At 69.3% G+C, this 110,322-nt stretch carries 109 protein-coding genes and 6 pseudogenes; 60 read left to right on the top strand and 55 right to left on the bottom strand.

What is annotated here, in order from left to right:
- Positions 1 to 45: 45 nt before the first annotated feature.
- Positions 46 to 1,536, top strand: coding sequence for a cytochrome P450 (locus tag ACFY01_RS24205; RefSeq protein WP_390737941.1), 1,491 nt, complete (start codon positions 46 to 48; stop codon positions 1,534 to 1,536).
- A gap of 249 nt (positions 1,537 to 1,785) precedes the next feature.
- Here the strand turns inward: ACFY01_RS24205 and ACFY01_RS24200 are convergent, their stop codons facing one another.
- From ACFY01_RS24200 to ACFY01_RS24170, 7 genes are all read right to left on the bottom strand, one after another.
- Positions 1,786 to 2,376 (bottom strand): alpha/beta hydrolase, encoded by a 591-nt coding sequence (locus ACFY01_RS24200; RefSeq protein ID WP_390737796.1) that lies wholly within the window; start codon positions 2,374 to 2,376, stop codon positions 1,786 to 1,788.
- A 308-nt stretch (positions 2,377 to 2,684) separates the two neighbouring features.
- Positions 2,685 to 3,995, bottom strand: coding sequence for an alpha-glucosidase/alpha-galactosidase (locus ACFY01_RS24195; protein ID WP_390737795.1), 1,311 nt, complete (start codon positions 3,993 to 3,995; stop codon positions 2,685 to 2,687).
- The gene (locus ACFY01_RS24190) at positions 3,992 to 4,948 is read right to left on the bottom strand and encodes a carbohydrate kinase family protein (protein WP_390737794.1); all 957 of its coding nucleotides are present in this window, start codon (positions 4,946 to 4,948) and stop codon (positions 3,992 to 3,994) included. Before ACFY01_RS24190 ends, ACFY01_RS24195 begins: the two co-directional genes overlap by 4 nt.
- 45 nt (positions 4,949 to 4,993) lie before the next feature.
- Complete coding sequence (locus ACFY01_RS24185; RefSeq protein WP_390737793.1) at positions 4,994 to 5,887, bottom strand: carbohydrate ABC transporter permease; 894 nt, start codon at positions 5,885 to 5,887, stop codon at positions 4,994 to 4,996.
- The gene (locus tag ACFY01_RS24180) at positions 5,884 to 6,822 is read right to left on the bottom strand and encodes a carbohydrate ABC transporter permease (protein ID WP_390737792.1); all 939 of its coding nucleotides are present in this window, start codon (positions 6,820 to 6,822) and stop codon (positions 5,884 to 5,886) included. The genes ACFY01_RS24185 and ACFY01_RS24180 overlap by 4 nt, the downstream gene beginning before the upstream one ends.
- A gap of 12 nt (positions 6,823 to 6,834) precedes the next feature.
- Positions 6,835 to 8,163, bottom strand: a complete 1,329-nt coding sequence (locus tag ACFY01_RS24175; RefSeq protein ID WP_390737791.1) for an ABC transporter substrate-binding protein — start codon at positions 8,161 to 8,163, stop codon at positions 6,835 to 6,837.
- A gap of 429 nt (positions 8,164 to 8,592) precedes the next feature.
- Positions 8,593 to 9,399 carry an endo alpha-1,4 polygalactosaminidase gene (locus ACFY01_RS24170; RefSeq protein WP_390737790.1) on the bottom strand — a complete coding sequence of 269 codons (807 nt, stop codon included), beginning with the start codon at positions 9,397 to 9,399 and terminating at the stop codon, positions 8,593 to 8,595.
- Positions 9,400 to 10,096: 697 nt separating this feature from the next.
- On the opposite strand from ACFY01_RS24170, the gene ACFY01_RS24165 reads away from it, so the two are divergent.
- The 3 genes from ACFY01_RS24165 (at position 10,097) to ACFY01_RS24155 (ending at position 13,232) form a co-directional block, all read left to right on the top strand.
- Positions 10,097 to 11,344 carry a Gfo/Idh/MocA family protein gene (locus tag ACFY01_RS24165; protein WP_390737789.1) on the top strand — a complete coding sequence of 416 codons (1,248 nt, stop codon included), beginning with the start codon at positions 10,097 to 10,099 and terminating at the stop codon, positions 11,342 to 11,344.
- A 65-nt stretch (positions 11,345 to 11,409) separates the two neighbouring features.
- Positions 11,410 to 12,300 carry an SIS domain-containing protein gene (locus ACFY01_RS24160; protein ID WP_390737788.1) on the top strand — a complete coding sequence of 297 codons (891 nt, stop codon included), beginning with the start codon at positions 11,410 to 11,412 and terminating at the stop codon, positions 12,298 to 12,300.
- A gap of 86 nt (positions 12,301 to 12,386) precedes the next feature.
- Positions 12,387 to 13,232: a ketose-bisphosphate aldolase gene (locus ACFY01_RS24155; protein WP_390737787.1), complete on the top strand. Its 846-nt coding sequence runs from the start codon at positions 12,387 to 12,389 to the stop codon at positions 13,230 to 13,232.
- Positions 13,233 to 13,438: 206 nt separating this feature from the next.
- Here ACFY01_RS24155 and ACFY01_RS24150 read toward each other — a convergent pair whose 3' ends face one another.
- The 3 genes from ACFY01_RS24150 to ACFY01_RS24140 all read right to left on the bottom strand — a co-directional run bounded on the left by ACFY01_RS24150 (position 13,439) and on the right by ACFY01_RS24140 (position 15,709).
- The gene (locus tag ACFY01_RS24150) at positions 13,439 to 14,650 is read right to left on the bottom strand and encodes an MAB_1171c family putative transporter (RefSeq protein ID WP_390737786.1); all 1,212 of its coding nucleotides are present in this window, start codon (positions 14,648 to 14,650) and stop codon (positions 13,439 to 13,441) included.
- Positions 14,643 to 15,200: a ParH-like protein gene (locus tag ACFY01_RS24145; protein ID WP_390737785.1), complete on the bottom strand. Its 558-nt coding sequence runs from the start codon at positions 15,198 to 15,200 to the stop codon at positions 14,643 to 14,645. The genes ACFY01_RS24150 and ACFY01_RS24145 overlap by 8 nt, the downstream gene beginning before the upstream one ends.
- Before the next feature lie 62 nt (positions 15,201 to 15,262).
- Positions 15,263 to 15,709 (bottom strand): XRE family transcriptional regulator, encoded by a 447-nt coding sequence (locus tag ACFY01_RS24140; RefSeq protein ID WP_390737784.1) that lies wholly within the window; start codon positions 15,707 to 15,709, stop codon positions 15,263 to 15,265.
- A gap of 252 nt (positions 15,710 to 15,961) precedes the next feature.
- Here ACFY01_RS24140 and ACFY01_RS24135 point away from each other — a divergent pair, with 252 nt between their 5' ends.
- The 10 genes from ACFY01_RS24135 (at position 15,962) to ACFY01_RS24090 (ending at position 28,518) form a co-directional block, all read left to right on the top strand.
- The gene (locus tag ACFY01_RS24135; RefSeq protein ID WP_390737783.1) at positions 15,962 to 17,908 is read left to right on the top strand and encodes a BTAD domain-containing putative transcriptional regulator; all 1,947 of its coding nucleotides are present in this window, start codon (positions 15,962 to 15,964) and stop codon (positions 17,906 to 17,908) included.
- A gap of 219 nt (positions 17,909 to 18,127) precedes the next feature.
- A complete protein-coding gene (locus ACFY01_RS24130; protein ID WP_390737782.1) occupies positions 18,128 to 21,082 on the top strand; it encodes an AAA family ATPase in 2,955 nt (984 codons plus the stop codon).
- Positions 21,083 to 21,928, top strand: coding sequence for a S8 family serine peptidase (locus ACFY01_RS24125; RefSeq protein ID WP_390737781.1), 846 nt, complete (start codon positions 21,083 to 21,085; stop codon positions 21,926 to 21,928). It begins immediately after the preceding gene.
- Entirely contained in the window at positions 21,925 to 22,503 is a 579-nt protein-coding gene (locus tag ACFY01_RS24120) for a GAF domain-containing protein (RefSeq protein WP_390737780.1), read from the top strand. Before ACFY01_RS24125 ends, ACFY01_RS24120 begins: the two co-directional genes overlap by 4 nt.
- Before the next feature lie 264 nt (positions 22,504 to 22,767).
- Positions 22,768 to 22,935 (top strand): hypothetical protein, encoded by a 168-nt coding sequence (locus tag ACFY01_RS24115; protein WP_390737779.1) that lies wholly within the window; start codon positions 22,768 to 22,770, stop codon positions 22,933 to 22,935.
- Positions 22,936 to 23,025: 90 nt separating this feature from the next.
- Positions 23,026 to 24,129 (top strand): hypothetical protein, encoded by a 1,104-nt coding sequence (locus tag ACFY01_RS24110; protein WP_390737778.1) that lies wholly within the window; start codon positions 23,026 to 23,028, stop codon positions 24,127 to 24,129.
- Between the two features lie 28 nt (positions 24,130 to 24,157).
- A complete protein-coding gene (locus tag ACFY01_RS24105; protein ID WP_390737777.1) occupies positions 24,158 to 25,279 on the top strand; it encodes a SagB/ThcOx family dehydrogenase in 1,122 nt (373 codons plus the stop codon).
- Positions 25,279 to 26,667: an MFS transporter gene (locus ACFY01_RS24100; protein WP_390737776.1), complete on the top strand. Its 1,389-nt coding sequence runs from the start codon at positions 25,279 to 25,281 to the stop codon at positions 26,665 to 26,667. The genes ACFY01_RS24105 and ACFY01_RS24100 overlap by 1 nt, the downstream gene beginning before the upstream one ends.
- Positions 26,668 to 26,681: 14 nt before the next feature.
- Positions 26,682 to 28,052, top strand: coding sequence for a radical SAM protein (locus tag ACFY01_RS24095; protein ID WP_390737775.1), 1,371 nt, complete (start codon positions 26,682 to 26,684; stop codon positions 28,050 to 28,052).
- Positions 28,039 to 28,518 (top strand): transposase, encoded by a 480-nt coding sequence (locus ACFY01_RS24090; protein WP_390737774.1) that lies wholly within the window; start codon positions 28,039 to 28,041, stop codon positions 28,516 to 28,518. Before ACFY01_RS24095 ends, ACFY01_RS24090 begins: the two co-directional genes overlap by 14 nt.
- Positions 28,519 to 28,722: 204 nt before the next feature.
- Here the strand turns inward: ACFY01_RS24090 and ACFY01_RS24085 are convergent, their stop codons facing one another.
- The 3 genes from ACFY01_RS24085 to ACFY01_RS24075 all read right to left on the bottom strand — a co-directional run bounded on the left by ACFY01_RS24085 (position 28,723) and on the right by ACFY01_RS24075 (position 30,440).
- Positions 28,723 to 29,151 (bottom strand): VOC family protein, encoded by a 429-nt coding sequence (locus tag ACFY01_RS24085; RefSeq protein WP_390737773.1) that lies wholly within the window; start codon positions 29,149 to 29,151, stop codon positions 28,723 to 28,725.
- 185 nt (positions 29,152 to 29,336) lie between these two features.
- Positions 29,337 to 30,053 (bottom strand): hypothetical protein, encoded by a 717-nt coding sequence (locus ACFY01_RS24080; protein ID WP_390737772.1) that lies wholly within the window; start codon positions 30,051 to 30,053, stop codon positions 29,337 to 29,339.
- A 228-nt stretch (positions 30,054 to 30,281) separates the two neighbouring features.
- Positions 30,282 to 30,440 carry a hypothetical protein gene (locus tag ACFY01_RS24075; RefSeq protein ID WP_390737771.1) on the bottom strand — a complete coding sequence of 53 codons (159 nt, stop codon included), beginning with the start codon at positions 30,438 to 30,440 and terminating at the stop codon, positions 30,282 to 30,284.
- A 626-nt stretch (positions 30,441 to 31,066) separates the two neighbouring features.
- Here ACFY01_RS24075 and ACFY01_RS24070 point away from each other — a divergent pair.
- The 6 genes from ACFY01_RS24070 to ACFY01_RS24045 all read left to right on the top strand — a co-directional run bounded on the left by ACFY01_RS24070 (position 31,067) and on the right by ACFY01_RS24045 (position 37,981).
- Positions 31,067 to 32,089, top strand: coding sequence for a LacI family DNA-binding transcriptional regulator (locus ACFY01_RS24070; protein WP_390737770.1), 1,023 nt, complete (start codon positions 31,067 to 31,069; stop codon positions 32,087 to 32,089).
- Between the two features lie 141 nt (positions 32,090 to 32,230).
- Positions 32,231 to 33,478: an extracellular solute-binding protein gene (locus tag ACFY01_RS24065; protein ID WP_390737769.1), complete on the top strand. Its 1,248-nt coding sequence runs from the start codon at positions 32,231 to 32,233 to the stop codon at positions 33,476 to 33,478.
- A gap of 20 nt (positions 33,479 to 33,498) precedes the next feature.
- Positions 33,499 to 34,485 (top strand): carbohydrate ABC transporter permease, encoded by a 987-nt coding sequence (locus tag ACFY01_RS24060; RefSeq protein ID WP_390737768.1) that lies wholly within the window; start codon positions 33,499 to 33,501, stop codon positions 34,483 to 34,485.
- Positions 34,482 to 35,306: a carbohydrate ABC transporter permease gene (locus ACFY01_RS24055; protein ID WP_390737767.1), complete on the top strand. Its 825-nt coding sequence runs from the start codon at positions 34,482 to 34,484 to the stop codon at positions 35,304 to 35,306. The genes ACFY01_RS24060 and ACFY01_RS24055 overlap by 4 nt, the downstream gene beginning before the upstream one ends.
- Before the next feature lie 76 nt (positions 35,307 to 35,382).
- Complete coding sequence (locus ACFY01_RS24050; RefSeq protein WP_390737766.1) at positions 35,383 to 37,119, top strand: trehalase family glycosidase; 1,737 nt, start codon at positions 35,383 to 35,385, stop codon at positions 37,117 to 37,119.
- Between the two features lie 355 nt (positions 37,120 to 37,474).
- Complete coding sequence (locus tag ACFY01_RS24045; protein ID WP_390737765.1) at positions 37,475 to 37,981, top strand: DinB family protein; 507 nt, start codon at positions 37,475 to 37,477, stop codon at positions 37,979 to 37,981.
- A 224-nt stretch (positions 37,982 to 38,205) separates the two neighbouring features.
- Here the strand turns inward: ACFY01_RS24045 and ACFY01_RS24040 are convergent, their stop codons facing one another.
- The 3 genes and pseudogenes from ACFY01_RS24040 to ACFY01_RS24030 all read right to left on the bottom strand — a co-directional run.
- Positions 38,206 to 38,754 (bottom strand): GNAT family N-acetyltransferase, encoded by a 549-nt coding sequence (locus ACFY01_RS24040; RefSeq protein WP_390737764.1) that lies wholly within the window; start codon positions 38,752 to 38,754, stop codon positions 38,206 to 38,208.
- A 218-nt stretch (positions 38,755 to 38,972) separates the two neighbouring features.
- Positions 38,973 to 39,479, bottom strand: coding sequence for a LysR family transcriptional regulator substrate-binding protein (locus tag ACFY01_RS24035; RefSeq protein ID WP_390737940.1), 507 nt, complete (start codon positions 39,477 to 39,479; stop codon positions 38,973 to 38,975).
- A gap of 157 nt (positions 39,480 to 39,636) precedes the next feature.
- A pseudogene (locus tag ACFY01_RS24030) lies at positions 39,637 to 39,714 on the bottom strand (LysR family transcriptional regulator); the annotation flags it as partial.
- Positions 39,715 to 39,742: 28 nt separating this feature from the next.
- Between ACFY01_RS24030 and ACFY01_RS24025 the strand changes: the two are divergent.
- Entirely contained in the window at positions 39,743 to 39,952 is a 210-nt protein-coding gene (locus ACFY01_RS24025; protein ID WP_390737763.1) for a hypothetical protein, read from the top strand.
- Between the two features lie 105 nt (positions 39,953 to 40,057).
- On the opposite strand, the gene ACFY01_RS24020 is transcribed toward ACFY01_RS24025, so the two are convergent.
- Positions 40,058 to 40,411 carry a MerR family transcriptional regulator gene (locus ACFY01_RS24020; protein ID WP_390737762.1) on the bottom strand — a complete coding sequence of 118 codons (354 nt, stop codon included), beginning with the start codon at positions 40,409 to 40,411 and terminating at the stop codon, positions 40,058 to 40,060.
- A 101-nt stretch (positions 40,412 to 40,512) separates the two neighbouring features.
- Between ACFY01_RS24020 and ACFY01_RS24015 the strand changes: the two genes are divergently transcribed.
- From ACFY01_RS24015 to ACFY01_RS24005, 3 genes are all read left to right on the top strand, one after another.
- The gene (locus tag ACFY01_RS24015; protein ID WP_390737761.1) at positions 40,513 to 41,298 is read left to right on the top strand and encodes an amidohydrolase family protein; all 786 of its coding nucleotides are present in this window, start codon (positions 40,513 to 40,515) and stop codon (positions 41,296 to 41,298) included.
- Between the two features lie 33 nt (positions 41,299 to 41,331).
- The gene (locus ACFY01_RS24010) at positions 41,332 to 41,493 is read left to right on the top strand and encodes a hypothetical protein (RefSeq protein WP_390737760.1); all 162 of its coding nucleotides are present in this window, start codon (positions 41,332 to 41,334) and stop codon (positions 41,491 to 41,493) included.
- 201 nt (positions 41,494 to 41,694) lie between these two features.
- Positions 41,695 to 43,866, top strand: a complete 2,172-nt coding sequence (locus ACFY01_RS24005; protein ID WP_390737759.1) for a TerD family protein — start codon at positions 41,695 to 41,697, stop codon at positions 43,864 to 43,866.
- A 155-nt stretch (positions 43,867 to 44,021) separates the two neighbouring features.
- Here ACFY01_RS24005 and ACFY01_RS24000 read toward each other — a convergent pair whose 3' ends face one another.
- Positions 44,022 to 44,393, bottom strand: a complete 372-nt coding sequence (locus ACFY01_RS24000; protein ID WP_390737947.1) for a hypothetical protein — start codon at positions 44,391 to 44,393, stop codon at positions 44,022 to 44,024.
- Between ACFY01_RS24000 and ACFY01_RS23995 the strand changes: the two genes are divergently transcribed.
- The gene (locus tag ACFY01_RS23995) at positions 44,290 to 44,733 is read left to right on the top strand and encodes an HIT domain-containing protein (protein ID WP_390737939.1); all 444 of its coding nucleotides are present in this window, start codon (positions 44,290 to 44,292) and stop codon (positions 44,731 to 44,733) included. The two genes, ACFY01_RS24000 and ACFY01_RS23995, sit on opposite strands and share 104 nt — an antisense overlap.
- Before the next feature lie 107 nt (positions 44,734 to 44,840).
- A complete protein-coding gene (locus ACFY01_RS23990) occupies positions 44,841 to 45,698 on the top strand; it encodes an MBL fold metallo-hydrolase (protein ID WP_390737758.1) in 858 nt (285 codons plus the stop codon).
- Positions 45,699 to 45,839: 141 nt separating this feature from the next.
- On the opposite strand, the gene ACFY01_RS23985 is transcribed toward ACFY01_RS23990, so the two are convergent.
- Positions 45,840 to 46,811: a zinc-binding alcohol dehydrogenase family protein gene (locus ACFY01_RS23985; protein WP_390737757.1), complete on the bottom strand. Its 972-nt coding sequence runs from the start codon at positions 46,809 to 46,811 to the stop codon at positions 45,840 to 45,842.
- 109 nt (positions 46,812 to 46,920) lie between these two features.
- On the opposite strand from ACFY01_RS23985, the gene ACFY01_RS23980 reads away from it, so the two are divergent.
- Entirely contained in the window at positions 46,921 to 47,394 is a 474-nt protein-coding gene (locus ACFY01_RS23980) for a MarR family winged helix-turn-helix transcriptional regulator (protein WP_390737756.1), read from the top strand.
- An 81-nt stretch (positions 47,395 to 47,475) separates the two neighbouring features.
- Here ACFY01_RS23980 and ACFY01_RS23975 read toward each other — a convergent pair whose 3' ends face one another.
- Entirely contained in the window at positions 47,476 to 48,243 is a 768-nt protein-coding gene (locus ACFY01_RS23975) for a hypothetical protein (RefSeq protein ID WP_390737755.1), read from the bottom strand.
- A 275-nt stretch (positions 48,244 to 48,518) separates the two neighbouring features.
- Here ACFY01_RS23975 and ACFY01_RS23970 point away from each other — a divergent pair, with 275 nt between their 5' ends.
- Positions 48,519 to 49,178 (top strand): formylglycine-generating enzyme family protein, encoded by a 660-nt coding sequence (locus ACFY01_RS23970; protein ID WP_390737938.1) that lies wholly within the window; start codon positions 48,519 to 48,521, stop codon positions 49,176 to 49,178.
- Between the two features lie 87 nt (positions 49,179 to 49,265).
- On the opposite strand, the gene ACFY01_RS23965 is transcribed toward ACFY01_RS23970, so the two are convergent.
- Positions 49,266 to 49,772, bottom strand: coding sequence for a MarR family winged helix-turn-helix transcriptional regulator (locus ACFY01_RS23965; protein WP_390737754.1), 507 nt, complete (start codon positions 49,770 to 49,772; stop codon positions 49,266 to 49,268).
- Positions 49,773 to 49,867: 95 nt separating this feature from the next.
- On the opposite strand from ACFY01_RS23965, the gene ACFY01_RS23960 reads away from it, so the two are divergent.
- Entirely contained in the window at positions 49,868 to 50,320 is a 453-nt protein-coding gene (locus ACFY01_RS23960; RefSeq protein WP_390737753.1) for an SgcJ/EcaC family oxidoreductase, read from the top strand.
- 63 nt (positions 50,321 to 50,383) lie between these two features.
- On the opposite strand, the gene ACFY01_RS23955 is transcribed toward ACFY01_RS23960, so the two are convergent.
- Positions 50,384 to 50,698 (bottom strand): DMT family transporter, encoded by a 315-nt coding sequence (locus ACFY01_RS23955; RefSeq protein WP_390737752.1) that lies wholly within the window; start codon positions 50,696 to 50,698, stop codon positions 50,384 to 50,386.
- Between the two features lie 434 nt (positions 50,699 to 51,132).
- On the opposite strand from ACFY01_RS23955, the pseudogene ACFY01_RS23950 reads away from it, so the two are divergent.
- Positions 51,133 to 51,294: pseudogene (locus tag ACFY01_RS23950) on the top strand (DNA-binding response regulator); the annotation flags it as partial.
- A gap of 83 nt (positions 51,295 to 51,377) precedes the next feature.
- Here the strand turns inward: ACFY01_RS23950 and ACFY01_RS23945 are convergent.
- Positions 51,378 to 54,485 (bottom strand): tetratricopeptide repeat protein, encoded by a 3,108-nt coding sequence (locus ACFY01_RS23945; protein WP_390737751.1) that lies wholly within the window; start codon positions 54,483 to 54,485, stop codon positions 51,378 to 51,380.
- Positions 54,486 to 54,798: 313 nt separating this feature from the next.
- Between ACFY01_RS23945 and ACFY01_RS23940 the strand changes: the two genes are divergently transcribed.
- Together ACFY01_RS23940 and ACFY01_RS23935 are read left to right on the top strand one after the other, a co-directional pair.
- A complete protein-coding gene (locus ACFY01_RS23940; protein WP_390737750.1) occupies positions 54,799 to 55,278 on the top strand; it encodes a hypothetical protein in 480 nt (159 codons plus the stop codon).
- A gap of 232 nt (positions 55,279 to 55,510) precedes the next feature.
- Entirely contained in the window at positions 55,511 to 56,038 is a 528-nt protein-coding gene (locus tag ACFY01_RS23935) for an STM3941 family protein (RefSeq protein ID WP_390737749.1), read from the top strand.
- A 150-nt stretch (positions 56,039 to 56,188) separates the two neighbouring features.
- Here ACFY01_RS23935 and ACFY01_RS23930 read toward each other — a convergent pair whose 3' ends face one another.
- A complete protein-coding gene (locus ACFY01_RS23930; RefSeq protein ID WP_390737748.1) occupies positions 56,189 to 56,938 on the bottom strand; it encodes a phosphotransferase family protein in 750 nt (249 codons plus the stop codon).
- 152 nt (positions 56,939 to 57,090) lie between these two features.
- Here ACFY01_RS23930 and ACFY01_RS23925 point away from each other — a divergent pair, with 152 nt between their 5' ends.
- The 5 genes and pseudogenes from ACFY01_RS23925 to ACFY01_RS23905 all read left to right on the top strand — a co-directional run bounded on the left by ACFY01_RS23925 (position 57,091) and on the right by ACFY01_RS23905 (position 62,060).
- Positions 57,091 to 57,987, top strand: a complete 897-nt coding sequence (locus ACFY01_RS23925) for an aminoglycoside phosphotransferase family protein (protein ID WP_390737747.1) — start codon at positions 57,091 to 57,093, stop codon at positions 57,985 to 57,987.
- Positions 57,988 to 58,209: 222 nt separating this feature from the next.
- Positions 58,210 to 58,800: an aldo/keto reductase gene (locus tag ACFY01_RS23920; RefSeq protein ID WP_390737937.1), complete on the top strand. Its 591-nt coding sequence runs from the start codon at positions 58,210 to 58,212 to the stop codon at positions 58,798 to 58,800.
- A 121-nt stretch (positions 58,801 to 58,921) separates the two neighbouring features.
- Positions 58,922 to 59,794 (top strand): GyrI-like domain-containing protein, encoded by an 873-nt coding sequence (locus ACFY01_RS23915; RefSeq protein ID WP_390737746.1) that lies wholly within the window; start codon positions 58,922 to 58,924, stop codon positions 59,792 to 59,794.
- Between the two features lie 411 nt (positions 59,795 to 60,205).
- Positions 60,206 to 60,799: pseudogene (locus ACFY01_RS23910) on the top strand (sugar phosphate isomerase/epimerase family protein); the annotation flags it as partial.
- 214 nt (positions 60,800 to 61,013) lie between these two features.
- On the top strand, positions 61,014 to 62,060 hold the full coding sequence (locus ACFY01_RS23905) for a LacI family DNA-binding transcriptional regulator (RefSeq protein ID WP_390737745.1): 1,047 nt from the start codon (positions 61,014 to 61,016) through the stop codon (positions 62,058 to 62,060).
- A 584-nt stretch (positions 62,061 to 62,644) separates the two neighbouring features.
- On the opposite strand, the gene ACFY01_RS23900 is transcribed toward ACFY01_RS23905, so the two are convergent.
- Together ACFY01_RS23900 and ACFY01_RS23895 are read right to left on the bottom strand one after the other, a co-directional pair.
- Positions 62,645 to 63,184: a GNAT family N-acetyltransferase gene (locus ACFY01_RS23900; protein ID WP_390737744.1), complete on the bottom strand. Its 540-nt coding sequence runs from the start codon at positions 63,182 to 63,184 to the stop codon at positions 62,645 to 62,647.
- A complete protein-coding gene (locus tag ACFY01_RS23895; protein WP_390737743.1) occupies positions 63,177 to 63,383 on the bottom strand; it encodes a hypothetical protein in 207 nt (68 codons plus the stop codon). The genes ACFY01_RS23900 and ACFY01_RS23895 overlap by 8 nt, the downstream gene beginning before the upstream one ends.
- A gap of 109 nt (positions 63,384 to 63,492) precedes the next feature.
- Here ACFY01_RS23895 and ACFY01_RS23890 point away from each other — a divergent pair, with 109 nt between their 5' ends.
- Complete coding sequence (locus ACFY01_RS23890) at positions 63,493 to 63,978, top strand: hypothetical protein (protein WP_390737742.1); 486 nt, start codon at positions 63,493 to 63,495, stop codon at positions 63,976 to 63,978.
- 70 nt (positions 63,979 to 64,048) lie between these two features.
- Here the strand turns inward: ACFY01_RS23890 and ACFY01_RS23885 are convergent, their stop codons facing one another.
- The gene (locus ACFY01_RS23885) at positions 64,049 to 64,864 is read right to left on the bottom strand and encodes a hypothetical protein (RefSeq protein ID WP_390737741.1); all 816 of its coding nucleotides are present in this window, start codon (positions 64,862 to 64,864) and stop codon (positions 64,049 to 64,051) included.
- A 183-nt stretch (positions 64,865 to 65,047) separates the two neighbouring features.
- On the opposite strand from ACFY01_RS23885, the pseudogene ACFY01_RS23880 reads away from it, so the two are divergent.
- Positions 65,048 to 65,191: pseudogene (locus ACFY01_RS23880) on the top strand (IS5/IS1182 family transposase); the annotation flags it as partial.
- A 121-nt stretch (positions 65,192 to 65,312) separates the two neighbouring features.
- Here ACFY01_RS23880 and ACFY01_RS23875 read toward each other — a convergent pair.
- Together ACFY01_RS23875 and ACFY01_RS23870 are read right to left on the bottom strand one after the other, a co-directional pair.
- Complete coding sequence (locus tag ACFY01_RS23875; protein WP_390737740.1) at positions 65,313 to 65,876, bottom strand: dihydrofolate reductase family protein; 564 nt, start codon at positions 65,874 to 65,876, stop codon at positions 65,313 to 65,315.
- Positions 65,877 to 65,967: 91 nt separating this feature from the next.
- Positions 65,968 to 66,648, bottom strand: coding sequence for a rhomboid-like protein (locus tag ACFY01_RS23870; protein WP_390737739.1), 681 nt, complete (start codon positions 66,646 to 66,648; stop codon positions 65,968 to 65,970).
- A gap of 121 nt (positions 66,649 to 66,769) precedes the next feature.
- On the opposite strand from ACFY01_RS23870, the gene ACFY01_RS23865 reads away from it, so the two are divergent.
- A complete protein-coding gene (locus ACFY01_RS23865) occupies positions 66,770 to 67,966 on the top strand; it encodes a sensor histidine kinase (protein WP_390737738.1) in 1,197 nt (398 codons plus the stop codon).
- Complete coding sequence (locus ACFY01_RS23860) at positions 67,963 to 68,631, top strand: response regulator (protein WP_390737737.1); 669 nt, start codon at positions 67,963 to 67,965, stop codon at positions 68,629 to 68,631. The genes ACFY01_RS23865 and ACFY01_RS23860 overlap by 4 nt, the downstream gene beginning before the upstream one ends.
- Positions 68,632 to 69,015: 384 nt before the next feature.
- Here ACFY01_RS23860 and ACFY01_RS23855 read toward each other — a convergent pair whose 3' ends face one another.
- From ACFY01_RS23855 to ACFY01_RS23845, 3 genes are all read right to left on the bottom strand, one after another.
- Complete coding sequence (locus ACFY01_RS23855) at positions 69,016 to 69,798, bottom strand: DUF6461 domain-containing protein (protein WP_390737736.1); 783 nt, start codon at positions 69,796 to 69,798, stop codon at positions 69,016 to 69,018.
- A gap of 305 nt (positions 69,799 to 70,103) precedes the next feature.
- Complete coding sequence (locus ACFY01_RS23850; RefSeq protein ID WP_390737735.1) at positions 70,104 to 70,424, bottom strand: DUF6236 family protein; 321 nt, start codon at positions 70,422 to 70,424, stop codon at positions 70,104 to 70,106.
- 14 nt (positions 70,425 to 70,438) lie between these two features.
- A complete protein-coding gene (locus ACFY01_RS23845) occupies positions 70,439 to 70,753 on the bottom strand; it encodes a hypothetical protein (RefSeq protein WP_390737734.1) in 315 nt (104 codons plus the stop codon).
- Between the two features lie 280 nt (positions 70,754 to 71,033).
- Between ACFY01_RS23845 and ACFY01_RS23840 the strand changes: the two genes are divergently transcribed.
- The gene (locus ACFY01_RS23840; protein WP_390737733.1) at positions 71,034 to 71,663 is read left to right on the top strand and encodes a class I SAM-dependent methyltransferase; all 630 of its coding nucleotides are present in this window, start codon (positions 71,034 to 71,036) and stop codon (positions 71,661 to 71,663) included.
- A 500-nt stretch (positions 71,664 to 72,163) separates the two neighbouring features.
- Here the strand turns inward: ACFY01_RS23840 and ACFY01_RS23835 are convergent, their stop codons facing one another.
- Together ACFY01_RS23835 and ACFY01_RS23830 are read right to left on the bottom strand one after the other, a co-directional pair.
- Positions 72,164 to 72,424, bottom strand: coding sequence for a DUF6233 domain-containing protein (locus tag ACFY01_RS23835; RefSeq protein WP_390737732.1), 261 nt, complete (start codon positions 72,422 to 72,424; stop codon positions 72,164 to 72,166).
- Between the two features lie 156 nt (positions 72,425 to 72,580).
- Complete coding sequence (locus ACFY01_RS23830; RefSeq protein WP_390737731.1) at positions 72,581 to 73,669, bottom strand: hypothetical protein; 1,089 nt, start codon at positions 73,667 to 73,669, stop codon at positions 72,581 to 72,583.
- Between the two features lie 396 nt (positions 73,670 to 74,065).
- Here ACFY01_RS23830 and ACFY01_RS23825 point away from each other — a divergent pair, with 396 nt between their 5' ends.
- The gene (locus tag ACFY01_RS23825; RefSeq protein WP_390737730.1) at positions 74,066 to 74,848 is read left to right on the top strand and encodes a TIGR03084 family metal-binding protein; all 783 of its coding nucleotides are present in this window, start codon (positions 74,066 to 74,068) and stop codon (positions 74,846 to 74,848) included.
- A 354-nt stretch (positions 74,849 to 75,202) separates the two neighbouring features.
- Here ACFY01_RS23825 and ACFY01_RS23820 read toward each other — a convergent pair whose 3' ends face one another.
- Positions 75,203 to 75,562 carry a MerR family transcriptional regulator gene (locus ACFY01_RS23820; protein WP_390737729.1) on the bottom strand — a complete coding sequence of 120 codons (360 nt, stop codon included), beginning with the start codon at positions 75,560 to 75,562 and terminating at the stop codon, positions 75,203 to 75,205.
- A 62-nt stretch (positions 75,563 to 75,624) separates the two neighbouring features.
- On the opposite strand from ACFY01_RS23820, the gene ACFY01_RS23815 reads away from it, so the two are divergent.
- Both ACFY01_RS23815 and ACFY01_RS23810 read left to right on the top strand, forming a co-directional pair.
- Positions 75,625 to 76,743, top strand: coding sequence for an alkene reductase (locus tag ACFY01_RS23815; protein WP_390737728.1), 1,119 nt, complete (start codon positions 75,625 to 75,627; stop codon positions 76,741 to 76,743).
- Positions 76,744 to 76,948: 205 nt separating this feature from the next.
- Positions 76,949 to 77,779, top strand: coding sequence for a phosphotransferase (locus ACFY01_RS23810; protein WP_390737727.1), 831 nt, complete (start codon positions 76,949 to 76,951; stop codon positions 77,777 to 77,779).
- Between the two features lie 110 nt (positions 77,780 to 77,889).
- Here the strand turns inward: ACFY01_RS23810 and ACFY01_RS23805 are convergent, their stop codons facing one another.
- A complete protein-coding gene (locus ACFY01_RS23805) occupies positions 77,890 to 78,297 on the bottom strand; it encodes an alpha/beta fold hydrolase (protein ID WP_390737726.1) in 408 nt (135 codons plus the stop codon).
- A 179-nt stretch (positions 78,298 to 78,476) separates the two neighbouring features.
- Here ACFY01_RS23805 and ACFY01_RS23800 point away from each other — a divergent pair, with 179 nt between their 5' ends.
- Positions 78,477 to 78,785 carry a hypothetical protein gene (locus ACFY01_RS23800; protein ID WP_390737725.1) on the top strand — a complete coding sequence of 103 codons (309 nt, stop codon included), beginning with the start codon at positions 78,477 to 78,479 and terminating at the stop codon, positions 78,783 to 78,785.
- Between the two features lie 627 nt (positions 78,786 to 79,412).
- On the opposite strand, the gene ACFY01_RS23795 is transcribed toward ACFY01_RS23800, so the two are convergent.
- Positions 79,413 to 80,222, bottom strand: a complete 810-nt coding sequence (locus tag ACFY01_RS23795) for a universal stress protein (RefSeq protein ID WP_390737724.1) — start codon at positions 80,220 to 80,222, stop codon at positions 79,413 to 79,415.
- Between the two features lie 342 nt (positions 80,223 to 80,564).
- Here ACFY01_RS23795 and ACFY01_RS23790 point away from each other — a divergent pair, with 342 nt between their 5' ends.
- A complete protein-coding gene (locus ACFY01_RS23790; protein ID WP_390737936.1) occupies positions 80,565 to 81,098 on the top strand; it encodes a kinase in 534 nt (177 codons plus the stop codon).
- 129 nt (positions 81,099 to 81,227) lie between these two features.
- On the opposite strand, the gene ACFY01_RS23785 is transcribed toward ACFY01_RS23790, so the two are convergent.
- Positions 81,228 to 81,422 carry a hypothetical protein gene (locus tag ACFY01_RS23785; protein ID WP_390737723.1) on the bottom strand — a complete coding sequence of 65 codons (195 nt, stop codon included), beginning with the start codon at positions 81,420 to 81,422 and terminating at the stop codon, positions 81,228 to 81,230.
- Positions 81,423 to 82,090: 668 nt separating this feature from the next.
- On the opposite strand from ACFY01_RS23785, the gene ACFY01_RS23780 reads away from it, so the two are divergent.
- The gene (locus ACFY01_RS23780; protein WP_390737722.1) at positions 82,091 to 82,477 is read left to right on the top strand and encodes a hypothetical protein; all 387 of its coding nucleotides are present in this window, start codon (positions 82,091 to 82,093) and stop codon (positions 82,475 to 82,477) included.
- Positions 82,478 to 82,934: 457 nt separating this feature from the next.
- A complete protein-coding gene (locus ACFY01_RS23775; RefSeq protein ID WP_390737721.1) occupies positions 82,935 to 83,675 on the top strand; it encodes an alpha/beta hydrolase in 741 nt (246 codons plus the stop codon).
- A gap of 411 nt (positions 83,676 to 84,086) precedes the next feature.
- Here ACFY01_RS23775 and ACFY01_RS23770 read toward each other — a convergent pair whose 3' ends face one another.
- Positions 84,087 to 85,355, bottom strand: a complete 1,269-nt coding sequence (locus ACFY01_RS23770) for a SpoIIE family protein phosphatase (RefSeq protein ID WP_390737720.1) — start codon at positions 85,353 to 85,355, stop codon at positions 84,087 to 84,089.
- Between the two features lie 205 nt (positions 85,356 to 85,560).
- On the opposite strand from ACFY01_RS23770, the gene ACFY01_RS23765 reads away from it, so the two are divergent.
- On the top strand, positions 85,561 to 86,202 hold the full coding sequence (locus ACFY01_RS23765; protein WP_390737719.1) for a carbonic anhydrase: 642 nt from the start codon (positions 85,561 to 85,563) through the stop codon (positions 86,200 to 86,202).
- A gap of 250 nt (positions 86,203 to 86,452) precedes the next feature.
- On the opposite strand, the gene ACFY01_RS23760 is transcribed toward ACFY01_RS23765, so the two are convergent.
- Positions 86,453 to 86,821 carry an SDR family NAD(P)-dependent oxidoreductase gene (locus tag ACFY01_RS23760; protein ID WP_390737718.1) on the bottom strand — a complete coding sequence of 123 codons (369 nt, stop codon included), beginning with the start codon at positions 86,819 to 86,821 and terminating at the stop codon, positions 86,453 to 86,455.
- 440 nt (positions 86,822 to 87,261) lie between these two features.
- Between ACFY01_RS23760 and ACFY01_RS23755 the strand changes: the two genes are divergently transcribed.
- The 3 genes from ACFY01_RS23755 (at position 87,262) to ACFY01_RS23745 (ending at position 89,651) form a co-directional block, all read left to right on the top strand.
- Positions 87,262 to 87,582 carry a multidrug efflux SMR transporter gene (locus tag ACFY01_RS23755; protein WP_132857135.1) on the top strand — a complete coding sequence of 107 codons (321 nt, stop codon included), beginning with the start codon at positions 87,262 to 87,264 and terminating at the stop codon, positions 87,580 to 87,582.
- Positions 87,582 to 88,136: a TetR/AcrR family transcriptional regulator gene (locus ACFY01_RS23750; RefSeq protein ID WP_390737717.1), complete on the top strand. Its 555-nt coding sequence runs from the start codon at positions 87,582 to 87,584 to the stop codon at positions 88,134 to 88,136. The genes ACFY01_RS23755 and ACFY01_RS23750 overlap by 1 nt, the downstream gene beginning before the upstream one ends.
- Positions 88,137 to 88,319: 183 nt before the next feature.
- A complete protein-coding gene (locus tag ACFY01_RS23745; RefSeq protein WP_390737716.1) occupies positions 88,320 to 89,651 on the top strand; it encodes a cytochrome P450 in 1,332 nt (443 codons plus the stop codon).
- Between the two features lie 404 nt (positions 89,652 to 90,055).
- Here ACFY01_RS23745 and ACFY01_RS23740 read toward each other — a convergent pair whose 3' ends face one another.
- The 4 genes from ACFY01_RS23740 to ACFY01_RS23725 form a co-directional block, all read right to left on the bottom strand.
- On the bottom strand, positions 90,056 to 90,898 hold the full coding sequence (locus ACFY01_RS23740; protein WP_390737715.1) for a carbohydrate ABC transporter permease: 843 nt from the start codon (positions 90,896 to 90,898) through the stop codon (positions 90,056 to 90,058).
- A gap of 4 nt (positions 90,899 to 90,902) precedes the next feature.
- Positions 90,903 to 91,892, bottom strand: coding sequence for a carbohydrate ABC transporter permease (locus ACFY01_RS23735; protein ID WP_390737714.1), 990 nt, complete (start codon positions 91,890 to 91,892; stop codon positions 90,903 to 90,905).
- 75 nt (positions 91,893 to 91,967) lie between these two features.
- Positions 91,968 to 93,311: an ABC transporter substrate-binding protein gene (locus tag ACFY01_RS23730; protein WP_390737713.1), complete on the bottom strand. Its 1,344-nt coding sequence runs from the start codon at positions 93,309 to 93,311 to the stop codon at positions 91,968 to 91,970.
- A gap of 162 nt (positions 93,312 to 93,473) precedes the next feature.
- Positions 93,474 to 94,493 (bottom strand): LacI family DNA-binding transcriptional regulator, encoded by a 1,020-nt coding sequence (locus ACFY01_RS23725; RefSeq protein WP_390737712.1) that lies wholly within the window; start codon positions 94,491 to 94,493, stop codon positions 93,474 to 93,476.
- Positions 94,494 to 94,673: 180 nt separating this feature from the next.
- Between ACFY01_RS23725 and ACFY01_RS23720 the strand changes: the two genes are divergently transcribed.
- Positions 94,674 to 96,032 (top strand): mucin-1, encoded by a 1,359-nt coding sequence (locus ACFY01_RS23720; RefSeq protein ID WP_390737711.1) that lies wholly within the window; start codon positions 94,674 to 94,676, stop codon positions 96,030 to 96,032.
- A 41-nt stretch (positions 96,033 to 96,073) separates the two neighbouring features.
- Here the strand turns inward: ACFY01_RS23720 and ACFY01_RS23715 are convergent.
- From ACFY01_RS23715 to ACFY01_RS23685, 7 genes and pseudogenes are all read right to left on the bottom strand, one after another.
- Positions 96,074 to 96,280 (bottom strand): annotated as a pseudogene (locus tag ACFY01_RS23715) (ankyrin repeat domain-containing protein); the annotation flags it as partial.
- Between the two features lie 248 nt (positions 96,281 to 96,528).
- A pseudogene (locus tag ACFY01_RS23710) lies at positions 96,529 to 97,186 on the bottom strand (DUF6629 family protein).
- Between the two features lie 718 nt (positions 97,187 to 97,904).
- Entirely contained in the window at positions 97,905 to 98,480 is a 576-nt protein-coding gene (locus ACFY01_RS23705; RefSeq protein WP_390737710.1) for a hypothetical protein, read from the bottom strand.
- A complete protein-coding gene (locus ACFY01_RS23700) occupies positions 98,438 to 99,040 on the bottom strand; it encodes an RICIN domain-containing protein (RefSeq protein WP_390737709.1) in 603 nt (200 codons plus the stop codon). Before ACFY01_RS23700 ends, ACFY01_RS23705 begins: the two co-directional genes overlap by 43 nt.
- A gap of 254 nt (positions 99,041 to 99,294) precedes the next feature.
- Positions 99,295 to 99,660 carry an ArsR/SmtB family transcription factor gene (locus ACFY01_RS23695; RefSeq protein WP_390737708.1) on the bottom strand — a complete coding sequence of 122 codons (366 nt, stop codon included), beginning with the start codon at positions 99,658 to 99,660 and terminating at the stop codon, positions 99,295 to 99,297.
- Between the two features lie 195 nt (positions 99,661 to 99,855).
- Complete coding sequence (locus ACFY01_RS23690; RefSeq protein ID WP_390737707.1) at positions 99,856 to 100,230, bottom strand: hypothetical protein; 375 nt, start codon at positions 100,228 to 100,230, stop codon at positions 99,856 to 99,858.
- An 887-nt stretch (positions 100,231 to 101,117) separates the two neighbouring features.
- Entirely contained in the window at positions 101,118 to 102,548 is a 1,431-nt protein-coding gene (locus ACFY01_RS23685) for a selenium-binding protein SBP56-related protein (RefSeq protein ID WP_390737706.1), read from the bottom strand.
- 160 nt (positions 102,549 to 102,708) lie between these two features.
- Between ACFY01_RS23685 and ACFY01_RS23680 the strand changes: the two genes are divergently transcribed.
- Complete coding sequence (locus ACFY01_RS23680; protein WP_390737705.1) at positions 102,709 to 102,831, top strand: hypothetical protein; 123 nt, start codon at positions 102,709 to 102,711, stop codon at positions 102,829 to 102,831.
- Between the two features lie 58 nt (positions 102,832 to 102,889).
- Here the strand turns inward: ACFY01_RS23680 and ACFY01_RS23675 are convergent, their stop codons facing one another.
- Positions 102,890 to 103,768, bottom strand: coding sequence for a helix-turn-helix domain-containing protein (locus ACFY01_RS23675; protein ID WP_390737704.1), 879 nt, complete (start codon positions 103,766 to 103,768; stop codon positions 102,890 to 102,892).
- A 76-nt stretch (positions 103,769 to 103,844) separates the two neighbouring features.
- Here ACFY01_RS23675 and ACFY01_RS23670 point away from each other — a divergent pair, with 76 nt between their 5' ends.
- Positions 103,845 to 104,705 (top strand): alpha/beta fold hydrolase, encoded by an 861-nt coding sequence (locus tag ACFY01_RS23670; protein ID WP_390737703.1) that lies wholly within the window; start codon positions 103,845 to 103,847, stop codon positions 104,703 to 104,705.
- On the top strand, positions 104,702 to 105,964 hold the full coding sequence (locus ACFY01_RS23665) for an FAD-dependent monooxygenase (protein WP_390737702.1): 1,263 nt from the start codon (positions 104,702 to 104,704) through the stop codon (positions 105,962 to 105,964). The genes ACFY01_RS23670 and ACFY01_RS23665 overlap by 4 nt, the downstream gene beginning before the upstream one ends.
- A 113-nt stretch (positions 105,965 to 106,077) precedes the next feature.
- On the opposite strand, the gene ACFY01_RS23660 is transcribed toward ACFY01_RS23665, so the two are convergent.
- Positions 106,078 to 106,407 carry a hypothetical protein gene (locus ACFY01_RS23660; RefSeq protein ID WP_390737701.1) on the bottom strand — a complete coding sequence of 110 codons (330 nt, stop codon included), beginning with the start codon at positions 106,405 to 106,407 and terminating at the stop codon, positions 106,078 to 106,080.
- A gap of 432 nt (positions 106,408 to 106,839) precedes the next feature.
- On the opposite strand from ACFY01_RS23660, the gene ACFY01_RS23655 reads away from it, so the two are divergent.
- The gene (locus tag ACFY01_RS23655; RefSeq protein ID WP_390737700.1) at positions 106,840 to 107,379 is read left to right on the top strand and encodes a Ku protein; all 540 of its coding nucleotides are present in this window, start codon (positions 106,840 to 106,842) and stop codon (positions 107,377 to 107,379) included.
- 337 nt (positions 107,380 to 107,716) lie between these two features.
- On the opposite strand, the gene ACFY01_RS23650 is transcribed toward ACFY01_RS23655, so the two are convergent.
- Positions 107,717 to 107,848, bottom strand: a complete 132-nt coding sequence (locus ACFY01_RS23650) for a hypothetical protein (RefSeq protein ID WP_390737699.1) — start codon at positions 107,846 to 107,848, stop codon at positions 107,717 to 107,719.
- Positions 107,849 to 108,104: 256 nt separating this feature from the next.
- On the opposite strand from ACFY01_RS23650, the gene ACFY01_RS23645 reads away from it, so the two are divergent.
- The gene (locus ACFY01_RS23645) at positions 108,105 to 108,593 is read left to right on the top strand and encodes a GNAT family N-acetyltransferase (protein ID WP_390737698.1); all 489 of its coding nucleotides are present in this window, start codon (positions 108,105 to 108,107) and stop codon (positions 108,591 to 108,593) included.
- Between the two features lie 193 nt (positions 108,594 to 108,786).
- On the top strand, positions 108,787 to 109,098 hold the full coding sequence (locus tag ACFY01_RS23640; protein WP_390737697.1) for a hypothetical protein: 312 nt from the start codon (positions 108,787 to 108,789) through the stop codon (positions 109,096 to 109,098).
- Between the two features lie 225 nt (positions 109,099 to 109,323).
- Here ACFY01_RS23640 and ACFY01_RS23635 read toward each other — a convergent pair whose 3' ends face one another.
- Complete coding sequence (locus tag ACFY01_RS23635) at positions 109,324 to 110,157, bottom strand: helix-turn-helix transcriptional regulator (RefSeq protein ID WP_390737696.1); 834 nt, start codon at positions 110,155 to 110,157, stop codon at positions 109,324 to 109,326.
- Positions 110,158 to 110,322 lie beyond the last annotated feature (165 nt).

Genomic DNA, 110,322 nt, shown 5'->3' with positions numbered 1-110,322 from the left:
CAGTTGCCCGTCGTTGGCGGTGCGGTTGCGGTTGCGGGACTGCCGGTGCATCGGTGGCCCGTCTGTTGTCCTTTCAAGGTGCCCAACGAGCGCGACAACGCCTCGATCACGAAGCTCGAGGTCAGCCTCCCCGCCGACCACCTGCTGGCCTCGGTGATGCCGCAGCCGATCGACGGCTGGAAGGTGAAGGTCACCAAGCAGGCAGCGCACGGTACGCCCTCTCGCGGCGGCACAGGACGACCGCGTAGCGTGACATGCCGTAGCGACGTTCGAGTGCCCGGGAGGCTCCCGATGGGAAACCCAAGCCCCATAGTGATAGACGCGAGCGGCCGTGACATTCACGCGGAAGCCGCCCGTATACGCGAGAGCGGGCCGTTAGCCCGGGTGGCGCTGCCCGGCGGTGTGGAGGCCTGGGCGGTCAGCAGCCCCGCACTGCTCAAGCGGCTGCTCACCGATTCGCGGGTGTCGAAGGACCCCCGGCAGCACTGGAGTCGTTTCATGGCCGGTGAGATCACCCCGGAGTGGCCGCTGTTCACCTGGGTCGCCGTGCAGAACATGTTCACCGCGTACGGTGGTGACCACAAGCGCCTTCGCGTCCTTGTCTCCAAGGCGTTCACCGCCCGCCGGACGGCGGCCCTCCAGCCGCGTATCGAGGAGATCACCGGGCAGCTCCTCGACAGGATTGAGGAGGCCGGCCGTGGCTCCCGGGCCGTCGACCTGCGCGAGGAACTCTGCTACCCGCTGCCGATCCAGGTGATCAGCGAACTGTTCGGCCTGCCCGAGGAGCGGGGGCCGGAGCTGCGGCGGCTGGTGGACCGCATCTTCGACACCTCCGCCGACCCGGGCGAGATGACCGCCGCTTACGAGCGGTTGTACGTCGTGCTCGCCGAACTCGTCGCCGCCAAGCGGGAGTCGCCCGGCGATGATCTCACCTCCGGCCTCATCGCCGCCCGTGACGAGGAGGGCGGCACCCGGCTGAGCGAACAGGAACTGCTCGACACTCTGGTCCTCATGGTGAGTGCCGGTCACGAGACCACGGTCAACCTCATCGACAACGCCATCTACGCGCTGCTCACCCACCCGGAACAGCTCGCGCAGCTGCGCGCCGGCCACGCCACCTGGGACGATGTGGTCGAGGAGACACTGCGGTCCGACGCGCCGGTCGCCAGCCTGCCCCTGCGCTACGCCGTGGAGGACCTCGATCTCGGCGCCCTGGGCGGCCCGGAGGGCATGGTGATCGGCAAGGGCGAGGCGATCCTCGCCGCGTACGCCGCCGCCGGCCGCGACCCCGAGCGATACGGGAAGGGCGCCGACCGGTTCGACGTCACCCGCGCCGACAAGGAGCATCTCGCCTTCGGTTACGGCGTGCACCACTGCCTGGGCGCGCCGCTGGGCCGTTTGGAGGCCCGGATCGCGCTTCCGGCGCTCTTCGACCGTTTCCCGGCACTGCGACTCGCGGTGCCCGAAGGACAGCTGGAGCCCGTTGGCTCCTTCATCTCCAACGGCCACCGTTCACTGCCCGCGTGGGTCGTCTAGGTTCTGTTCGGTCGGTCTTGGGGGATCAGTCCGCGGCGTCCGGTGCGGCGTATGGCAAGGCGGAGGGCCGCCTCGTACGGGACGTGCTCGGGTGACTCCGACAACGCGGCGGGATGCCGTGCCTGTTAAGCCCTCTTCGGTCGCTCTCCCCATCCCGCTGCACCGTCGCGGTGTGTCGCCGTTTCGCCGTCATCAACGTCATGAACCGCAACACCCTGAGCCTGTCCGGGCGATCTTGCCCAGTGATTTCTAAGGGCCGAGAGAGCCGATGAAGCGGTCCAGCCGTGAGATGACTTGCCGCAATACATCAACGGATCCAGCGGCGTCGTCCGCGAGTTCCAGGCCGTGATCCGCTGACGGTACTTCCAGGATGTCGTGCTGTAGGGATTCGGCGATCCGTGAATCCCACAGCTTGTCGGCGCCACCGCCGATGAGGAGGGTGGGCGCTTGGGCTCGCTGGAGGGCGCGGGCCACATGGCTGATCGTCAGGACAGGAGTGAGCCAGGCCGCCGCGATGTCCCGATCAGCTGAGATGCCACAGGCGAGTGAGCCCAAAGACTTGCCGACGAGGAGGCGGCAAGCCCCTCCCTCGGCGTCGATGGCCTGGGTGACTTGCCGCTCTGCCCACGCGATCCGGTCGTCCACGGTGAACTGCGAGAAGTCACCAGGAACATGCCACCACAGCTCCTGGACCGTCCAGCCGTGCTGGAGGAGCACGCTACGAGCGAAGTGCAGCAGCGGCCTGGCAGGCGAGTAACCGACTCCTGGAACGACGACTGCAACACGGTCTCCGGCACCGTCGAAGCGGGTGGGCACGGCGAACGGGGAGTGATCAGGCATGGCCGCAGGCTACTAGCCCGCTGATTATGTGACTGGTGTGTTGGTTGCACTGCACCCTGTTCGACGCATCCTGGTCAAGATCCGTGTTCCGCACGCGACCACGAGCCGTCGGGCCATGTGCGTGGGCGACTGGTCGAGCAGTGTCCCGGACCGGCTGGTCGCCGAAGGCCGTCTCGGCGTGCGGCTCGGTGAGGATCCCGCCGAGGCCGTCGCCCAGTTCGAGGCCTGCGTGGCCGAGGCGTGTGAGGGTCTCCCCAGGACCCGCCGCCCGTTCGGCGGTCAGGCGTGGCCGGGCCGCCGGGTACCGGTCAGGAGCCGAGGCGGACGCGCAGTCCCGGCTGGAGAAGGTCGCCATGGGCGGTGACCATGTCGTCGCACAGGCGCCAGATGTCCTCGACGGGCAGAGCCGCGGCGGTGGCCGGGTCGGTCATCGCCGCGTGCCTGATGTGCCGGGGTTCGTCTTCGAGCGCCGCCCGCACGACCAGGTCGTTCGTGCTCAGGTAGGTGCGGTTGAGTGCCGCCAGCTGGGGTGGGAGGGAGCCCACGCGGGTCGGTTGGACACCCAGCGAGTCCACCAGGCAGGGCACCTCGACCACGCCGTGTGCGGGCAGGTTGTCGATCAGGCCGCGGTTGGGGACGTTGCCGTAGACCGTGCGCGGAGTGCCGGTGACCATGCTGTGGATGATCTGGGGCGCGTACTCCATCGTGCCCTCGACGGTGATCGGGGCGCCGGCGGCCAGCGCGTCGCGGGTCCTCTCGTACTCGGCCGTGTTCTCGTCGACGATCTTCAGGTACTCGCCGACCGGCAGCCGCAGCCGCTCGACCTCGCTGGTGTGGTGCAGGTACCAGGGGACGTACTCGGAGGAGTGCTCGCTGGTCTCGGTCGGGTAGTGGCCGAGCCTGCGGTACATGTCGACGCGGACCCGGCGGCGCAGTTGCTCGTCGCCGGCGATCAGTGCGTCGAGCCTCGGGTAGAGGTCCTGCCCCTGGTGCTCGAAGCGCAGCACCCACGCCTGGTGGTTGACACCGGCCGCGTGGTAACTGACCTCCTCGTAGGGGACCTTGACCAGGTCGGCGAGGTCACGCATCGTCCAGTAGACCGAGTGGCACAGTCCCACCACCCGGGTCAGGCCGGTGGCCTGGGCAAGGTACTGGACGTTCATGGCCATCGGGTTGGTGTAGTTGAGCAGCCAGGCCTGTGGGCAGAGCTCGGCGATGTCGCGGCCCAGCTCCCTGAGGAACGGGAAGGTGCGCAGGGCGCGGAAGATACCGCCGATGCCGAGGGTGTCGCCGATGGTCTGGCGCAGTCCGTAGCGGGCCGGTACCTCGAAGTCGGTGCGGGTGGCCTCGACCATGCCGATCTGCACGATGTTGATGACGAAGTCGGCGTCCACCAGCGCCTCGCGGCGGTCGGCGTGAGCGGTGACGGTGGGACCGGCACCGAGGGTGTCGGCGATGCGTACGGCGGCGGCGTGCGCGGTGGCCAGGCGTTCGGCGTCGATGTCGTGCAGCGCGATGTGCGCGGACCTCAGTTCGTCGAAGGCGAGGAGGTCCGCGAGCAGACCCTGGGTGAAGACGACGCTGCCGGCGCCGACGAAGACGATCTTGGGGGCGGTCATACGGGGGTTTCCTCGGTCTCGGTGAGGTGGGTGAGGGCTTCGTCCCAGGTGGGCTGGGCGGCGGTGCCGCCGCTGGCGCGGGTGGACAGGGCGCCGCAGACCGCGGCGAGGCGCAGCGCGTCCGGCAGGGACATCTCGTGCAGCAGACCGGCGATGAAGCCGGCGTCGAAGCTGTCGCCGGCGCCCACCGCGTCGACCGGCTCGACCGCGATGCCCCGGGTGGTGAAGACGCGTTCGCCGTCGTGGCACAACGCGCCGTCGGCGCCGTTCTTGACGACGGCGACCGGGCCTCGGGCGGTCAGCCGGGCGGCGGCCTCGGCCGGGTCCGCGGCGTCGGTACGGGCCAGCCGGCGGGCCTCGGCGGCATTGGGCAGCAGGAAGTCGGTGTGGGCCAGCACGGCGTCCAGACCGGTGGCCTCCCACTGGCCGGCTGGGTCGTCGTTGGTGTCGACGGAGGTGGTCGCGCCGTGCCGGCGCGCGGTGCGCAGCAGGTCCGGGAGCGCGGCGGCGAGCCGGGGCATCAGGAAGTACGAGGTGCAGTGGACGTGCCGGGCGGCGGCGAGCAGGGCGGGCGGCACGTCGTCGGCGGTGGTCGCGGCCAGGGTGCCGGGGGCGGTGAGGATGGCCCGGTCGTCGCCGCGGGTGAGGGCGACGGTCAACGGGGTGGGGCGGTGGGGGTCGAGCGTCAGCGCCTCGGTGTCGACGCCGTGGGCGTCGAGGCGGTCGCGCATGTAGCGGCCGGCGTCGTCGTCGCCCACCCGGCCGGCGAAGGCGACCCGCAGGCCGAGGCGGGCGGCCCCGCAGGCGACGATCGCGCCGGAGCCCCCGACGGTGAGGGCGCCGGAGGGCACCAGTTGTTCGTGCTGGCCGAAGGCGAGCGGGGTGCCGAGGGGACCGATGACGACGTCCGGGTTGGCGTCACCGATGACGAGCAGGTCGTAGGTGTGCGGCATCGCGGAGGTTCCTGCCTGGGTGGTGAGTCGGGGTGGCCTGCGGGGTCAGCCCTTGAGCCCGGTGTTGGTGACGGACTGGATGAACGCCTTCTGCGCGCCGAGGAAGGCGAGCAGTACGGGCAGCACGGTGATGACGTTCCCGGCCATTACGGCGGCCCACTGGGTGTGGTGCTGTCCCTGGAAGGTCGTCAGGCCGAGCTGGAGCGTGTACTGGGTGTCGTGGTTGATGGCGATCAGGGGCCAGGTGAGGTCGTTCCAGGTGCTCAGGAAGGTGAGCACGGCCACGGTGCTGAGGGCGGGCCGGGACAGCGGGAGCACGATCCGCCACAGCACGCGCAGCCGGGAGCAGCCGTCGATCCAGGCCGCCTCCTCCAGCTCCCGGGGCAGCGAGAGGAAGAACTGGCGGAGCAGGAACACCGAGAAAGGTGTGACCAGGGACGGCACGATCAGCGCGCCGAGGGTGTCGATGAGGCCGAGCTGCCTCATCACCAGGAAGGTGGGGATCATGGTCAGCTGGAACGGGATCGCCATCGTCGCCAGCATCAGGCCCAGCAGCAGCCGGGAGCCGGCGAACCGCATCCGGGCGAAGGCGTAGCCGCCGAGGGTGCCGAGCACCAGGTTGGCGGTGACGGTGACCAGGCTGACGAGGAACGAGTTGGCGAACCAGCGCGGGAACATCGCGTTGCCCAGCACGTAGCGGTAGCCGCCCAGGTCGAGATGGGAGGGCCACAGCGCCGGCGGGAAGCGGTTGATCTCCGCGTTGCTCATCACCGAGCTGAGGACCAGCCAGATCAGCGGCACCGCGAACAGAAGGGCCATGGGGGCGAGCAGCAGGTGCCACGGACTGAACGGCAACAGGGGCCGGCGGCGCCGGGTTCCGGACCGGGTGGCGTACGGTGCCGCCTGCTCGGCGCGGGGCGGGGCGGAGACGGCGGTCATACGGAGGCTCCCTGGAGGCGGCGGCGGACGACCTGGAGGATCAGGCCGATCAGTCCCAGGGCCACGGCCAGGACATAGGCGGAGGCGGCCCCGTATCCGGCGGTGGCGTTCTTGAAGGCCTGCTCCCAGATGAAGTAGACGATCACCGTGGTGGAACCGAGCGGCCCGCCCTTGGTGGTGACGTAGACGAGGTCGAATGCCTGGAGGGACTGGATGGTCTGCCACAGCAGCAGGAAAACCGTGACGGGCCGCAGCGCGGGCAGGGTGACGTGGCGCAGGAGCCGGCGGCGGTCGGCGCCGTCCAGCCGGGCCGCCTCGATCAGCGAGACGGGCACGTCCTGGAGCGCGGCGAGGTAGATGACCAGGCAGAACCCGGTGCCGCTCCACAAGCTGACGGCGACGAGCACGGGCAGTGCCTGGGAAGGGTCGGTGAGGAAGCCCTGGGACGGGATGCCGAGATGGTGGAGCACGGCGTTGGCGGCGCCGAACTCGGGGTCGAGGATGAAGGAGAACAGCACGCCCTGCGCGGTCGCGGAAACCACGAACGGGACGAAGTACAGGGTGCGGTAGAGGCCGACGAAGCGGATGCGCCGGTTGAGGGCGAGGGCGAGGAGCAGTCCGATCGCCATGCTGGCCGGCACGTACAACGCCGTGTAGAGCAGGGTGTTGCGCAGGGACTGGCTGAAGTGCGGGTCCTGGGCGAGGGCGCGGTAGTTGTCCAGACCCACCCAACGGCTCGGTGTGACAAGGTCGTTGGCCTGGAAGGACAGCAGCAGCGACCAGATGATCGGCACCACGCTCAGCCCGAGGATGATGAGCACGGCGGGCGAGACGAACGACCAGGCCATGGCGGCCTCGCCCGCGCGTCTGCGGCGCAGGGCGCGGCGGTTGTCCGGGGGCCGGGACACGGTGATCGGAGTGGGCAGTCGCGACATGAAGGGGGCTCCTCAACGCGGGATGAGCAGTGCGGCGTTTGCGTCGTCGGCGCAGGCGCGCATCGCCTTTGCGGGACTGCTCCGGCCGAGCAGCACGGCGACGACGGCCTGTCCGAGGGCCTGGGAGATCTGCGGGTAGGCGGCGTGCACGGGGCGCACGCGGGCGGAGTCCAGGGCCTTGGTGAACACCCCCAGTCCCTCGGTGCCGCTCTCCTTGCGCTGCCAGTCGGGCAGATCGCGGGTGCTGCGGCTGAGCGGCAGGCTGCCCGCCCGGATGTCCCAGCGCACGTCCTGGGCGGGCTGCATGAGCCAGCTGACGAACGTCTTGGCGGCCTTCTTGCGAGCGTCGCCGTTGTCGAAGACCGTCCAGGTGTCGGGTCCGCTGATGGTCATCGGCCGGCCGGAGAAGGTGGGCAGCGGGACGACGTGGTAGTCGATCTTCGCCTGCTGGATGTCGGGGAGCTGCCAGGGACCGGTGACGGCCATGGCCATGCGGCCCGACATGAAGACCTGGTACATCTGCTCGCTGCCGGGCTTCGGATCGACGTAGACGCTTTTGTCGCGGGCCAGTTCGGCGACGACCTCCAGGGCCCGGGCACCGGTGTCGCCGAAGCCGATGTGTTTGCCGTCGGCTGCGACGACATCGCCGCCCAGGTCCCAGATCATGGGCCACAGCCGCCAGACGGTGTCCTCGTCGCCGACGCCTGGCCAGCCGGTGCCGAAGCGTCCGGCGCCGGTGTCGGTGAGCGCTTTGGCGGTGGCGACGAAGTCGTCCCACCGCCAGCCCGCCTCGGGCAGTGGCAGGCCGGCCTGCCGGAAGAGCTTCTTGTTGCAGACGACGGCGAGGGAGTCCAGCACGGCGGGCGCGGCCCGCACCCGGCCGTTGACGGTGACGGCCTTGCGGGCGGGCACCCAGTAGCCGGTCCAGGGCGTGGGGGCGCTCTTGACCATGTCGGTCAGGTCGACGACCTGGGGGCTGCGGGCGACGCTGGCCAGGTCGGAGCCGAAGACGTAGGCGATGTCGGGGTACGAGCCGGCGGCGAGGGCGGCCGTCACCTTCTGGAGCATCGCGTCGGCGAGCACGCCGCCGCCGAGTTCGACGTGGATGCGGGGATGGCTGCGCGTGAAGGAGGCGACCAGGGACTCCAGGGCCTTCTTGCCGGTGTCGGTCTGGCCGTGCCACATCTCGATGGTCACGGTGCCGTCCGCGGCGACGCCGTCGTCGCGGTCTGCCGCGCAGCCGGAGGCCGCCGTGCCCGCGGCCACTGCCGTGGCCAGGCCCGCGCCGGCGCGCAGCACATCGCGGCGGGCGGGCCGCGCACTGCGGGAGACCGCTTGCATGGGTACCTCCGGTGGGAGCTGTGGAACGGGTGATGTCTGTACGGGGATGCGGTCGTCGTACCGCCCCCGGTCTCGGGGGTACCGGAGGGGCGGCGGTGCCCGGCCGGCCGCGGCGGGTCACGCGGGTTCCCTTCAAGGCCGGGCTCCAGAGCATGGTGGGCACGGCCCCGCCTCGGACGCCCGAGGGCTCCTGGCGACTCGGTCCGGGCTCCTGGCGCGTGGTCAGCTACCGGCTGGGCGTGCCTCTGCCACCGCGTACTGTGTGCGCGGCGTTGACCAGGAGTCAAACGATCGTTCTCAGTACCTGTCAAGAGCTCGCATGCTTGAAGCTGCGCGAAAAATGCGAGAAACGCGCATGATCGAGCACGTGAAGGGGTGTTGAAGCATCGTGCGTCAGATGGTGGGGGGCCTCGCCCCCGTCAGGACCGGCTAGCAGGTCTTGCGGACGTATCCGCTGCTGCCGGCCGGGGAGACGTCGAGGTCGCGCTGGACGATGCTCAGCGTGCCACCCCACGACCTGCACGCCTTCGAGCGGCCGGAGTCGGTGTACTCGATCACGATGACGCTGTCGCCGAAGGCGCTGGTGTAGTCGCCGCACTCGTCGTACGCGCCGCACTCCTCCGCCACGGCGAAGTCGAGGCCGTTGGCGGCGCGGTTGCCGGCCAGCTCGGAGGTGTTCTTCTGGGCGATGGCCAGACCGTCCGTGTGGGCGCGGGCGGACAGCAGCTTGATGAACGCCTGCGCGTTGTTCGCGGTCAGTCGCCTGCCCGAGCGGGTGTAGCTGTCGTAGTTGTCCGGCTCGACGGCCTGGAATCCCTTGTCGCGGCAGCTGTCGATCAGGGCCCCGATCTTGTCGGCGATCCGCTTGCGCTTGGCGTCGCTACTGATGTCCAGGAGCGCCTCGCCCCAGTTCTTGTCGTAGACGACCTTGCCCGCGGAGTCGCGCAGCAGCAGGTCCGAGGCCCAGTCGCCCTCGGCGCCGGGCTGGGCCTGGAAGGCGTTCACGTAGCAGATGTTGTACAGCCCGGTCACCGGGGCGGCGCTGTGGTCGCGGGTGACGACCTTGACGCCGGACGGCGGGGTGTAGGCGCCCCCGATCTGGTAGTCGAAGCCGGCGTGGGCGGGCGGCAGCTGCACGGCCGAGGCCTGTGACGTGCCGGCCTGCACGAGCAGTGCGCCGGCCAGCGCGGCGACGCCGACGGCCGCGCCGACGACCTTCCGGGGTGTGGTGCTCATCAGGTGGCTCATGTGTCGAGCTCCAGGGGAGAGGGCACGTCCCCGCCTCGGGCGCGTGGGGCGTCCTGGCGACTCGGGCCGGGCTCGCGGCGCGGGGCCTGCATACCGGCTGGGCGTACCTCTGACGCGGAGCGGGGCTCCTGCGTTGTCCGGGAGTAAAGCGAATCGCCGGTGAGGATGTCAACGAGACCGCCGGGTCCCGTGGCGCGAGTCGTGCCGGAGCGTCACCTACCGGTCGGCGGGGCCGGGTTCACGGTCGCCATGCCGAGCAGGGCGCGGCGCGTTCGGGACCGAAGTCCCCGGCGACCGCCGCGTCCCCCGCGCCCGTGGGGTCGGTGAGGATCGCTGCTGATCCTTGGCCGGATCGTAGGCAAAATGCTCGAAGGTGCTTGCTCGAAGCATTGATGGAGCAGTTTCGAGCATCTATTGTCAGAGGTGTCACGGTGAAACCCGGGGCCCGATCCCGGTCCGGGACGTGTTGTTACGTCAGCTCGCCGCCCGACCGGGGGCCCGTCGTACGGCGGCGTCCGGAACCCGGTTGGACCACCGACCACCACCGACCGCCACCGGCCGCCGCCACCGCCCGAGGCCCGAGGCCCGACGCCCGAATGCCGTCCGCCGGCCCCGCCGCGAAGCCGTGGCGTGGCGTGGCGCCGAACGCTTCTCCCTGTCCGCGACCAAGACGAAGGGATGCTCCATGACCGACCAGCCGCCCGCGCCCGAACTGCGCCTGGGCGTCGTCGGCGTCGGCCAGCGCGCCGGACTGGCCGCCCTTGCCGACCGGCCCGGAACAGCCCGTGTGGTCTCCTGCGCCGATCCGGCCGCGCGCGGCCGCGCCGACGCCCGCATGCTCTTCGGCTCCGGCCTACGGGTCCACGAGCGCTACGAGGACATGCTCGCGGACGCCCTCGACGCCGTCTTCGTCCTCACCCCCGACGACCTGCACACCGCGCCCGCCCTGTACTTCCTCGAAGCCGGCGTCGCCGTGTTCGTCGAGAAGCCGCTGACCGTCGCCCTCGACGACTGCGACCGCGTGCTGACCACCGCCGCCCGTACCCGCACCCGGCTCTACGTCGGGCACAACCTGCGCCACCTGCCGATCCTGCGCACCATGCGCCGACTCGTCGACGAAGGCGCGATCGGGACCGTACGGGCCGTGTGGTGCCGGCACTTCGTCGGCCACGGCGGCGACTACTACTTCAAGGACTGGCACGCCGAACGCGCCCGGACCACCGGCTTGTTGCTCCAGAAGGGCGCGCACGACCTGGACGCCGTCCACTGGCTGGCGGGCGGTACCGCCCGTACCGTCACCGCGCTGGGCGACCTGGCCGTCTACGGCGCCAACGCGCACCGCCGCACCGAACCGCAGGGCCCACGGCGGGTGCGGGACTGGTTCGACGAGGGCGTCTGGCCGCCGTCCGCGCTGCGCGACCTCAACCCCGTCATCGACGTGGAGGACATCAGCATGGTGCTGACCCGCCTCGACAACGGCGTGCTCACCAGCTACCAGCAGTGCCACTTCACCCCCGACTACTGGCGCAACTACACCGTCATCGGCGACGAGGGCCGCATCGAGAACCTCGGCGACGGCATCCAGGGCGACGCCCCGGTGGTCAAGGTGTGGAACCGGCGCCGCTCCGGCTACCGGCCCGAGGCCGACCACACCCTGGGCGCCGAGACCGAGACCGAGACCGCCGACGCCGACCACGGCGGCGCGGACCAGGCCCTCGTCGACGAGTTCCTGGGCTTCGTCGCGCACGGCGGCGCCACCGACACCTCGCCCGTCGCCGCCCGTGAGGCAGTCGCCACGGGCATCGCGGCCACCACCTCGCTGCGTTCGGGCGGCATCCCCGTCCAGGTGCCCGCCCTGGCTCCGGACCTCGTCGACTACTTCGCGCGCCACCAGCCGGGTTCGCGCGGCCCGGCCGCCCGGACCACCCCCTGACCCTCCCGTCCCGCACCCCCCAAGGCCGCTGAGGCGCGCCCTTCCGCATACCGAGGAGCACCAGCATGTCGTTCATAGGCGAGGAGATCGCCCGCCAGCCCCAGACCTGGCTCGAGGCCGCGACCGTGGCGGCCGAGTCGGCGGATCTGCTGCCCCGGCCGGGCGAGCGGGTCGCCGTCGTCGGCTGCGGCACCTCCTGGTTCATGGCCGAGGCGTACGCAGCACTGCGCGAGCGGCGCGGCCTCGGCGAGACGGACCACTTCGCCGCCTCCGAGTTCCCGCACGAGCGCACCTACGACCGACTGGTGGCGATCTCCCGGTCCGGCACCACCACCGAGATCCTCGAACTGCTCGACCGGCGGCGCGGCCACTACCCCGCGGTCGCCCTGACCGCCGACACCTCCACGCCGATCGTCGACGTCGCCGACCACGTCCTCGACCTGTCCTTCGCGGACGAGAAGTCGGTCGTGCAGACCGTGTTCGCGACCACCGCGCTCACCGCGCTGCGCGCCGGACTGGGTGAGGCGCCCGAGCCGTTGGCGGAGGCCGCGCGCACGGCACTGGAGGCGCCGTTGCCCGAGGAGTGGGTCACCGCCGACCAGATCACCTTCCTCGGCCGGGGCTGGGCGCACGGCATCGCCCGGGAGGCGTCCCTGAAGATGCGTGAGGCGACCCAGAGCTGGACGGAGTCCTACCCGTCCCTCGAATACCGGCACGGTCCCATCGCCATCGCCGCGCCCGGCCGCCTGGTGTGGCACTTCGGCCCGGACGAGGCCGGGCTGCGGGCGGACGTCGACTCCACCGGCGCGCTGTTCGTGGACCACCCCGAGGACCCGCAGGCCGATCTGGTGCGGGTGCAGCGGCTCGCCGAGGCGAGTGCCGTGCGCAAGGGGCTGGACCCGGACCGGCCGCGCGCCCTGACCCGCTCCGTGATCCTGGACCGCCCTGCCTCCTGACCGCGCGCCCGGCACACAGCGGTCCCGGCCGTCCGGGCCCTCCCTCCGACCTCCGACCTCCGACCTCCGACCTCCGAAAGGACGTCATGCTCTGCCGCAGCGCGGACCTGATCGCCGAAGCCCATGCGTCGGGGTCCGGCATAGCCGCCTTCAACGTCATCACTCTGGAGCACGTCCAGGCCGTCGCCGACGCCGCCCGGCGTACCGGCCGGCCGGCGATCGTCCAGATCAGCCAGAACGCCGTACGCCACCACAGCGGCGACGTCATGCCCCTGGCCGCCGCCACGACCGCCGCGGCCAGGAGCCGTGACGCCCGGCTCGCCCTGCACCTCGACCACATCGAGGACATCGCCCTGCTGCACCGCACCGCCGAGTGCGGGGCCAGTTCGGTGATGTTCGACGCGTCCCGGCTGCCGGACGAGGAGAACATCGCCGCGACCCGCGAGGCCGCCCGCTGGGGGCACGCCCACGGCCTGTTCGTGGAGGCGGAGCTGGGCGAGATCGGCGGCAAGGGATCGGCGCACACCCCCGGAGTGCGCACCGACCCGGAGGACGCCGCCCGGTTCGTCGCCGAGACCGGTGTGGACGCACTGGCCGTCGCGGTGGGCAGCAGCCACGCGATGGTCACCCGGACCGCCGCGCTCGACCTCGAACTCATCGCGCGGATCAGGCGCGAGGTGCCCGTGCCGCTGGTTCTGCACGGTTCGTCAGGTGTGCCGCACACGGCGCTGCGGGCCGCCGTGGCGCAGGGTATGACGAAGATCAACATTGGGACGCTGCTCAACATCGCCTTCACCCGCGCGGTCCGGGCCATGCTGGCCGAGGGGCCGGACCTGGTGGATCCGCGCCCCTATCTGGCATCGGCCCGGGATGCGATGACCCATGCCGTGGCGGAGTGCCTGACGGCACTGACGACGCCTGACTCGCCGTGAGGGCATGGCCGTTGAGCGGGGCGGACCGGTCAGGCGCGGTGGACGTACGGTGACGCGCCGCCACTCGGGTACGGCTGGCCCGCGGAGGATCGTGGCCCGATCGGTTCGACTGCGCCACGGCTCTCACCGATTTGTCGGTGCCGCCGGTGGCACGGACGGTGAGCTTGTCGAGTCGCGTGTCACCGACCCTCGGCCTGAACCACGCATCACGCGGCGGAGTCGCAGGTCGCGCGGGCTCGGGCGCGTACCGCCGCGACCGTGGACGAAGAAGTGAAGGCGGTGGCGACTTTGAGGAGCCACGCGGCCTCGGCGGCGATCGTGCCCGCTATCCGCTCAGGTGCGGGGCCGACGGAGTGAGGGCCTCCTTGACGGTGTCCGGCACGTTTGCTTTCCAAAGCCGCAGCGATCGTGGCGGCTTCCAGGACCGCGCGGCGGTCCGCGGAACGGTCCGCGGCCTCGGCGGCCCAGGCGGCAACGTCGGTGGGGACGTAAGGGCGCAGGGCGAGGTGGCCGTCGCGAATCTCGATGACCCGGCGGTAGAGGGCGAACTCGGCCCGCCACGGGGCGGGGCGGCGAGTGGCGGCGGACGCGTCGAAGGCGATCTGCGGGAGTTCGGTGCGCAGGGCCGACCACAGAGGTTCCAGAGCCCGGTTGGCGCGGTAGGCGAACAGCCAGCGGCCGGGTGCGCCGAGCGGGCCCTCGGGGAAGGGTGCCCACCAGGTCGCGGTGGCCCCGCCGGTGGCGAGGATGGCGGTGACGGCGCCGAGCGCGCTGCACACCGCATCCTCGCTGGGCGCCTGAAGCCCCTGAGCCAGGTTGGTGGGGATGTACGTCAGCACCCACAGCGTCCACGCCGTGCCCACCAGCCCGGCGAGCATCATCAGCCGCAGGCCCGTACGCAGCGGACCTGGTGTCAACTGACCTGCCTGACGGCAGAGTTCGCGGACCAGGACGAGCAGGCACCAGGAGCCGTAGGTGGCGAAGACCACGTTGTACGACGCGAGGATCCACCGCTGGCCCACCGGGGCGGCGGCCGGCCCGCTCTCGGCCCTCGCGCCCGCGGCGAGCAGGGCCGCGGCCCCGACCACCAGTACCGCGAAGGCCAGCAGGACCTGCCGCCGTACGGAACGCCGGTCGGGGCGGGAAGGCTTGAGCGAGAGCGCCACGAAGAGGAGCATGGCCTGCGCGCAGGTCTTCAGCTCGTGGGTGGCCAGGGCCGCCACGGCGTCCAGCGGCCGCAGCGAGTGCAGGGCGGACGCCATCACCGGCGCTCTGAACAGCATCGCCGTTCCCATGCACGCGGCAAAGCCGGCGATGTACCGCTGTGCGGGGCCGGCCCCCCGCCGGATGGTCATCGCACGGTGGACCGCGAAGGCGACGAAGACGCCGGCGGCGAGCAGACTGCCGAGGTCAGCCATTCGCGCCGCCCTGGTCGCGGGCGGACGAGCGGCTTTGAGGCCGCCCAAACAGTGTGCGCAGCTGCGACCGCTCCGGAACGGCGGGACCGGATCGGGCGAGTTGCGCCACACGGGTCAGGATGAGCGAGGCGACCAGTTCGGCCTCCTGCTCCTGCGGCTCGGTGTACACACTCCGGCTGAGGACTCGTCGGACCAGCGCCGGGGGCAGGTCGGGCAGCAGGACGCGAGCGGCGGCGGGCGGGGCGGATGCCGTCTCGTAGTGGCCGCAGATGACGTGGGCGGCCTCGTGCAACAGGATGTGCTGCTGGTGCAGTGGTGTGGTGTCGTGGGCGTAGACGATGTAGTCGGCACGGTCGGTGGTGACCAGTACCCCGCACGGGGCGTCGAACTGGGAGGGGACGGCGACCAGTTCGATCGGGCGGCCACGGGTACGCGCGAGCTCACTGATGAATTCGGTGACGTCGAACGGCTCGGGCAGGACGAGCTGGTCGACGATCCGCTGACACTGCCGCCACTGCCGCCACTGCCGCCTTCGCCGGTCAGTACGCACAAGCCGTCCTCTCACCGCCACCAGGACCCGCGGACTTTGCCGAGCACGAGCGAGCGCTTCGGCTACGGCCCTCCGCCCCGTGCTGCGCTCTCGCGACGGGCGATGACGTCGATCATGTCGCTGATGGTGCCGACGCCTTCGGGTGAGAGGTTGACCGCGCGCAGCGCCACGCTGCGCACCTCGGCATCGCGCAGCGCACCGAGCAGCTCCAGTTCCTTCGCGATGACGGCGCCCTGCTCGTCGTCGAAGAAGTACACGACGGGGACATCGAAGAACTGTGCCAGAGCTTCCAAGTGACGTTTGGTGGGGTTGCCCCGGCGCCCCGTACGCAACTGCCACAGGTACGTGGCGGAGAAACTCTCCCCTGTCGCCTCGCGGCAGGCACGGGCAACCTCTTCGTGGCTGTACTGCTCGCGGTCAGGTCTGCGGACGACGCGGAACAGTGCGTCGATGCGGTCCGCCAGCGTCGACTCCGACGGCGTCGATGCGGACCCGTTTTCGCCCGTCACGTGCCCTCCGTCCCCGCCGGCCCGTCCAGTCGGGCAGCATCCACTTCCATTCATCCTAGCTGCTGGTCCCGTTCGGCGAAGGTCGAACGAGAGCGGACGAGGTGCGCTGCGCGGGGAACCGAGCGCGGCGGCAGCCACCGCACAGGGCCTGGCGGGAACTCTTGTTCTCTCCTGTCCAGTTCATCTGGTATATGTCATGCGGCTTCAGTCATTCATCTCAGCTTATGGCGGGATCAGAAGGGTGAACCGGATATGGCCGAACCACCATGCACCGGCTTACGGTTCTCCGTCCTGGGCTCACTGTCCGCGGAAGCGCCAGGCGCAGCCGGCCGGAGGGTCCTCCCGCTGGGGCCGCTCAAACAGCGGTTGCTCCTGGCGATGCTGCTGTGCCGTCCCTGCGCTCCCGTTTCGCTCGATCTGCTGACGGAAACGCTGTGGGACGGCGAACCGCCGCGAACGGCGCGCAAGAACATCCAGGTGTACGTCTCGGCGCTGCGCAGACTGCTGGACTCCGCCGGGGCCGGTGACCGGCTCGTCCACCAGGCGGGGGGCTATCTGCTGCGCGTCGGCCCCGAGGAACTGGACACCCTGCGCCTCCGGCACCTGGTCCGCTCTGCCCGGGAGGCGTCGTCCCAGGGCGCTTTCGCCCCGGCATCCGCGATGCTGAGGGAGGCACTAGACCTCTGGCGGGGGCCGGCGCTGCACGAACTGCGGTTCTCTCCCACGCTGCGGTACGAGGCAGAACGCCTGGACAGCCGTTGTCTCCAGGCCTACGAGGACTGGGCCGAGGCCGAACTGCGGCTGGGCAACCACCACGAGGTGGCGGAGTCCATCGGCGAACTCGTCGAGAAGTACCCCGAACGGGAACGGCTCAGGGCCGCGCAGATGAACGCCCTGTTCAACCAGGGCCGGCAGACCGAGGCCCTGGCCTCCTACGCGGGGCTGCGCCAACTGCTCGCCGCCGAGTACGGACTTCCGCCGAGCCCGGCGCTCGAAGCGCTCTACTGGTCGATGCTCTCCGGCGGCCGGGACGAAGCGGGCGGCTTGTTCGCCCAGGCCGGTGCCGGGGCGGCACGCGGATCGGGCCGACAGTTGGGCACCCTGCTTCCACCGGACCTGCCGGACTTCACCGGGCGTCGGGAGCAACTGCGGGCCCTGCTCGCTCTCCTGGCACATGGCGACGGCGGCCGGCGGCTGACCGTGCTGACCGGACCGGTCGGGACCGGCAAGACCGCGCTGGCAGTCCACGCCGCGCACCGGCTCGCCGAGGAATTCCCCGACGGCAGGGTGCTGTTACGCATGCGGGACGCGGCGGGCCGGGCGCGGACGGCCGCTTCGGTACTGAGCGAACTCGCCGACCTCACCGGATTCACCGGGACCACCGGGCCGCCCGGGCCGTCGACTTCGCGGGCCACGAGCAGACCGGAGCCGGAACGGACCGCGGCTGCCTGGCGTGCCTGGGTCTCGCACCGGAAGGTTCTGCTCCTACTGGACGGCTGCGCGGACGAGGCGGCCGTACGACCGCTCGTCCCGGACACCGGAGCCAGCGCCGTGCTGGTCACCGCCAGGACCCCGCTGGCGGGCCTGACGTCGGCCCACCGCCTGGAGACGACACCGTTCGACGCCGCCGAAAGCCTGGAACTGCTCGGCAGACTCGTCGGCCCGGACCGGTTGAGCGCCGGCCGAGAGGCGGCGGAGCACATCGTCGCCGCCACCGGCATGCTGCCGCTGGCGGTTCGCGTGTGCGGTCTGAAGCTGGCCGTGCGGCGATACCTTCCGCTGGACGAGTACGCGAGGCGCCTGGCCGACGACCGGATGGTGCTCGACGAACTCGTAGCCGGAGACATGGACGTACGGCCGCGGCTGGCGAGCGGCTGGCGGGACCTGTCCGGGGCGGACCGATCCGCGCTGGCGCGGCTGGCAGCCCTGCCGGAGGGGCCCTTCACGCTGGGGCAGGCAGCCGCGATCCTCAGCTGCGGGCAGCTCGACGCGTGCCGCAGACTGGAGTCCTTGATGGACTCGGGAGTCATCCTCGCCCCGGACAGCGAGGTCACCTCGCACGCCGCGCTCTACGAGCTGCCGCGGCTCATCCGCGCCTTCGCCCGCGAGCAGGCCGTCTCGCACGTGCCCCCGCCGGCGGGGCGTTGGCTCGAGATCGCCTTCCGCAAACCTGAGATCACCTTCCGCAATCCGCCATGACCTGGCGATTTACCGGATCCCAACCGCTTCGACCCCGGTCTCCAACCACCCCCGCCGACACTGCGGGGGAGGCCGAGCCCACGGAGGGGGCTGCTCACCGACTGGTTCGGGTGAGCGGAGCTCGCGGAGGAGTACCAGGAGCGAGAGGAGACAGCCATGCGGTGTGCCGGTTGTGACGGCACGCTGCCGCGGAACGCACGCTTCTGCCCGTTCTGCGGTGTGCCTGTCGGTCTCGCCGTCACGGCGGCTCCCGTCGAGGAACGCAAGGTCGTGACCGTTGTCTTCTGCGACCTCGTCGGTTCGACCGCGCTGTCGGGTGTACTGGATCCGGAGGCCCTCCGGACCGTGATCCTGCGGTACTTCGACCTGGTGCGGGCGCGGCTGGAGGAATTCGGCGGCACAGTCGAGAAGTTCATCGGGGACGCCGTCATGGCCGTCTTCGGGGTGCCGGTGACGCATGAGGACGACGCCCGCCGAGCGCTGGCCGCGGCGCTCGCCATGCTCGACGCGGTACGGGAACTCAACGAGAGTGAACTCCACCTCACCTTCGGTATCCGGCTCGGCGTGCGGATCGGCGTCAACACCGGGCCCGCCGTGACCAGTACCGACGTATCAACCCGCCAGGCCCTGGTCTCCGGCGAGACGGTCAACATCGCCGCCCGACTGGAACAGCATGCCGCCGAGGGCGAGGTGCTGATCGGCGCCGAGACCCGGAAGGCGGCCGGTGCCGCCGCCCGCACCGAGCACGTCGGCCCGCTCCGGTTCAAGGGGAAGGCCGCACCGGTGACCGCATTCCGGCTGCTCGGCATCACCGAGGACGACCCGGGGGTCTCGCGCCGCTTCGATGTACCGTTCGTCGGCCGTACCCGGGAACTGGCCGCGCTCCAGCGGGCGTTGAGGGACGTGGTGCGAGGGCATGGCACCCCGAACGTCCTCATCCTCTACGGCGAGGCGGGGATAGGGAAAACCCGTCTCGTCCACGAATGGCGCAAGACCGTGAGCACGGACTGCGCGCAGGGCTCGGGCCGCTGTCGCCCCTACGGCGAGCACGGAAGCCTGACACCGCTGGCGGATGCGTTGCGGCAACTGTTGCGGCAGTTCCCGGACGTGCACGCAGAGGCCGGGCAGGCGCTTGCCGTACTGGCGGGTGGTCTGCTGGAGGACGGCACCCCGAACCCCTCGGTGGACGACACGTGCGCCGCGGTCGGGGAGTTGCTGGCCTCGCTGGCGCGCAGCCGGCCGATCGTGCTGGTGGTGGACGACTGCCAGTGGGCCGGCGACCTCCTGCTCGGCACACTCGGCACGCTCGCCGAACAACTGGCCTCGTACGCCGTGCTGTTCGTCTGTGTGGCCCGCCCGGACGTCTTCGACCGCAGCCCCGGCCGGGGACCCGCTCGGTTCAGAGCGCGGTTGCTGGCGCTGCTCGGACTGACCCCGCGCGAGGCCGGCGCCGTGGCCGGCGCTCTTGTGGGGACCGGCGCGCACCGGGGCTGGGGCGGCGGGTCAGCGGCCGAGGGGGCCCGGTCGAGGCCCCGGACCGGCGTACCCGCACACGTGCTGGAGGCGGCCGGCGGCAATCCACTCCACCTGGAGCATCTGCTCGCGGCTCTGTCGGAGTACGGGCCCGGGTACCGGGCGGACGACGCGAGCGACCTGCCCACGACCCTCCAGGCACTGATCGGTGCACGGATCGGCGCGCTGGGCCGGGCAGAGCGTGCCACTCTCGATCTGGCCGCGGTGGTAGGGCGGGAGTTCACCGTCGACGACGTGCTCGCACTCGCGGAGCGCGACCGTGAGAACGCGCCCGGGGGTGCCCTGTACGACAGCGCGGCAAGCGGTGGCTCCGATATGTCGCACACCCGGACACGGGTCCGCGCCGCTCTCGCCCGGCTCCGTCGGCACCGGCTCGTCGGCGGGGCGGACGGGGGCGGCCGTGCGGCGCCCGTCTTTCGGTTCAGCAGTGGTCTCATTCACGAGGTCACGTACAAGTCCATGGCGAAACGCGCTCGAGCCGAACGGCATGAGCACGTCGCCTCGCTGCTCGCCGAGCGATTGCCGAACACGGCTGTACGGGGTGAGGGCCGGACGGCGGAAGCAAGCGCGGCGGTGGCCCGCCACCTGGAGAGCGCCTACCGGTACCGCACCGAGCTGGGCATCGCCGACAGCCGGACCGACGAACTGCGACGCGCCGCCGCCTGCCGTCTGGTCGAAAGCGGCGCCACGGCACTCGCCCGTTCCGACCTCGCCTGGGCCGGCAGCCTGCTGCTCCGAGCCCTCGACCTCGTTCACGAGGGCGAATTCGAGTGGATCAACGCCGCCCGCAGACTCGCCGAAGCCCGCCCGACCACCGGGCACACCGACGAGGGACGCGCCCTGCTCCAGGCCGTCCTCACGTCAGCAGCCGGCAGCGACCGTCCGGCGCAAACCGACGGCGGCACGGGAGCGGAGACCAGTGAGCCGGCAGGGGTGGGGGGCGGCGGAGGGACGGCCGAGGGCGGGGCGAGCCCGCGGACGGTCGAGGCCGCGCATGAGCGGATTGCGCCGGCCGTGGTCTCCCCGGCCTCCGTGGGCGGCACCGCCGTGGAGGCCGCCGAGCGGACCATGGTCGTGTCCGAGCGGGCCTGTGACGGACTCGGCCGGGCCAGGGCCTGCATCCGGTGGGCGCAGGAGTGGCAGCCACAGGGCAGGCACACAGCGGCCGACGCCCTGCCGACTCGTGGGCTTGCGCACGTACAGCGCTCGGGCGCCGAGCCGGAACGTGCCCTGGCGCCGGGCGCTGTAGGGGTCTACCTGCGGCGGAGACCCGCGCCGGTGCCCGATGCCGTGTCCCGGGTCCGCAGCCTGCTCGCCCAGCACGGAGAACGGCTACCGGCTGTCCGGCTGGCGCTCAGCTGCCCGCCGACCGTGCTGCCGGCACTCCAGCAGAGGCGGGAGGATGCCTGCGCCCGCATGGTGCAGGCGCGACGGCTCGCCGACGGTGCGGGGTACGCCGAGGGCGCTCTGGTGCTGCCCCTGTTCGGGCCGAGCACCAGCCCGACCGGCTCACCACTGGCTCCGGGATCCCTGGCTCGTCGCGGCGCCACCGACCTCGACGGCCTGTCCCTTGTCTGGGCGGTCACATGGGGAAGGTCCGGCCCGGACCCGCTCCTCCACCGGACTCCGAAAGGCCGCTGAATGGATACCGCGAAGACCGCAGCGCGCAGCCCCGGGCTGGTGTGGAGCCTGCGCGGCAGGCGACCGCAGGACATCGGAATCACCGCTGACGGGGAGCGCCCCGGGCACGCGTGGGATTGGAGGGACGCGAAGGGGGAGGGCGTGCGTGTGTGCGTCGTGGACTCCGGGGTGGAGGGCGGCCATCCGCTGATCGGCCGGGTCGACGGCGCCTGGACCGTGACGAAGGACGAGCACGGGATCAGGGTGCTGGAGACCGACGCCACGGACAGCTGCGGACACGGCACGGCCTGCGCGGGGATCATCCGAAGAACCGCGCCGGAGTGCGAGCTCTACAGCGTGCAGGTGCTGGGCAGGACTTTCGTGGGAACGGGAGATGTACTGCTCGCGGGCCTGCGCTGGGCGATTTGCGAGGGATTCGACGTGATCAACCTGAGCCTGTCCACGACCCGGGTGCGGTTCGTCGAGGAACTGCGGTCGCTCGCCGACGAGGCGTACTTCCGCCGGACCGTGATCGTCGCCTCCGCCCACAACACCCCGGTGGAGAGTTTCCCTTGGCGGTTCGCGTCCGTGATCTCGGTGGGCAGCCACGCGGAGGAGGAACCCGAACTCCATCTCTACAACCCCCAGCCTCCGGTGGAGTTCTTCGCTCCCGGCCAGAACGTCCAGGTCGCCTGGCTCGACGGAACGACGATTCGTACGACGGGGAACAGCTACGCCACGCCGTACATCAGCGGACTGTGCGCCCGCATCCTCTCCAGGCATCGCAGGCTGACGAGCTTTCAGCTCAAGACCGCGCTCTACCTTTCCGCGGCCAACGTGCACATCGGTATGAGGGGGGCTTCGTGAACGACAACAGCGCCCAGAGCAACGCCGAGACCGATCCGCTCTCCCAGGAGCTCCTGCGGTCCGTGGTCGACGTGGCGCGCGCCATCTTCGGCGCGGCCGCCAGTTCGGTGTTCCTGCTGGACGAGGCCAGGCACGAACTGGTCTTCCAGGCGGTCTCCGGCCAGGGCGCAGACGTCCTGGTGGGTCGGCGCTTGCCTGCGAGGAGCGGTATCGCCGGCTGGGTGGTCATGTCGGGCGAACCCGTGATCGTGGACGACCTGTCGTCCAACGCCGACTTCGACCGGGACTTCGCCAAGTCCACACAGTACGTCCCCAATGCCCTGATGGCCGCTCCGCTGACCCACGGCGACCGCGTCCTCGGTGTCCTGGAGGTACTCGACCCTGTACCCCAGTGCCGGTCCAGCCTCGACGAACTGGATCTGCTGGCGCTGTTCGCCCGGCAGGCGGCCGTCGCACTCCGGGTGGTGGCCGACCGCCGGAGACAACCGGACGGCCCGGCCCTCGGCAGCGGGGACCGGACTGCGGCGCTGCGCATGGCCGAGGATCTCCGTCGTCTGCTGGAGTCGTCAGCCTGACGGGGGCCCGACGCTTTTCCCGACCGGAGAAAGAATCACATGGCACCTAAAGACGAAAAGGTGCTCGGCTGCATTCTTTCGCGAAAATTCATCGGACCCTTGAGTTCCACTTCAAGGCGCCGCCAAATGAGACAAGAATCAAGAGCTCCACGTATGGACGAATCGTGTTGACCGCTGTTTACATTTGTACGTGCCGCCCTGAATCACCGCAGGGCGCACTGTCCCTGAAAGCGAACCCATCAACGTCTGAGTAAGGGGTTGGCCGTGTCCGATGAGATCAAGAAGGTCGTCCGCGACTCGCTGAACGCCGGCTTGCGGGAACTCGACTCGCAGGAGACCGAGTCGGAGGAAGTCGAGGCGCATGGCATCAGGATCGAGGAGGCCACTGAGCCCAGCGCCTCGTGGCACATCAACATCGGCTGCACCGGCTGAGTCGCTGCGGTCAGTGATCGAGAACAAGGAGTGTGCCGTGGCTGCGGAGCCGGAGTCGTCCTCGGTCCCTTCGGTGCCCGTCGTGTCCGGTTGCTGATCGTCATGGATATCTCCCGAGCGAATCAGGAGCCCGGCCGGGCGCGAGTCGACACCACCTGGCTGGGCCTCCTGGCTCCCGAGGACCTGGTCGTGTGGCAGAGTCCGTCCGGCCTCCGGGCGGCCCTCGAGTCCAAGCTCGCCCATGGCGGCATCGCCGAGGTGTTCACGGCTGCCAACCGGCTGTCGCTCGAGCTGTACCGCACCGGGCGGAGCTCGGCCGCCCGGGAGCTGTGCCGGATGCAGATCCGGTACGCCATGCGGAACCGGGGGAACGAGGAGGACTCGGATCTCATTCTTCTCGGCCTTCAGGCGGTGGTGAACATCATTCGTGTCGACGGCTACGGGTCGGAGACCGGCCGCGCTCTGGAGGGGCTCCGTCGTCTGGAGGGACTCGCCGACGGAGGGGCGTTCCACTTCCACGGTCTTGCGATTTCCTCGGGCATCGCCGCAGGAGACGGGACCCTGGCGCACCGGATCCGTGCTTTCGCGCGGGGCAATCGTATCGTCGAAACCGCGAAGATTCTTCTTCGCCGGAACCGGATAGAAGTGGCTGTTTCGGAATGCCGCCAGCTGTGCGAAAAATGGCCGTCAGTTGTCTCCATAGGCCCCTTCCATGCTCACGAAATGCTGAGTATTCAAGGGTGTCCCTGGCCTGGAACAGAACGGATGGCCGGGATAGCGCCGGCGCTGTCGGCGATCGACCGGCTGCATCGCCTGGCACATCCATCGCTTTTCGGCACGATCGAGCGGTCGCGGGACGAGGCGATGGAATTGTGCCGGGAGCGTGAGCGCGCCGGATTCTCCGACGATGTCGCACACGGGCGTTTCATGGCCGTACTCGGAAGCGTCCTTCATCAGTACGGCGAGCCGGCGGCGGGGAACGCCTGCTTCGCGGACGCCTGCCGCCTGGCCGCCCCGGCCGGTCCGCGTCTGGTGAACCGCATCGCCCGGCAATGGACAGTACATGCCGGCAGCAGCCCCTCCGTGCCCGTCCGACGAGCGAGCCCAGAGCTCGGACCAGGCGACCTGAACACGTTGCAGGAGTTGGCGTCCGCGCGCCTCGGCCGCACCGCGACAGTCATTCGAATCCGGTGATGCGGCAGCAGCCGAGGAGGGGCACAGCGTGACCGCAAGCGAGAACGGCACGTCCATCGCGCCGTCGAAGGAATCACTCGGGAAGCTCCGTACGGTGGATCCGCTGGTCATCGAGGCGCTCGAGGGAAAATTCGTCATATCCAGCCCCAGAAACCGCCTCAGGCTCAGAGTGCGGGCGGACATCGTCGGCCTTCTCCTCGGGGCTCGTGACGGCCTCGACGGCAACTGGCCGGACGGCACGCCCGAGGCCGCGGTCAAGTGTCTGGCGGATTACGGCTTCCTGGTGCTGGAGAACCAGGAGCCCCCGACCCCGTGGGCCGACTGGGGCACGACGGCATGGAGCTTCCACAACCGGATCAGGGACACCGACTTCATCGACGGTTCCGAGGAAGCCGCTCAGCGGTACGTGGAGAAGCTGTCGGCCCGGCCCAGGCCGTCGAGTGTCCGCCGGCCGCCGTCCGAGCGGATCCTGCTGCTGCCGAGGATCAGAGTGCGGTGCGAGGCCCCGTACCTGGACGTGCTGGAGTCGCGGCGGACCCACCGCCATTTCGACGACACCCCTGTGGACCTCGACCGGTTCTCCGACATGCTGCACTACTCCTTCGCGCCGCTGCGCTTCGCGGACGCGGGGCCCCTGGGGACGCTTCAGCTGCGGGCCGCGGCTTCGGGGGGCGCTCGCCATGAGTGCGAAGCCTTTGTCTTCGTCTTCAATGTCAGCGGGGTCGAGCCGGGCCTGTACATGTACGACGGCATCCGCCACGGGCTCGTGCCGGTGGACGAGAACGCGGGCCGGGAGCAGGCGGAGTACCTGACGCACCATCAAGGATTCTTTGTGTCCTGCTCGTTCGGTGTGTTCACCGCCGCGGTCGCCGAGCGCATGTCGTGGAAGTATCCCGACCCCCGGGCCTACAAGATCATGTTGCACAATGTGGGACACATGGCACAGGTCTTCTCCATGACGGCCAGCGCACTGGGCCTGGGCGCCGCCCTCACCGGCGCCATCCGCGACAGCGACGCGGACTCCCTGCTCCAGCTCGACGAGCCGCGCGAGTTCACCACGTTCGCCATGGCCTGCGGAATCCCCAGCCCGGGCCCCGACGGCCTGCCGCAGTCCATCAAGACGCCGCGCACCCCGCCGGAGGCCTACTGATGGCACCTGAGCGCGCTTCCGCCCCGGCAGGCCAGGGAGCCGACGCCGGCCCCCGGGGCGCCTCAGGGCTGCGTGCCAACCGGAACTGGCAGAAACTGTGGCTCGGGCAGACCGTTTCCCAACTCGGTGACTACGTGTTCGACGTCACCGTTCTGCTGTGGGTGGGCACCGTGCTGGCCAAGGGCCGGACCTGGGCGCCGACGGCTGTCAGCGGCGTCATGCTCGCCGCTGCCGTACCCACCGTCCTGGTGGGCCCGCTGGCCGGCGTGTTCGCCGACCGGTGGAACCGCAAGCGGACCATGATGAACGCCGACCTGATCCGGGCCGGCGTCATCGGACTCCTGCTGCTCGTCCCGTTGTTCGCGTCGGATCTGCCGCTGTGGGCACAACTCGCGGCCGTGTACACCGCGGTCGCGGGTACCTCCGTCGTCGCGCAGTTCTTCAACCCCTCCAGGTTCGCCACCATCGGCGCAGCCGTTGCGGAGGAGGACCGTGCCAGGGCGTTCAGTCTGGCCTCGGCGTCCGCGAACACCGTTTCCGTGCTCGGCCCCCCGCTGGCGGCTCCCCTGCTGTTCACCGTGGGCGAGCAATGGGCACTGCTCGTCAACGCGGTTTCCTTTCTGGTCTCCTACCTGTGCATCCGGTTCACCGACGTCCCGGCGGCGACCGCGGACCACAACGGCGGGAAGGGCGACTTCTGGGCGGAGCTCGCGGAGGGCTGGAGCTTCATCCGCGGAAACAACGTGCTGGCCACCGTTGCCGTGTCGGTGTTCCTGTACTTGTTCGGCGTCGGGGCGGTCAACGTGCTGGAGGTCTTCTTCGTCAGCGAGAACCTTCGAACGGATCCGAGCTGGCTCGGGACCCTCAACGGCGCCCTGGGCGCAGGCATGATCGTCGGTGCGCTGCTCATGGCACGGACGGCCCGCAGACTCGGTGAGCGTCGGCTGTTCGGCTGGGGCATCCTCGCCACGGCTCTGCTGCTCTTCGTCTACGCCCGATCGACCTCGCTGCTCTTCAGCATCGGGGTCCTCGGCCTGGTCGGCATACCGCTGGGCATGGTCAACGCGGTGCTGGGCCCGATGCTCCTGAACGAGATTCCCAACCGGCTCCTGGGCCGGGTCAACTCAGCGCTGAACCCCCTGGTGTACGTGGCCTCCGTTTCGTCCATGTCACTGGCCGGAATCCTGGTCAGCGACCTCGGGCCGGACTTCGCCTGGTCCTTCGCGGGGCTGCACTTCCACCGTATAGACACCGTCATGACGGTCTCCTCCTGCCTGATGGCGCTCGCCGGTGCGGTCGCCGTCATCAGACTGCGCACCGGACGCCGCGCGGCTCCCGGCGCAGAGGACCCCGCGGCAGCTGTCGCGGTACCCGACGACCCGCGATGAGAGGCACGAAGAGCATGAGCCTGGTCAAGAGCCGGTACCTGGTGACAAGCGAACGCGCCTATCGACGTGCCGACGGAACTGTCGTGCGGCTGGGCTATCTGTCCCGCCGTGCCCAGGTGTTCTCCGTGGACGTCAACACGGCAGAACTGCTCCGCAGCGGGGCGATAGACGCCATTCCAGCGGCCAAGCGGAAGGAACTGGCCCGTCTCGGCGCGCTCGTCGATGCCCAGACCGACGAGCGCGGCGAGGTCCTCGCCGGATTCCGGGCCGGATCCGGATCGGTCCGGCACCGCGGCTTCACCATCATGCCGACGGCATACTGCAACATGGGCTGCTCGTACTGCGGGCAGGAGCACTACAAGTCACGCCACTCCGCGGAACGTGCCGAGCGTCTCCTCGCCCGCATCGAGGCGGCGATGGACCGCAAGGAGACCGAACTCGTCACCGTCACCTGGTTCGGCGGCGAACCGCTCATGGCATACCGGCTCATCGGGGAGATGAGCGAGCGCCTCGTCGCCCGAGCCGAGGCCACCGGGACCGGGTACCACGCCCAGATGGCGAGCAACGGCAGCCTGCTCACCGAGCACAAACTGCGGTACCTCCACGACTCCTGCCGACTGCGCCGGCTGGACATCACCCTCGACGGCCCGCAGGAGATCCACGACCGCCGCCGGGTCCTCAAGAACGGCCGGGGGTCCTTCGAGCGATGTGTCGGCGTGCTGAGCAACGTGGCACACGACGACCTGGCACCCGGATTGAGCATCAACCTTCGCGTCAACGTCGACCAGGAGAACGAAGCCCATGTGACGACGCTGCTGCACGACCTGGCGGCGGCCGGACTGGCCGTTCCGAGATTCACCGTGCAGTTCATGCCCGTGCACTCGTGGGGGAACGACATCTCCGCAGTGGAGTTGGAGGCCAGGTCGTACGCCCGGCGCGAAACGGAGTGGCTGCGCCTGGCGGCGGACCTGGGGTTCGGCTGGCACGCACTCCCCACCGGTACCAAGACCACCGCCTGCAAAGCCACCACCCGAAGCAGCGAGATCCACGATCCCGAGGGACGGATCTACTCGTGTTCGGAGCATCCGCTGGTACCTGGTGTGCGCGACACCGGCGTCCTCGCCCGCACCGAGGACCTGACCGCCACGGAACTCAGACCGGCGGGCATTTTCGACGACTGGTACGACCAGGTCGAGAACCGCTCCCAGCCCTGCAACGGATGCCCCCTGCTCCCGGTCTGCGGCGGCAGCTGCCCCAAACTGTGGCGCGAGGGCCATCTTCCGTGCCCGAGCTTCAAGTTCAACCTGCAAGAGCGGCTCGACCTGGTCGCTGTCCGACGTCTCGGCCTTCGAACAGCGGAGACGGGTGTACATGCGGGTCGTTGAAGTTCGCCCACGACCTGGCCGACCGTTGCCTACCACCAAGGTGCCGAGACAGACCTGTCGGGAGTACGAGGTCATGGAAATCGTGGAGCGGTTGGTGCCCGACGAGTTGTGGGAGTTGTTCAAGCGCGTGGTGCCCGCCGCGCCGGAACGGCCTCAGGGCGGTGGTCGGCAGCGATACGGCGACAGGGACGTACTGGCCGCGATCGTCTTCGTCGTGACGTCGGAATGTGCCTGGAGGCAGCTCCCCCCGGTCTTCGGCCCATCAGGACCAACGGCCCATCGGCGGTTCTCCGAGTGGCACGACGCGGGTGTGTGGACCGCACTGCACCGCCTTGACCAGCAGGAGTGGGGTGAGCGAGCAGAGCGGGACTGGACACACCGTGCCATTGAATCGGTGCTCGCACGGGCCAGAGGGATCGGGGCCCCGCCGACGGCACTACCGACGATCACTGCCCACGCCAGGTGAAAGCCAGCCGTCGCCGGAGTCGGCCTGTTCATGACCCCGACACCAGCGCCCCGCCCACCGGCCACCTGTGTCCTCGGCCGGTGCCCCTGCCCGTCGGACCTTGAACGGAGGGGAGTGGTACTCGCCTGACGACGACCGCTGCATCATCGGCCCACAAGGCCTGGACCACTGCCCGCCGCCACCCGCGGGCAGTGCCCTGACCGTTCAGTCGATGCAGAACTCGTTGCCCTCGATGTCCAGCATCGGGATGCACGCGTCATTGCCGTCATACAGCGTCCGCACGTGTACCGCGCCGAGCGGGACCAGACGTGCGCGTTCGGCCTCAAGTGCGGCGAGCCGCTCTTCGCCCACGAGTCCGGTGCCGACCCGCACGTCAAGATGCAGCCGGTTCTTGGCGGCCTTCCCTTCGGGGACGCGCTGGAAGTAGAGTCGCGGGCCGACACCTGAGGGATCCACGCAGGCGAACCATGAATCCCGTTGCTCAGGTGGTTGCGAAAGCTTGAAATCGTCCCAAGTGGCAAACCCCTCCGGTGGCGGCGGTACGACGTACCCCAACACCTCGCACCAGAAGCGAGCGAGACGTTCAGGTTCCGCACAGTCAAAGGTGACTTGGAACTTCTTGATCGCTGACATCGGCGCACGATAGCAGGGGCCTCTAGTCGGACCGCGAGCACCACCTCGTCCTGGAGTCGATCCTGGAGAAGGACGGCGACAGCGCCGAGCGCGTCATGCGTGAGCACGTCCCGTACGTCCGCGCCGCCGTTGGGCATCATCTCATCGCACCTCCCATGCGTACGGTGCGACGACGGTCCGGTCGATCAGCGGCACGTAGCGGGAGCGGAGCAGTACTCCCGGGAAGGTGTCCGAGGCGTAGGTCGTGCCGTCGACAGGCCGGCCTTGTCCGCGGTGACCGAGAACGTCGCCATGTTGCCGTTGCCCGGGTCGCCGCCGATTCCGTTGATCGCCGTACCGTCGGTCGCCAGTGGCAGCGAGGTCAGCGTGGCCGAGCCCGCGAGCTTGGCGTTCTGTGCCTCGTACGTACGCGTCTTGAGCGCGCCTCGGGGGGGCATGACTGTCAGCCGGTCCACGAGTGTGGTGTCCGAACCACCGGTCACCGTCACCTTGTCGATGCCGCCCGAGAGGGAGACGGCCACCCTGTGCCTGGACTTGGTCACGTGCAGGACGTCGTGCCCGTTGACGGACAGCCGGGCGTCCGCGCCGCTGAGGGTGTCGACGTCGAGGGTGGCTTCGCGGTCGGCGGGGGAGTAGACCCAGAACGTGGCCTTCTGGTTCTCCGCGACCCGGACCGCGCCGGAGCCGGTGGCGGTGGCGGGGGTGTGCTTCGGCAGGTCGGAGACGGGATGCGCACCGCCGCTCGTCCAGGCCAGTTCGCCCTCGTGGACCTCGGTGGCCGCCGACGCGTCCGGCAGGGACAGCGTGAGACGGTCGACGATGGTGTCGCCCTTGGTTGCGCGTTTGCCGTCGAGGCTCTGCGCGGCGAGCGTCAGGGTGTGCTTGCCCTTGGTGAGGTGCACCTTGGTGTCGGTGTGAAGTCGTCGATCGCGCCCGTGAACAGGGGGGCCTGGTAGAAGGATTTGCCGATGTAGCCGGCCGCCGTAGCCGGAGACCTGTGCCTCCGCGCCTTCGCCGCCGGTGGTCACGGCGGTGCGCAGCACTCCGCCGTTGGACGGCGTCGTGAACAGGTACTTGCCGGTGTCGGAGCCCAGATCGAAGATCCGCTGCCGGGCCGACTTGTCATCGCCTCACTTGATGCGGGCCGAAAGCGTCAGATCGCTTGCCTCGTCGAGGACTTCGCGGGGCAGGCGGACGTACGCGCCGTCGGAGATGGGGGCACCGCCGGGTAGGGACAGCGCCTTGCCGCCGCCGGCACCCGCGACGGACTGGGCGGTGGAGCCGTTCACCAGGGTCGCCGACAGGCCGTTGCCGGAACTGTCCGTGATCTTGCCGGCCGCGAGGTCGTCCTGGTCGAAGGTGTAGTGGGCGGTGGGCCGGGGCGTCTCGGCCGCCTGCGCGGGGACGGCCGGTGCGGCCAGCAGGCCGGCACCGAAAAACCAGCGCCATGGCGGCCGGGGCCCGGCGCCGGGCGGATCTGTCAGCGGATGGCATGGATTGCGTCCTCAATCCTTGTGTATCGGCGAGCGGAGTGTCGAGATGTGTCGAACCGATTCGATGGAGCCGCCGCGGCAGCAGAGGAACTCGTCCGGTCGACGGGAGTAGCGGGCCTGCGGTTTCAAGGGAGGTGCGGAGCCGCCCTGTGGTCGTCGGAAGGATCACTTCATCGAACCGGTTCGGGAAGCTAGCACCGAGGATCCTGGCCATCAATCCCCCCGACGAGAAGAAATCCGGATCTTCTGACGGATGCGAACGTGTCGCCGGAGGTGTTGACAGCCGCTGAGTCTGTTCCTACCTTCACTTCACGCGAACCGGTTCGACGACCGGAGCCGCGTCGCTTTCGATCCCACACCCGCATGAGTCGATGAGTACTCTTTCCACCGAGACCCGAACCGGTTCGAGCAAGGAGCCACCCGTGAACATCGGTGAGATCGCCCATCGGGCCGGTGTCTCGCGGAGCACCGTGTCGTACGCGCTGAGCGGTAAGCGCCCGGTCTCGGACGACACCCGACGCAAGATCCAGCAGGTCATCGACGAGCTGGGCTACCGCCCCAACGCCAGCGCCCGCGCCCTGGCCAACGGCCGCACCAGCACGATCGGCCTGGTCTTTCCCCCGGCCGGCAACCACTACACCGGCATGCAGCTGGACTTCATCGGCAGTGTGGTGGAGGCCGCCGCGGCCTACGACTACGACGTACTGCTCTCCCCGAGCGGTGTGGACAGTGACCGTTCGTTCCAGCGGCTGCTGGGGGAGCGGCGGGTCGACGGCGCGATCCTGATGGAGATCAGGCTGGCGGACGACCGGGTCGACCACCTGGCCGAGCTGGGCTTCCCGTCCGTCGCCATCGGCCGTACCGCCCAGCCGGAGGGCGGCTGGTGGGTGGGCCTGGACCACACCGCGCTGGCGGCGGCGTGTGTCCACCACCTGGCGGATCTCGGCCATCGCCGGATCGCCTTCGTCAACCGGCCCGAGCAGCTGCTGCGGGCCGGGTACGAGTCCGCGCACCGTGGCCTGGACGGCTTCACCAAGGCCGCGGCCGAGCGCGGGCTGACCGTGCGGACGTACTGCTGCGGGGACGACGCGGCGTCCGGCCAGGCCTGCCTGGAAAAGATCCTGCACGACGAGCCGGCCACCACCGGTCTCGTGACGCTGAACGAGGCCGCGCTGGGCGGCCTCTACCGGGGGCTCGCCCAGGCGGGCCGCCACGTCCCGCGTGACTTCTCCGTCACCGGGGTCGTCGCCGGCCGCTGGGCCGAGACGGTGACCCCGCAGCTCACCGCCGCCGACGTACCGGCGGAGGAAATGGGCCGACGCGCCGTCGACCTGCTGGTGGAGCGGCTCGACCACCCCGAGGCACCGCCCCGGCACCACCTTCTCGCACCGCCGATCTCCCTGCGGGCCAGCACCGGCCCCGCCAGGACCGGTACCGCTTCCTGACCGCACCCGCGTAGTTCTCCTCCTCGATCCACTTCACCTCACGGACGCCCGAACCGCCCGACAGCGCCGTTCGCCGTGCCCGCCCGGCCTCACCGCCCCGTGCCTCGGCACCCGCATGCCCAGAACAAGGGAACCCTCGCCATGAACAGCTCCTCCAGACAGCGCCGTCTGACGACGGCAGCCGTGACCGCCCTGGCCGTGGCCGTGACCGCCACCGCCTGCTCCTCGGGCTCGGGCAGCAGCGACAGCAACAGCGCCGGCAGCGGTACATACGCCATATGGGACCCGTACCCGCAGTTCGACAAGACCTCGGACTGGGCGAAGCTGCTGGACCAGTGCGGCACCAAGGCCGGAGTGAAGATCAAGCGGACCGCCTTCGACACCAGCGACCTGGGCAACAAGACGCTGCTGGCGGCGCAGCAGGGCAACTCGCCGGACGTCCTCATCGTCGACAACCCGGTGGTGTCGACCCTGGCCGAGGCGGGCGTGCTCACCACGACCGACGACAACAAGCTGGACACCTCGAAGGTCGACCCCAACCTGCTCGCGGCCGGCCAGTCCGGCGGCAAGACCTACGGCACGCCGATCGGCGCCAACACGCTGGCCCTCTACTACAACAAGGACGTGCTGAAGAAGGCCGGCGTGGACATCGCCTCGGTCAAGGACTGGAACACGCTCACGGCGGCGCTGGCCAAGGTGAAGAAGGCCGGCAAGAAGGGCATCACCTTCTCGGCGATCGGCACCGAGGAGGGCAGCTTCCAGTTCCTGCCGTGGTTCTGGGGGGCGGGCGCGAAACTGACCGAACTCGACTCCTCCAAGGCCGTGTCGGCGCTCTCCCTGTGGAAGGACTGGCTGAAGCAGGGCTACGCCCCCAACTCCGTCCTCAACAACACCCAGACCACCAGCTGGCAGGAGTTCGCCAGTGGCGACTACGCGTTCAGCGAGAACGGCACCTGGCAGCTCGCAGGCGCCAAGAAGGCCGGCTTCGCCTACGGGGTGCTGCCCATCCCCGGCGCCGCGGGCGGCACCGCCGCGGCCCCGACCGGCGGCGAGTTCGTGACCACCCCGGTCCAGGAGGACTCCGCCCGCTATGCCGTCTCCCAGAAGCTGGTGACCTGCCTGACCAGCGGAGACAACCTGTACAACACCGACACCACCCTGTCCTATGTGGCCCCGACCACCGAGGTCCAGGACAAGCAGGTGGCCGCGAACGCCGAGTTGAAGCCGTGGGTCGACGCGGTCAAGGCTGCCAAGGGCCGCACCAGCGACGACCTGGGCACCAAGTACCCCAAGATCTCCGAGCAGATGTGGAAGGCCGTCCAGTCCGCCCTCAGCGGGTCCAAGTCGCCCAAGGACGCGCTGTCCCAGGCCCAGTCCGCCGCCAAGTAACCCGCCCCCAAGGGTCGTTGATGAACCACACGACAAAGCTGCCGGACCACCGGTACGAGCGCGTCCAGAACGCGGCGACGCACGCAGCCACCCCGCCCCGGGCCGGCGGCCGGATGTGCCGCCGGCCCACCTCCACCCAGTGGGCCGCCTGGGGATTCCTCGCCCCGGTGACCGTCTATCTCGCCCTCTTCTACGCCTATCCGCTCTACCGCAACCTCGACCTGAGCCTGCGCAACTACACCGTCCGCTCCTTCGTCCAGGGCGACGCCCCGTTCACCGGCCTGAAGAACTACCGCACCGTCTTCGACAACCCGACCTTCACCCCGGCCCTGCTGCACACCGCCCTCTTCACCGCCGTGTGCCTGTTCTTCCAGTACGCCATCGGGCTCGCCCTCGCCGCCTTCTTCAACCAGCACTTCCGGCTCTCGGCCACCCTGCGCGCCCTGTTCCTCGTACCGTGGCTGCTGCCGCTGATCGTGTCGGCCTCCACCTGGTCGTGGATGCTCAACAGTGAATCGGGCGTCGTCAACGCCGCCCTGCACGCCGTCGGTATCGGGCCGGTGAACTGGCTGACCTCGCCGTCCTGGTCGCTGGCCTCGGTGATCATCGCCAACATCTGGATCGGCGTCCCGTTCAACCTGGTCGTGCTCCACAGCGGCCTTCAGTCCATCCCGGCCGGCCTGTACGAGGCCGCCGCGCTGGACGGAGCGGGGGCCTGGCGCCGGTTCTGGAGCATCACCTTTCCGTTGCTGCGCCCGGTGTCGGCGATCACCTTGCTCCTGGGGCTGGTCTACACGCTCAAGGTCTTCGACATCATCTGGATCATGACCAAGGGCGGCCCGGCCGACTCCTCCACCACCTTCGCCACCTGGTCCTACCAGCTCGGCTTCGGCAACCTCCTGCCGTCCTTCGGTCCGGGCGCGGCCGTCGGCAACCTGCTCGTGGTCGCCGCCCTGGTCTTCGGCCTGGTCTACGTCCGCGTACAGAGAATGCAGGCGCTGTCATGAGCCGCATACGCAGGCGTACCTCGGCGAAGACCATGACCGGCGTCGTGCTGACCGCGATCATGCTCTTCCCGGTCTACTGGATGCTCAACGTCTCCCTCACCCGCGACCAGGACATGCGCAAGAGCCCGCCGGACCTGCTGCCCCTGCACGGCACCCTGGCCGGCTACCGCACCGTCCTCGACGAGCAACTGCCCTACCTCGGCACCAGCCTGGTCATCGGCCTGGGCACCGTCCTGCTGACCGTGCTCCTCTCCGCCCCCGCCGGCTACGCACTGGCCAAGCTACGCCCGCGCGGCGGCGGCATCGTGAGTTTCGTCCTGCTGGCCGCCCAGATGATCCCCGGCATCATCATGGCGATGGGCTTCTACGCCATCTACCTCCAACTGGGCCTGCTCCAGTCCGTCGCCGGCCTCATCGTCGCCGACTCCACCCTGGCCGTGCCGTTCGCGGTCCTGATCTTCACGGCGTTCATGTCCGGCATCCCGGGCGAGTTGCTCCAGGCCGCGCAGGTGGACGGGGCGCGGGCCCTGCGCACCTTCTGGTCGGTCGTGCTTCCCATGAGCCGCAACGCCGTCGTCACCGTGTCCCTGTTCGCCTTCCTGTGGTCCTGGTCCGACTTCGTCTTCGCCAGCACCCTGGTCAACGGCGGCGCCCACGAGCCGATCACCCTCGGCGTCTACCACTACATCGGCAACAACAACCAGCAGTGGAACGCCATCATGGCCACCGCCGTCGTGGCCTCGCTGCCGGCGGCGGTGATCCTCGTCCTCGCCCAGCGCTACGTCGCCGCCGGTGTGACCGCCGGCGCCGTCAAGGACTGAGCCCCCAACCCCCGACCACGGTCGACCAGTTGTCAGCCGGCTGCTGCCCCTTGCTCCAGAAACGAGTCACGCCACCATGACCGCCGCCCCGTCCGGTTCGGCCTTCTCCGTCCACGACATCCCGTTCAGCACCTACGGATCCTGGTTCGACATCTCGCCCGTGGTGGCGGAGAGGACGTACGCCGAGGACCTCCATCTCGTGTCGCACCAGAACGGCATGCACGGCGTCCTGCGCCTGGTCCCCCTGAACACGGCGGAGGGCGACCGCGCCGACACCCGCGTCACGGCGACACCGGGCCTGCTCAGCTGGATCGGCGAGAGCGGGCGCATCGACCTCGCCTACGAGTCACCGGACGCCGTACGCCTGCGGGGCAGCGGCCTGGGCATCGGCGTCTTCGCCGCAGCGCGGGCCCTGACCCCGTTCAGCGGAACGTACTTCTTCCACGACCCGGCGGCGGACGGGCACGTCTTCACGTCGTACGAGACCGGGCACCGCTACCGCGTCACCACGCTGTCCGGCACCCTCGCCGAGGTGGCCGGTGCGCAGGCCCTGGGCGGCGCACATCGTGGTGTCGTCGTGGCCGCGGACGCGGACGGGGCCTGGGAGATCGCGATCGACGCACTCGACACCGCCCGCCCGCCGTACGTGCCCTCGGGGACCTTCGACGACATCGTGGAATCCGCGCGGCGCGCGTTCGCGGACTTCATCGACGCGGTGGCCCCCTGGCGCTCGTCCGCCACACCGGCCGCCGAACTCGCCGCCTACGTCGTCTGGTCGGCCACCGTACGGCCGGCGGGCCTGGTCACCCGGCCCGCCGTGCTGATGTCCAAGCACTGGATGGACAAGGTCTGGAGCTGGGACCACTGCTTCAACGCCCTTGCCCTGGCACCCGGTTGCCCCGAACTCGCCCTGGACCAGTTCGCCATGCCCTTCGACCACCAGGAGGCCGGCGGCGCCCTGCCCGACTCGGTCACGCACTCCGAGGTCCTCTACAACTTCGTCAAGCCGCCCATCCACGGCTGGGCCTTCGGCCACCTGCGACGCCTCCTGCCGACAGCTCCTGACCATGACCAACTAGCGCAGGCTTACGCCTGGTTGGAGCGCTGGACCGCCTTCTGGCTCTGCGCGCGGCGGGCCCCCGACGCCGAACTCGCCCACTACCAGCACGGCAATGACAGCGGCTGGGACAACGCCACCACCTTCGACCCCGAGCGCGTGGTCGTCACCGCCGACCTGTCCGCCTTCCTCGTACTCCAGCTGTGGGAACTCGCCGATCTGGCTGCGGAGTTGGGTAAGGAGGACATGGCGCGCCACTGGACGGCCGCAGCCGAGGAGACGCAGGCCGCGCTGCTCGACCAGCTCTGGACCGGGGAGCGGTTCGTCGCTCGGGGAGTGGCCAGCGGGGCCACCTGGAGCAGCGCGAGCCTCCTCGACCTGATGCCCATCGTGCTGGGCGAGCACCTGCCCGCCGAGATCAGCAGCGCGCTGGCCGACCGCATCAAGGCCCACCTCACGCCGCACGGCCTGGCCACCGAGCTGACCACCTCACCGCACTACCTCGCCGACGGCTACTGGCGCGGCCCGATCTGGGCCCCCGCCACCGTCCTCATCGAGGACGGGCTGCGCCGCGCCGGCCACCAGCGCCTGGCGGACGACGTCAGCGCACGCTTCCGCGCCCTGTGCGAGACCCACGGCTTCGCCGAGAACTTCGACGCCCTCACCGGAACGGGCCTGCGCGACCGCGCCTATACCTGGACCGCCAGCAGCTACCTCCTCCTCGCGGCAGCGCAGGCACACCGAGACGGCTACTGACCGGCCGTCGCTGCCATGCCGCCTTCTGGCGGGATGCGGGACTCGCGGGGGCGGCGGTCAGCAGAACCGGCCCGTTGCAGGAGCTGCACGACATGTCGGGTCCCGACGGGCAGCCCGCCGCGCTGTTCGGCTTCGCCGCGGCCCAGACCATCGGCCCGCCGTCTCGGCGGCCACGAGCACACGAGCGACACCGTCCGAGTCGTCACGCGACGCATCACTGCCTGCCGTGCACGAGTGCGTCAGAGCTTGCCCCGCACCTGATCTCCGGCATCGGTGCCGGTGGGGTGGTCGGACTTTGCCGTCCGCCCTTCGGACGGGCTGGCCCGCGGCGACCCATTCTTGTCATGATCGCTCGGTGGACGATGACCAGCGCATTCACCCCTCGAAGGTGGCCGGCGACCGTGCGTCGCTCACCTCGTTCCTCGACTACCAGCGTGCCACCCTGGCCATGAAGTGCGAAGGCCTGACCGGCGAACAGCTGAAGCAGAAGGCGATCCCGACCTCAGGACTCACGCTCCTGGGCCTGGTGCGCCACGCGGCCTCGGTCGAGCGGAGCTGGTTCCGCTTCGTCGTGAACGCCGAAGATGTCAAGACGCCTTGGCCCGGAGAGGTCGAGGGCACGTTCGCCGAGTTCCACGTCGAGGACGCCGAAGTTGACGAGGCGTTCGAAGTCTGGCGCGAGGAGTGCGCCCGCGCCCGCGCCGTCGCTTCTTCCTTCGATTCCCTCGACGACACCGTCAACTTCCGCGGCGAGACCATCTCACTCCGCTACGTCCTCACCCACATGATCGAGGAGTATGCGCGTCACAACGGCCACGCCGACCTACTGCGCGAAGCGATCGACGGAGCCGTCGGCGAGTAGATACTTCGAGGCACCGAACAGCGGGGTGACCCGGCGCGGCGTCAAGTTCGTCAAGCGATCCTCCGGTGGAACGAGCTCAGGCAACGCGGGTAACGAAGTCGAACACCGTGGTGACGACGGCTTCGTGGGCATCTCCGGGAACCAGGTGACTGACTTCTGGGACGATGTGGCAGCGGATGTCGTGGCGGCGGTTCCGGATCTCGTAGGTCGGGAAACGACCGGGCTCAACCGGTCGGCGTGGCTGAGGACCACACGCCGAACCACTGCTCGGCGCCGTACTCCTCGAACCGCTCCACCTCGGTGAACCCCAGCTTCGCCGCGAGGCGCACTGAGCGGTCGTTGGCGGTCTGGGTGCAGAGCACGATCGGCTCGCGGGGGAGTACGTCGGCGAACCAGTCGAGTGCCGCCGCGCACGCCTCGGCGGCGTATCCGCGTCCCCACGTTTCCGGCAGGAACATGTAACCGAGCTCGGCCTCCCCGGCGTGCGGGCGGACGTGACCCGGCCGCTCTGCGTCGCGCCGGTCGAAGTTGATCGTGCCGATCATCGCTCCGTCGAGATCGACGACGAAAAGGCCAGGGCGCCGCCCGGGTATCTCGGGCATCGCACGTTCGAGCTCATCGAGCGGTCGAGGGCCACCGAGGTAGGTGCGCACCTCAGATGATGCGAACAGCTCGATGAACGCCGCACGGTCTCGGGCCTCGGACCCGCGGAGCACGAGCCGTTCGGTCCTTATCGGGGCAGGCGGCCAGGCGACGGGTCCGAGTCCGGTCATGGCGGGCAACCTATCGCACGACCGTGCGGGTGGTTCGTAAGAGCGGACCTTACGGCCGCTCGTCCAACTTTGCGTGCCACGGCAGGAAGACACCCTGCCGAAAGGACCCCCCGTTCCCGCCGCTGATCTGGGGATCACGGAACTGCGGTCAGCGCCATGTGGTGGGACAGTGACGGACCATGATCGAGGCGGCCGTTGCCCGCGTGAGTCCGCACGGTTCAACCTGTGTACGGCGCCTGCGTGCGGGACAGGTCGCGGATCGTGGTGACGTTGGGATGCCAGGGGCGGCCGGCGGGCCCGGTCAGGACGAGGTGGCGTTCCAGGCGCGGCATGAGCGGCACCGGGGTGAGGGTGTCGGACAGCATGCCGGCCGCCAGGGAGGGGACGATCGCGACGCCGAGGCCTGCTTCGACCATGGCGAGCAGGGTGGTGAACTCAGGGATGCGCTGGGCGGGCCGGTAGGGCCGGGCGGCCAGCGCGTGGAGGTGTTTGACCGCGGTCTCGCAGCCGCTGGTGGTGGCCAGGAGCGGGTCGTCCAGCGGGTCGTCGAGGCTGATGGTGTCCTGGCCCGCCAGAGGGTGGTCGGTGCGGACGACCGCCTGGTAGGTGTCGGTGGCGATGCGCAGCGCCCCGCGGGGCATGGGGTCCGGGTCGGTGAGGAGGGCGGCGTCGACGGTGCCGCTCTCCAGCCAGGTCTCGATCTCCTCGTCGAGGCCTTCGGAGATCTTGATCTGTGCGTGGGGCAGGTGGGTGCGCCACAGTTTCAGCAGGCTCGGGAGCTATCCGTGTGCGGCCGTCGGCGGGACGGCGAGCCCGATCGTCGCGCACTTCGCGCTCCAGCGCGGCGAGCGCGTGCGAGACCGAGGACCGGCCCATGCCGAGCGCCTCCGCTGCGGCGCCGAAGCCCTCGTGGTCCGCGATGGCCGCGAAGATGGCCAGTTGCTTCAATGTCACGCCCATCGAGGTCCGGCCCCACACCGCCGCCAGCGTGGAGAAGGCGGCCGCCGACGCCATCGCCCTCTTCCACGCCTTGCGGCAAGCACCGTCCGCCGACACCGCTCTTCACGCGTGGGAGCAGCTCCGCCTCGCCGAAGGCGCCGCCATCTACTGTCAAGGGATCAGCCTCGGCACCAGCGGCTTCGGCTCCGGAAGCTCCTCCTACGGACACGCCCTCTACAGCGGCACCTTCCCCTGTTGATCCTGCCGACCACGGGAGACGGCGCACACACGGGACCGCCTCAAAAAAGGCGGTTTGTCGACATGGCTGCCGCATTCGACGCGATCCGCTCGGGCAACCACGCGGCTACTGGGCAAGTTCAGCTGCTGCAATGGCCTGCTGCAAGGTCTGGCGCGCTTGTGCCAGCTCGTCCGCGCGCCGGTCGAGGCGGGCGAGCTGGGTGTGGAGTTTGTCCAGTACTCCCGGGCACGGACGCAGCGATCCGTCGGTGCGAGCGCACGGCAGCACCTGCCGGATCAGGTTGGTGGACAGCCCGGCCGCCAGCAGGGCGCGTATCTGTCTGACCGTCTGTTCGGCGGTGTCGTCGTAATCGCGGTATCCGTTGGCCTGTCGGCTCGAGGTGAGAAGGCCGACGCGTTCGTAGTACCGGAGCAGGCGCTCACTGGTCTTCGTTCTCTTGGCCAACTGCCCAATCAGCATCGTTTCTCCACGGAGCTTGACCTTGACATGGTGTCAACCTCCAACGATGGGACCGGCGGCGGCATTCCGTCGCCGTCACCGGCGCTGACCAGGAGAATCCGTTGATCATCGACGCGCACAGCCATGTCCACGATCCCGTGCACAGCCACATCGCCCTGCTGGACGAGGCAGGAGTCGACCTCGCCGTGCTCTTCGGCACCCGTCCGCATCCCGAGCGGGCCACCGATCTGGCCTCGTTCCGGCGCGAGATGAGCGTGCTGGACGAGACGATCAGCGGACGGTCCAGCGGTCCGGACGACTACCAGGCCGCAAGGCAGGAGCTGGACTCAGCATGCGCGGCGTACCCCGATCGCTTCATCGGCTTCGGCAAGGTGCGCCCGGACCTGCCGGCCCAGCAGATCGCCGCAGAAGTCGAGCGGGAGATCGTCGGCCGGGGCTTCCGGGGCATCGGTGAGCTGACCCCGCCACCGGACGGGGCCGGTCGGCTCGAGCCGGTCCTGCGGGCTGCCGCCGATCACGGTGGGCTACCTGTTGTCGTGCACGGTTTCGCGCCGACCACGGCGCGGGACCTGGCGACTCTGGCCGGTCTCGCGCGCCGTCACCCGACCGTCCCCCTGGTGATCAGTCAACTCGGTGGACTGAACTGGCTGACGGCAATCGAGTTGGCCCGGGACACCCCGAACATGTACCTGGAACTGTCGACGGCGAACATCGTCTTCGCAGTCCGCCTGGCCATCGACGAGGTGCCGGACCGCACCCTGTTCGGCTCTGACGCGCCCTACGGCGACCCGTACCTCGCCCGCGCCACCGTCGAACGCGTCACCACGTCAGGTGCACTCCGCGATCGCGTCCTGGGCGGCACCCTCGCGGAACTGCTCGGTCTCTGACCGTCAGCATGAGACAGCTGCACCCGCCTGGCGGTGCAGCCTCCGACAGCACCACTCGGGCTGATGCTCAAGGGCGAGGATCGCACCGCCGTTGGCCAGGGCGCCCAGCAGATCAGCCTCCGTGACGCCCGCGAGGCGCGGCTGTTGGTCGAAGCGGCCATCAGCTGTCTGCGGGACGAGTTCGGCCCCGCGTGAGCGTTCCCGCCGCCGCTTTCCGGCGCGTCTCTGAGGATGGCCCGGCGTCCGTGGGACTGCTGCTCGCCCTGTGTCCGGTGATCTGCGACGCGCTGGTCACTCGCGGGTGAGATGGTCCGCTGTGGCAGGTGTGATCACAATGCCGGGGCTCGTACGAAAACTCCTGTGCACCGGCTCGGGCTCCTCTGCCATCATCCCCGAATGGCGCACAGTCTCGAATCGCTGGTCATCCGGCACACGCACCGCCTTTCCGCTCCCAAGGGCCCCGCCGGGGAAGGGGCCATCGCCGCACGGCAGTTCGACGCGGCGCTGACATCCGTGGGCTTCAAGCTCTCGGCGGAGCTGCTGGAGCGGCTGTCGGGGCTGTCCGAGGCCGCGGTCGTGCACACCGCCGAGCGGACGCTGCGCACCGTGAGCGAGATGGTGGGCGACCACGTCCGGCACAACTCGTACTTCATCGACTTCCCGGCGAACGTGCCGGACACCGAAGAGTTCTGGATGCGGTGCGTGGCCAAGGCGCTCGGCGACGAGAAGTCGCGCGAGAACGTGCTGAAGCAGCTGGCGCACGGGGTGCTGGACCTGCTCAGCCTCCCCACGTACGGCCGGTACCAGCACACCTACGAGGAAATGCTCGCGGCGCAGGACGAACTGATTGCCTCGGCGGGCGACCGGGTCACCGTCCTGCATCTCGGCCGGGACCTGGACGACGAACTCACCGATCTGTACCTGGCCCTGGCCGGCAGCACGACCCCGCTGGGCGAGGACGACCTGCGCGACCTCAAGATCCTCGCCGAGCGGTGCGCGCTCGGCCCCCAGCCGGAGGCGATCCCGGTCCGGGAGAACCGGGCGGTCATCAACGAGGCCCGGCTCGGCGTCGGCGCGGACCTCCTCCTGGACACCGTCACCGATGTGCTGCGGCTGGCCTGCGCGCTGTCGGGTGGCGACGTGACGCTTCAGGAGCCGACCCGGTTCCGGGCGCTGTCGCGGCCGGTGCGCCGGGGACTGCTCGCGGGTCTCGACGCCGTGGTCGCGGCGAACCCCGCGAAGCTCGCCGATGTACACGCGCACCGAGAGCCCTTCAAGCGGCTCGGCGAACGCCTCCATCCGCATGAGTACCCGCGCTGGCCGCACGCCGCCGATGTGTTCTCGGTCGCGCGGGGCGAGAAGGAGGCACGGTCCTTCGACAGCAGGGTCGAGAAGCTTCTCGACGAGTTTGACGTCCTCGGTGCGGTGAAGCTGCTCAAGTCCGCTCCCGGCAAGCTGTTCCGCGCCCTGGACCTCCTGCTGCGCACCGCCGCCGACCAGGAGGAACGGGACGCGGTGGTGGCCGCGGCGGTGCAAGTCGCTCCCGATGTCTCCGGCCGGGTCGTGCTCTCGGTGCGCGAGCATCTGCACAACCGGGCACGCGAGAGCGACGAACCCCGGATCTTCGTCAACCGCCGGGGCCGCGCGTGGGTGACCCCCGACTTCCGACCGCCGGTACCGGCCGCCGACCGGGATCGGCTGGTCGCCGCCCTCGACGCTGAGATGCGCCGTCGGCTCCCGGCACCGGGCCGGCTGCTGCTCGACCCCGATGTCCTCGACGTGGCGCTGCCGCTCAGCGGCCGGGCAACCGCGGCCGGGCTCGGCGTACTGCCGAGAGGGTCGGTCTCCGCGGTCGACGGCGAACAGCTGCGCTTCTTCGTGTACTGGAAGGAGACCAAGGACCGGACCGACTACGACCTGTCGGCGCTGCTTCTCCATGCCGACTACAGCACCGATTCCTGGCTCTCCTACACGTCCCTCAAGGCCGTCGGGGGCGAGCATTCGGGCGACGTCACCGAGGCGCCCGACGGGGCCTCGGAGTTCATCAACCTGTCCTTGGACCGAGTGCGCAGTACGTTCATCGTTCCGCAGGTCAACATCTACGCCGGCGAAGGCTTCGAGGAGGTCGAGGAGTCGTTCTTCGGCTTCATGCTGCGCGACGGTGAGCACAAGGGCCGGCCGTTCGAGCCGCGCACAGTGCGGATGAAGTCGGAGCTGCGTGGGGTGGGCCGGGTCGCGCTGCCGCTGGTGTTCCGGCGCGGGGAAGACGGCCGGTGGCGCGCGAAGTGGCTGCACCTGTATCTGAGGGGCATCTCGTCGGCCAACCGGGTCGAGGAGAACCAGGTATCCGTGTCGAAGGTGGTGCGCGCCATCGTGGAGCGGGAGCAGCTTACGGTGAGGTACCTGATCGACCTGATGTCCGGCGACACCACGACCGTGGACCTGTGGGACGGGGAGCCGGTCCCTGACGAGCCCGTGATGTACATCGGCCTCGAACGTCCCGAGGGACTGCATCCGGACTCACGGATCATCACCCCCGAAAATCTGCGCGACTTGATCCCGGGCTGAGTGCTAGCGTTGCCTGCGGCGAGGCCATGAAGGGGCTTCCTTCTCAATTCCTTTCCTGAAACGAGTTCCTTCGCTTTCCTCGCCGTCGGCCTCGACTGGGAGGCGCCCACTCGGCGCCTCCCAGTTTTCGTGTGCGCCGGCCCGCCGAACAGCCCTCACTCGGCGCCCGGCTCAGAGAGCGAGCGATTACGAGCCGAGCCGGGAGAGGGTGACATCGTGATCGGCGGCGCGACTCTCGCCGCCGAGGCAGCCGCGTCGGGTTTGATCGACGAGTACCGGGGTCTACCTCCGCTACCGCTTGGCGCGCTGCTCGGCACGTCGCTCCTCCGCCCGCGCCGCAGCCCGCCTTTGTTCTTCAGCCCGGTCAGCTGCTCGCTGACCGCCAGCAGGTCGTGCCCGAAGCCGATGCCGCATGCTGACTCCATGGGATTGTTCGCCGCGGATCCGGCATGCACCTTCTGCGGCATCGTTTCCGGCCGAGTGCGCGCCAGCCGGATGTACGAGGACGCACAGGTCCTGTCCTTCATGGATATCCATCCAGCCGCGCCCGGTGATCTCCTCGTCATCCCCAAGGCCCATGCGGTGGGTCTGGAGGCCGGGGCGGTATCCGCCACGCGCCAAGCCTGCTCTGACCCGTGCGGCGTCGTCGTCCAGGTCGGCTCGGGACCGCTCCTGCCACCTGACCTCCAAACGGAACCGGTCGTCGCATCCATCAGATGCGGAAGATCGTGGCCATCCGCCCTTCGGTGGGTAGGCCGGCGTTGGTCCGATGGCGTGGAGGCCGCGAGAGTGGCCACCGGGAGGGCGGGGCTTTTGGCGGAGAGCCAAGTAGCGAGCCCCTGCGCGACGGTCGGGAACGGCAGCTGACGTCGGACTGCGCTGGTCGAGCACGGGTACTCCGTCTGGGGAGGAGGGCACGCACTCTTCCGGATGCGCCGGCCTTCCTCCAGGATCGCGGCGAAGGGCGGACGGCCATGGCTCCGATCACGGACGACCTCGCGGACGGCGCGGTCGATGTCCACTTCATCGGCAACGCGACGCTGCTCGTGCGCTACGGGCGGCTCACGCTGCTCACCGACCCCAACTTCTTGCACCGCGGGCAGTACGCCTACCTCGGGTACGGACTGCTGAGCCGGCGTCTCACGGAACCGGCACTCGACGTGGACGAGCTGCCCCGCCTCGACGGGATCGTGCTGTCCCACCTGCACGGGGACCACTGGGACCGCCGGGCCCGTCGGCACCTGGACCGGGCGGTGCCGATCCTGACCACCCCACATGCCGCCCGCCGTCTCAGGGTGTGGCACGGCTTCGCCCGCACCGCGGGTCTACGGACCTGGCAGGCCCTGACCCTGCGGCAGGGCGCGGCACAGGTCACGGTGACGTCGCTGCCGGGTCGGCATGCCGGCCACCCGGTGCTGCGGGGGCTGCTGCCACCGGTGATGGGCACCATGCTGGAGTTCGGGCCCGTCGGGGGACCGGTGCGCATACGACTGTACATTTCGGGCGACACTCTCCTCTACGAGGGTCTGAACGAGATCGCCAGGCGCTTCCCGGCCGCCGATCTGGCCGTACTCCACCTGGGTGGCACCCTGCTCCCCGGCGGCTTTCTGGTCACGATGGACGGCGCGCAGGGAGCGGAAGTCGCCCGCCGCCTCGACCCCCGCCTGGTCCTGCCCGTCCACTACGGCGACTACACGGTGATGCGCTCACCGCTGGAGGCGTTTCTGGCCGAGGTCGACAGGATCGGACTGGCCGAGCGGATCGTCCGCTGCCGGCATGGTCAGCGTGCCCGTCTGACGGCCAAGCCCGGGGCGGTCCCCACCATCCTGTGACCGTGGTTTTCCCAGGCACGGACCTGCTACGAGGGTTAGGTCCGGGAAACCGATCGGTCCAGTCGCTGCCCGCAGTGGACGCTGCGGCCCACCTCGGCCGCCCTCTGTCCGGCCCTGCCGCGTGACCTCAAGGGAGCCCGGTCAGGTGAGGTGCGGCGCGACGCGCAGGATGCTCTTGCCGTACGTCTTTCCCGCCGCGAGCCGTCCCAGGGCCTCGTCGAGGTCGGTCATTTCGTACTCGGCGGTGATGCCCGGCCGGATGTGTCCCTGGGCCACGGCCCGCAGAGCGTGCCGGGCGCTGTCTGCGAGCCGTTCGGGGTGGGTCCGGCTGAGCAGGTCGCTGTTGTAGGACAGTGCGGACCGGCCGTTCATCAGCAGCTCGTCGCTGTCGAGCGCCACGGGCGCGGAGCCGGCGAGGGCGCCGTACATCGCCAGCCGGCCATGCGGGGCCAGTCGCCGCAGGCTGGCCAGGCGGGTGGAGCCGCCGACCGGATCGAGGACGACGTCGAACGGTTCCTCGCCGAAGCGCCCGTCCCCATCCCCTGCGAACTCCGCGCGTGTGATCAGTCGGTCGTAGCCGAACTGGGCGGCGTAGGCGGCCCTTTCGGCGTCGCCGACCACGCCGACGATCCGGTCGGCCCCGGCGGCCCGGGCGAACTGGGCGGCCATGGTGCCGACACCGCCGGCCGCTGCGTGGACCAGGACGCGCTCGCCCGATCGCACTCGGGCTACCGTGTGGATCAAGTCGTACGCGGTCGGAGTCGCCCAGCCGAACGCGGCGGCGGTTCGCGGGTCGAGCCCCTCGGCATCGAAGGTGAGCACGGCGGATGCGATCACCACCTCCGCGAAGGCGCCCCCGCCGGTCAGCGCTGTGACCGTCCGGCCCAGCAGCGCCTCGTCAACGTCCGCGCCGACGCCGACGACCTGCCCGGCGGCCTCGAAACCGGCGACGAAGGGTCGCGGTACGGGGAAGTGGCCGCGGCGCACGAGCACATCGCCCCACTGGAGCCCGGCGTACTGGACGGCGATGGCGACCTGGCCGGGGCCGGGAACGGGCCGCTCCAGGTCGGTCAGGTGGAACCGGTCATCGGCATCGAGGACGACAGCCTTCATGTCTCTGCTCCCTCAGGTGAATCAGTATCCTGATACAGGCGTGTGTGCCGACCATATGAGTATCAGCATGCTGAGTCAACTAAGAGAACTGATTCAAACGGAGGGGTCGATGGCTGATCCGACGGTGAACCACGAGACCGGAGCCCCGGCCGAGGACTACCTCTGCGGCCGTATCCGGCGCGCCGAACAAGCCCTGATGGGTCACCACGAAGCTGTCCTGCGCGGTCACGGTCTCACCATGACCCAGTACACCGTGCTGCTCGCCCTCTCAGCGGAAGCGGACATGTCCGGTGCGCAGCTCGCCCGGGCCTGCGGCGTCACACAGCAGACGATGGCCACGGTCCTGAACGGCCTGCAGAAGAAGGACCTCATCGCCCGCACGCCGTCACCAGCGCATGCCAAAGTCCTCCTCGCGTCATTGACCGACCAGGGTCGCACCGTGCTGGATCGCGCCTATCAGGAGGTGATCGTGCTCGAACGGGCCCTCACCAACGCCTTCGCACCGGAGGAGCACGCCGCCCTGTGCGCTCTCCTGGAGCGTGCCACCCGCGTACTGGTCGAGCACACCCCCCGCCGCCGCTGAGGGCTCGTTACAGAACGAGCCGTTCACGACCGGCCGGGTTTCCGGCCCCCAACGGTGCGCGCGCTGATGAACTCGATGAGCTCAGGGGGTGTCGGGGGTGTCGCTGTCTGCCTCTTGCGGTCGCATGAGGTCAAGGTCGTCGCCCCACGCGTCCAGCACCGTGCCGTGTCCGGCTTCTCGGGCCGCCGTCTCGACAAGGGCGAAGACGTGTCGTTGCTGGGACACATCAGCCGTGGTCGCGATGCGGTCCACGGCACGAAGCAGCGCGCCGGTGTCCCAGCCCGGCAGCGGGTGCCGGGCGAGTTCCCACTCCAGGTACTTGTTGTAGGGGCGGGGGCGACGGTCGAGAGCGAAGAGCAGCTCAAGCAGGAACCGGATGCTGTCGGCGGCGTCGAGACGAGCAGCGAGAGTCTGGCCGTCCCGGTGGTTCTTCACCGAGCGATAGAGCGAGTTGGCATAGGCATCGAGCCAGCCACTTGCGTCCTTGAATGCCTCATCCACCCCCAGACGGGCTTTGTCGGCGAGAATCCGTGCGATGCCTCCGTCGAGTCGGTCGAGCACGATCTGGGCACGGGCAAGGGCGTAGCGTTCCCAACCGGGCGTCCCGGCCCCACGGAACTCGGTCAAAGTGACCACGACAAGGTCGAGTTGGGCGCTACGGTGGCCCGCGAACCGGGTCAGATCGGTGGGGGAGTCGTCGGCGACGACCACGTACAGGTCGTGGTCGGAGTACGGGTTGACCATGCCGTCGTGAGCTTGGGACCCTTTGAGGACCAGGCCGACGACGGCTGGATCGGCGGCAGCGAGTCCGACGAACGCGTCGTAGGTGAGGGGTTGCTGAGCAGTCATGCTGTGGGCCTCCGGTGAGGTGATGACGGGTATGCATGCTGGGGCGACCTCGCTACGAGGCACCCTGCACCGTCTGCGGCTGCATGTGGCTGCCGCCCGGAAGATCAACGCACCTCTCGACTCTATCGCCCGGCCGGACCGTGATGTAGTGCATCGAGGCGACGTCGCGAAGCCGGCAATGCGCTGGGGATGAGGTCGCGCTCGCTGGTGCGAACGCCCGCGGCATCGACCCACCGGTAGGGTGGCCTGTCGTGGACGCGGGGGCAGGAAACGAGATGGTCGGGGTCCCGTCGGGGCAGGTGACGCTGTCGGACCGGCGGACGCAGACCAGTTGGCCGGTCGAGGTGGCGCCGTTTCAGATGTCGGCGTTCCCGGTGACGCAGTCCTGGTACGCACGAGTCACCGGCCGACGGCCGAGTGGCAGCCAAGGCGAGCGGCTGCCGGTTGAGGGTGTTTCGTGGTGGGACGCGGTCCAGTTCTGTAACGCCTTGTCCGAACGCGAGGGGCTGACGCCCGCGTATCACCTCTGCGTCGACGCCGAGACGGCCCACTGGGACACCTCCGCAGACGGGTACCGGTTGCCGACCGAGGCGGAATGGGAGCACGCCTGCCGTGCGGGTACCGCCGGCCCACGGTACGGCCGGCTCGACGAGGTCGCCTGGTACCAGGGCAATTCCGCTGGGAGGATCCACCCTGTCGGCGGCAAGCAGCCCAATGCATGGGGCCTGTACGACATGCTGGGTAATGTGTGGGACTGGTGCTGGGACGTCTACGACGCCGAGGTGTACGGCACCTACCGGGTGCTCCGTGGTGGTGGATGGGCCGATGAGCACTGGAGCTGTCGGGCGTCCGTGCGGCGGCGCAGCCACCCGACCTTCCGAATCGACGACGTCGGATTTCGCATCGCCCGCTCCACATCACTGCCGCGGCCGTAACAGCTCATTCCGAGTCGGTCAGTCAGAGGCCTTGCGGACAACCCCGAGCAGCCCGCCATGTGCGGTCGTTCGTGCTCAGTTGCCGCCCTAGTCGCTCTTGTCGCCCTGACTTCCGGTGCCGCGCCTGCGCCGTGGGGTCGTCGTCCTTCGGATCTCCTCCGTTGCCGCGCGGAAGGCTGGTGCGGCGTGTTGGAAGTAGTCGAAGAGCAGTTCGCGCTGCTGTGGGGTGTAGCGGGCCAGGACATCGGCGACGTGGTGGCGGGCGGCCTCCACGACTTGTTGAACACGCTCGAGTGCGTCAGGGACCGGCTCGACGATCACGCGTCTGCGGTCCTTGGGGTCCGCCGTGCGACGGGCGTAGCCGGCCCGCTCAAGGCGGTCGATCAGGCGTGTGGTGGCACCGGTGGTGAGTCCGGTCCTCAAGGCGAGTTCGCCTGAGGTGAGACCGCCTTCCAGGGAGATCAGACTGAGTGCGTACCACTCGGAGGTATGCAGGCCGGCGGCTTCTGCGCTGGCCAGGCCCTGAAGTCCTACCGCGTTCAGGTATTGACGGAAGATCACATGCTCGTTTCCGCCACCCGAAGGGGTTGCCATCGTCGAGAGTCCTCTCTAGATTTAGCTGCATGGAAGCAGATACTGCATGAGTTCAGAATCTGCATCAGTGTAACCAGTTGAGGAGGTCATCCGCCATGTCGACAGTCACCCTTGATGTCGCCGCCGTCACCGGCGTCCTGGACGAACTCGTGGCCGCATGGGAGCGGCACGACGCAGACGCATACGGTGAGCTCTTCACCGAGGACGCCACCTACATCACCTACGTCGGCACCCTGTACCAGGGACGCCAGGACATCGTGAACTGCCACCGCACGCTGTTCGAGGGCTTCCTCAAAGGCACCAGACTCGCCGACGAGGTGATCTCGATCCGTTTCAACGGCCCGGACGTCGCCGTGGTGAACGGCCGCGGAGACACGTACAGAAAGAAGCGGCCGCGCAAGCTGACCAAGTTGCAGACGTACACCTTGGTCCGGCAGGCCGACGGCAAGTGGCGCATCATGGCCTTTCACAACACCAAGCGGAAGCCGTTGATGGAGTCGATCTCGTACAGGTTCGCCCCAGGGCTGATCCCGGCCGCCGACAGCTGAATCTGGTGCTCGCTGCCAGCGGGCGGTCCGGGCAGCGCAGCTGCTGCGGGTCAGCGGCATCGCTCAGTGCACGAGTTTCAGACCGGCGACGCACCCGACGATGCCAATGAGCAGCACAATCTTCAGCGCACTGACGGACTCGCCGTCGAAGGGCATGACGTAGACGGCGGTGAGAACGGCGCCGATACCGACCCAAGTGGCGTAGCCGGTTGCTACGGGCAGGGTCCTGAGCGCGTAGGAGAGCCCCATCATGCTCAGCGCCAGGCCGGCGACGAAGATGGTGGTGGGCGCGGGGCGGGACAGCCCGGCGGACTTGCCCGGAGCTGTGGCCCAGACAGCTTCCAGCACTCCCGAAACCACGAGAACGATCCAGGCCATGTCGTGCTCCTTGCGCCGTCTTGTCATTGCTGGGTACGGCGCGTCGGTTCCCTGCGCTGCATTGCTGCGGGCTGCCGGCGCGTGGCGGACGCTGCGGGTGAACTGTGTACAACAGCGGCAGGCGGCTGGACATCTGCCACGGAAACGAGGTCCAAGTTGTCGTCAAGGACCGTCCTGTTCTTCTGCCTGGACAGCACCACCACGGGGGTACCCCCGCCCGCCACTCCTGCTTCTGCGGCGCAGCCGTTCATCGACGCCTCACCGAGCTGGTCCATCCGCAGGCCGACCACGGCCCGGGAGGTCCGACCGTGGCCCCGACCATGGCAGGTCAGCGCGCCCCCGCCGTACCTCGACGGGCTGCTGCTCGGCGCGGTCGGCGCGGACGAGAGGGCGCTGCAGGTGCCAGACGTGGGCAGGGGGCAGATCGGCCCATACCGACCGAGATCCTCCGCGCCGTTCACCTGGTGGCCGCCGGGTCGGCGATGCTCCACCCTGCCGCCGCCCGCCGCCTGATCGACCGTTACCACGCGGCCAACCAGCCCCGAGCCACGGAAGCCCAGGCCCGGCTCGACCGGCTCACCCCGCGTGAACGCGACCGTCGTCGCAGACTCTGTGCGCGCCCATTGGCCCCATTGGCGGCGGCACTCGCAACTACTTCCTTCCACGTCCAGTGGACGGGTTACCGGGCGGTCAGGGCGAGGAGGGTGTTGCGAACTTCCCATGCGCGTGGGGAGTTCAGGGCGGCGTAGAGGGACAGCGCTTGGTGGAGGTGGTCCACGGCGTGAGCGTGTTCCCCTCTGTTCTGCTGGATGTGGGCCATACCAGTGTGGGCGCGGGCCTGTTCTTCCTGTTCTGTGATTTCACGGGCCACTTCCAGTGCCGATGTGTGGGCCTGGAGGGCTTGGACGTGTTGTCCTGCGCCGTACAGGGCCTCGCCCAGGCCGTTGAGGGCGCCCGCTTCTCCGTAACGTTCTCCGGTTCGCCGGAAGTTGGCCAGGGCCTGGTGCTGGTGCTCGGCGGCCTCTTCGTACCGGCCCTGACGGCACAGAGCGTTCCCCAGGTTGGACAACGCGTGCGCTTCTCCGCCGGTGTGTCCGAGCCGGCGGAAGAGAGCGAGCGCCCGCTCGAAGTGTCCGGCCGCGGCGGAGTGGTCGCCCAGCCGCGCCACTACGATCCCCAGGTTTCCGAGGGCGCTGGCCTCCCCGAACGTATGGCCCGTTTGCCGGTACAGCGCCAGTGCCTGCCGGTACCGCTCGGTCGACGCCTGGAAGTCCTCCAGCAACTCCTGCACGATGCCGAGGTTGTTCAACACGTCGGCCTCACCGTGGGCGTCACCGACCACGCGAAACAGTTGGACGGCCCTCTCGTGGTGCTCGGCGGCCTCCCGGTACCGGCCCTGCAACTCGTGCAGCACGCCCACATTGGTGAGATGACGCGCCTCGCCGGCCCGATACCCGACCTGACGGCACAGTGACAGCGCATCCGCGTGGTGCTGGTGGGCAGTCTCGTAGTCCCCGAGCCTTCGGTGGACCGCGCCGACGCAGGCGAGGACATCGACCTCACCACGGGTGTCTCCCACCGTACGGGCCGCCCGCAGGGCGTGCGTGTGAACGGTCAGCGCGTCGGCGAAATACCCCGAGCGCTCGTAATGGCGGTGGAGCGTGGTGGCGATCCGCACGGTGTGCCGGGACGGCCCGGGCTCCTCGGTCCTGGAACACAGTGCCACCAGTGTGTGCTGCGCGGAGCGCAGCCACGCGCGGCACTCGTCGGCCGTACGCAGCGGCGGCAGACCGGTGTCGGGTACCTCGACGGCGGGACGCAGATGCCGTTCGGCGGGATACAGCACGTCCATGGCCACCGCCGACGACGCCAGGCAGTGGTCCAGCAGACGGGTTACGGCGGCGTCGCGCTCCACCGCCTCGTCGTGCCGGTTGGCGAGCTCCGCGGCGTAGGCGCGCAGCAGGTCGTGCATGCCGTGGCGGCCGGGACCGCTCCGGTGCACCAGGTGTGCGCGGGCCAGGACGTCCAGGGACCGCCGCGTCCGGTCCACGGTCTCACCGGCCAGAGCGGCGGCCGAGTGCACGTCCGCATCGGGCCCCGGGTGCAGGCCCAGCAGCCTGAACAGGCGTGCCTCGTGCTCGGGAAGGCGGTCGTAGGACCAGGAGAAGACGGCCCGAACGGCAGCCCTGGGATCTCCGTCGCCGGAGTCCAGCAGATCAAGGCGCCGCCGGTGATCCCGCAGTTCCTCCACCAGGTGGGCCAGGGGTTCCAGGGGACGTGACAGCACCAGTTCGGCCGCCACCCGCAGCGCCAAGGGCAGCCGCCCGCACTGCTCGGCCAAGGTGGTGGCGGCCGCGTGGTCCGTGTCGACGCGCGGCCCGATCAGTGTGCGCAGCAGGGCGAGCGCCTCGTGAGGGGAAAGGACGTCGACGACCAGGCGCCGCGCCCCGTGCACCGACACCAGGGAGGACAGCGAGTCCCGGCTCGTGATCAGCACCTTGCACGCCGGGCTCCCGGGCAACAACGGGCGCACCTGCGCCGCGGAGGCGGCATTGTCGAGGAGGACGAGCAGACGCCGTCCGTCGACCGCGGTGCGGTAGCGCGCGGCCCGGTCGTTGAGCCGCAGTGGTATCTCCTGGCCGGACACGCCGAGGGCGGTGAGGAACCCGGCGAGGGCCTGAGCGGCGGAGACCGGCTCGTCCGGATCGTAGCCGCGCAGATCGACGTAGAGCTGTCCGTCGGGGAAGGCCTCACGCACCTGGTGCGCCCAGTGCACGGCCAGCGCGGTCTTGCCGACGCCCGCGGTGCCGGAGACGGCGGAGAGGACCACCGCAGCCCCGCGCTCCGCACCGTCCGGGCCGTCCGCGGCGACCAGGCACCGCGTGAGCTCGGCCAGCTGATCCTCTCGCCCACTGAAGGGGCGTACGTCCATGGGGAGTTGGGCGGGAACCGGGACTGGGGCCGGGGCGGGGGTACGGACAGCGACCGGGTCGGACCCCGCGCCCGGCGACTCCTCCGGTCCGGTGCCCCGCAGCATCTCCTCGTACAGCGCCTGCAGTTCGGGCCCCGGAGCCACGCCGAGCTCAGCGCGGAGCTGCCGACGGGCCCCGGTGTAGGTGTGCACTGCCTCGGCCGTTCGTCCGGTGGCGGCCAGGCTACGCATCACCGCCACGGCGAGCGGCTCGCACAGCGGGTGCTCCGCCAGCAAGGGCCGCAGGACGGTGAGCACTTCCTCGGTCCTTCCCTGCCGCACCAGGATGCGGGCCCAAGCGAGCGCCGTCTCGACACGCTCCTGCGTCCAGGCGATCCGCGTACGCTCCGCCCACGCGCCCGGCAGCCCCGCCAGCGGCACACCGCACCACAGCCGCAGTGCCTCCTCCAGGAGGTGTGCGCGGCGTGTGTCGGACAGGTGCGTCTCGTGCCCTTGCGCGACGAGCGAGCGGAAGCGGAGGAGGTCCACGGCGTGTTCGTCCGCCTCCAGAACGTATCCGCCGGAAGCCCTGTTGATACGGAGCGGTGGCGGGGGAACCTCCGCCTCGTCACCGCCTGACGCTGATGCCGCGTCCTCGAGGAGCCGCCGCAGACGGCTGATGTGCGAGTAGAGGACCGACCGGGCCCCATCGGGCGCGGCGGTGTCCCAGACGCGGTCCACCAATGTGGTCACAGGGACCGGCCGGCCGGTGTCGGCCGCCAGCGCCGCGAGGACCGCTCGACGACGCGGCTGCCCCAGGTCGACCACGCGCCCCGCGACGCGCAGTTCCAAAGGCCCGAGTAGGTGCAGGTTCATCGTGCCTCACCCGGAACAGGCGGTGGAACGACCGGCCGATCGCGGGAGCCTACGCCCGCCGAGCAGGAGCCGGGATTCCAACGGCGCTCCGTCATTCACTCCGGGGCCGTAGCGGAACGGCCGTCACAAGGTTTTCGCAAGGTTCACCATAGATCCTCACCTCACGGGCCGTCAGGCGGATCGCGGCGGACGCCCCTGCCGGAGAGAACCCCGACGGTGGCCCGCGCAGCTCCCGGAGAGCGGCGCTGCCACCCGCCCTGCCGGTGGCCGCGCGAGGCGTGGCCGAGCCGACGCAACGAGAGAATGGAACCGCATGCGCAAGATGATGTCCCGAGCGAACCGGACGGCCGTCGCCGTCGTCGCCACCGCCTTCATGGCGTCCGGAGCGGTGGTCGCGGGGGCGACGACCGCCTCCGCGGACGGGTGCGTAGGTCCCCTGTGCGGCGCGGTGAAGAACAGGACCGGCGGCACGATGCACTACACGACGAGTCTCGGCGCGGGCCCGCACTACTGCGACGTGTGGAACTGGGGTGGCGGCACCACGAGCGAGTTCAAGCACGCCAAGTGCAAGCAGGATTCGTTCGGCAACGGCACGCGGGGCGGTAACGGAACCGGCGTGGACGTCGACGCCTTCACGTTCGCCTCTCGCGGGTACCACGAGCGGTTCTCGCGGGTCGGTACCTGGCACTGGCGGCAGAAGGGTGTCTGGACGAAGATCCGGAGCGGAGAGATCGCCGACTGCGGCATCGGCGACAACAACGAGGTCTGGTGCACCGTGCTCGTGCAGGCCTGAAGACAGCCCCGGAAGGCGGCGGCACGCACGTGCCGCCGCCTTCCGGCGTGACCACGTGCCATTGCCGGGCCAGGCGGGTCCTGTCTCGCGTCCGCCGACCTTCAAGCGGAGTGGAGCAGGCCCGCCCCCCGGCGTCTCCCGTGCGGGACCGTGGCAGACGGGCCGGTCACGGCATCAGACGGTCCGCGAAAAGCTTCCGCTGACGAGGGCACTGGTCCTATCGTCTGAGCCCGTGATCAGAAACGGCGTTCCGCTGCCCCCGACTGTCTACCCGCTCGCCAAGGGACGTGTGTGGGCCATGCTGGCCGGCTCCCTGGTCTTCATCGCTCTGGGCATTGTCTTCGTGGTCGCCCACAGCACCGTGAAGATGACCGTGGCGGGAGCGGTGGCTGTGCCCTTCTTCGGGTTCTGCTCAGTGATCATCGCCCAGCGCCTGCTCCGCGACCGACCGGAGCTGGTGCTGGACGAGGCGGGAGTGGACCACGTGAGGCTGGGCCGGTTCGGCTGGGACGAGATAGCCGCGGTGCGGATACGCGAGCAGCGGGTACGCAACACCTCGCAGTGGTTCATTGAGCTGGTGTTGCACGATCCGGACGCCTATCTGGCGCGAGCGCCCAAGCTCGTCCGCAGTACCGCGTCCATGAACGCACGACTCGGCTTCGGCCCGGCCAGCATGGCCACGAACACCTTGCCGGTGCCACCTGAGACCGTCCTGGACGCGATGCGGCGTCACTGCCCCGGACTCGCGGTACAGCACTGACGACTCCTGGCAAGGTGAGGCTTCCGGGCCTCCGTGAATGACGGCGTGTCCGCAACCGCGCTCCATTGGGCGTATGGGCAGGCAATGCGCCCACGACATGGCCGGCTCGATGCGTCAGAACGCACTCGCAGCGGTCGGGCCCGCGCCGCCTCACATCCGGGATCTCAGCACGTCGACCTCACAGCCCGGCGCGAACGGGTCAAAGCCATGTTCGACCAGCCAGCGAACCCCCAGCAGGCTTCGCAATGCCCACCACGCGCGGATCACGTCGAGGTCAACGTCGGTGCCACAGCCGGCGACGACGTCGCCGAGGTGCTCCTCGTGTCCGAGCGTCAACGTGGCGAGGTCGAACAGGGCATCGCCCTGGCCCGCCTCGGACCAGTCGATGATGTCCGTGATCTCGTCGCCGTCGACGAACACGTGAGTGATCTGAAAGTCGCCGTGTGTGAACACCGGAGTCCACGGCCGGAGCGCGGCCTCGGCGACCTGGCGGTTGCGGGTGACCAGGTCGGCGGGCAGGACGCCGTTCGTAACGAGCCACTCGCACTCGCCGTCGAGATCCGCGGTCAACTCGTCGAGGTCCTGACCCGCCTGGCCGCCGGGCCAGGGCGGCAACGGCGCGTCGTGCAACTTCCGGATGGCGGCACCCGCCGCAGCCCACGCCGTCGGAGACGCGGGCGACGGCTCGCCGAGGCGGCCGAGCGCCGTCCCCGGGACCGCGGTGATCGCGAGCACGGGCGGCTTGTGCCACAGGACCTGCGGGGTCGGGACCGGCGCCAGGGCCATCGCCTCGACCTCGACGTCGATGCGTGCCTGATCTGCGTCCACCTTCAGGAACACGTCGCCGACGCGCAAGGTCGCGCGCTCAGAATGGGCAACGACGACTACGACCTCATTCACGGGCGACCAGTATGATCCTCGACGTCGCCGGCGCCATGTCCGTGCCACGCCGCGAGCGCAGCAGCACCCGCGCTCGGCGCGCGCGACCGGGACAGTGGTGTGTCCGGAGAGCGGGAGCCGCTCCGCCTTCCGCTTCAGTACTGTGACTTCGCATGACCGACACCGAGATCGAAATCACCGCAGACCTGGTTCGCGACCTACTGAAAGAGCAGCATCCAGACCTTGCAGGGTTGGCCATCCGTGAGGTGGCGGGCGGCTGGGGCAACCAAATGTGGCGTCTCGGGGACGAGTTGGCCGTACGCATGCAGCGCATGGACCCCACCCCGGAGCTCCAGCTCAAGGAGCGGCGGTGGCTACCCGTGCTGGCTCCGCGACTTCCGCTCCCGGTGCCGATTCCGGTGCGGTTCGGCGAACCGTCCGAGCGCTTCCCCAAGCACTGGACCGTGATGACGTGGGTTCCCGGCGAGCCGCTGGACCACGGTTCGATCAGCCGTGGCGCCCACGCGGCCGACACACTGGCGGGCTTCCTCCAGGCGCTCCATGTGGAGGCGCCCGTCGAGGCGCCGATCGCTACGGACCGCGGTGCCCATCCCAAGGACTGCACGGACGGCTTCGAGCACTTCTTCCAGGCCATTGCCCCCGAGGACATCGCTGCCGACGTCCGGGCCGTCTGGGACGACGCCGTCGCGGCCCCCGCGTGGGAGGGCCCGCCGGTGTGGGTGCACGGCGACCTCCATCCCGCGAACGTCGTCGTCTCGGACGGAACGCTCTCGGGCATCGTCGACTTCGGCGGCATGTTCGCCGGCGACCCGGCGTGGGACCTCGCCGCCGCATGGGTGCTGCTGCCCGCAGGCACGGCCTCCCGGTTCTTCGGCATGTACGCGCATGCGGACGAGGCGGCGATCCGGCGCGCCCGCGGGCTGGCCGTGATGAAGAGCCTCTTCCTGGTGCTCATGGGGCAGAACGGAGATAAAAGTCTTCCCGGTGGCAAACCGCACTGGGGACCTGTAGGGCGGGCGGCACTCGAGCGTGTTCTGAAGGGCGTTTGACGCGTGCCGCGTAGGGATGCCAAGGTCCGACGCGCCTTCTTCCTTCTCCCGCACGACCGGGACAGCCGGCACAACAGACCTGTGCCGTAGTGCCCAACTAACCCCCCAAGACCCTCGGATCATCGAGGTGAACGGCCGGGTCGGCGGCTTCATCAACGAACTGGCCCGCCGCTGCCTCGGGGTCGACCGTAGGCGCCGCACTCCCGCTGTGGTCCAGCTCGGCTGGTCCAGTGTCCGAAGGTCCGCTACATCGGCTCCTCGTCCTGCTCGGGCTCCCAGATCGTCGAGGCCCAGTGGGCTTCCAGGGAGCGGTGTCTGGAGCGGTTCGTGACCGAGCAGCCGCCGTACTCGATCCTGGTGCGCGGGATCGAGGAGGACGTCCTGCCCACCGTGCGCCGCCACGGCATGGGCACGCTCACCTACAGCCCGCTCGCCGGCGGCTGGCTCTCGGGCCGCTACCGCAAGGACAACACCTCAGGCCCGGCCTCCGCGGCACGCTTCGACATGACCAGCCCCGCCAACCAGCGCAAACTCGACGCGGTCGAACAGCTCGCGGCCCTGGCGGAGAAGGCCGGCCTCACCCTGATCGAACTGGCCGTCGCCTTCGTCCTCAACCATCCGGGCGTCACCTCCGCGATCATCGGACCGCGCACCATGGAGCAACTGGAAGCGTTCCTGCCTGCCGCTGATCTCACGCTGCCCGCCGATGTCCTCGACCGCATAGACGAGATCGCGCCCCCCGGCGTGACGGTCAGCCCTGCCGACAACAGCTACGGCGACTTCGAACTGCGCGCCGACCAGCACCGGCGCTGACATAGGCCGCAGCCCCAGCGCGTCGAGGCCGTACCCCACCCGACCGGAGCGGGCACAGGATGTCGGGTGCGGAAGGCTTGGTCCTTCCTAACGTTGGTGATCGAAAGGGAAGGAGGCCGGGTTGCTGGATCGGTTGAACCAGGCCATGGAGCACATTGAGGAGCACCTCGACCAGCACATCGAGGTGTCCGCGCTGGCCCGGATCACGGTCACGTCGGAGTACCACTTCCGGCGGCTGTTCTCCTCACTGGCGGGGATGCCGCTGTCGGAGTACATCCGACGCCGGCGGCTCACCGTCGCGGGGGCCGAAGTGCTGGCCGGGCAACCGACCTTGCTGGAGATCGCGATCCGCTACGGCTACACGTCGGGGGAGGCCTTCGCCCGGGCGTTCCGCGCCGTGCACGGTGTCGGTCCCGGCGAGGCCAGGCGGACCGGCGCGGCCCTGAACTCGCAGCCCCGGCTGTCCTTCCGCCTCACCATCGAAGGGAACAGCACCATGCGGTACCGCATCGTGGAGAAGGAAGCATTCCGGGTCGTCGGCAAGAGGGCCCGCGTCCCGCTGATCTACCAGGGCATCAACCCGCACATCGCCGAGCACATCCGGAGCATCCCGCCGGAGACGATGCTGCGGATCGTCGGCCTCTCGGACCAGGACCCGGAAGGCGTGGTGTCGGCGACCGTGCGCCTGTCGGACGGCTTCGAGGAGGGCAGCGAACTGGACTACTATCACGCCGTGGTGACCACCGCCGTCGAGTTGCCCGAGGACCTCGACGTGCTGGACTGCCCGGCGGGCACCTGGGCCGTGTTCGAGAACACCGGGCCGTTCCCACAGGCGTTGCAGCAGATGTGGGGCGACGTGGCTGCCCAGTGGATCCCGTCCAACCCGTACGAGTACCGTCCGGGTCCGGAGATCTTGCGCACCCGCCCGTCGCAGGACGCCCCGACGCAGTCCGACGCGCAGCTGTGGATCCCGGTGATCCGTACCACGGTCTGATCCGAGCGCCCCCCTGGTTGCTCAGCACCAGCCGCTGACGATCCAGACGGTGCGGTCGGTTCGACGGCGACTCATTGGCCGGGGGGCGGCGTTGAGTGCTCGGTTCGGCAATCTGGACATACGCGTCCACGGCCGCCCGTTCGTGCCTGGTGATCCCGGGCTGTTTGCACAGGGCCGGCACCTGCTGGGCGAGCCCCAGAAAACGGGCGCAGCGTTGTTCGACGTCCCGTCGGGCGGCGGTGACGGCTTCGCCGTGGGTGCGGTGCCAGCCATGGGGCGACCGTCCTCGTGGTGAGAGGCACCCCTCGCACCAGTGCCACCGCGGCGATCATGGCCGCGCCGCCAGCCACGGTGTCCCGCGTAGACAGGCAGGCGAGGCCTTGTCGTCCGAGTCCACCAACGAACCCTTCGCCGACCAGCAACTCGTACAAGGCAGACTGGGACGTCGCCGCCGACAAGTGGCACGCCCTCGGCGGCATCGCCCGCCGCGCCGGCCTCAAGCTGTACACCCACAACCACGACGCGGCCTACGACTTCCTTCTCGACGGCGGCCCCCTGGACGCCCAGGGCCGCCCGACCCGCAGTTCCGGCATCCGCAAGCTGGAGTACTTCCTGTCCATCACCGACCCCGAGCTGATCTGGCTGGAGATGGACGTTTTCTGGGCGCACGTCGCCCAGTACAAGTTCCGCACCTACACCGCCCACGACGGCTCCACGCGGACGAACGTATTCGACCCGGCAGGCCTGGTCACCCGCCACAACAAGCGCTACCCGCTGTTCCACGCCAAGGACGGCGTCGTCAACACCACCAACGGGATGGGCTACGACATGGTCCCGTTCGGCACCGGCGTCATCGACTACACGACATTCTTCTCCCCCGTGGGACACCGCAATTATCACAATCCGATGGTCGAACAGGACAACGCGCCCAGCACCACCAGCCCTGCCCAGTCGCTGGAACACGCGGCGATCGGCTACCGCAACCTCGCCGCCCTGCGCCGCTAGAACGCAGCTGTCGCGCCAGTGGGCCGGGGGGCGGCGTGGCTGCGGTGTCCGGGACGCGGTCCGGCCCGGTCCGGCGATCCGGACAACGGAAAACTTTCTCGCTGTATGGCAGAGAAATTAACGTGAACCTGTGGTCGAGGCCACAGGCTCGTCCGTAAGAGATGAGAGGATGCCCAGGCACACCCACACTGGCTCGAAGATCGGGAAGTTGACCTTGGGGGACCACACAGCCGACGGACCGGCGGACGAGGGACGCGGGCAGGGTGACTCGTCCAGACCTGTCACCATTGCGTACATCGCCGAGTCGGCGGGGGTGTCGGTCCCGACCGTGTCCAAAGTGATCAACGGCAAGTCGGGGGTGTCCGCGGACACGCGCGCCCGGGTCGAGGAACTGGTCAACCGGTACGGCTACCGCAAGCCCGGTGGAGCGGGCCGAAACAACGTCGTCGAGCTCGTGTTCCGTGAACTCAAGGACCTCTGGGCGGTGGAGATCATCCGGGGTGTCGAGAAGGTGGCCCGCGAGCACGGCGTCGGCCTCATGGTGTCCCGGTTCGGCCTGCACGACTCCACGCCGAGCTGGGACGACACGATCTCGCGCCGGCCGAAGTGCGTGCTGTCCGTGGCCCAGCTCTCCGTGGAGGAGCGCGAACAGCTGAAGGCGAAGGGTATCCCGTTCGTCGTCTTCGATCCGACTGCGGAACTGCCTGACGACGTCCCGTTCGTGGGCGCCACGAACTGGTCCGGAGGCCGCGCCGCGACACGCCATCTCACCAGGCTCGGACACCGCCGTATCGCGATGATCAGTGGGCCGCAGGACGTACTGTGCTGCGTGGCCCGGCTGGACGGATACCGCTCCGCGATGCAGGCCGCCGGCCTGCCGGTCGACCCGGAACTCGTCGTGCACGCGGAACTCACGCGCGAGAGCGGCTGTGAGGCGGCGCGTTCCCTGCTGGCCCTGCCCGACCGCCCGACAGCGATTTTCACGGCCAACGACCTTCAGGCGCTCGGTGTCTACCAGGCCGCACGCGAGGTCGGCATGAGCATCCCCGAAGACCTGAGTGTCGTCGGTTTCGACGACCTGCCGGTCGTGGCCTGGGTGGATCCGCCTCTGACAACCGTCCACCAGCCCCTGACCGAGATGGCGGTGGCAGCGACGGAGTTGGCGCTCACCCTCGGTCGTGGCGAGCAGGCGCCGCAGGTCGGGCTGGAGATCGCGACGACGTTGACGGTGCGTGGCAGCACGGCCCCGCTGAAGGACTGACGCAGCGGCACATTGTGCCCTCACCGCCCACCCTTCGGCGTGCATTGCGCATTCCCATGCGCATCGCTAGCCTGCGCCGCCGTGGAAACTCTCTCTTGAGACCGCGAAGGATTTCGAATCTCGACCGAGGTTCTTGCCAAGCGCCCGCGCTCCCACGGACCGTAGTCCAGGTCTTGATTCCACCGGCCTCGGTCACCACCCCGGGAGTTCATGCGGAGGTTGGTCCAAAGGCGTTCGGCCACCGACCGCATCGGCGTGGGCCTGGATCTGCTGCGGGGCTCGGGTGAAGGCGCGCTCCAGGGCGTAGCTGCGGTAGCGGGTGCGCACCGTTTTCCACCGCCCGTAGCGTTGTTCGAAGTCCTGCCCCCCAATCAGCCACGCTCGCCGTGCTGCGGCTGGGGTATCAGGAGAGGCGAACTCCGCCGGGCCGTCGCCGCGCGGGCGGAGCTCGCCGATGCCGCAAGGGACCGTGGAGCGGGCCGCACCTCGCCGCATACGCAGCTCCGACCCGCACCGCGCCGGCCATGGGTGTGCCACGTCGCAGAAGACAGCTCGGGACAGACAACCTCTCGCACCCTTGCAGGTCAGGCCTTCGCGGGACTGCTCGCCATCGCCCCCGGCGGGCGCATCATGAAGATGTCGATCGGGTCCTGGGCTTCCACGACGAATCCGTGGCGCTCGTAGAGTCGACGGGCAGCACTGCCCTGCAAGACATTCAGGCCCACGGCCATGCCCTGCGCGTCCGTTCGCTCCAGTACCGTGCGCAACACAGCGGATCCGAGCCCTCGGCCCTGACGGTGGGGAGCAAGGTAGAAGTGCTCCAGCCACTGCCTGCCTTCGGCGGGCCTGACCGTGACGCATCCCGCCAGTTCACTGTCGATCATGATGATCGACGTGTGCTGCGGGGAGAAGGAGTCCCGCAGCCGCTGTCGTACCCGGTGCTCGTCGTAGCGCCCAAGACGTTCCAAGTCCGCACGCATGACCATGGCCCGCAGCTCCGCGATCACCTCGATGTCCGCTGCCACCGCAGAACGCAGCGTCCATCCCGCGGCGTGCGCCGCCGTGGTCCGTGCTGCATGGACCACGGCCGATCGCCTACCGCTCCCCATCTCCCCGTCATCCATGGCCGGAGTATCTCAGCCCGCCTGCCGTGAACAGGCCCATGGGCGTCTCGGCTGAACTACGCCGCGCGGCGATGCCCTGATCGCTCGCCTCCGACAGCGTCAGGGCGGAGCGGCGCGCTCCGAACGTCCTGTCGGTACTGTCCTCCATCGAGGCCACCAGCTCGCCCTGAACCCCCTGCTGCGCCTGGTTCTCGTCCACCTGCTCTTCGGACCCGCCCGACCGCCGGTCCGCTCGGTGCGCCGTGGTCGAGGAGGCGCAGGAGCTTTTTGGCCCGGTATGTCAGAAGCGGCCAGTAGCCTCAGGCACCATGGGGATTCAGATCGATGTAGTAGTGGGTTATCCGATCAACGATGAGATGGAGAGGGTGCTCGGGTTGGCCGAGGCGGTCGGCGAGCCCGTCACTGTCACGTTCATATGGGAGGGGGGTGGAGAGGCGGAGCGCGCGGTGCTGGTTCCCGCAGCCACGTTGGCGCTCTGGGAGCATTGGGCCCCCACCGCCTACCAGACGAGTGATGCCGAGGATGAGAACCACGCCGAGGATGAGAACCACGCTGTGGAGCCGGAACTGGCTCACCCCGCGGAATTCGGCGCGTTCACGCTTTTTCGCCGTCGCGTAGGAGGGCGAACGGCGGTTGCTCGCAAAGGCGTGGTGGTCGCCGAGTTACTGGACCCCGACGAGGCACACTGGCTCCAGGAGAAGGCCCGCAGTGTCCGCCAAGGCTTCATGGATCCGAAGCAGAAGGCGGCGTTCGAGGAGTTCCTTGCCCGGCAGACATCCCTCGATGATCAGTGACGCGCGATACTCAGAGGCGGCGTCCTGCCCGGCGCCGTCGAAGGCCCACTGACCATGCCCTTGTACGCCTCTACCCGCAGCGGCGGAAATCCGGATGATGCGGTCGACGAAGGCGAAGGCGGGCAGGTGCTGTGAGGCCATGGCCAACGCGGGGGAGGTCGGGCAGGCGGAGGGGCCAGTTCTGGTTCACCGGCCAGACTGCTGCCGGATCGCAATGGGCCGGGCACGCCAGCAGGTAGACCTCGTTGCCAAGAAACAGATTGTAGGTGTCGGCGCCGACGCTGTAGGGCTGCTCTGGTTGACCGGGGTGGACGGCGAATTCCATGCCCTCCGGCACCTGGCAGAGGTACACCAGGTCGGCGCCGCACGCGCATCTGTAGTACTCGGGGTCCTGCGCCCAGGACGGCGTACCGCCCACCTTGAAGGTCTGGGCTCCGAGCCCGCGCGGGCCGGGGGTGTCCGTGAAGGCGCGCAGTGTCAGCGGCAGGGCGCACAGGGATGGTTCGGCCTCCGCCGCTGGCAGCGCTGCGTGGCGCTGGAGCAGCACGCACCAGAACGGGCGTGGGTAGGGCGGCTGCGGAGCGCCCCAGTACCGGGGTACGAGCCGGTCATTGGCGAACTCGGGTTCGGATGCGTCGTTGTGCGCACGGCAGTGGAAGACCAGCAGGTGGTCTCCACCGAAAACCTCCACGTCCCTGGGAATGTCGAGTTGGAAGAACAGAGCCAACCGCTCGCCGCAGAAACACTCGGGCCATTCCTGGACGTCGTCGAGGAAGGGCCAGCCGCCCACTGAATTCCGCATCGGCCGGTCCAGCGGCTCAGTCCCGACCTCGACGACATGGGCAGGCAGCGCCACACGCATCTTCCTCACATCACGTTCGACCACCCGCTCACCTTAAGGGCTCCCATGGCTGTTGTCCGCGGGTGAGATGATCTTGGAATAGCTGGTGTGATCACGGCGTCGCAGTCGCCCGTCAGGCGTGAATCCCCTGGTAGGAGAGAGGCCACACCACGAGATCTTGCCCGCTGAACCAGAGGCTTCACGCTGATGACCCACGCTGTGCTCCGGCAGGACGTCCTGATGCTGCGCTGGTTCCGGGAGCACGGCTACGTCCACTCCACTGCCTGGCCCGCGACGCGGGCATCTCGCAGGCGGCCAACCGGCTACCGCTGGCTGCACGAAGACATCAACGTCTTCGCCAACCGTGCGCCAGCCCGAGCCGACAGGCGACCTCACCCGCGTCGCCCTCGTCCTCAACGGGCAGTGGAATGATGTACGTTGAAAGAACCTCACTGGCTCGGCCGTTCTTCCCGGGGTTCGGCGGACGAGCCGCCTAGCGTGCCACGCGATAGCGCAGGTAGACGACTTTCGACCTGAAGGTGCGGGTCTCGAGGAGTTCGAGATCCACCCGGCGCTCGTGCTGAGGGAAGAACGGAATGCCACCGCCGACAAGCACCGGGTAGACCATGGCCCGGTATTCGTCGATGAGACCCAACGCGGCCGCCTCGGCGGCGAGCGTCGCGCCGCCGATCGCGATGTCACCCTGTCCCGGTTCGGCTCGCAACCGCTCGATCTCCTCCGCCAGGCCGCCGGAGGCCAGGCGGGCATTGCCCTGGACCGCCGACAGCGTGGTGGAGAACACCACCTTTGGGAGCGGCTTCCACAGCGCGGTCCACTCGAGCGTTGAGTCGTCGGGCGATGGATCCTGGTCGGCGGTCTCCCAGTACAGCATCGTCTCGTACAGCCGTCGTCCCAACAGGTGGACGCCGACCTCTCGGATCTCGTCGATCCAGAAGCGAAAAACCTCCTCGACGGGCGCCGTCCAGTCGAAACCGCCGTCCGGCCCGACGATGTAACCGTCAAGTGAGACGCTCATCGAATAGGTCACGCTGCGCATCAAAGATCCTCCTCCGGAGCTGGTTCGACAGTACGACCGCCGGAGGCCGCAGGACTCATCGCGACTCGCGGGATCCCCTGGGCCGAGTAACCTACCTCGGCTTCCGTGTCATCCGCGTCGAGGCGGTCCAGGCCGCCTCGTTAACGTCATTCGGAGCGGGTAGCGGTGGCGGGCGTCGGACGACCGCAGCCCCCCGTGCCAGCAGCATGCCGGTGGACAGTGCTGTCACGTGGCCGACGGGAGTGACCGCCAGCGTGGTCAGGCCGCTCGTGATGTGCGGTGCGCGCACCGCGAGCGCGGCGAGCGCGGTCCATCGGTGCCACCGGCGGGCCCCCGCTGCCGCCACCGCGGCCAGGGCCGAGACGATCACGTAGGACGGGCCGACGTCCAGCGTCGCACGCAGCGCCGGGTCTGCTTGGCCCGTCGCGATCCGCGCTGCCAGCAGTCCTTCGCTCACCAGTGTGCCGAGGACTTGGCCGGCCGCGATCAGTGTGACCGCCCGCACGTTGCCGAACCGGATGACGAGAAACGCCAGTACGGCCCCGGCGAGGGCGATGCTGGGCAGACAGGCCCATGGATCGGCGTCGAACAAGAAGGCGGAGGCTATGAGCGCCTCGACAGGATGATCGCCCAGATTGGCCAGGTTGGTCGATGCCCAGGCGTTCACCGCGTGATCACCGCCGTACGTCAGGGACGACGCGGCGGCGAGCAGGGCGAAGCCCCAGGGCACAGGGAGGAGCCATCGGCGGGCGGGCATCCGGAAGAGATCCATGTGGCCGACCCTGGCAGAGGGTGCCCGCCCCGCGGATCTGGCCACGGAATGACCGGCTGATCTCTGTCCCTGGACAGAGGCGGACGATCGCCCTCCCGGCTAGGGTCGGATGGTGCGAGGCATGATGGTGAGGCATGACGCGACGTCCTATGCCAAGAGGCTGACGCCTACTCAGCTGATTGGGCTGGATGTGCTTTTGGCCATGGTCCTGATGGCCTCGAACGTCTTGTGGTGGACGCTTGGCACGCACCGCACGGGCTGGCCGGCATGGCAGACCGTGCTGACGTGCTCGTTGGGCGTGGCAGTCGCCGTCCGGCGGCTGCTGCCACTGCCTGCACTGGCGGTGGGGTCGGTGGTGATGGCCACCGACGGCGCGCTCAGCCTGACGGGGGTGCTGGCGACTGCCTTGCTGGTGTACGGGGTGGCGGTCGCCCGACGCGCGCGTGTCGCGGCGTACGCGGGCGCGGTGGCAGGCGCCGCACAACTCGCCTTGATGAGCCCTATGCAGGGCATGACAGGGCACGACTACTGGGGGTGGCCGGGGATGAGCCAAAGCCTCATCGTCGAGGCCGCCGCCTGGGCGATCGGGTGGGCCACCAGACAAGGCCGCGTCTATACCCAGGGCCTGGTCGAACAGGCAGAGGAGCGGGCGCAGCACACGCTTGTCGAGGAACGCATGCGTATCGCCCGGGAGTTGCACGATGTCGTCGCGCACAGTCTGAGCATCGTCGCGGTCCAGGCCGGCGTCGGCCACCACGTCATCGGCAGCCGACCTGATGAGGCCGCCAGGTCCCTCTCCGCGATCGAGACGACCACCAGGGCCACCCTGAGAGAGCTGCGCTCACTGCTCGGTGTCCTGCGCGATGACGACAGTGCCGAATGGCTGCCCGGCGGCGTGGACGACCTCAACACGCTCCTTGAACAGACCCGACGGGCCGGTGTACAGGTCGAGTTGACGATCAGCGGTCACCCGCACGCCCTGCCCCGAGGTGTGGACCGCGCCGCCTACCGCATCGTGCAGGAAGCCCTGACCAACGTCGTCAAGCATGCCCGCACCAGCCACGCCCGGGCGACGGTCGCCTACGCGCCGGGCGAGGTCGCTCTCACGGTCGTCGATGCCGGAGCCGGCCGCACGACCACCCCGATCACCGAGGGCCATGGCCTGACCGGCATGAAGGAACGCGCCGCCCTCTACGGCGGCGAGGTTCACGCGGGCCCGCTCTCGCCGCATGGCTTTCGCGTCACCGCCCGGCTGCCGTACGCCACGGAGGAGCGAACAGCCCAGTTCCCCGTGGGCGCCGACCTGGAGGGCGCATGACGGTTCGGGTCGTCGTGGTGGACGACGAGGCGCTTGTCCGTGCCGGGTTCCGGGTGCTGATCGAGTCGGAAGACGATCTCCAGGTCGTCGGTGAGGCGGCCGACGGGAGCCAGGCGGTCAGGGTGATCCGCGAACAGCGCCCCGATGTCGCCCTGATGGACATCCGGATGCCCGGCCTCAATGGCATCGAGGCCATCCGCGCGCTGCTGGGCGGCCCCTCTCCGGTGCCCGTCCACGTCCTGGTGCTCACCACCTTCGACTTGGACGAGTACGTCTTCGAGGCGCTCCGCGCAGGCGCCGCGGGCTTCCTCCTCAAGGACACTCCACCCGCACGCCTGATCGACGCCGTGAGGGTGATCGCCACCGGGGAGTCGCTGCTGTCTCCCGGCGTCACCCGCAAGCTCATCGAGACCTACGTCCGCCGCCCCGGCTACCCCGGCCCGGTCACCCGCACCCTGGACGGTGTGACCGGCCGCGAGCGGGACGTGTTGGACCTGATCGCACGCGGCCTGTCCAACAACGAGATCGCGGCCGAGCTGTATCTGACCGTCGGCACGGTCAAGACCCACGTCAGCCATCTGCTGACGAAGCTGGGAGCCCGGGACCGGGCCCAGCTCGTCATCGCCGCCTACGAAAGCGGACTGGCCGGGCCCGCACGTCGTTGAAGCAGGACGAGCAGGACCCAGTTGTGGGGCAGGAGGTTCAGGCCTCGGGCGGTGCGATCCACGCGGGCCACGACACAACCCAACCACCCGCGGATGGGCCAATCGGCTTGACGGCCGTCCTGGCGAGCCGGCCGGCGCCGCTACCCGGCACTGAGCACCCTCACGACCAGGACCAGGACCAGGACCAGGGCGGGTAAGGGGATCCGTCGGCACCGCGCGCGCATCGGCTCGGTGGACACCGCACCCGTCCTCGCCGTGCCCGGCATGGTCAGCGTGCTGCACCACGAGAACGCGCCCCGTCTCGACACCCGGCTACGTGATCATGCTCGGCATGCCGGACCTCACCGCGGCCTGGACGAAACGGGTGCGTGCCTGTCGGCGGGGTCAGCAGGTTGGCCTGGGTCGATTGGCTTCGGCGCGGGCGCGCTCCACAGAAGCATCGACCTCCTCGCGGGTGAATTCCTTGTACAGGCGCTCCCCGTGAGTGTCGGTGATGTCGACGACGATGCCGGCCCACTCCTCGGCGGGCTCTTCCGGCACATGGCCGAGCTGGTACTCGGCATCCCGAACGAGTTCCTCCGTCACCCGCACGCCGGTCAGCCGCTCAGCAAGGGCGAAGACCGCCGCCTTGGTGTCCACGTGCGTCTCAGATGCGGTCTCTTCCTCGCAGAGGGCGAAACCAACCTCATGCATCACCGTGTTCAGGGCGTCGGGGGTGCTGCCGTCCCTTGCCGTCGCCGACTCGAAGGTGGTCCGGAGTTCTCCGTCCTCGTACCAATGGAAGAGGTGGATGGGTTTGCCCCCGTTGCTGGAGTGCGTCACCGCGCGCCCGCCTGCCGACAGGGCCTCCAGAAAACGTGGCTGCATCCCTACGCCGCTGTCGAAGTGCAGGACCAGTGTCCAGTCTCCGTCGGCGCCCGGCACGGTGAACGCACCCGAGATGAAGGATTCTTCCCAGTAGTCCGTCCCATCGAGTAGTTCGTTCTGCCGCTCGATGAAGGCGTCGACCCCTGTACACGTGCCCTGCGGCTCCGCTGCCATCACCCGATGCACGTCCCCCGGCGTGACGCCCCGCACCAGGGTCAGGGTGTATCCGATGTCGAGCGCGTAGCCGAACCACGAGGACGAACGTATCCAGGCGTAGTCATGTGCGGTTACCGAAGTCATGCAGCACAGTCTGCCTGTCACCACTGACAGGGGCCCGTGAAGCGGGTCCGGTACTGCCGCAGCTCGTGCCATCTCGCGTCGAGTGCAGCCGGTGGACGCCACTCAAACCAGCGCCCACGCGCCTCTCTTGCCTGCGCATGCGACGAGTCCAGCCGTGTTGGTGTCCAGGAGTCTGAGACGAGGTCGACCTTCGTCGTCTTGCTGGATCAGGTGGTCCGAATGCCGTGCCGTCGCGGGTTTTGTATCCGAGCGAGCAGTGAGCGGGGACTGACCGCCTTTTCGACGCGAAGCAGGTAGGACTCGGGTCAGGCGCTACGCCGGGCTGCCGAGCCTTGCTTCCATGATCGACCGAGACCCGCGAGTGCGAAGGCGAGCCCGCCTGCCGTGGCCACCGCCGACTGGCCTGCCACAGTGCCACCCAGCGCCGCAGTGGCTGCCGGTAGTTCGAACTTCATACTGGCCGCACTCAGCGCGGTTTCCACGTTGAGCCCACGCATCGCGGAGCGGAGGTCGCCCAGTGGCTGCTCGAACCTCCGCGCGACGATCTGATCCAGGTAGGCAGCTACGACGGCCGGATCAGCTGACTCCAACGGCAACTCGGCGAGTTCAGCGGCCGCGGTGGTCACGGCATCACGGAAGGCTAGGCAGCAAGCCCGTCGGTGAGCGGCTCGAGTTCGTTGACGCGCGCAAGGTGCTCGGAGAGCGCGCATTTGTAAGCCCAGGCGAGGCTGGGGTCCATGGCGAGCCACTGCCCGGTCTCTCGGGCAGTCGTGCCGACGTGAATCTCACGGGTGGTTTCCAGGGCGAGGCCGGCTTGGGTCAGGATTGCGGTCGTACGGCTGTCCCGAACTGTGTAGCCATCCGGGACCACCCGTGCGATCCGCGGCCAGTACAGCGCGGCCAGTTTCAGCCACTGTTCGCCCCGGAAGTGGATGTACGGGTAGTACAGGCCCATCCGCTGCATCGTTCCTCCCCGCTGTCCGGCACCGATCCGCGAGTGCCTGAGACATCCGCCGAGCCTAGGGCAGTGGCATCCGCCGCGCGGAGAAAGCGGCAACGCAGCCGGAACACCGCACTTGCGGAGCACGTGACCTGCGCCAGTACCGTCCCGGACCTCGGCATCTGCCTTCTCCGAGCTACTGGGGCCGTCCGGTACACGGACGATGAGAACAGCCCCAGGGACGGTACGGGGCCGGACAACGGCTGTGAACGGCAAGGGTGTTAGCTTTTTACCCGTGGCGAAACACCAGGACGAGACCAGAGCGGCCTACGACGGGGTCGTCGAGCTCTATGCGTCGATGTTCGCTAATCGGTTGGAGACGCACCCGTTCTCGCGGAACATGATCGGCACTTTCGCCGAGCTGGTGCGCGGGACGGGGAACCCGCGGGCAGCCGACGTCGGGTGCGGGCCGGGACATCTGACCGCCATGCTGCACGAACTGGGATTGGACGCCTTCGGGCTCGACCTCTCCCCGGGCATGGTCGACCACGCCCGGCGGGCCCATCCGGCGCTGCGGTTCGATGAGGCGCGGATGGAGGCGCTGCCGGTCGAGGACGGCGCGCTCGGCGGTGTGCTGGCCCACTACTCGATGATCCATACCCCGCCTGGGGAATTGCCCGCGCTCCTCGCCGAGCAGGTACGTGTTCTGGCACCAGAGGGCCTGCTCCTGGTCTCGTTCTTCGCGACCGACGGACCGGAGCCGGTCCGCTTCGACCACAAGGTGACGCCCGCCTACAGCTGGCCGGCGGACCGGTTCGCCGAGTTGCTTGACGAGGCCGGGCTCGTCACATTCGCCCGGCTGCTCCACGACCCGGCCTCCGAGCGAGGCTTCCTCGACGCCCACTTGCTGGCCCGCCGCCCCTAGCCGGGTCGGGGACTGGCGCGGTGGCCTCCGCTCTGTTTCCAGCCCCCGCCGCGTCAATCCGTACGTGCGGTTCTCCCGCATACGACTTTCCGGCATCGTTCACCCCTGTGATCCACCCACGGGTGAAACGGGTGATCCAGTTCCGCCGCCCCGTGCCCGTGTTCCGGAAGTGCATTCTTCAGCCAGGGGTGCGTGCTGTGGGGCAGAAATGGTTTGATCACCATCCGTGTTGCCGCCCGGGAACGGTGGGGGCTGACCTTGGTCAATGGCCGTCTGCCGGTCCGCGCTACGTTCTTGGTGGTTGTTGAAGGTGACGCGGGCGGATGGCGCATCGGTCGGGATGGGCTGACTGAGGCCATCTGTGCTCGGTGGGCCAAGGCCGAGATCGACTCGACGTACCGCAGTGCAGTACGCAGCCCCCTATGGCCTTGACCTGGCGTTCTGCGATGAGGGTTACACCTTCGACGTCCCTCTCCAAGCCGGGACGACCGAGGCCGAACTCACAGAGTCGGTGGCGGCCGCCGGCTGAGCCTCAGCCTTTGACCGATCTTCTCAGCTCGTTGATCGCGCGGCGAGGTAGGCGTTCCAGTCGCGGGCGGCCCGGCGGCCCGGCGGGTCCAGTCCGGTCGGCAGTGGACGCAGGCCGACACCCGCTGGCGCAGCGCCTCCACAGCCTGCTGCCGGGGCACCGGGCGGCACCGTCCGCTCCTGACCGCTGCCCAGCACTCGCCGAGACGCGAGAGCGGCTGCTCACCACTCACCCGCTTGTGACTGAGTGCTTCGGTTGGCCACTCTGAGGGTCACAGGTGGCCGGGGGACAGCGACCGATTCGGGTAGCTGTTGGCGGTTCGATTCGCGTCTGCCGCAGAGCCCGGCACCGGACCAGTCCCAGTTCAACCCCAGCGGTCCGCGCTTCGTCACGCAGCGGACAGGCTCCATGCTCCGGCCGAGCGCACCTGGTAGTAGCCGCGGCCCGGCCACTGGAACGTATGCTCCCCGGCGCGACCTTCGGTCACCGTCACCCAGTAGGCGAGGCGGTCGTCCAGCGCCTCCAACTGGATCAGGCTCGGCCCCGTGTAGCGCAGGACGCCCGGGCCCGGTTCCCCCCGGTAGTGCACGACATCCGATCCGGTTCCGTGGATCTCGTCACGGAAGCGCGGGACTTCTCGCAGCGGGGCCGCAGTCGCCGTCCACGTCTCCCGTTCGCCGGCGGCAAACACGCGGAAGGAGATTGCCTTGCTCCCTTCCGGCAGCGGAATCCGGGCGGTGATGGGGGAGCCGTCGCCGGACAGCCGGTACAGGCGTGAGGAACGCCCCTTCCTGCCGCCCTCGAAGCGTACGTGGACCCGTGCCTGCCCGTTGGCCGAGAAGACCATCACAGCCGGGCGGTACGACGGCATTTTCAGCCGGTGGGTCTGCTCACCGCTGCTTCCCTCCCCGCTGACCTGGGGCTGGGGGACACGCGACGGCGTCATCGGGCGAGGCTGGGCCCCGCGTGGCTGTGTGCGGACTCTGCTGCCCGGAGCTGGCTGTCTAGGAGTGCTCGGGCTCGGGTTCTCCGCCAGGCGGACCGCGTCCGCTGCGCATACGGCGATGTTGCGGGCGGCACCCCCGGGAGGCGCCCAACTGACCTGCCGGGCGGCCCGACCGTGCCGGGCGTCGAAAAAGCACAGTGGCATGTGCTTCGGCAGCGGCCGACCAGCGACCAGGGCATCCAGACGAGCCAGCGCGTGCCTGCCCTCGTCCAGGGTGCGCAGGACACCGAGTGTGTCCAACCGCATCCTGTCGCCTGCGGCGTCCCGCTTTGCCTGGTCGTACGCGTCGAGGGCACGCGCCAGCTCGGCCCGCATCTCATCCGTGGCGCCAGCCTGGCCGGGGCTGAACGAATGGACGTCCAGAGCCTCACCGAAGGCGGTGATCTCAGCCTCGATCTCGGCGAACGCCGACTTGTCGCGTCCGCTCCATGGCCACAATCGGCGGAGCCCCCCGCCCACCCTTCCACGCATGGTCGCAATCATGCCGCACGGCCCGGCAGGCACGTCCCGAGGTGGGCGACTGAGCACGGAGCGGCCAACTGAAGCACTCAGGTGAATTAGCGGTGCGCCGCGTCCCGGGGCATCAGGTCACGTGGGAGGGTCCCTCACTGACAGCCCGACCGCAGTGCGTCAGAAGATCGAGTCGAGCACCGATCCGTCTCCGGTACTTACGCACCCCGCCGCCTTTCCACAGGTTACGCACGGGAAGGAGCGACTGGATGACCTCTTACACGCTCTGCGCCGCTGTTGAGGAAGCGCGGTGGTTCCGTGGTGCCACGAGCCGCACCACCGAGTGGGAAGACTCCGGCGACATCGGAATCTGTCCGCACACTTCGTCTCCACGGTAGGTCAGGAAGGAGTGGCACCATGGCGCACATGTTGAACTACAACCTCGCCGTCCCCAATGTCGAAGACGCCGGTGTCCTGTCCGCGCTGGTGGCTGAGGGCGACGAACTCGACGTCCTGGTCAGGGCAGTGGACGACTGGTCCATACCGACACCGGCACCGGGCTGGACGGTCGCCCACCAGATAGCCCACCTCACGTGGGCGGACGCGAACGCACTCAGCGCCTTACGCACTCCGGACGCGTTCGGCGCCGAGCTCGGGCGGGCGGAAGCCGAAGGCAGCGGGTACGCGGACAAGGCCGCCACCGAGGGAGCGGCCAAACCGCGGTCTGTACTCCTCGACGAGTGGCGGGCCGGGCGAGCGGAACTGGCGGCGGCACTGCGCGACACGCCATGGGACCACGCATTCCCCTGGTACATGTCGGAGGTGACCCCGGCCCTGATGGCGCCCCTTCGTCTGATGGAAACCTGGGCACACGGGCAGGACGTCTTCGATGCCGTGGGCGTGGCGCACCGCCCGACCGGTCGGCTGCAGCACGTGGCGTCGCTTGGGGTGTTGGGACGGGCGCTGTCCTTCGCCGCCGTCGGCCTGCCTGAGCCGGCGGACCCCTTCCGCGTCGAGCTGGCAGCACCTGACGGACGGACCTGGGTATGGGGCCCCGATGGTGCCGCGCAACGGGTACAGGGCGGCGCCATCGACTTCTGCCTGTGTGTCACCCGGCGTCGCCCCTGGTCCGAGACCAACCTGACGGCGACCGGCGAGGACGCTCAGAAGTGGCTGGAGTTGGCACGCGTCTTCCTCTGAAAGCGTGTCGGGGTGCCTGGTCACGCGAGACGCGTGCCGGTTGCGATCTTGCCTCCAGACGCGGCGACGGCCCCGGAAACAAGGGGGTTGCATGCACGGCGGACGACGGCGCCGCGGTGATCGTACATCGAGCGACGCTGCCCGAGGACGGCCCAACAGGCGGCTACTTCAACGAGAACGGACGCGTGCCCTGGTGACCCCTACCACCGTCAGCGGCGTTGGCCGCGCGGCCCACCTGGGGCCGTGACGATACCAAGAGGTGATCAGACTCCCTTGAAGGGTGGAGCTGTTCGAACGCTGACGGGCTGGACGGGGACGCGAGCGTCATGGTCCAACCGTGACTCATGACGCCGGTCAGACGTCCTGGGCCGTGCGGATGACCTCGTCCAGGGCCTCCCGGGAGCGGCGCAGATCGGCGATCATGCGGTCGATCCGGTCCCGCTCGGCGGTCAGGTCCTGCACCAGGCGCCCGGTGGCGATCGCGGAGGGTCCGCCGTCCCGGTCGCGCATGCAGGGCAGCAGCTGTCGGATCTTCTCACTGTGCAGCCCGGCCGCGTACAGCTCCTGGATCCGGATGACCCGGTCGACGGCCCACTCCGGGTAGTCGCGATGACCGCCGGGGGTGCGCTCGGCGGTGAGCAGCCCCTGGGTGTCGTAGTAGCGCAGCGACCGCTCGCTCACGCCGGTGCGCCGGGCCAGTTCACCGATCCGCATGTCCGCCTCCGCGGGGACTCGGGCTTGAACCTCACATCAGTGTCAAGTTCTATCGTGCCGGCATGACGCGGACAACGGACTTCCTCGCCCCCGCCCGGCTCGGCCGACTCGCCCTCCCCAACCACCTCGTGATGGCCCCGCTGACCCGGAACCGTGCGGAGGCCGACGGCACCCCGACGGACCTGATGGTCACCCACTACGCACAGCGCGCCTCGGCCGGACTGATCATCGCCGAGGGCTCGACGCCCAACCCGGCCGGACAGACGTACCCGGACATCACAGCGATCCACACCGGCCGGCACGCGGCCGGCTGGCGGCGGGTCACCGACGCGGTGCGGGCAGCCGGCGGGCGGATGTTCCTGCAACTCCAACACGGTGGGCGGGTCAGCCATCCGGCGACCACCGGCCTCACGCCCCTCGCACCCTCCCCCGTCCCGCTGCCAGAGAGGATCTTCACACCGCAGGGCCACCGGCAGGCCGCCGTCCCGCGTGCGATGACGACGGACGACATCCGAGACACGATCGCCGACTTCGCCGCCGCCGCACGCCGGGCCGTCGACGCAGGCTTCGAGGGCGTGGAGGTGCACTCGGCCAACGGGATGCTGCTGCACCAGTTCCTCGCGGACAACACCAACCGCCGCACCGACGGGTACGGCGGCTCCGCCGGGCGGCGGGTGCGGTTCGCGGTGGAGGTGACCGAGGCGGTGGCCGACGCGATCGGCGCGGACCGGGTGGGCATCCGCATCTCTCCCGCGAGCACGGTCAACGGCGTCCTGGAGGAGGACACCGACGGCCTCTACGCCACGCTCCTGGACCACCTGAAGGGGCTGGACCTCGCCTATCTGCACCTGGTGCGCTCAGACCCGGCAACCGGCTGGTACCGGCGGATCCGGGCTGACTGGCCCGGCGTCCTGATCGGCAACCCAGACCTGACCGACCTGTCCACGCAGGCCGTCACCCAGGCCACGCGGGAATTGCTGGCGGCCGGCGCCGACCTGGTGGCCCTCGGCCGGCCCTTCCTCGCCAACCCGGACCTCGTCACCCGGCTGCGCCTCGGCGCACCCCTCAACCCCGTCCGGGACCGGTACTTCATGTATGTGGGCGGGGCCGCCGGTTACAACGACTATCCCGCCCTGGCGGATCAGGCGGGGCCGCCGTCCAGCGACGCGTTCGTGGCGTAGGACGTTCTTAAAGGCCCGTCCACGCACAGCAACGCGTCCATCAGGTCGAACAGTTCGCCCTTGCGCGGTCAGGCAGCAAAATCACCTTCAGCTTCAGCTTCAGCTTCAGCTTCAGCGTCTGGCGAATGCCGAGGTGAGCGACCTGGTTCGAAGCGCATTTCGGGACCGTCCCACGCCCGGCCGACCTGACGGTAGCGTGATCGGCATGACGGCTGACGGCATGACGGCTGACGGCGAGACGGCGGAGGGTGAAGCCCTGGTCGGCGGCATGGTGAACGCGGGCGCGGTCTTCCGCCACGGTGCCCTGGTAGAACGCCCGGCGCCGCGCACCGCACGCGCCCTCCATGCCCATCTCCTCGCGCTCAGAGAGCACGGGTTCGACGCGGCTCCGAGGCCGATCCGTCTTACCGCGGACGGCCGCGAGCAGCTGACCTTCATCCCGGGCGATGTCGCTCTACCGCCGTTTCCGCGCTGGGTGATGACCGAGACCGCGTTGAGATCGGTGGGAGGACTGCTGCGGCGACTGCACGACGCCAGCGCGGCCATTGCGGTCGACGCAAGCGCCGAGTGGCCCCGGTCTCTGGCCGACCCGGAGGGAGGAACGATGCTGTGCCACAACGACGTGTGCCCGGAGAACGTCGTCTTCCGCGACGGGCATGCCGAAGCCCTGATCGATTTCGACCTGGCGGCTCCCGGCCGAGCAGTGTGGGACGTTGCCATGACCGCCCGCTACTGGGTTCCCATGCTCGATCCCACATCCGCGGCAGTTCTCCATCCCGCGGGGCTGGATGCCCCGGCACGACTGCGGATCCTCGCCGACGGTTACGGCCTCTCCCCGCAGGAGCGCGCCGAACTGCCCGGCGTCATCGAACAGGCCACCGCGTCCTGCCGCGCCTTCGTCGCTGACCGAGTGGCTGACGGTGACCCCGCCTACACCCGGGCACTGTCCGAGGGCGGTGGCTGGCAGCGCTGGGACCGCATCCAGGAATGGCTAGCGGCACACCGCGAGTTGTTCACGGCTGCCCTGTCGGAGTGAGGGGCTCAGAGGATGAAAGGTCATGTGGTGTGGCTGCGGGGGCTGAGTGCGAGTGTGCGACGGGATGGGCCGTTCTGCAGAGCAGTTGCATACTCACCGCATGGCAGTGCTCAGGGCAGGATGCGCAGCTCCGGTTCGCCCTCGTGCTCGGTGGCGATGGTGGTGTCCGGGCCCATCTTGGCGCCCGGGAAGCGGGAGGCGTTCTCCAGGCAGCTCTCGCCCTCGTGGGGCTGGAAGGCGGCCACGTAGACCAGCGCCTCGACGTTCGACGCGTCGCGGGCGGCGCGGGTGATGATCGCGCCCGCGTAGGAGTGGCCGACCAGGACGACCGGGCCGTCCACGGTCTTGGCGACGGTGGCCGCGTACTGGGCGTCGGACTCCAGGCCGCGGAGCGGGTTCGAGACGGCGAGGGTGGTGTAGCCCTGTGCCTGGATATGACGACTGCTGCCTCGGAGCTCCACCCGAAGGACCGGCTGCTGCGCACCGCGTCCCGCCTGTTCTATGCGGAGGGCATCCACGCTGTCGGTGTCGAGCGCCTATCAGCGAGGCCCAGATCACGCGCGCTACCTTCTACCGGCACTATCCCAGCAAGGACGACCTGGTCTCCGCCTACCTCACGACGACCGCCGAGGGGATCCGGGACGCTGTCGGCCGTGCGCGAGACGGTAAGCCACCGCGCGAGGCGATCCGTGCGGTGATGGCTGTCCTCGGCGACGCGACCCTCGAAGACGGCTTCCGCGGCTGCCGGTTCCTCAACGCGGCCGCCGAGTACCCCGACCGCACCCATCCGGTGCGCGCGGTCATCGACGACCAACGCACCTGGCTGCTCGAGGTGTTCCGCGAACTCTCCACCGACGTCGGCCATTCGGACCCCGAGCACGCCGCACGCGTACTCGTCCTGCTGCACGACGGCGCGTTCCAGGCAGCGGAACTCGGCGACCCGGCAGTCGTGCGCGAAACACTGCGCCGAGCTGTCGACGAGGTGTTCCCCGCTGAGGAGGTCTGACCGAGACACTGGCGTTGTGATCCCCTGATAAGGCTCGCGTTGGACCGCAAAGCCTGCGGCCGAAGCGGGCAACGTCCTGAACCGATGGACGGTGCCCGCCGGAGTGACCACCTGTTGAGGTCCACCGACCCAGCTCTCCTGGAATGATCTCGCCGTGGCCGAATACACGATCAGCACCGCCAGCGGTGACGACTGGCCTGTCTTGCCCCGTGACGACTTCGAAGCCGTCCTCCAGCCCCGATCGTTCGCGTGTGACCCCGTCGACGGTGATGACGACCACTGCTTCCGCACCGGCAACGCCACGGTGTCGGCATCGTGGGAGCTCCCAGGCACCTGGTACGTGCATGTCGAAGGCGCCCCATCCCTTGCCGCAGCGGATGCGATCGTCGCGGAAATGGCTCAGCAACTCGGCGAGGCGACCGACAACAAGGCGAACTGCTACCGGATCACCGCTGGTCAGCTCCGGGCTGGTACGCCAACCACGATCAGGAGGCGAGCAGCGGGGAACAGCAGGGAACGTCGGCGAGCCCCCCGCCGGCATCCCGCACCGCGCGGTTTCGCTTCGGTCCCAGCAGCCTCCAGTGTGGTCTTCACCCGAGCGCTCGTCGGCCGCGTACACGGCACTGGTCACGCTGTGCCCCGGACGACGGCGACCGGGCAGTGCGCGTGGTGCAGCAGTGCCTGGCTCACCGAACCCAGCAGCATCCCCGTGAAGCCGCCGCGCCCCCTGGCCCCGGTGACCAGCAGCTGGGCGGTCCTGCTCGCCTCGATCAGGACCTCGCGGGGCTCCCCGCTCAGTACCTCCTGTCGCACCGTGACGTCCGGATACCTCTCCCGGCGGCCGGCGAGCGCCTGGGCCAGCAGACGCTCCGCGCTCTCCACGCCCGTACCGGCCGGCGCGTAGTCCGGCAGCCATGCGTGCACGCCGATGATCTCGGCTCCCCGCAGTGCCGCCTCGGCGAAGGCGAAATCGACCGCTGGCTCACCGCTGGGGGAGCCGTCGACAGCCAGCAGGATCGGGCCGGTGTGATCCGGTTCCCCGCGGACCACCAGCACCGGACACTCGCCGTGGGCGGCGAGGGACACCGCCGTAGAACCCAGCAGCATGCCGATGAAGCCCCCGGTGCCACGGCTGCCGACGACCACCAGGTCCGCGGCCCGCGACTCGCCCGCCAGTACCGATGCGGCACCGCCGGTCATCACGGTGTCGGTGACCTCCACCTCGGGCGCCACACTCCGCGCGTGCTGTGCGGCGTCCTGCGTCAGGCGATTGAGCGGCGACGGCTCCAGCGGCGCGTACATGGGCCCGACCGGCCAGCTGAAAGCGTGCACCACACGCAGCCTCGCACGACGCCGCTGGGCTTCCCGGGCGGCGTGCACCACCGCGGCATCACTCGACGACGAGCCATCGACTCCCACGACTACCAGGCCGCTCACTGTGCCTCCACACTCAATTCCGCTTCCCACCCCCATCAGCCACTTCAGCCGCTTCAGGCCGCTTCAGCTCCAAGCGTCACTCCGGCCGAGCGCTGCCGCCAGCCGGCGATTGGCGGCAGCGAAGCGAGGTGGCAGCGGATCGCTTGAAATCGCGGTCGACGAACCCCAGCGCCTGGTCCTCGCCGCCGTCGCCGACAGCAAGAGCCGCCACAATGCGTCACTCATCAGGTACCCGCTCGCGTTCGCGAGGGCGTCGGTGAGTCACCCGTCCGGGCGTCGCCGCCGACGGCGTCCCGGAACGCCCTGGCGCTGTCACTGGCTGTCGGTAGCGTGACCGCCGTGATGGTGGGTACCGAAGAAACCCGGCTGGTCGTGCTGCGCGGCAACAGCGCCTCGGGCAAGTCGTCCGTCGCGGCCGGCCTGCGCGAGCGGTTCGGCCGCGGCCTGGCCGTGGTCGGCCAGGACAACCTCCGCCGTATCGTCCTCCGGGAGCGCGACCGGCCCGGAGCCGCGAACATCGGCCTGATCGACCTGACCGCCCGCTACGCCCTGGACGCCGGGTTCCACGTGGTGGTCGAAGGCATCCTCTACGCCGACCACTACGGCGACATGCTTGCGGCGCTGCGCGCCGACCACCGAGGCCCGACTCACGGCTACTACCTGGACGTCCCGTTCGGCGAAACCCTCGCCCGGCACGCCACCAAGCCCATCGCCGACGAGGTCTGCGAGACGCAGCTGCGCGACTGGTACCGGCCGCGCGATCTGCTTCCCGGCAGCACCGAGACCGTCATCGGCGCCGACAGTGCCCTGCACGAGACCGTCGACCGCATCATGCTCGACACCGGCCTGGCCCACCTGCCCGCCGTGGACCGCTGACCGGAGCACTGTTGCGACGCACCGACCACGCCCCGGCCATGAGGCCGACCACGGGTACGGTCATGCCGCGCTCAGCCCCGATCATGACCGGTCAGCGTAGGGCCGACGTCTCTCTGTGGCGGCCGCGCTTCACGTCTGTCGATGCCCGGAGCCGGTCCAGGCCATTCGCTGGTCGGGGTCGTGGACGGGGCGCCACACGGGCGCGGAGGGATCGTGCTGGAGCAGGTCGGCCAGTGGCGCCGCGAGGACGCGGACGTCGTACGGGAAGCGGGACGGTGCCAGCAGCTCGGTTCCCGCACGCAGGGCGCTGATCAGGCTCTCCACACCGGCGGGTCCGGTGCCGTTCAGGACGAACAGGACGCGACCGTGGGCACGTACCGGTAGAGGCGCTCGTGGGAGGGCAGCTCGGCGGCGAGGCGTTCGGGGCCAGGGTGGCCCGGTCGACTTCCACGAACGCCCGTTGCACCGACCCGTTGTCGCCGTCGGCGGGACCGCGCCGGCAGTACAGGAGCGCGTCGGGGGTGACCGCCTCGCCGTCCAGCGACTCGCACACATCGCCGCGGCGGCGGCCGTCCTCGAGGAAGGCGAGCGCGGTCTCGGTCACGGTCAGCGTGTGGGCGGCCTTCAGCCGCAACGGCGGTCGTATCGGACACGGTCCTGAAAGGCTGATGCCCGCGCAACTCCAGCCATCCGGAGGCATGCAGCCTGGCCGGCCTGCGTCTCGTCTGCTAGTGCCGCATCAAGCAACGTTCGAGTGGGTGGCAGACGGGTCGTGAGCGAGTGTCAGGTCCATCATGCCTGTTCGGAGGCGGTTTCGGTAGGACACAGCGCACGTCCGTTCGCCCTTGTGACAGCTGGCACCGCGCGCCAGACTCATCGTCATCCACTCCCCGGCCAACGTGTCGGCAACCGTTCTCGGCTGTCGGCGCGTTCGCCGTGCTGTCTCGCCGTGTGACGTGCACCGGCCGGGGGTGGCGCGACGAAGGGGATCGATGGATCAGGACATGATTGTGCTGGCGAGGGTCAGGTTGCTCAGTGCCAACCGGCGGGTGGTGCGCGGTGACGAGGGGCTGTGGATCTACCGCCTGCTGACACAGGTGGAACCGGAGGTGTACGGGTCGAAGCTGGCGTACGTCCTGGTGGAGGCAAGCGCATCGCCCCTGGTTCGGGAGTTGCCTGAGCGACGGTTGGCCCTGTTGGACGAGGCCGTGGAGGTGGCGAAGGGACTCGATACATCGAACCCCTACCGGGCGAAGATGCTGGCGAGGGCCCTGGCCGCCAGGCAGCGGGAACTGGAGGGCCGCCCGGCGAAGCCGCTCGCGTCCGATGGACAGGAGCATCGGGTGGCCCTTCAAGAAGAGCCGCAAGGACGCGTATGACTCTGTGAGTGTCGGGCGTTGACTCCCCGGACGGTGAAGTAGGGGAGGGTCCAGTCCCGCTGTCTGGATGGAGCGGCGCCTGATTCCCCGGATGTGCAGCTCGGAGCGTGGGACTTCGACCGCGGTCGGGACCCACGTTTCCGATGCCGGGCGCCGGAACTCAACCCCCATTCCGGAGGGCGAGTCCTGCCGCCGTCGGTGCTCGAATCGGTGGCGGACGTGCGCTTCCCGACCAATGACAGGCGTGACTCCGACGCCGTGGTGGTCGGCCACAGAGCCTCCGCGAAAACCCGTTGGCGGAACCACGGCAGCCACTGCTAGGTTTCCGGAGGCCGTGCGAGAGAGCGAGGAGGTGGTACCCGTGAACGTATCGACATGGGTGCTCCCCTCCGGGGTCACGGCCGGGCGATAGGTCGTCCGGGAGCGCCGTTCAAGCGCACTCCCGAAAGGCACGACCATGCACTTCACTTCCGAACAGCGCCTCGACGACGGCGTCCTTGAGCGCGAATTCACCCTCGGTGAGATCCCCGGCATCCTGTGGACGCCCGCATCCGCATCCGCATCCGCACCGGCCCCGCTGATCCTGCTCGGCCACCCCCCGCTCGGACTGCGCAAGATGTACCCCCGGCTGGTGGGCCGGGCCCGACACTCCGCGGCGGAGGGCTTCGCTACGGCCACCATCGAGCTCCCTGGCAGCGGTGACCGGCCCCGTTGGGCCGCCATCGAGCAGGCACGCGCCGACCTGCGCCGGGTGATGGAGGCCGGCGATCCGGTCAGTGACGAGATCATCGACGCCCTCATCCTCCCGCTCGTCGAAAAGTCGGTCCCGGAATGGCAGGCCGCCCTGGACGCCCTTCTCTCGCTGCCCGAGATCGGCGGCCCGGTCGGATACTCGGGGGGAGTGATCTCCATCGGCATCCGGTTGGCGGTGGTCGAGCCGCGCATCGTGGCCGCCGGCTTCTTCGCCGGGAGTCTCGTGCCCGCCGTCATGTTCGAGGAGGCCCGCCGGGTCACCATTCCGCTGCACGTCCTGCTGCAGTGGGACGACGAAGGGAACGACCGGCAGGCGGCACTGGACCTGTTCGACGCCTTCGGCTCCAAGGAGAAGACGCTGCACGCCAATATGGGCGGGCACACCGGCGTCCCGCAGTTCGCGGGGGACGCCGCAGCCCAGTTCTTCACCCGACACCTGAAGTGACGCCGGGCCGTCTGGCCACCAGCAGACCGTAGCCGTGTCGGCCAGGATGCTGCTCATCCGGGACAGGCCCCGGCCGCCTTCGGTTCTCCACCCCACTTGCCCCTGCCAGACTCTTGGCAGGGGCACGTGCTGCCCGAAGCCATGAATGCTCGACGTCTGCAGAGCTTCGAGTGCTGCGCGAACTCGTGTACAGGTGCTGTCCGCTCGTGGGCTCCGGCTCAACTTCTGTGGTGCTGGCCTCCAGCGAGGTACTCGGCAAGCCTCGTGCCGGGGGCGCCGGCCAGTTGACGATTGGATCGCGCTGCCGGCCATGTCGAAATCCCGTCGTCGGCCCACCGCGGAACGACGACCCGCCTCAGGGGCGCGCCGCCCGTCCCCACGGCTGTGCGCCTACCTGCGGCTTCGGCCTGATCAGTACGGTCGGGTCGTTCGGTCCAGGCGGACGACGACGATGGCGATGTCGTCGTTGGCGCCGCTGGCGAGGTCGAGGCGTGCGAGGAGGGCGTCGGCGAGGTGTTCCGCGCTGAACCCGGTGCAGGTGGCGAGCGTGGAGGTCAGGCGGGTCAGGCCGACGTCGATGTCCTCATCGCGGCGTTCGATCAGGCCGTCGGTGTAAAGGACGAGGGTGTCGCCGGGGGTGTACGTCGCGTTGGCCTGGGGGCGGGGGACGTGTTCGGGGCGGGCGCCCAGCGGTGGGTCGGTGGCCTGGTCGAGCAGTTCGCAGGAGCCGTCCGGGTGCAGCAGGACGGGCGGGGGATGGCCGGCGCTGCTGTAGATGAGCAGTTGGCTGTGGCAGTCGATGAGGACCTGGACGGCTGTGGCGGCCAGTGCTCCCTCGACCGAGCGGGCGTACAGCCCGAGAACCTCCATGGCTTGGGCGGGTCCGTGGACGGTGCGGGTGGCGGCGCTCAGCGCGCTGCGGAGCCGGCCCATGACGGTGGCGGCCGTCAGCCCGTGGCCGACCACGTCGCCGACCGCGACGGTGAAGCGGTCCGCGGGCAGGTCGACCGCGTCGTACCAGTCGCCGCACACGTTCAGTGATCCGGTCGCGGGCAGGTAGCGCACGGCGATATTCGGGTGCCGGGCCAGGTCAGGGGAGTGGAGCATGGCTTCTTGAAGAGCGACCGCGATGCGCCGTTCACGGGCGTGGGCCTGCCGCAGTTCCGCGTTCAGCTGTTGCAGCTGCCGCGCCCGGGCGTACAGCTCGGCTTCCATGGCCGCTTCCCGGCCGGGGCTGACCGACGGCAGGTGCGTCGTGCGGCGGGCGCGCACGACCTCGGTCATGTCCTCGGACCGGTGGAGGATCCAGGCGACCTTTCCGTCTGGGCCGAGGACGGGCACGTTGATCGCGGTCCACCAGCGCTCCTTGAACACCTCGGGGTTGCCGGGGACCGGAATGTCGTACTTCTGTAGCGCCATGTGATCGGTCTGGCCGAAGGTCAGGACACGGTGCAGTGAGGCTTTCAGTGTCAGAACCCCGGCGGCCTCCGAGTCGGTGGGGTTGTCCGGGAAGGCGTCGAAGAGGTACTGCCCGACCAGCTCGGCCCGGCTGCGCCCGGTCGCCTCGCAAAAGGCCCTGTTGGCATCGGCGATCACCAGGTCCGTGCCGAGCATCAGGCACGGACTCGGAAGGGCGGCGAACACCGCCGTGTAGTCGATCTCCGGTTGCGTCACACGCATTCCCTGCCAGTCGCTCCCTCTTCAATCTACGAAAGGCCCAGCTCCCGCGCCCGCCGAGCCGGCCCATGGGCAGCCCGTGGCGGCTGTGTACGCCGATCCGGCGTACACCGTGACCGGGACCCTGCCGGTGACGCAGGCAGCGACGCGCCCAGCTGGGAATGAACCTGGCAGTCCGACGCCGGGGCCGGGAACGTAAGCTGCGGCCATGACGGAGATCCAGGACGCCACCCCCCGTGAAGCCTTCGAACTGCTGCTGGCCGGCAACCAGCGGTTCGTCGCGGGTGCCCCCGAGCACCCGAACCAGGACGCCACCCGCCGCACGGAGATCGCCCCATCCCAGCAACCCTTCGCCGTGCTGTTCGGGTGCTCCGACTCCCGGCTGGCGGCCGAGATCATCTTCGACCGCGGACTGGGCGACCTGTTCGTGGTACGCACCGCCGGCCACGTCATGGGGCCGGAAGTGATCGGCAGCATCGAGTACGGGGTGGACATCCTGGGCTGCCCCCTGGTCGTGATCCTCGGCCACGACTCGTGCGGCGCTGTCGGCGCAGCGTGCGCCGCACTGGAGGACGGCATCACACCGGCCGGATACGTGCGGGATGTCGTCGAGCGGGTGACCCCCAGCGTGCTGGCAGCTCGAGCCGCCGGGCAGGTCGAACCCGAGGAGATCCTGGCCGAGCACATAAGGCACACCGTCGACCTACTGCTCGACCGCTCCCGGGTGCTCGCCGACAAGGTCGCCGCCGGCCAGGCCGCCGTCGTGGGCCTGTGCTACCGCTTGGCCGACGGCAGCGCACAACTCGTCGCCGCTCGCGGCCTCGATGCGGCCGTCCCCGCCACGTCCTGACCGCCCGGCCGCAGCGGCTCGGTTGCCGTTGGGACAGGGCCCCCTATACGTGGACGAGGAGCCCATCGGGTTCACCGCGTTGGAAGGGCACCTCCCATGGCTCGAAGAGTCGCCATGGATGCGCGCCCGTGGAAGGGGCCAGCAGGTCAGCCAGGACGCTGCCGCTGGCCTGGGACAGGGTGATGGTGCGGCCGACTGAGCGATGCGGGCTTGGCGGCCACTGTGTCGGCGGGCCTGGAACGGCTGCCGGTCACCAGGTGGGAACGAAACCGCCGTCGATGATCAGGTCACTCGTCACGTCGGCGGCGCCCGAGACGGTGGCCGCGACGCCGCCCTCGGCCAGCCACAGGTCGGTCTGAACCGGGCCGGGGCTGACGGTGTTGACCCGGATGCCCTGGGGGCCCACTTCCTTCGACAAGGCCTTGGAGAAGGCGATGAGAGCGGCCTTGCCCGCGCTGTAGTCGATGACCATGGGGTCGGGCAGAGTCGCGTTGACGGAGGCGACCGTGATGATCGAACCCTGCCCGGCTCGCAGCATGAGCGGCAGGGCCGCTCGGGTGACGCGTACCGCGCTGAGCAGGTTCAGATCGAGGACGTGTTGCCAGTCGGCGTCGGTCACTTACAGGAATCCGCCGGTCCGGACCGGTGCGGCTCCGACGTTGTTGACCAGGACGTCGATGCGTCCCCCGGCCGCCTGGACGAGCCGCTCGGCGCCCTGGGACTCGCCGAGGTCGACGGGAACGCAGGAGACCGTGCCCTGCTCGACCAGTGCGTCGAGTTCGGACGTGGACGTTCGGGAACCGGCGATGACGTCGCTCCGGCCCGCGACAGAGCCGTGACGACGGCCAGTCCGATGCCCTTGCTGGCACCGGTCACGACGGCGGTGCGGCCTTGAAGAGGGGTGTTCATGTGTACTCCTGTCGGATGTCGCTGCGGCACCGGTCAGGCGTAGGGAGGTTTCCTGACCTTTTATGCCCTGACGGGCGGGCCACTGCATCGCGAAGCGGGTTTCGCCCGTTCCGCGGATCCGCGGGAGCGCCGATGCGTACACTCGTACACATGGGATACGGACTGCTGGCCGCGGCCATCGCGGCTGAGGTGGCCGGGACGACGGCCATGAAGTACAGCGAGGGGTTCAGCAAGCTGTGGCCGTCGCTCGGCACGGTGGCCGGCTACCTGATCGCCTTCACGCTGCTCGCCCAGACCCTGAAAGTGATGCAGGTCGGTACCGCGTACGCGATCTGGGCCGGGGTGGGCACCGCGGTGGTCGCCGCGATCGGGATCCTCTTCCTCGGCGAGTCGGCCGGGCTCGCGAAGCTCGCAGGGATCGTCTTCGTGATCCTCGGTGTCGTGCTGCTCAACCTCGGAGGAGCCCACTGATGGCGGCGGCACGGCGGTACGATCCCGAACGACGCCAGCGGATCATCGACGCCGCCATCCGGGTGGTGAGTCGCTCCGGCATCGCAGGGCTCAGTCATCGCAGCGTCGCGGCCGAGGCGGATGTGCCGCTCGGCTCCACCACATATCACTTCAAGACCCTCGACGACCTCCTCGTGGCCGCCCTCCGCCAGGCCAGCGAGGGCTTCGGCAAAGTCGTCCGCGAACACGGCGGCGCCCTCGCCGACCCCCGGTGCGACCTCGCCCTCGAGCTGGCGCGGCTGACCGGCGAGTGGCTGGGCGGCGACCGCGCCGGCGTGGAACTGGAGTACGAGCTCTACCTCGCCGCGCTACGCCGCCCCGCGCTACGCGCAGTCGCCGCCGAGTGGTGCGAGGAGGTCGCCGAGTTGCTCGCCCAGCGCACCGACCCACGCACCGGCCGTGCCCTGGTCGCGCTGCTCGACGGCATCTGTCTGCAAGTGCTGCTGACCGGTGCGAAGTACGACGAGGAGTACGCGAGGGATGCGCTCGCGAGGGTGATCGGGGAGAGCAACTAGAAACATCCGGACGACGGGCGTTGCCGGTGTCCGCGCCGGAGCCCGCCCCAGCGAGGACGACTCCCGGTCCCCTGCGGGCGCTGCACTCGGACAAAGGGCGGACTGTTACGGGGGGCGCCTGCTCCAGTACAGTCCGTGCCTACGACGGTCCGCCGAGCCCAGCGGTTCACCAGGAGAAACAGCATGGACATCGAAGCCGGTTCCGGCTCCGCTCCGCACGTTCCCGAAACCGGCCGACCCGTCCCCGAAGCCGGGGCCCAACTCGTGGAGCGGTGGCGTTCGGAGGGGGGTGAACTGGTTGAGCTGCTGGCCCGAGTGCATGAACAAGCCGGCGGAATCGCCGCGTTCCGCCTTGGACGGACCCCCACCGTTCTCGTCACCGACCCGCAGGCCGTCCAGCACGTACTCGCCCTGCACCCTGATCGGTACGTCAAGCGCTCCCACCGCGCTCGTCTGCTGATCGGCGACGGAGTCCTCGCCGCCACCGGTGCGGCCTGGAAGCAACAACGCCGTTTGCTGCAGTCCCAGTTCACCGGTACCGGGATGCGCCGCTACGAACAGCGGATCACCGAGGCTGCCCGCACCACCGCCGGGCGCTGGTGCCGGTACGCCCGGACCGGGCAGACCGTCGATGTCGGGCAGGAGATGCGCCGCTTCGCCCTGGACGCCATCTGGCGCACTCTTACCGGACACCCCCTCGACGACGGGACCGAGCGCGAACTGGCCGCCGTCGCCGCCGTGGCGGCCGCCCTGCCGACGCTGCCCGCTGATGTCACCGACGCCCCGGCCGCCGTGGCCGCCGATCTCGCCCGGATCGACGCGGTCGCCCGGCACGCCATCGACGCCGCCCGCAGCGGGGCGGCCGGCCCCGACGGCCCGGGCTTGCTGAACGTCCTGACCGACGCTGCCGCCGAGCGCCCCGAGTACACGGACCGGCTGATCCGCGACGAGCTGGTCACGCTGCTCGTGGCCGGGCACGAGACGACAGCCACCACCCTGACCTGGCTCTACCTGCTCCTCGACCAGTACCCCGCCGCCCGCGAACAAGCTCTCGCCACGGGCGGTGAAGGCTCAGCGCAACGCCGCCACGCCATCCAAGCCCTGGTCCACGAGACGCTCCGGCTCTACCCGTCCGCTTGGATCCTGCCTCGCCACGCCACCGAGGAGGACACCCTCGCCGGCTACGCCGTCGAGGCGGGAACCGACATCCTGGTCTGCCCATACCTCACTCACCGTGATCCCGCACTGTGGCCGGACCCGGAAAGTTTCGACCCCCGGCGCTTCACCACCTCGGACGGCCGCCCCACCCACCCGGGCGCCTACTTCCCCTTCGGTATGGGTCCCCGCGCCTGCCTCGGTCTGCAGTTCGCACTCCGCGAGTCGACCATCCTGCTCGAACACCTCCTGCCGCTTCATGTTCCAGCCTTCCACTCCACCCCCACGAAGGCGGTGTACGGCATCACCGTCCGCCCCGACGGCACTGCTCACGCATCCTTGGAAACGTCGCGCGTCTGAAGCGCGCCACGCTGTGGCTTTCGGTGCGCTGCGCGAGCAGCCGACGAAGACTGCTGGATGCGCCGCGAAACGTCACCCCTTCGGTTTTCACGCGGCTGCTGGACGAGGAAGCCGGCCACCTGCCGGTGGGACCGGACAACAGCGGCCATCGGCTCGGGGCCGGAGTGCCCCGGCTGCTGGTGCGCCGACTCTCCGGCGCTGAGGCAGGCTGGCCCGCACCAACGAAGCCGGCATCGCCACACCGCCCTCGGTCAAGTCTCCGGGAGTCATCGACCTGGCGGTGACGTCGGACGCGCAGGTGCGCTCGCCGCGGCGAAAGGGAAAGCGGCCGTCACCCTGCTGACACCTCGAAAGCATCGACTGGCTGGTGTCGGTCGACTCCACGATCTTCGCAGCCACGTGTCTCATCCCTTGACCGCGGAGTTGGCGACCCCTTGTACGAACCAGCGCTGGAAGAAGGCGAAGACGACCAGGACAGGCAGGACGAGGAGGACGCCGAAGGCGAGGATCTGGCCCCAGTCCGGGGGCTGTTGGCCCTGGAAGACGCTGATCTCCAGGGGCAGGGGCCGCACCGAGGGGTCGGACACCATGAGGACCGGCCACAGGAACGAGCCCCACTGGGTGAGGAACGTCAGGATGGCGACCGAGGCGAACACCGGCTTGGACATAGGGACGACGATCGCGAAGAAGGTGCGCCACGGGCCCGCACCGTCCAGGCGAGCTGCTTCCTCGATGCTGGGTGGAATCGTGCGGAAGAAGGTGTGGAACTGGTAGACCGAGAACGCGTTGGCGACGAACGGGACGGCCTGTATCCACACCGTGTTGCGCTGGTCGTTGAACATGTAGAACAGCGGCACGGCGACCGACTCGAACGGGACCAGCATCAACAGCAGCACCAGCGTGAAAACGGCTTCCCTCCCACGCCACTTCAGCCGTGACAGCCCGTACGCCGCCATCGAGTTGACGAACAGCCCGCCAGTGACCACCACGAACGCCACCAGCAGCGAGACGCCCATGAAGCGCCAGAAGTAGCCGGTGCTGTCGGAGTTCAGACTGTCCAGGACTGCGCTGTAGTTGTCGAGGGACAGGTCCGTCGGAAGGAAGCCGGACAGTCCGTTCAGGACCTCGTCGGAGGGCTTGAGGCTGCCCAGGAACAGGTAGAGAACGGGCAGGACGAACACGAACGCCAGGAGTGAGAGGACGGCGTAGTCGAAGGAGCGGCGCAGAGGCGTGCGGGTCGTGGCCATTAGGTCAGTCCTCGTTGTCGGGCCGGACGACACGGCGCTGGATCAGGGTCAGGACGACGACGATCAGGAAGAAGACGACAGTGATCGCGGCGGCCTGGCCGATGTTGTTCTGGTCGAAGGCAGTGGTGACGGCCTGGTACATCACCGTGCGGGTGGCGTTCTCGTCGAGCCCGCCGCCTCGGATGAGGACGTAGACCTGGTCGAAGACGCGGAAGGACAGGACGGAGGTCAACAGGGCGACGAAGACGAGGGTGCCTCGAATGCCGGGCAGTGTGACGTGGCGGAACTGTTGCCAGCCGCTTGCGCGGTCGAGCCGGGCCGCCTCGTAGAGCTCGTCGGGGATCTGCTGGAGGCCCGCCAACAGGATGACCATCTGGAAGCCGACGCCCTGCCACACCGAGAGCACGATGACCGATGCCATGGCGGTGGTCGCCTCGCCGAGCCAGTCGAAGGCGCCCCAGTGGCCGTGACTCAGCGCGTTCAGAGCCGAGTTGAGCATGCCCTGATCGCTACGGGCGAGGATCAGCCGCCAGATGACAGCGACCAGCGCCATGGGGAAGACGACCGGCATGAAGAACAGCGACCGGAACAGGCCTATGGCCTTCAGCTTGCGGTTCAGCAGGATCGCCAGCGCCAGCGCGAGCCCGGTTTGCAGCGGTACGACGACCACGGCGAAGGTCAGGTTGTTCAGCAGGGCCCGCAGGAACGGTCCTGACAGGTCCGGGTCGGTGAACAGGCGCCGGTACTGTTCCAGGCCGAAGAAGCTGGGCGCGAGCGGGGAGCCGAGGCGCACGTTGTAGAAGGACAGGACGACGGCGTAGCAGAACGGGATGCCGACGAAGGCGATGAGTCCGGCGACGGCGGGCGCGGTCATGAGCAGACCGTGCAGCCAGTCGCGGTGCCCGCGGACGCGCCGCGTGGACGTGTCGGTGGAGTGCACGGGCGTCCGCTTCCGGCCGGAGGTCGCGGCCTGCACGGGTTCCAGGGTTTTCACGGGGGTCCTGTTCCCGGCGGGGAGTGGGTGCGGCGGCCGGTGCGGCTGCCGCGCCCACTCCCCGGCCGATGCGTTCTACGGGATCTTGTAGCCGGCGTTGTCGGAGAAGTCCTGGTCGATGGCGCGGGCGGCCTTGGCCAGGGCGTCCTTCGGGTCGGTGCCGCCGTAGACGGAGCTGAGGGCCTCGCTGAACTTGGCGGTGACGGTGGGGTATCCGGCGGTCACCGGGCGGGTGACGGCGACACAGGACTTGGTGATGTCGGTGTCCCCGCAGGGCTTGGCGAGTTGCTCGGCGAAAAGCCGCAGTGGGCCGCCCTGCTTGTACAGGGTGCTCTTGGCGAGAGCCGACTTGGTGGCGGGCGGAGCGCCGTTGGCCGTCGTCATCGCGGTGACGTTCGTGTCGTTGAGGAGGCTGTCGAGGAAGGCGCCGGCGGCCTTGCCGTTCTTGGTGTCGGCGCCGATGCCCCACGCCCAGGAACCCTGTCCGGTCTTGGGGCCGTTGCCGAAGTCGGGCAGCGGAAGGACGACGAGGTCCTTGCCGAGGGCCTTGCTGTACGCGGGATACATCCAGTGACCGACCCAGCTGAGGGGCACGCGGCCCTTGGCGAAGGCGTTTCCATCGGTGTTGGCGTCGACGTACGGCTTCCAGGACTGGAAGGTCTTCAGCGCCGAGACCACGGCAGGGCTGTCCAGGGCGCCTTCGGCCTTGCCGTCCTTGAGCAGGGAGCCGCCCGCCGACCACACGACGGGGGCGAAGCCGTAGGTACCCCACTCGGTGGCCAGTCCGTTGCCCTCCTGTATGTCGAGGACCTTGCCGTCGGAGTCCTTGGCCTTGAGGGCCTTGAGCGCCGCGGTGAACTGCGTGGCCGTCCAGTCGTCGGCGAGCCCCTTGGGGTACTTCACCCCGGCGGCGTCCAGCAGCTTCTTGTTGCCGTAGATACCGAGCCCGGAGTCGTACATGCCCAGGCCGTAGTGCTTGCCGCCGACCTCGCCCTGGGCCTTGTTCGCGTCGGTCGCGTTGCCGAGGGTCTTCGCGGAGACGTAGGAGTCGAGTGGGGCCAGCTTCTTGTTGTAGACGAAGTTGGCCATGGTCGGGCCGTCGAACTCGAGCACGTCCGGCAGCTGGGAGGCGTCCGTGGCCGTGATGGTCTTGGTGTAGTCGTTCTCGGGTATCAGCTTGAGCTGGACCTTGACCTTGTCCTGCGCGGAGTTGAAGGACTTCACCGCGTTCTGCAACGCGGTCGCCTCGCTCTTCTGGCCCTGGTGGGCCCAGACGCTGATGGTGCCCTCGCCGCTGCCGGCCTCGGCGGAGGTGCCGGTCCCGCCACCCCCGCCGCATGCGGCGAGGGCCGCCAGGGGGAGCGCGAGGGCCAGGCCCGTACGGGCCGCGTGACGGTACCTTCTGTTTCCGGCGATCATGGTCTGGGTGCCTCCGTGCGTCGGTACTGAGCTGAGGGTCGGGACAAGGTCGGGTGGGGATTTCGGGCGCGGGGGAGTGGGCCTCGCACGCTTGACGGGGCGCGAGGGCCGGCGGGAGAAAGCGTTCTGTGAAGCCTCTTGCGGCTACTGCGGCTACTGCGGCTACTGCGGTCCGCGAGGACGGGGCGGAGCGGTGGTCTCGCGCAGGACCATGCGGATGGGCATTCCGACCCGGGTGAGCGGCACACCCTGTGGCTCGTCGAGTTGCTGAAGCAGCAGCCGTGCGGCCTCGGCGCCCTGTCCGGCGACCGGTTGGGCGACGGTGGTCAGCCCGATGACCTCGGCCAGCTCGTGGTCGTCGAATCCGATCACGGAGACGTCGTCCGGGACTTTCAGGCGGTGGCGTCGCAGGGCGCGCAGCGCACCCATGGCCATCTCGTCGGACTGGGCGAACACGGCCGTCGGCGGCCGGGAGACGGCCAGCAGCTCGGTCATGGCCCGCTCACCGCCCTCGACGGTGTAGCCGCCGTCCGCCTCCAACTCCGGATCGTGCGCGATGCCCGCCTCGGCCAGCACGTCCAGATAGGCCTGGCGGCGCTGGATCGGAGTGGTCCAGTGAAGCGGTTCACTGGCGCCGGAGATCATGCCGATACGGCGGTGGCCGAGATTCACCAGATGCCGTACGGCACTGGTGGCTCCGGCGTGGTCATCGATCCCGACGACCGTGAAGCCCTCCCTGACCCCGCCCACGGTGGTGGCCAGCGGCACCCCGAGCGAGCGCAGCGCGATGGCCTCCTCCTCGTCGGGGACCAGCAGGGACAGCACCGCGTCCACCCGCTTGCGTACGGGCAGCTTGGTGAAGAAACGCTTGCGTGCCTCCGGCGACCCGAGGTTGTACAGGAGCACGTCGTAACCCGCGGAGCTGAAGACCTTCTCGGCGGCGTCCAGAACGGTGCCGAAGAACCAGCGGCCGATGTAGGGGGCGACGACCCCGATGGTGTACGTGCGTCCGCTGGCCAGGCTGGAGGCGGAACGTGAGGCGGTGTACCCCAGGTCGGCGGCGACGGCCGCGATCTGCGCCCGTACCTCTTCCGAGACCCCCGCCTGCCCGCGCAACGCGCGGGACACGGTGGACGCGGAGACTCCGGCGGCGCGGGCGACATCGGTGATGCTGACCGTCACGGTGCACTTCCTCCCGTCTTCTCACGTCGGTGTGATCTGTGAGTGACGCGACCGTAAACCCGTAGGCATCGTTGCGCAAGCGTTTGCGTTCAGATTTACTGGGGCTGATCGTCAACCGAGATCTTCATGGCCACCGAGCAGCGCACACGTTTGAGCGCTGCGAGCCGACAGGAACCGTGCATGCGATACGCCCCACCCGGCCTCTGCCTGAACGACTTCGCCCTGCTGCGCGACGCGGACGGTGTCTACACCGTGCTGCACCTTCAGGGGCCGTGGACGGACGAGTTCGACCACCTTCGGATGGAGACCTCGTACGGCAGGGCCACCTCCACCGACCTGGTCGACTGGCACCCCCAGGGCACCGCCTTCGGCAACGGCCTGCCCGGCCGCTTCGACCAGCAGGCCGTGTGGACCATGCACCCCTTCCGGTACGGCAACGGCATGGCCATGTTCTACACGGGCGTCTCCGGCCTCACCCCGGACGGCTGGCCACTGCAGTCGGTCGGACTGGCCTACTCGGAGCGAACCGACGGCACCGGCTGGCGACGCCACGGCACCGGACCCGTCGCCGCGGCCGATCCGCGCTGGTACCGCACCGGTGACCGCATGGGCTGGCGCGACCCCTTCGTCGTACCCGACGACGAGTCCGACGGCTGGATCATGGCCGTCTGCGCCAGCGACGCCTCTCTGCCCATCGAGGTCAGCGGCTGTGTCGCCTGGGCGACATCCGGCGATCTGGAGCACTGGACCGTCCAGCCACCGCTCGTCTCACCGGGCGATGTCGACGAGTTGGAGTGCCCCGTCCTGGAGCGCCTCGATGACGGCAGTTGGTTGCTGCTGGGCTCCATCGGCGCCACCCGCGGCTTCGAAGCCTGGACCGCCCCGCGGCTGCGCGGTCCGTGGACGCGTCGAGGCCCCCTCGGCCCGACCGGGGCCTACGCCCCGCGCGTCATCGCGGCACCCGACGGCTCCCGGGTCGTCCTGCACACCACACCCCGCCGTGTCGGTCTCACCGACGCGGGCTCGCTGTGCCGCGGCATGCTCGCCCAGCCCAAGCTCCTCGTCATCCCTGAGGACGCGGCCCCACACCTCGCATGGTGGCCGGGCCTGGACGGCTGGCTCGACGAGGAGACCGACAGCCCCGTGCTGCACGCCGTCGGCGACATCGAGGTCACCGGACGCGTCGAGGTGATCCTGCGCACCGACACTGTCGGCGGCGGCGTCCCCGCCCTCACCATCGGGTGCGACGGCAAGGAGCTGTGGGCAGCAGGCCCGGGAGGACACCGAATACGCGAGACGAGACTGACCGAGACCGTCTCCACCATGCGAGTCCTCACGGTCGGCGAATACGTCGAGGTCTACGCCGACGGAGTCTTCGCCCTGACCGTCCCCTGCTACAGCGGCCACGCCGCCCGATGGACGGTCAGGGCGGATGGGCGGGACCGTACCGTCCCCGTCCGTCCCGTTCGCCTGCCCGACTCCCACCGGGACGATGCCTCGGCCGTTTGGCCCGGTCCGTGCAGCAGACCAAGCGCGTAGGGGGAGAATCCTCGACTCCGTCTGCCAGATCAGATGGGCCTTCAGTCCTCGTCCTTGCCGTGGTCGGTCTTGGGGTTCGCCCCGGCTGCGATGAGGAGTGCGGCGGTCTCGGGGTGGGCTCCGTTGTTCGCCCAGCCCAAAGGGGACCAGCCCGTCCCGTTGTCTTCACGAAGGTTCGGGTCGGCTCCATGTGCCAACAGTTCGCGCACGGCCTCGGTGTGTCCCCAGCACGCGGCGGCGCACAACGGCGGCAGGATCAGCTGCCAGAGTCGCCTCGAAGAGAGAAGAGGTGAGCTTCTTTTGACGCCGCTGTCCCATTGGTCGGCAAGGCTAGCAATCGCCGACGCGAAGCAACCGTTAATTTCCGCTGTTGAGGACTGCGACCAGCACGGTCGCCTCGTGGGGTCAGCCTCGGCCGCTGGGGCCGGTCGGCGCGGGACCGAAGCGAGTTCCTGCAGTAAGGTCAGCTGGATCAGCACCGCTCCACCGCAGCGTGTCAGTCGTCGTCGGCGACCGCCACCGGTCCGGACGGCACCTGCGCGGAAGCCCGGCGTGCGCGCACCCAACCGAACAGCACCACCGAGCACAGCGCCGCGAACGCGCACCAGGTCGAGACGAACTCCAGCCGCCACAGCGCCCAGCACGCCGGCGCCCCCACGCCGACCAGGATCCCCAGCACCAGCAGTCGCCGGTCACCGGACAGGAGCAAGGAGCCCACGGTGGCGAACAGGTAGCCCAGGACCAGGAGAGGTGCAGGCGAAACGTGGAGTACGTAGCCGACCGTGCGACCACGGATCTCCGCACTCACCAGATCGGTGGCAAGGCCATGGGCGAGCTGCGCTGCGGTCGCGGCCCCGGCGGCGAGGGGAAGGGCCAGCCGGTACCGGGCGTGGCGCGGGGCCACGCACATCACTCCCCCCCGGCACCCACATCGCCAGCACGGGCAGCGCGATGACGGCCCAAGCGACGGTCGCGGGTCCGCTACCTCCGCCCGAGCGCCAGACGACCGACTCGACGATCTGGTGGGCTCCCAGTAGCAACGGCACCGCGGCAAGCGGGAGTTCCCGCGCACTGCGCACCCGCGCCACGCAGGCCACGCCCACCACCGCGACACCGCTGCCCGCTACGAGATCGGCCGTCGCACTCCAACACATCACTCCACCAGAGGGTCTATCGCGGCCTCCGCATCTGCCACCGACCACGCTACGCCCTCGTCACCTGCAGACCCGGTCACACGTCGACAGCGCCGTGCAGAGGCCGGGCGGCACCGATGTCCTCGAGTCACGGTGCGAGCGGCAGCAACGTCAACGTCGGCTCGCGCGGCGCCTGACGGCACTCGATCGGCACCTTGGCCGTAACAGGGAGGCATCCGGAGGACGAACTGGTGGCTCAGCGGCACGTTCACTACGTGGTGGCAGGCGCCTACAGCTGATCTCGCCACCAGGGGACGTGGGGAGAATCGACGCGTACGACCTTGGCTCTCTTGAGGATCTTGCCGTCAAGATGCGATACAAGCTCCCGTAACTCGCGTGCCGACTTCTTCGGCAGGGCATGCATGATCTCTTCGAGGTGATCGCGTGAGTAGCCCGGATCGCAGCCGCACTCGGGGATGCCGCACCTGGCGGAGGTGAGGGGATCAGCAATCCGTTTCAGCGGACCGTGAGCCAGGGCGGCCCAGTACCAGAAGGCTTGGGCAGTGGCACCCGGCCAGAAACGCGCGTGTTCCAGCCTGCGGATATCGGCTTGGCACGCCCCGGACAGACGGTTGATCGCCGGGTAGGGGTGGCGGAAGAAGTGTCTCGGGGTCCGTACGGGAAAAGTGCGCCGTACGGCGGATGGGCGCCTACGCGGCATTGCCCTTTCGGTTGCGAGTCATGACGGCAAGGTACCGCTGACAGCGCAAATGATCCAGAGGCCAGCGGTCCGGACCGGCGGTGTGCCGTAGGGGCCGTTCAGGATCTGGTTCTTCTGGCTCTGATTGAAGTGGGTGTTCGGGTAGTCGTAGAAGGACGCGGACATCGGTGTGCCGTCGGTCGACGTCGAGTCCGGCAGCCCGAAGGCGTGCCCGACGCTCAGGACGACCCATCCGGGGCCGGCGCCCCCGCCCGCGCCCTCTCCCTCGGCGCTGATCTCGCCCACGTTCAGCCACCGGCTGTCGGGGCCGTTCAGACCGAACTTCCTGGCGAGTTCGTTCTGCATGTTCGTGACGGCCCACCAGTAACGGTCACCGCCGTTGGGCGTGTTCTCGTACCAGCTCCGTGGCTGGTCACCGTTCACGACTTCGACCACAGGGTTGTTCAGCGTGAAGGTCTTGCCGAGCTCCTGCTTGGAGTAGCGCTGGGCCTCCCGCATCACGTTGGCGATGCCGTCGGGGTAGCGCTGGTCGGACGGAACGTCGGAGGGCTTCAGCCAGTACACCCGGACGGTCTTCGCGACCCTCGACGACACGGCCGCCAACACCCGCCGCAACCAGGCGCTCGGACCGCGCCGTCGGTGTCGGACAGCAGGGGCATGCCGAGGTTCGTCGGCGGTGTGGTCGTGCCGCCACCACCGGCCAAGTCGGGCAGCCGCCATACCCGTGACGTCGCATTGTTGCAGGGCAGCTGAACGAGGCCGGTGTTGCCGGCGGAGGAGTCGCCCGACCGGGCGACGCATTTGCCGGAGTGGACCGCCTGAAGGGCGAAGACGTTGTTCGTCCCGTTGATCGTCACGGGTACCGCACGGAACTTCTGGTTGGCCCCGTTGCCGCATGCCCGCTGAACGATCGTGGCGTTGTCGGCGCTGGAAGCTCCGTTGACCTCGATGCATTTCCCGCGGGTCGAAGTGCCCAGGCCGTACTGGTCGGTGGTCCCGCGGACCGTGGTGAAGGTGAAGGTGAAGATGAAGGTGAAGGTGAAAGTCTGGTTGCCGCCGCCATGGCAGGGCCATTGGATGAGCTGGACGCCGTCGGCGGTCGAACTGTCGGCCAGATCGAGGCAGTTGCCGCCGTTCTGGTTGACCGCGGACACCCGCTGTCACGCCTACTTCAAGCGCTCAGAACCCGTCGTCGTGTTCGGCACGACCGACTCGGGCGTGCCCAACCGCGCCCGCGGTGATGGGCTGACCTTCCTCGACGTGCTCTGGGAGCAGGCTCCGTCGGCGCCGCCCGGCTCTTTGAGCGCGAGACACACACCCTCCAGCACGCGCAGTGTGCGCAATCCATGACGCCGTAGCCTGGGAGGTGTTGGCGCTGGAAGCGCTGCGTTCATGTGCGCGGCACCGGTCAGCCGCGGGTGTTCATGGACATGGGCGGAGCGGACGCATCCGCCTGGCGCAGTTCGGCGAGGAGTACGTTCTGCCCGTCCAGGAGCTCGGTGAGGATTCGTCGGGCCGCGCGCAGGAGTTCGGCGACGTCTCCGCCGGCGAGTGCGTAGCGGACGGTGGAGCCTTCCCTGATGGACACCACGATGCCGGATCGGCGCAGGACGGCCAGTTGCTGCGAGAGGCTGGACGGCTCGATCTCGATGTCGGCGAGCAGGTCCCGTACGAGAACCGGCCCGTGCTGGAGCAGTTCCAGGACCCTGATCCGCACGGGGTGCCCGAGCATACGGAAAAAGTCCGCCTTGGCCTGGTAGAGGGGGACTTGCATGAGCGCTCGCTCTCTGCCCGGTCGGATGGGTTTGCCAGTGTGCGGCGGCGCCCTGTGACACCGCCGCACCGGCCCTAAGGGCTGATCCTTGCCGTCCCGAGCCGTGCGCAGGCATGAATTGGGCTCATGCTGATGTGGTGACTTGAAGAAATCTTCACATCATGGGTGCGCGACGCCCCGGATTCTGAGCCGTCGCTAGACCTCGAGCTGCTCCTCGACCCGCCTGAGCTGGTGGCGGGCCATGGCCAGGTTCGAGCGTTCCTTGTCGAGGACCAGGTAGAGGAACAGGCCGTTCCCACTGCGACCGGTGAGCAGGCGGATGAGGTGGTACTGCTTCTCGAGTGTGATGAGGATGTCCTCGATCCGGCTCTTGAGGCCCAGCTCTTCCATCGTGCGCACCTTGGCGCGGATGACGTCCGTGTTCCCTGCCGCGGCGATCGTCAGGTTGAGGTCCTTGTCCCCACCCAGGGTTCCCAGGGCCATGCCGCTGGTGTAGTCGACGACCGCGGCTCCCAGTGCCCCCTCGACCGCGGTCATCATTTCCTTCAGTGACACTTCCACGCTCGCCATGGCGGCGTCCTCCCCTTTGGCTGTCGGTTGCGGCGGACCGGCGCTCGCCGTCCCGCCCGATGCACGGACCGTAGGCCCGGGGGAGTGGCACCGGGACGGCGTATCTGGGACTGACACATGATGACCGAAGAACCGCGCCCCTTGTCCGTTCGAGTGATGGGAACTGGCATTGGAAAGACCGAAGTAGGCACTCCACCCCGAGGTGACAATGAGGGCGACCGGCTCCGGCGAAAGGTCTTGGGGTCGGTGGCGGAGTCAATGGCGGGTAATTGACGGATGATCCGGGGTGCCGGTCATTCGGATTAGCGCTCCCTCCTGGTGCACGGCGGATGCGTCAGAAGGGCCGGTGACGGTCGCCTTGGCCGCCGTCGTGTTCGGGGCCGTCCGGGCCGGACGGCGGTGAGTGCCGGGCACAGAGGCGGCCCGGGGTGCTCTCGTGGCTCACGGGGCAGTTCTGGGGGCAACGACACGGCCCCGTCAGCTCACTGACGAAGCTCCTCCTTGACCTTGGCCTTGAGCTTTGAGAAGCCGTCTCTCAACCGATCTTGCAACGCGCAAGTCGAACAGTAAGCATTGGGGGAGATTGGCGGCTGCGTACTCGTCCGCCATGCGGAACACGCTGGCACAACGCGGACACTCCCCGCGGCCCATGAGTTACACGATCCCCACCCACCCCCGGCCAGCGCATGGGCATCTGCACCGACCGGATTAAGTCGCACACGCGTACGTACTCGCCCACGGCCTGTCCGGCAGCGGTCAGTTCAGGGCCTGTCGGCTGGAGAAGGTTGAGATGCACGTGTCCCACACCAGCCGGAAGCAGGTTCGCTCACGCGTGAGTGCCGGGCCTACACGTATCCAGGGCCCCGGGCGTACCCGTACCGGCTACGTCAGCGGCGGTAGCAGTACGAATCCGAGGACGCATCGCCGCCTTGCAGGCGCGTCTGATGCACCCGCAAGCCAAGGAAGTCCGCGTCGTGCGGGAAGAAGCGGCTGTCGACCGAGAGTCCTCCGTGCGAGGTGTCGGCGTCGAGTTTGACCATCCACGGGTCAATGCCAGCGGGATAGAACTGTTCGTCCCAGGAGGCGTACAGGGAGTTCGTCAGGTACACGCGCCGCCCGTCGCGGCTGAGTTCGACCATTTGCGCTCCGCCCGTCAGCGGCACGTCGGGCGCGGCGGGGTGTGGCTGTCGGGCGACAATGCCGCCGAGACGCACGGCCGCGGTCTGCCTCGGATGGAACGGGTCGCTCACGTCGAACTGGAGCAGGTCACCGGTTCCCCATGCGGAGATGTACAGCCAGTGGTCGTCCACCGACAGGTCGATGTCGGTGATCAATGGGGGCACGGCGCCGAACGGCTTCAGCACTGGGGGCAGGTCCTGCGGCTGCGCGGGCTCGGCCGGGATGGTGATCACTTTGCGGACCAGGAAGTCCTCGCCCTCCCGGTTCCACAGCCACACCGATGCGGACAAGTCCTCCACGTTGATCACGGTGTTTGTGAACCCCCATGTTGCCTCGGGGTCGTGCGCGGGGCGCAGTTCCAGCACCATCTGGTTCGCATCGCCCAGGTCGACGTGCTGCAGGTGCCGACCGGAGTCGAGGTCCCAGAAGTGGAGAGAGTGGCCGTAGCGGCGGCCCAGCAGCAGTTCGGGGACAAGGCCGTCCTCGATCATCGAGGGCGTTCCCCACTCGCTGGTCACAGCGATGTTCTGGCGCAAGTGCCACCAGACGTCGTAGGCGAACCGCTGCGGCCCGCGAAAGCTCTCCCAGCGGCGCAGCACGTCAAAGCTTTCGTGGTCCAGGAGCGCCACGCCGCCAGGGCCGTCGGCACCATCCGCGCCTCCCAGGCAGGACAGGAAGACTCCGTCGGGTCCGCAGTGCAGGGTGTGTGGACGCGAATACCCGGCCTTGGCGGCCAGTTCCTCGGGCTCGATCACCTTGACCAGGCGGGGGCGGGCGGGATCGGGGACGGTGTCGAAGACGTGCAGCCGGGACGAGCGCAGCCCAGGAACGATGAGGTAGCGACGCGCGGCGTGGTGATGACCGGCGTGCGCCAGCGCGCTCGAGCAGGCGTTCCAGCCGAAGTGGTGCAGTTCATTGCCCAGGTCGGGCACGTCGGCGTGGGAAATCACGCGACCGTATGCCGGGGATGCGGGGTCGGTGCCGACGGTGAACAATGCGTCGGCGCGCCGTGCGGTCGGATCGAATCCGACGACGTAGGCCAGCTTCTCCGGGGGCGCGACGACGGCATCTGCCGGCGTGCGGTACAAGGTGGGGTCGCTGTGGCCGTCGTGGTTGTGATCCTGGTGGGTCGTCGTCATCGCTGTTCCTCACTCCCGAACGGAAGCCAGGTCGGGCGTACTCCCGGCAGACGGGCCGGCTCCCTCGTTCGCCATCGGCGGGCAGCGAGGCCGGATGTGCCACTTATCGAGCGTTTCACAGCTCTGAGGGCCCTGCCAAGGCGGCAGCACGACGGCGTGGGTGCTGGCGATCTGCCCGAAGACGGGCGCGGCAGCAACCATCGCGTCGCTGGGACGGAGCTACGTCGAACTGGTCGGCGGGCCGCTGGACGGCCTGCTGCTCTTCTTGAACCACCGAAAGTGAGTCACGACGCACAGCTGCAGGAGCCCGGCGGCCAGCGAGGTTCACAGCGGCAGCCGTCTCATCTCCGGCCAGCGACCGAGCCGGGGCCTGAAGACGTGAGGCTTGTTCTGCGGCTGGGCCATGCGATGTCGTCAACGGCGAGAAACGGCTCGTCGGCCACGGTGGCGGGGGTTGACCCGGTGAACGCCATGACGTCCCGATGGAGGTGGGATTGGTCGGCGTAGCCGGTGTCGGCGGCGACCTGGGCCGCGCTTTCACCCGCGACCAGGCGGTGGGCGGCATGGTCGAAGCGGACCAGTTTCACGGCGCGTTTGGGCGGCAGGCCGAGCTGCGACCGGAACCGGGACCACAGCCGCTTACGGCTCCACCCGACCTCGGCCGCCAGTCCGTCGACCCGGGTCAGGCCATGGCTGACGACGATCCGGTGCCAGGCCCATGCCACCTCCGGGTCCACCGGCGGTCCCGCCTCATGCCGGCGGGTAAGTAGCGCGTCCGTCAATGCGAAGCGATCCTGCCACGACGAGACATCGCCGAGTTGCTCGCGGATCCGTGACGCCTCCCGGCCCCACAGGTCGCCGAGCGACACGACGGCGCCGTCGAGGTCGGCGGGGGAAGCGCCCAGAATCGCGCGTGCGATCACCGGGGACAGTCGCACCTGCACGCACTCGACGTTCTCTCCCCGCGCCCGGACCGCGCCTGCGGACCCGAGTCCGGGCCCGGCGACGATGCTTCCCCGCTGCTGCCGCCCTGGGGCACAGTCAAGGACGGGCGAGCCGGCGCCGAATTCCAGGAGCAGCGTCACGGCCGGGTGCGGGACTATCCGGAGCGCGTCCAGTTCGCGGACACGGAAACCTGCCATGGTGAGACCGGCCACCCGGCTGGGCCGTTGCGGGGATGCGACGTCCCACTCAGCCGCACCGTGCGTGAACGTTTGCACCGTCCCATGCTACGTGGGCCGGCTGAGCGGAACATTTGTCCAATCCGCTGGCGGGTACTGCGGCGACAGTGGGCTCATGACTGTTTCTGACGGCGGTTCGTACGTGAACGGCGGCGCCGAGGCCACCGAGAGTTCCATCCTGTCGCTGGACGACGGCGACATCTATGTGTGTCAGGACGGCCCCCGCGATGCCCCCGCACTCCTGCTCATACACGGGTCCGCATCCTCGACCCGTTCGTGGGACGCGCTGGTTGCGCTGCTGACGGGGTCTCACCGCGTCATCCGGATCGACCTGCTCGGGCACGGCCGGTCGGCCAAACCAGCCGACCGCAGCTACGCGATCCCGGACCAGGCTCGTCGGGCCGGAGCGGTGCTGGACCGGCTCGGTGTCGAGCACGCCGTGGTCGTCGGTCATTCCAGCGGTGGCGTGGTCGCCACCGCCCTCACCGAACAGCGGCCCGACCTGGTGGCAGCGCTCGCGCTCATCAACACCGGACCCAGCCTGGACGCCCTCATCGCACCGGAGCCCGTCGCAATCGGCCTCTCGCAGTGGCCGCCGGCCGACGAGCAGCTCCGGGGGATGGCGAGTACGGGTTTCAGCCGCGTGGGCTACCAGATCCCGGAAGGGCTCCTGGACGACGTGCGAGGTATGACGTACCACTCGTTCACCACGACGATGCGGGCCACCCGCTCCTACCTGGAGCAGCAGGCGCTGCCGGATCGGCTGACGGTTCTGGGCAAGCCGCTACTGGTGATCTTCGGTGAGGACGACCGCAGATGGCGATCCTCATCCGTCTTCGACTACCGCACCGTCCCGGACGCGAAGGTCGAGTTGCTGCCCGGTCTCGGGCACTCGCCGCTGCTCGAGGATCCGCTACGGACCGCCGGCCCCCTGCTGGCCTTCACCGCGCTTTACGCCCCCGGGTGGACCGAATGAAAAGCAGGGGAGCCGTGCGGGTTCTCGTCTCCGGCGCCAGCGTCGCCGGTCCGGTGCTGGCCTACTGGCTCACCAGGCACGGCTTCTCCGTCACCGTCGTCGAGCGCGCGCCGGTGCTACGTCAAACCGGCGGCCACGCGGTCGACCTGTTCCGGCCCGCGATGAACATCTCGGAGAAGATGGGCGTGCTCCCGCGTGTCGAGGAGCGGGCCACCGGCACGAACCGGATGACCGTCTACCGGGAGGGCTCACGGCGACCCGTCCGGGCGGACCTCTCCAAGATCTTCGGTGCCACCTCCGATCGGCACGTCGAGATCATGCGCGACGACCTGAGCGAGATCTACTACGACGCCACACGCGACCACGTCGAGTACGTCTTCGGCGACTCGATCACCGCGATCTCGCCCGACGGCGAGGTGCGGTTCGAAAACGCCGCGCCGTGCCGCTTCGACCTCGTCGTCGGCGCGGACGGGCTGCACTCCAACGTGCGCCGTCTCGTCTTCGGCGACGAGTCCCGCTTCAGCGCCTTCACCGGGGCCTACCTCGGGGTGCTGACCCTGCCGAACGGCTCCGACCTCGACGGCGAACTCCTCATCCACGTCGGCGTCGGCCGCACTGCCGGCATGTACGGCGCGCGACACCTCGGCGACGCACGGGCGTTGTTCCTGTTCCGCAGTGAGCGCGAACTCGACTACCACCACCGCGACGTGCCCCGGCAGAAGGAACTGCTGCGCGGTGCGTTCGCCGGCATGCACGCCCATGTGGACCGCTGGCTGGAGGAACTCGACCACACCCCGGCGTTCTACTTCGACTCGATCACCCAGCTCCGCATGAACACCTGGTCGCAGGGAAGAGTGACACTCGTCGGCGACGCGGGCTACTGCCCCGGTCCGGCCGTCGGCGGCAGCACCACCCTGGCCATCGTCGGCGCGTACGTCCTCGCCGGAGAACTGGCACGGGCAGGCGGCGACCACGAGCGCGCCTTCCCCGCCTACGAGCGCGCGATGGCCGAGCACGTGCACGGCAGCCACGCGGCCGCGCTGAGCGCGGCGAGGACCCTGATCCCCACGTCCCGCCTCGGCGTGTGGGGACTGGCCCAGGGCTCCCGCCTGATCTCCGCCCTGCCCTCGGGCCCCAGCCGCGCCCTCCTCCGCTTCACCGCCAAGAGCGCACGCCTTCACAACTCCGTGACCGTCGACGACTACCCGCCGTCGTCCGCCGCATCAGGAGGCCGGGGCGGCCTCGCAGGCGCTCCATGAGGCGGCCTCGGGGTTGGGTGAGGACGCAGATGCTCCGCGAACATGACGGGCAGGACGCCACGGCGGCGAGCACATGATCATCTCGCTGGCGTCCAGGCTGCCGACCTGACCGGTCAGGCGCGAGAGCGGCGGGTGAACACGCACCACTGGTTGTCGTTGGGGACGCCGAGTACGGTGCGTAGGGCGATCGAGTCCTCCCTGCGAACGTAGTCCAGGTCGTAGAACTCCTCGCCGATCTCCAGGTCGAATGTCTGAGGGGTACGCCCCTTGGCCCCTGCGTAGAGGTACCAGGTCCCGTGGCCGGACGCCAGGCGTTTCGGGTCTCCGGAGACCAGATCGAAGTCCACCGGGAAGTCCCGGACGTTGAAGGTGCGGTCCGGTTCGACCGTGAGCGTCGACCCGCAGTCGCTTGTCCAGTGACCTACAACGTCCGCTGCCGTCACGTGCGGCAGCGACTTCGGGGCATTACCGCAGGCACCAGACAGCAGGGCGATTGCCGCGACACACAGGGCGCTCGACGTCCGGCCTCTCACCATGTCCCACTTCCTCGCTGTAGTTCAAGAGGCACGTCAGGGGAAGCCACGGGGACGGCTCTGACGCGCATACGCGATGCCTCAAACCGGCTACGCGTGACGGCTGGGCCTCCCACTGTTCCTTCAAGCTTTCCCAGCTACGCATAGACACCCGAGGGAACAGGAAGGTTGCACGACCACTCCGTGAAGCTGAGCCGACTTGGTCGCGCCCTGGCGGTGAGCCACAGTGCCGGCTCAATCGGCGGGCTGTTCGAGCCACCCAGAGGGGATCAGCGACGATCAGCAAGGACTGCTGGCGAGAGTCGTCCGAAGGGTGTTCGCCGGGGCCAATGCGCGGGCTTCTTGCTCTTTGTCCAGTCCCTCGGCCGCTCCAGCAAGGTGGTCCTCGCGAAGCACGCCTGGAGCGGCAGGGAGAGACTGGGTCTGCTCCGCGTCCGAAATGATGTCCTGGTCCTGCACGCGATGCACTGGCCGGACGAGATCCGCGACCCCACCGAGCTGCTGCCGCCGCCGGTCCAGGTATCTGACGAGGAGATCGAGGGAGCCCTCGCACTCATGGACACATTGACCGTGGACCAGATGGAAGGCCCCGACTTCCAGGACCGCTACACCGAGGCAATCACCCAGATCATCCAGGCGAAGCGCGAGGAGCAACCGCTCTCCGAGGCGCCCGAGCCGGAGGAGCCGTCCCAGGTGCTGGACCTGATGTCCGATGGCCGCGCTGCAGGAATCGGTGTCCAAGGCCAAGGCGGCCCGCGGCGAGACCGACGCCGAGGTGCACGAACTGCCGAAGCAGAAGAAGGCCGCCGCGAAGAAGACGACCGCGAAGAAAACGGCAGGTCGGCGAGGGCGATCCGAGCCTCCGCTTCCCGCGCGAGGTAGATGGCCGCGCCGCGGGGAAGTCGTCCTCGCGGTAGACGTCGGCACTTTGCCCGTCCGTCCTCGGCGGCGTGAACTGGCTCAGTGTGCGGCCGACCGGCCGCCCACCCGCACACCAACGCCCGCCGCTGATGCACCGTCTCCCGTGTGCCGGCGACCTTCGACCCCGTACACGGACGGCAGTCCCTCACCTGTGGCGCGCCCTCGTCCGGAGGACGCGCCGCAGGTCTTCCGGTCGGGGACAGCAGGAATGCCTGCCTCGTGGGCTCCTGCCAGTGCATCGGATCTGTCGCGCCTGTCGCGCACCCCCGCCGGACAGCGTTGGTGCTCCCGGGGGGTGCTACCCCGCTCGGTAGGTGTGACCGGTGATGCTGCTGTCCCACTCCAGGCCGATGTCCCGGGGCCCGGGGACGGTGAGGGCGTGGCTCCAGCCGCCGGGGCCGGCGAGCAGGTCGGGGATGATCCGCTTCACGAGGCTGGCTCGGAATTTCCTGTACCGGCAAGGCTTCGCCACGGCAGGCCCAGAAAGTGCAGCCGTCGACCACCCCGTTCTCCAACTCCTCCGCAGCGGTTCGGGCGTCCAGTTGCTGCTGGCGGGCAGTTGTTTCGGCGGCAGTGACGTGGTCGATCGGGGCCTGGGCGAGCGGTTTTGGGAGCGGTGCGGGAACGCCTGCCCGAGCAGCCGCCCCGCCGCAGGCAGGCACCCGCCGGTGCGAAATACTCTTCCGATGAGTTCACGCACTTCCCCGATAAGCCAGTCGGTCACGATAAGGAGGGCCGTCGCGCGGGATGCCAAACGGCTCACGCGGCTCGTGCGTGGCTCAGGCGCTTACGAGGGCAAGTACGCAGCCGCAGTCGCGGGCTACCGGGTCGGTCCTGATTACATCGAGGCCCACCGCGCCTTCGTAGCCGTCGGCGCCGATGAGCACGGAGGCCGGGTCCTCGGGTTCTACTCGCTCGTTCTCGCTCCACCGGAGCTCGACCTGCTGTTCGTCGCCGACGAAGCGCAAGGACGGGGTATTGGACGGCTGCTCGTCGCGCACATGCAGTCCGAGGCCCGTGCCGCCGGGCTCGACCGTGTCAAGGTCGTGTCGCATCGTCCCGCCGAGGACTTTTACCACCGCGTCGGTGCAGTGCGGATCGGGACCGCGCTCGCGAACCCGCCCGCCGTGCCGTGGGACCGTCCCGAATTCGAGTTCCGCATCCCTGCGGAATGACGCGGTGTGCCGGTTCGCAGACCACCGGCTTCGCCTGCCTGGTGACCGGCAGGCAGGAGCCGCTGGACGCCGCGCGTTCCGTGTGTGCCGTCTCTCCGCCCTGGCGGGGAATCGCCTGCCCCAGCGGTCTCTCCCGGCGGCTCCCTCGCCTCCGGCACTCCCAGGGCTACCGAAATCGCGTACACCCCGGCTCGTGGTGCTCCCGGACGCTGACGCGATCTCCGTCATCGACACCGCGACCTTGACCGAGACGCGGCGCATCCCGACCGGGGCCAGCACCGAACCGGAGAGCCTCGCCCTCGCCGGTGGCCCCCTGTTCCTCGGTCACCAGGCCACCGCCTTCAACGCAGTCATCGGGCCGGTCGCCATCGGCGAGGCGACTCCGGCCGTCAGCCTGGACGACAATCCCGTCTGGTACGGCGAGCCGCGACTGGCCCCGACGCCGCGCGCGCCCGACCGGCTCGTCGCCGCGGCGAGCCGAGGCGCGCTGGGCATGCGCGTGTAAGCAGGCATCCAGGCGCCCTCAAAACTCAGCAACATCACTCTCCCGTGGAAGAGGGCGCTCTCCATGCTGAGCTACAGCCGCTCTCGCAACTGACCAACAAGCCAGGGGTAGTCCTATCGGATTGATCGGACGGGACTCCGCGCTTCTGTGGCTTGCTCAAGGTGCTGCCCGAACACGAACGCCGACCGAGGCGATTGCCCAACAGATCCAGGCCATTGCTTTCGGCTACAGGGCGGCCCGCCTCGACGTGGCGTGGAGAGAGCCGAGCAGGTTGAGGGCCTGGGCGCTGGGGCTGCCGGACTCGGCCTGGTAGATGACGAGTTGCTGGCCTGGCGCGTCGCGTACGTCGAAGGCCTGGTAGGTGAGGGTCAGGGGGCCGACCTCCGGGTGGAGGAAGTGCTTGGCGTCCTGGGTCTTGCCACGCACGACGTGGGTGTTCCACAGGCGGGTGAAGTCCACGCTGTGCTCGGTGAGGGCGCGGACGAGTTCCCGCAGCCGCGGGTTGTCCGGGTCGAGGCCTGCCGCCTGGCGCAGATGGCCTACGGTGGCCTGCGCCGTGCGGCTCCACCGGATGTAGAACTGTCGGCCTGCCGGGTCGAGGAAGGTCATGCGGGCCAGGTTGTCCGGCTGCTCGAAGGGTGAGTGCAAGGCCTCGGCCAGTGCGTTGATCGCCAGGACGTCCAAGGTCCGGTTGATGACGAACGCCGGGGCGCCCGGGTAGCCGTCCATCAGCTGGCGAAGGGCCGGACCGACCCGGTCCGTGGTGTGAGTGAACTGGCTACTCGGGGCTGTCCCGGCCAGCTGGTGCAGGTGCGCGTGGGCGTCGGGGCCCAGTCGCAGTGCGCGGCTGAGCGCGTCGAGCACCTGGGCCGAGGGGTGGCGTTCGCGTCCCTGTTCCAGGCGGGTGTAGTAATCCGCGTTCATCCCGGCCAGGACGGCAATCTCCTCACGGCGCAGTCCGGGGACTCTGCGCACGCCGTAGCTCGCCATGCCGACGTCCTGCGGCCGTAGTGCCGCTCTGCGTGCCCGTAGGAACTCTCCCAGGTGGCTGTCGGTCATGTCCTCAGGCTAGGCCCCAGGGGCGGTGTGTTGGGGGGGGGGGCCCCCCCCCCCCCCCCCACACACCCCCCGCCGGGGCCCCCCCCCCCCCCCCCCGCGGGGCCCCCCCCCCCCCCCGCGCCGGGCGCGGGCCCCGCCAAGACCACACAAACCGCGACAGCAACC

The sequence above is a fragment of the Streptomyces sp. NPDC001480 genome (assembly GCF_042894725.1).
GTDB lineage: Bacteria > Actinomycetota > Actinomycetes > Streptomycetales > Streptomycetaceae > Streptomyces.
Note: the sequence above shows the minus strand (reverse complement) of the source record. Positions and strands in the feature narration are given on the sequence as shown.

What these genes read in the sequence shown, in the direction of transcription:
- ACFY01_RS24200 (WP_390737796.1), bottom strand. Translation starts at nt 2,376, where the DNA reads ATGCCTGATCACTCCCCGTTCGCCGTGCCCACCCGCTTCGACGGTGCC.
- ACFY01_RS24195 (WP_390737795.1), bottom strand. Translation starts at nt 3,995, where the DNA reads ATGACCGCCCCCAAGATCGTCTTCGTCGGCGCCGGCAGCGTCGTCTTC.
- ACFY01_RS24190 (WP_390737794.1), bottom strand. Translation starts at nt 4,948, where the DNA reads ATGCCGCACACCTACGACCTGCTCGTCATCGGTGACGCCAACCCGGAC.
- ACFY01_RS24185 (WP_390737793.1), bottom strand. Translation starts at nt 5,887, where the DNA reads ATGACCGCCGTCTCCGCCCCGCCCCGCGCCGAGCAGGCGGCACCGTAC.
- ACFY01_RS24180 (WP_390737792.1), bottom strand. Translation starts at nt 6,822, where the DNA reads ATGTCGCGACTGCCCACTCCGATCACCGTGTCCCGGCCCCCGGACAAC.
- ACFY01_RS24175 (WP_390737791.1), bottom strand. Translation starts at nt 8,163, where the DNA reads ATGCAAGCGGTCTCCCGCAGTGCGCGGCCCGCCCGCCGCGATGTGCTG.
- ACFY01_RS24170 (WP_390737790.1), bottom strand. Translation starts at nt 9,399, where the DNA reads ATGAGCACCACACCCCGGAAGGTCGTCGGCGCGGCCGTCGGCGTCGCC.
- ACFY01_RS24165 (WP_390737789.1), top strand. Translation starts at nt 10,097, where the DNA reads ATGACCGACCAGCCGCCCGCGCCCGAACTGCGCCTGGGCGTCGTCGGC.
- ACFY01_RS24160 (WP_390737788.1), top strand. Translation starts at nt 11,410, where the DNA reads ATGTCGTTCATAGGCGAGGAGATCGCCCGCCAGCCCCAGACCTGGCTC.
- ACFY01_RS24155 (WP_390737787.1), top strand. Translation starts at nt 12,387, where the DNA reads ATGCTCTGCCGCAGCGCGGACCTGATCGCCGAAGCCCATGCGTCGGGG.
- ACFY01_RS24150 (WP_390737786.1), bottom strand. Translation starts at nt 14,650, where the DNA reads ATGGCTGACCTCGGCAGTCTGCTCGCCGCCGGCGTCTTCGTCGCCTTC.
- ACFY01_RS24135 (WP_390737783.1), top strand. Translation starts at nt 15,962, where the DNA reads ATGGCCGAACCACCATGCACCGGCTTACGGTTCTCCGTCCTGGGCTCA.
- ACFY01_RS24125 (WP_390737781.1), top strand. Translation starts at nt 21,083, where the DNA reads ATGGATACCGCGAAGACCGCAGCGCGCAGCCCCGGGCTGGTGTGGAGC.
- ACFY01_RS24100 (WP_390737776.1), top strand. Translation starts at nt 25,279, where the DNA reads ATGGCACCTGAGCGCGCTTCCGCCCCGGCAGGCCAGGGAGCCGACGCC.
- ACFY01_RS24095 (WP_390737775.1), top strand. Translation starts at nt 26,682, where the DNA reads ATGAGCCTGGTCAAGAGCCGGTACCTGGTGACAAGCGAACGCGCCTAT.
- ACFY01_RS24090 (WP_390737774.1), top strand. Translation starts at nt 28,039, where the DNA reads ATGCGGGTCGTTGAAGTTCGCCCACGACCTGGCCGACCGTTGCCTACC.
- ACFY01_RS24085 (WP_390737773.1), bottom strand. Translation starts at nt 29,151, where the DNA reads ATGTCAGCGATCAAGAAGTTCCAAGTCACCTTTGACTGTGCGGAACCT.
- ACFY01_RS24065 (WP_390737769.1), top strand. Translation starts at nt 32,231, where the DNA reads ATGAACAGCTCCTCCAGACAGCGCCGTCTGACGACGGCAGCCGTGACC.
- ACFY01_RS24060 (WP_390737768.1), top strand. Translation starts at nt 33,499, where the DNA reads ATGAACCACACGACAAAGCTGCCGGACCACCGGTACGAGCGCGTCCAG.
- ACFY01_RS24055 (WP_390737767.1), top strand. Translation starts at nt 34,482, where the DNA reads ATGAGCCGCATACGCAGGCGTACCTCGGCGAAGACCATGACCGGCGTC.
- ACFY01_RS24050 (WP_390737766.1), top strand. Translation starts at nt 35,383, where the DNA reads ATGACCGCCGCCCCGTCCGGTTCGGCCTTCTCCGTCCACGACATCCCG.
- ACFY01_RS24040 (WP_390737764.1), bottom strand. Translation starts at nt 38,754, where the DNA reads ATGACCGGACTCGGACCCGTCGCCTGGCCGCCTGCCCCGATAAGGACC.
- ACFY01_RS24020 (WP_390737762.1), bottom strand. Translation starts at nt 40,411, where the DNA reads ATGCTGATTGGGCAGTTGGCCAAGAGAACGAAGACCAGTGAGCGCCTG.
- ACFY01_RS24005 (WP_390737759.1), top strand. Translation starts at nt 41,695, where the DNA reads ATGGCGCACAGTCTCGAATCGCTGGTCATCCGGCACACGCACCGCCTT.
- ACFY01_RS23995 (WP_390737939.1), top strand. Translation starts at nt 44,290, where the DNA reads ATGGGATTGTTCGCCGCGGATCCGGCATGCACCTTCTGCGGCATCGTT.
- ACFY01_RS24000 (WP_390737947.1), bottom strand. Translation starts at nt 44,393, where the DNA reads ATGAAGGACAGGACCTGTGCGTCCTCGTACATCCGGCTGGCGCGCACT.
- ACFY01_RS23990 (WP_390737758.1), top strand. Translation starts at nt 44,841, where the DNA reads ATGGCTCCGATCACGGACGACCTCGCGGACGGCGCGGTCGATGTCCAC.
- ACFY01_RS23985 (WP_390737757.1), bottom strand. Translation starts at nt 46,811, where the DNA reads ATGAAGGCTGTCGTCCTCGATGCCGATGACCGGTTCCACCTGACCGAC.
- ACFY01_RS23980 (WP_390737756.1), top strand. Translation starts at nt 46,921, where the DNA reads ATGGCTGATCCGACGGTGAACCACGAGACCGGAGCCCCGGCCGAGGAC.
- ACFY01_RS23975 (WP_390737755.1), bottom strand. Translation starts at nt 48,243, where the DNA reads ATGACTGCTCAGCAACCCCTCACCTACGACGCGTTCGTCGGACTCGCT.
- ACFY01_RS23970 (WP_390737938.1), top strand. Translation starts at nt 48,519, where the DNA reads ATGGTCGGGGTCCCGTCGGGGCAGGTGACGCTGTCGGACCGGCGGACG.
- ACFY01_RS23965 (WP_390737754.1), bottom strand. Translation starts at nt 49,772, where the DNA reads ATGGCAACCCCTTCGGGTGGCGGAAACGAGCATGTGATCTTCCGTCAA.
- ACFY01_RS23960 (WP_390737753.1), top strand. Translation starts at nt 49,868, where the DNA reads ATGTCGACAGTCACCCTTGATGTCGCCGCCGTCACCGGCGTCCTGGAC.
- ACFY01_RS23955 (WP_390737752.1), bottom strand. Translation starts at nt 50,698, where the DNA reads ATGGCCTGGATCGTTCTCGTGGTTTCGGGAGTGCTGGAAGCTGTCTGG.
- ACFY01_RS23945 (WP_390737751.1), bottom strand. Translation starts at nt 54,485, where the DNA reads ATGAACCTGCACCTACTCGGGCCTTTGGAACTGCGCGTCGCGGGGCGC.
- ACFY01_RS23940 (WP_390737750.1), top strand. Translation starts at nt 54,799, where the DNA reads ATGCGCAAGATGATGTCCCGAGCGAACCGGACGGCCGTCGCCGTCGTC.
- ACFY01_RS23925 (WP_390737747.1), top strand. Translation starts at nt 57,091, where the DNA reads ATGACCGACACCGAGATCGAAATCACCGCAGACCTGGTTCGCGACCTA.
- ACFY01_RS23900 (WP_390737744.1), bottom strand. Translation starts at nt 63,184, where the DNA reads ATGGATGACGGGGAGATGGGGAGCGGTAGGCGATCGGCCGTGGTCCAT.
- ACFY01_RS23890 (WP_390737742.1), top strand. Translation starts at nt 63,493, where the DNA reads ATGGGGATTCAGATCGATGTAGTAGTGGGTTATCCGATCAACGATGAG.
- ACFY01_RS23875 (WP_390737740.1), bottom strand. Translation starts at nt 65,876, where the DNA reads ATGCGCAGCGTGACCTATTCGATGAGCGTCTCACTTGACGGTTACATC.
- ACFY01_RS23870 (WP_390737739.1), bottom strand. Translation starts at nt 66,648, where the DNA reads ATGGATCTCTTCCGGATGCCCGCCCGCCGATGGCTCCTCCCTGTGCCC.
- ACFY01_RS23865 (WP_390737738.1), top strand. Translation starts at nt 66,770, where the DNA reads ATGATGGTGAGGCATGACGCGACGTCCTATGCCAAGAGGCTGACGCCT.
- ACFY01_RS23860 (WP_390737737.1), top strand. Translation starts at nt 67,963, where the DNA reads ATGACGGTTCGGGTCGTCGTGGTGGACGACGAGGCGCTTGTCCGTGCC.
- ACFY01_RS23855 (WP_390737736.1), bottom strand. Translation starts at nt 69,798, where the DNA reads ATGACTTCGGTAACCGCACATGACTACGCCTGGATACGTTCGTCCTCG.
- ACFY01_RS23845 (WP_390737734.1), bottom strand. Translation starts at nt 70,753, where the DNA reads ATGGGCCTGTACTACCCGTACATCCACTTCCGGGGCGAACAGTGGCTG.
- ACFY01_RS23830 (WP_390737731.1), bottom strand. Translation starts at nt 73,669, where the DNA reads ATGCGTGGAAGGGTGGGCGGGGGGCTCCGCCGATTGTGGCCATGGAGC.
- ACFY01_RS23825 (WP_390737730.1), top strand. Translation starts at nt 74,066, where the DNA reads ATGGCGCACATGTTGAACTACAACCTCGCCGTCCCCAATGTCGAAGAC.
- ACFY01_RS23820 (WP_390737729.1), bottom strand. Translation starts at nt 75,562, where the DNA reads ATGCGGATCGGTGAACTGGCCCGGCGCACCGGCGTGAGCGAGCGGTCG.
- ACFY01_RS23815 (WP_390737728.1), top strand. Translation starts at nt 75,625, where the DNA reads ATGACGCGGACAACGGACTTCCTCGCCCCCGCCCGGCTCGGCCGACTC.
- ACFY01_RS23810 (WP_390737727.1), top strand. Translation starts at nt 76,949, where the DNA reads ATGACGGCTGACGGCATGACGGCTGACGGCGAGACGGCGGAGGGTGAA.
- ACFY01_RS23800 (WP_390737725.1), top strand. Translation starts at nt 78,477, where the DNA reads ATGGCTGTCCTCGGCGACGCGACCCTCGAAGACGGCTTCCGCGGCTGC.
- ACFY01_RS23790 (WP_390737936.1), top strand. Translation starts at nt 80,565, where the DNA reads ATGGTGGGTACCGAAGAAACCCGGCTGGTCGTGCTGCGCGGCAACAGC.
- ACFY01_RS23780 (WP_390737722.1), top strand. Translation starts at nt 82,091, where the DNA reads ATGGATCAGGACATGATTGTGCTGGCGAGGGTCAGGTTGCTCAGTGCC.
- ACFY01_RS23775 (WP_390737721.1), top strand. Translation starts at nt 82,935, where the DNA reads ATGCACTTCACTTCCGAACAGCGCCTCGACGACGGCGTCCTTGAGCGC.
- ACFY01_RS23770 (WP_390737720.1), bottom strand. Translation starts at nt 85,355, where the DNA reads ATGCGTGTGACGCAACCGGAGATCGACTACACGGCGGTGTTCGCCGCC.
- ACFY01_RS23765 (WP_390737719.1), top strand. Translation starts at nt 85,561, where the DNA reads ATGACGGAGATCCAGGACGCCACCCCCCGTGAAGCCTTCGAACTGCTG.
- ACFY01_RS23755 (WP_132857135.1), top strand. Translation starts at nt 87,262, where the DNA reads ATGGGATACGGACTGCTGGCCGCGGCCATCGCGGCTGAGGTGGCCGGG.
- ACFY01_RS23750 (WP_390737717.1), top strand. Translation starts at nt 87,582, where the DNA reads ATGGCGGCGGCACGGCGGTACGATCCCGAACGACGCCAGCGGATCATC.
- ACFY01_RS23745 (WP_390737716.1), top strand. Translation starts at nt 88,320, where the DNA reads ATGGACATCGAAGCCGGTTCCGGCTCCGCTCCGCACGTTCCCGAAACC.
- ACFY01_RS23740 (WP_390737715.1), bottom strand. Translation starts at nt 90,898, where the DNA reads ATGGCCACGACCCGCACGCCTCTGCGCCGCTCCTTCGACTACGCCGTC.
- ACFY01_RS23730 (WP_390737713.1), bottom strand. Translation starts at nt 93,311, where the DNA reads ATGATCGCCGGAAACAGAAGGTACCGTCACGCGGCCCGTACGGGCCTG.
- ACFY01_RS23720 (WP_390737711.1), top strand. Translation starts at nt 94,674, where the DNA reads ATGCGATACGCCCCACCCGGCCTCTGCCTGAACGACTTCGCCCTGCTG.
- ACFY01_RS23695 (WP_390737708.1), bottom strand. Translation starts at nt 99,660, where the DNA reads ATGCAAGTCCCCCTCTACCAGGCCAAGGCGGACTTTTTCCGTATGCTC.
- ACFY01_RS23690 (WP_390737707.1), bottom strand. Translation starts at nt 100,230, where the DNA reads ATGGCGAGCGTGGAAGTGTCACTGAAGGAAATGATGACCGCGGTCGAG.
- ACFY01_RS23685 (WP_390737706.1), bottom strand. Translation starts at nt 102,548, where the DNA reads ATGACGACGACCCACCAGGATCACAACCACGACGGCCACAGCGACCCC.
- ACFY01_RS23670 (WP_390737703.1), top strand. Translation starts at nt 103,845, where the DNA reads ATGACTGTTTCTGACGGCGGTTCGTACGTGAACGGCGGCGCCGAGGCC.
- ACFY01_RS23665 (WP_390737702.1), top strand. Translation starts at nt 104,702, where the DNA reads ATGAAAAGCAGGGGAGCCGTGCGGGTTCTCGTCTCCGGCGCCAGCGTC.
- ACFY01_RS23645 (WP_390737698.1), top strand. Translation starts at nt 108,105, where the DNA reads ATGAGTTCACGCACTTCCCCGATAAGCCAGTCGGTCACGATAAGGAGG.
- ACFY01_RS23635 (WP_390737696.1), bottom strand. Translation starts at nt 110,157, where the DNA reads ATGACCGACAGCCACCTGGGAGAGTTCCTACGGGCACGCAGAGCGGCA.